Genomic DNA, 114,619 nt, shown 5'->3' on the forward strand with positions numbered 1-114,619 from the left:
ATCTGTCGGCTGTTAGTTTTTAAAGAACATCCGCACGAGGCGCCTTGCCTTCGTTGCGTTTGCTGCATCAGCAGCAGAGAAACGAGATTATGAACAACCTTCCGGTGTTCGTCAACAGGTTTTTTGCATCATCGCTTCAAACCCCGCTGGCTATACCACCGCGCCGTTTCTGTCGCGGCCCCCGCTGCGTCGCGCCGCACACCGCGCGCCCGAACGAAGGACGCGAATCTTAGGCCATCCGCAACCCAATGACAAGGGTGCGACGGAAGTTTTTCATTGGCGGCTATTTGCTCGACGTGCCTTGCGCTTTCTCCACTTGCGCCACCGTATCGGCAGGTTGGCTGCTCGTTCTTGCCGCCAGCTCGCGAGCATCGGGTGAACCGATCGTCCAGTCGTGCAGCACCGTATAAGCCACAGCAAGAAGCGTCGGTCCGATAAATACACCGAGGAAACCAAACGCAAACGCGCCGCCCAAAATGCCGAGCATCACGAGGATCAGCGGCATGTCGCTGCTCTTGCCGATCAGGATAGGCTTGATGACGTTATCCGACATGCCGACGACCAGCACGCCCCAAACCACGAGAAAGATCGCCCAGCCCGTTTCGCCGCCGTGATAAAGCCAGATCGCCGCGGGCAGCCATACCACGACGGGGCCGCCGGGAATCACCGACAGGAAGAAAGTCGCGAGCCCCAACAGCGCCGGCGCCGGCACGCCCGCGATCCAGCAACCGAACCCCGCCAGCACGCCCTGCACCAGCGCCGTCCCGAGGATGCCGTACACCACGCCCTTTACCGTGCTGCCCGCCAAAGTCAGCAGATAGTCGGCGCGCTCACCCGCGATACGCCGCATGCCCGCGTTGAGCCAGGCGGCCGCGCCCTCGCCGCCCGTATAGAAGAAGAAAGTGAGGATGATGCTGAGCGCCAGCATCCCGAGACCGTGCGTGACAGCGAGCGCGGCGGCGAGTATCCATTTGCCGGCCGGCGCGGCCAGCACGCGCAACTGCGCGACCATTTCCGAGTTGCTGCTTGTCACGCGCTCCCAGAAGGACTCGATGGTCGAGCCGACAAGCGGAATGCGCGCGACCCAGTCCGGCAGATCTGGCAGCCCCGATTCCATCAGACGCTCGACGAACGCGGTGATGTCCTTCGCATGCGCGCCCAGCGCAAATCCCGCATAGACGAACGGCCCCAGCACGACGACCAGAATGATGAGCACGATCAGCGTCGCGGCCCATTTACGCCGCCCGCCGAGCGTCGCGGACAATTTGCGGAAGAGCCCCCACGAGCTGTAACTAAGAATCGCGCCCCACAGCAGCGCCGTCGTGAACGGCGCCAGCACCAGCAGCGAGCCGCCGACGAGCAGCAGCAGCGCGAACACGGCCGCGAGCCGCTCGATCAGTACGTCCGATTTCACCATGCGTCTCTCCCCGATGCCATTCCTGCCAGACCGTGGCGACCCATGCGCAAACGGCCAAACGTCTGCAAAAAAGTATAGGAAAGCGCCAAAGAAAGCACTGACCGATGGCGACGCTGACGGAACGCGCCGCCGCCCGCCCTCTCGTGGCTGCGGAACGCCCGCGCGACGGGCCAACGACTGCCAGCACTGCGTGTCGATAATATGTCGACGCAGAAAGGACTAGAATATATGGTTCTCTGCACACAACCTCCGGATTTATGCGCTCGCGAATCGCCAAACGTCTCCCTCCCGACGCCGACAAGCTGGTCGGTCTTTCGCTCGCGCTTTTCGCGTCGGGCAGCCGCACCGAGGATCGCTTCTGGGAAGCCAAGCTGGACGCGCTGCTCGCAAAAATAGTCCGCAACGGCAACCAGACGACCCTCGACGCCGCGCTCGACCATCTTCAGCAGAATCATCCGGACGCCTATGGCGCCCTCGCGGACATGGCCGAAACGCATAGCGAATCGCTGACTGTCGAACACGACGGCGTCCAGTACGAAGCGCTGCTGATTGCCGCGCCCGTGCTGGCCTGGACGCGCTATGTGATTCCGTCGGGCTCGCTCAAAGGCGATGCCGCCGACGCGCTGCGCGCGCATCTCCAGGCCCATGTGCTGGCCGACGGCACCCGCATCGCGATGGCGCCGTTCATGTATAGCATCGACCAGTTGCCGCGTCACCACGTCGAAACCTGGCGTCTCGCGCAGCAGCTCGCGCAGGCGGCCGTCGGCGGCGGCAACGCGAAGATTAACTTCGGCGAGTTGCCCGAAACGTCGCCCATTCTTGCCGATCCGCGCTTCTTGCTGGCCGTCGTCGCGGCGCCCGTCGGCGCGCCCGTGTTCCGCTGGCAGGAAGAAGAGCACGGCTCGCGCATCGAGCGCAGCCAGTGTCTCGAGCAATGGGCGACGCAAGGCGGCGCAAACCTGGCCGTCGTGCTGCCGGGCTGCGAGTTCGAATGCCTGTTGCCCGATGCGTACTACTCGGCCTGCCGCGACGCCGACGAGCGCGTGCGCCCGCACACCGTGCGCACGGCAGTGCGCTATCTGTTCGACACGGTCGGCGCGACGCCCGACGAATTGCGTGCGGTCGTCGCGGGCTTCGGCGAGCGGCGCATCGACGAATACCGCATCGGCTTCACGCGGCGCGGCAGCAACGACGTCATCTACGGCGTCGTGTGGCCGCTGTACGGCCGCGAGAACGGCGACCCGGGCATTGACGAAGAACCGCAAGAAGCAATGGCGAGCGATGGCCCGCTCGAAGACATCGTCGCGCTGCTGAAAGAAACGGGCATCACGGATATTCGCCGTCACGCAGGCCGCTTCGAGCCGGAATATTGTGACGACTGCGGCGTGCCGCTTTACGCAGATCCGCTCGGCGAGATCGTTCACGCTGAAATGCCCGAAGATGCCGAGCCCGCGCAACCGCATTTCCACTGATCACTTCAGAATTTTCTCTGCATCGAATCAAGCCCCGCTGAATGCGGGGCTTTTTTCATGGCACTCGTCCTATGCCACCTGGACAGGCCGTCACGAGACAGGGAATTTGTCATCATCGTTGCGATGGTGCATCGCTGCACGACGACAATCTCGTTGCGTGCAGCGCGCCGCCACCACCGATCGATCAGGAGGCAATGCATGCGATTTTCAGTTCTCAACTCAGACGCCGAACGCAGGGAAGGACTCAAGGCGCTTCTGCGGCAAATCGACCGACAGGCACGCTTCGGCGAAGCGCAGGACTGGCCACAGGCGGAGCGCACGTTGCGGCGCCTCGAGCCGGACCTGTTGCTGATCGACTGGGAAGACTGGATGTCGCCCGCCGACGCACGCGCGTTGCTCGCCAACCATCCGGGGCTGCCCGTCGCGGTGCTGGTCGACGATATATCGCCGGCTCACGTGCGCGCGCTCGTCGAAAAAGGCGTGCTCGGCGTCATTCCGCGCACGACCGATCCGCGCGTGATCGTGCGCGCGCTCGAAATGGTTCTGCTCGGCTGTCACTACATCCCGGCCGGCGCGTTGACGCTCGACGCGCCGACGCACGGCAGCAAGCTCGCGCGTCCGCGAACGGAAGCACGCTCGCTCGAACTGATCGCAACGCCACCGAAGCGGCCGCGCATCGCGGGCGGCCTTTCGCCGCGACAGGAACAGATCATGCGCTGCGTCCATATGGGCAACACGAATAAAATGATTGCACGCGCGTTGGGCATCAGTGAGGGCACGGTGAAAATTCATCTGGCGACGATCTTCCAGCAACTCGGCGCGCCGAACCGCGCAGCCGCCGTCGCCATCTACAACGGCTGGCTCACCGCGCAACTCGAAGTGCTGCGCAGCGGGCACAATCGCATCCCGCGGCCCGCGCGCGTGACGTCGAACGTCGCGCCGCTTCGTCAGCGCAAGCCGCGCACTTTCCGTTATCCGTTGCCTGCCAACGACAACCCCAACGCGCTGCCGATGGCCGCGGAAGCGACGACGCCTTATGGTGCGCGCCGCAAGAGCCGCGCATCCGACGACGGCGATGTAAAGGTCGAAAGGAAGCAACCGTGAATCGACATAAAACGTTGCTGGCACGGAATCCGCTCACACCTTTGGGCCTTCAACGAGTAATATGAAGACATGGGTTTCCTCTATACGCCGCTTCCGTTGTGGGTCGCTGTCGGTGGCTGGATCGCCGCTGTGGCTCTGCTCGCGCTTACGTTCTGGAAGAACCCGTTCAAGCGATTGCAGGAACCCGTGCTTCAGCATGTATGGCTCGCGATCATCGTCGCCGTCTCGGTGCTGTGGGCGACGAACGCATGGCTCGAAGACGGCACCGTGATTCACCTGCTCGGCGCAACGCTCGTCGTCACGCTGTTCGACTGGGGTCTTGCGCTGATCGCGATGGCTGTCGTCACCGGCCTCGCCGCCGTCGTCTTCGATGCACCGTGGCAAGGCATCGCGCTCACGTTCCTTGTATTCGGCGCAGTACCCGTCGGCGTGTCGACGCTTCTGCAGCGCGCGAGCATCGCATGGCTGCCGCGCAATCTGTTCATGTTCATCTTCGGCCAAGGCTTCGTGTCGCCTGCCATTGCCGTTTCTGTCGCGTCAGCGGTCGCACTGGGAACGCATATCGCGCTTGCAGACGGTTCGATGTCCGTTATCCCGGCCGGCTATGCGTTTAGCGTGTTCCTGCTTGCCTCCGGCGAATCGTGGTTCACTGGCATGTCGACTGCATTGATCGCCGTCTATCGGCCCGCCTGGGTCACGACTTATGATGTGCGGCGTTATCGCCTCGGCGGCCCACGCACCTGAGCGCTTCCGAGGCTAACCGTCGATGCCTGAAAGTCACGCGCTTACGCGCCTGCAAAGCAGACACGCAAGCAGCACAGGCTCATACATCTCGACTCAAGTTGCCTTCGTACGACGCCGCAAAATATTTCTACCAGGATTGAACTCAACCCCATCGACGGGCATCTTATTTGCCTGAAGTCTCCACAGCATTTTTACCCAGATAGATGGAACGCACCAACGCACCGCGCCGATTGCTGCGGTTGGTCGGCCGGTTAGCGGTGTGGGCTGCGAGCGCGTCGCTCGTATGTGCTCTGCCCGCCTTCGCCGATCAGCTCGGGCAGCACAACGACCTCGTCAACAAATTCATCAACGAAATGCACGCCGATCCGCTCGTCGCGGATTGCGCCGCGCATGGCAATTTCGTCGCGAGCACGTCGACGGCTTTCGATCACGTGGAGTTTCCCCCCAGCTCGTTCGATAGCGCGCATGCGGCCATCACCCCCTGGAACGATTCGTTCGACGAAGGCAAGCAGAAGGTCAAGGTCGACAACATCGTGACTGTCGAAGGCCTCGGCATTCCGCAAGGCGGCGGCGATCCGTCGCAACTCAAGTTCCGCTGCGGCTATGTCGGCCCGCAGATGCTCGCGTTCAGCTGGAACGATCCCGTGCCGCCGTTGCGTGCGCGTAGCGCAGCATCGTCGGGCTCGCATGGCGCGAAAGGCAAGCACGCGGCCGGCGGCAAGGGCTCGAAGAAAAAGTCAGGCGGGAAATCGACGAAGGGCGGCGCAGCCAGCAAACCGGCTACCAAGAAAACCAGCAAATCGTCGGGCAAGGCGGTGACAGCCAAAAGCAGCGCGACGAAGAGCAATGCCTCGAAGGCAAGCGCGAAGAAGTCAGCGACGAAGAAAAAGCAATGACGCTTGCGTAACGGCAACGTCGAACGTCCGATCACATGACCCGCAAAAAGCGAGGCCACGCAGAACGCGTGGCCTCGCCTTTTTTCATACGCTTTTTTTGCATACCTTTACTGCGCGTCGAACGATGCGCGTAAGCGGCCAGGCGCCGTCAGGCAAACGCCTCCATATGCCAGAGGATCGCCTGCAACATCGCCGCGCCGAGCGATGCGCTGCGCTCGCCGTTCCAGCCCACGCGCTCGTCGGGCAGATTCGCGTTGTCCTTGAACGGCATCTCCAGTGTCAATGACAGGCAGCCGAACTCGTTGCCGATGTACTTCGACGCGAGCTTGAGCGCATCCTGTCGATACTTGCTCGCTTCGTAACCGTACTTATCCTGGAAGTCGGGACTCGCGCGCTTGAAGCCCTCGACAAACGCTGTCTGTTCCTGCCGTTGCCGCTCGGTAAAGCCCGGCAGCATTTCGGAACCCGCGACGAACACATACGGCAGCGCTTCGTCGCCGTGAATATCGAAGAACAGATCGCAGCCGGTCGCATGAATCGCGTCGCGCACGAGCAGCACTTCGGGACTGCGCGCGGCGTCCGGGTCCATCCATTCGCGATTCAGGTTCGCGCCCGCCGCATTCGTGCGCAGGTTGCCGTGCACGCTGCCATCGGGATTCATGTTCGGCACGATAAAAAAGTCGGCGTAGTCGTACAGCTTGCGCGCGACCGGGTCGCCTGACCAGTCGCCCCACCCTGCGAGCCGCTTCACCAGCCCTTCGACGAACCATTCGGCCATCGTCTCGCCCGGATGCTGGCGAGCGATGATCCAGATTTTTTTCTTGGGTTTCAGCGTACCGTCGTCGAGCAGCATCGGCGTGCCGAGCGTCAAGAGCGACATCGGCCGGCCTTCGACGGTCTTGCCGAGTTCCGTCAGCGCGGCATGCGGCATCTGCTGGACGGCCCCGAGAAACTCCGAGTGGCGCTCTTCGCTATACGGCTCGAAGTACGCGTAATAGATGCTGTCGAAGTCGGGCGTGTGATCGATGGTGAGCACGCGGCCGTCATACGCGGTCGGCACGCGGAACCAGTTCACGCGGTCGTAGCTCGCGCACGCCTGATAATTGCGCCAGCCTTCGGCGAACGCGCAGTCGGCGGCATTCTCGAACGTCAACACGCAGCGCTCGCCGCGCGCGCCCGTCAGACGGAAATAGAACCACTGCGCAAAATCGGCGTGGCTATCGGGCCGCACGCGCAAACGGATATTGTCGGCTTGCTCGCACGACAGGACTTCGATCGCGCCAGCGTCGAAGTTGCTCGTAATGGATAACGTCATGATCTCTTTCCTGCTTTTCAGGCGCAGCGTCAGTCCGCGATACGCCGGCGAAATACGTAAGTGGAATCGTTCGATGCGTCGGCGTCGAACGCATAGCCTTCGGCATCGAAGCCCTTGAGTTGCTCCGGCGCATCGAGGCGATGCTCAACCGCGAAGCGCGCCATCAGACCGCGCGCGCGTTTCGCGTGAAAGCTGATGATCTTGTAGCGGCCGCCCTTCCAGTCCTCGAACACGGGCGTGACGACGGGCGCTGCGAGCAGCTTCGGCTTGACGGACTTGAAGTATTCCGTCGAAGCGCAATTGATCAGCACGCGCGAATTGCCCGCCTTTTTCTCCAGTTGCCGGTTGAGCGCCTGCGTGATGCGCTCGCCCCAGAACGCGTACAGATCCTTGCCGCGTTGGTTCGCAAAGCGAGTGCCCATTTCGAGCCGATACGGCTGCAACAGATCGAGCGGACGCAAGAGCCCATACAGCCCGGACAGCACGCGCACATGCTGCTGCGCGTAGTCGAGATCGGATGCGGAGAGCGACTTCGCGTCGAAGCCCTCATACACGTCGCCGTTGAATGCGAGCACGGCCTGCTTCGAATTGGACGTGTCGAACTTCGGCGACCAGTCGGCGTAACGCTGAAAGTTCAGATGCGCGAGCTGATCGGAAATGTCCATCAGCGATGCAATGTCTTGCGGCGACAGGCGGCGCAGATCGCCGATCAGTTCGGCGGCGTCATCGACAAAATCGGGGATCGTGTGCTTCTTGACGTGCGGCGGGGTGTCGTAGTCGAGCGATTTGGCCGGCGACAGAACGATTATCATAGAGGCTTTCAGGCACGCCGTGCCTGGCGGTCAAAGACGAAAGCCAGATTGTAACGAATGCCCGAAACCCCTGCCTTGCCTCAACAGAACACCCTCGCAGCCACGCCCGCTGTCGTGCTCGATTCGAATGTGTGGATCGATATTCTCGTGTTCGACGATCCGCACACGCGCCCCATTCTCGCCGCGCTCGAACGCGGCACGTTGCGCGCGCTGATCGACGCGCGGTGTCTCGCGGAACTGACACACGTGCTCGACTATCCGCAGTTCGAAAAGCGCGCCGTCGATAAAACCGCCGCGCTCGCGAGACTCGCGCGGCTGTCGACGCTCGTCGAGCCGCCCGTTCCCACTGAGAACGTGGAAGACACGCGCCCGCTGCCCAAATGCAAGGATCGCGACGATCAGAAGTTTCTCGAGCTTGCGCACGCGATGCAGGCCGACTGGCTGATTTCGAAAGATCGCGCGGTGCTGAAGCTCGCGAAGCGGATCGCGCGCGATTTCGGTTTCCGGATCGCGCAGCCCGCGCCTTTCGTCGCCGAGTGCGCGCTCGCCAGTGGTGAGCCGGTCGAGGCCTGAAGCCAGGCCTGAAGCCGTCCCGCAGCCCAAGGCCACACGCTTCAAGCCCGGCTCGCAGATACACCGCGCAGATTTTCCCTACAATCGAGCATCACACCCGACCCCAACGGCATCGATGACCGCGGCCTCGGCAACCGGGCGCCGCATTCGGAACGCGAGATGAACGCACCGCACGACACGACGACCACGCCTATGACGACCACGCCCCCTTCGTTCCCCTCCCGCCTGCCGAACGTCGGCACGACGATCTTCACCGTGATGAGCGCGCTTGCCGTCGAAAAGGACGCGGTCAATCTCGGCCAGGGCTTCCCGGATTTCGATTGCGATCCGCGCATCGTCGAGGCCGTATCGAATGCGATGCGCGAAGGCCACAACCAGTACCCGCCGATGGCGGGCGTCGCCCCGCTGCGCCAGGCCATCTCCGACAAGATCTCAAGCGTATACGGCCGCCGCTACGACGCGACGACGGAAATCACGGTAACCGCAGGCGCAACGCAGGCGCTTCTGACGGCCATCCTGTGCGCCGTGCATCCGGGCGATGAAGTGATCGTCGTCGAGCCGACCTACGACAGCTATCTGCCGTCGATCGAGCTCGCGGGCGGCAAGCCCGTTTTCGTGACGCTCGAAGCACCCGACTACGCAATTCCGTTCGACAGGCTCGCCGCCGCAATCACGCCGAAGACGCGCATGATCCTGATCAACACGCCGCACAACCCGACGGGCACGGTCTGGCGCGCTGACGACATGAAGAAGCTCGAGGAAACCGTGCGCGGCACCAACGTGCTGATCCTGTCCGACGAAGTGTACGAGCACATGGTCTACGACGGCGCGCCGCACGAAAGCGTCGCGCGTTATCCCGAGCTTGCGCAGCGCAGCTTCGTCGTGTCGAGCTTCGGCAAGACGTATCACGTGACGGGCTGGAAGGTCGGCTATGTGGCCGCGCCCGCGCCGTTGATGGCGGAATTCCGCAAGGTTCATCAGTTCAACGTGTTCACCGTCAACACGCCGATGCAACTGGGCCTCGCGCATTACATGCAGGACCCGGCGCCGTATCTGAACCTGCCCGCGTTCTATCAGAAGAAGCGCGACTTCTTCCGCGCCGGTCTGGCCAACACACGCTTCAAACTGCTGCCGTGCACGGGCACGTATTTCCAGTGCGTCGACTATTCGGCCATCAGCGATATGCCCGAAGCCGAGTTCGCACAATGGCTGACGAGCGAAATCGGCGTCGCGGCGATTCCCGTATCGGCGTTCTATCACGAGCCGCACGAATCGGGCGTCGTACGCTTCTGCTTCGCGAAAAAAGAAGACACGCTCGCGACCGCGCTCGAACGGCTGGCGCGTCTCTGACATGGCGCGCGCGATGTCGCGAACGAACCGAGGTTCTTCGCCATCGCGCGCGAAGCAGCCCGGCGCGCCCGCGCCGTCACTTCTGTCGTTGCGCGTCGACGTACGCCTTGCGGTCGTCCGTCACGCGCTGCGCAGCCGGCCGCGTGTTGATCGCCTTCACGTAGGGCTTCCAGTCGATACCGACGTCGAGCAGAAAATCGCGTCCGTAAATGGCTTGTGTGGCCATGCCGACCAGCGGCAGACTCGCAAAGCCCGCGACGTCCGCGATGCTGAACCGGTCGCCGCGCAGATACGGCGTGAACTTCGCAAGGCGTCTGAAGCCGCTGATGTGACGAATCAGCAGTTTCTCGGTGCGCCCCTTGGTGGCATCGGTGATCGTGCCGCCGAAGAACGCCTGCTTGTACAGATTGCGGGCCACAAGCTCGAGATGCACGTCGACGAACGTGATCAGTTCGCGCTCTTTCGCGGCTTCCCACGGGTCGGGCGAGAACATCGCCTTTTCCGGGTAGGCAGCAGCCAGATATTCGATGATTGCCTGCGACTCGCACAGGCTGCCATGCTCCGTTTCGATGAACGGCACCTTGCCGAGCGGCGAATGCGTGAGAAACGCCTCATCCTGGCTCGGCATCGAAAGCACTTCCTCGAACGGAATGCCGAATTCGAGCAGCGCGAACTTCACTTTGTTGTAATAGTTGGACAGCACAAAACCGTGCAGCTTGATCATCCGATGTCTCCCTGCGGATGGTTGTCGAAAATCGTCTGTCGTTCGTCGCGCCTTGCGCCTCCGCACATCGCGCAGCGCGCCGCCGGAATCGACGCGCGCCGCGTCAGGCGACGAATGCGATCGATCTGAAACGAACGTACTATTTTAAAATAACCATGGAGTGAGTCACATCATGTCATCCGTCACCTCTCGCCAGTACAGCATCGAGACCGTCGGCATCGTCGGTACGGGTGCGATGGGCCGCGGCATCGCGCAGATCGCCGCGCTCGCGGGTCTCAAGGTTCGCCTCTACGATACCAATTCCACCGCGGTCGGCGCCGCGCGCGATTATCTGTCGGACACGTTCGCGAAGCTCGTCACCAAAGGCAAGCTGGACAACTCGCGCTCGCTCGCCGCCCTCGCCTGCGTGACGGGCGCGAACGCGCTCGAAGAACTCAAGGACTGCAATCTCGTCGTCGAAGCGATCGTCGAAAAGCTCGACGTGAAGCGCGGACTCTTCAAGGATCTCGAAGGCATCGTCAGCGAGCGCTGCATTCTTGCGTCGAACACGTCGTCGCTGTCGATCACGGCGATTGCGGCCGCATGCGCGGACCCGTCGCGCGTGCTCGGCTATCACTTCTTCAACCCGGTGCCGCTGATGAAGGTCGTCGAAGTGATCGACGGTCTGCGCAGCGATCCCGTTGCCGGCGACGCGCTGATGGATCTCGCGCGCCGCATGGGCCACACGCCCGTGCGCGCGAAGGACATGCCCGGCTTCATCGTCAATCACGCGGGCCGCGGCATGAACACGGAAGGCTTGCGGATCGCGGACGAAGGCATCGCGAGCTTCGTCGACGTCGATCGCATCATGCGCGAGCAGGCGGGCTTCCGGCTCGGGCCGTTCGAGTTGCTCGACCTGACGGCGCTCGACGTATCGCATCCCGTGATGGAATCGATCTATCACCAGTTCTACGAAGAACCGCGCTTCACGCCGTCGCCGATCACGGGCACGCGGCTCGCGGGCGGCCTGATCGGACGCAAGGCGGGCGAAGGCTTCTACAAGTATGTCGAGGGCAAGCAGCAGGTCGATGCCGAAGCGCCCGCGCCGACGGAATTGCCCAAGCGCGTGTGGATCAGCAACCGCGTGCCCGCCGCGCGCGATGCGGTGCTCGAACTCGTCGCGAAGGCAGGCGTCGCCGTGGACGAAGGCGCGACGCCCTCCGCCGATTCGCTGATCGTCGTGACGCCGCTCGGTCTCGATGCGACGACGGCTACCGTCGACGAAAACCTGGACGCGAGCCGCGTCGTCGCGATCGATACGCTGTTCCCGCTCGTCGGCGCGCAACGCCGCACGCTGATGACGACGCCCGCGACCACGCGCGCCGCGCGCGATGCCGCCCACGCCCTCTTCGCGCACGACGGCGTGCCCGTCACCGTGATCCGCGATTCGACGGGCTTCGTCGCGCAACGTGTCGTCGCGACCATCGTCAACATCGGCTGCGATATCGCGCAACGCAGAATCGCGTCGCCGCAGGACATCGATCTCGCCGTGACGCTCGGCCTCGGCTATCCGAGGGGACCGCTTGCGCTCGGCGATGCGCTCGGCGCGCAAACCATCCTGACGATCCTGCGCAACATCTACGGCGTGCTCGGCGATCCGCGCTATCGTCCGTCGCCGTGGCTCGCGCGCCGCGCTCAGCTCCGCATGTCGCTCACACAGGGCGATGCCTCGGACAACGGCAACGCACAGGAGCAAGCATAATGGCCGCCGAACTGCTCGCCAGCCGCCCAGCCGAAAGCGAATCGACGCTCGTGCTGACGCTCTCGAACCCGGGCGCGCGCAACGCAATGCACCCGGACATGTACGCGGCCGGCATCGAAGCGATGGATACGGCCGAGCGAGATCCGTCGATCGGCGCCGTCGTCATTACGGGCGCCGACCAGTTCTTCTGCGCGGGCGGCAACCTGAACCGGCTGCTGGAAAATCGCGCGAAAGACCCTTCCGTGCAGGCGCAAAGTATCGATCTGCTCGGCGAGTGGATCGCCTCGCTGCAGGCCTCATCGAAGCCGGTGATCGCGGCCGTCGAAGGCGCGGCGGCGGGCGCGGGCTTTTCGCTCGCGCTCGCATGCGACCTGATCGTCGCTGCCGACGACGCGAAGTTCGTGATGTCGTACGCGCGCGTCGGCCTCACGCCCGACGGCGGCGGCTCCTGGTTCCTCGCGCGCGCGTTGCCGCGCCAGATCGCGACGGAAGTGCTGATCGAAGGCAAGCCGATCGGCGCGGCGCGTCTCCATGAGCTTGGCGTCGTGAACCGGCTCGCGAAGCCGGGCGCCGTGCGCGATGCCGCGATTGCATGGGCCGACGACCTCGGCAAGGTGTCGCCGAACGCGAAGGCGCGCATCAAAGGCCTGATTGCGGCGGCGGGCATGCAGTCGCTGCCCGATCACCTCATCGCGGAACGCGACAGCTTCGTCGCGTCGCTGCATCATCGCGACGGGCTAGAAGGCATCACGGCGTTCCTCGAAAAACGCGCGCCCCACTACAAATGAGCACGCCGACGCAATCGGGCTATCAGCTGCCGAAGCGCCGCCGCATCTATCTGATGCGGCACGGCGACGTCACGTACTTCGATGCGTCGGGCCGCACGATCGACCCCGAACGCGTGCCGCTCAACGACAACGGCCGCGCCCAGGCCGATTCCGCGGGTCGTGAGTTTGCCGCACAAAACGTGCGCTTCGATCGCGTGATCGTCAGCGGCTTGCCGCGCACCGTCGAGACGGCGCAGCGCGTGCTCGCGCAAATGAACCGGCACGATCAGCAAGTCGAAATCGAACCCGCGTGGGAAGAGATACGCAGCGGCGAGCCCGGCTCGGTTCCCGCTGCCGGTCTCGAAGCGGCCTTTCTCGGCGCGTTCGATGGCATCGTGGCGGAAGACACGCAGTTTCTCGGCGGCGAGACGATCGGCGAGCTGTTCGACCGCGTGCTGCCCGCCGTGGCCGCGCTGCGCGACGACACATCGTGGGATGTCGCGCTGCTCGTGCTGCACGGCGGCGTCAATCGCGCGATTCTCTCGCACGCGTTGACGGCGGGCGGCCGCACGTTCTTCGGCCATATCTCGCAGGCGACGGGCTGCATCAACGCGCTCGACGTCGGAGATGCGCCGCGCGACTGGGTCGTGCGGCTCATCAATCACTCGCCGCCGTCGCCGCTGCATCGCGACGTGCGCAACACGACGATGGAAATGCTTTACGCGCAATACGTCCGATACAAGCGCACCTAGAAGTCGCCAATCGTTTGTCCAATGGAGGAGACATGCCGCAAGACGCGACACCAGCCGGATCGACGAATCAAACCGACTACTCCGCTTTCGAAGGCACGCGGCCTGTCAGCGAACGGCAGCGCATCGACGTCGATGCGCTTTCCGCGTGGCTCGCGCAACACATCGAAGACTATGCGGGGCCGCTGACGCTCGAACAGTTCGCGGGCGGCCAGTCGAATCCCACCTTCAAGCTGATCACGCCCGCGCGCTCTTACGTGATGCGCGCAAAGCCCGGCCCTTCCGCGAAGCTGCTGCCGTCCGCGCATGCAATCGAACGCGAGTACCGCGTGATGCATGCGCTACGCGACACCGATGTGCCCGTCGCGAAGATGCTCGCGCTGTGCGAGGACGAAAGCGTGATCGGCCGCGCGTTCTACGTGATGGAGTTCGTCGAAGGCCGCGTGCTGTGGGATCAGTCGCTGCCCGGCATGACGCCTGCGCAGCGCGGCGCGATCTACGACGAGATGAATCGCGTGATCGCCGCGCTTCACAGCGTCGATGTGAACGCGGCGGGTCTTGCCGGTTATGGCAAGCCGGGCAATTATTTTGCGCGGCAGATCGGCCGATGGAGTAAGCAATATCAGGCATCGGAGACCGAGCCGATCGACGCGATGAATCGCCTGATCGAATGGCTGCCGCAGCACATGCCAACAGAAACGGACGAGCGTGTGTCCGTCGTGCATGGCGATTACCGGCTCGACAACCTGATCTTTCATCTGCACGAGCCCCGCGTGCTCGCCGTACTCGACTGGGAGCTGTCGACATTGGGCGATCCCCTCGCCGACTTCGCGTATCACTGCATGGCGTGGCACGTCGACCCCGCGCAGTTTCGCGGCATCGCGGGGCTCGACTGGGCCGCGCTCGGCATCCCCGACGAGGCACAGTACGTGCAACGTTATTGCGAGCGCACGGGCTTCACGATTCACGGCGACTGGAACTTCTATCTCGCGTACAACATGTTCCGCATCGCGGCGATCCTGCAAGGGATCATGAAGCGCGTAGTCGACGGCACGGCGGCGAGCGAACAGGCGCTCGACGCGGGCCGCCGCGCGCGGCCGATGGCCGAACTCGCATGGCGCTATGCGCAGAAAGTGCGCTGACTGAACGTCGCCGCTGGTGTTCAGTCAGTCTGTAGAGCGGATTCAACGTCATCCACGAGGGCAAGATGAATTTCGACTACACCCCGAAGGTCCAGGCATTGCGCGAGAAGCTGCTCGCTTTCTTCGACGAATACATTTACCCGAACGAGCAGGCTTTTGCCGCCGAAGTCGCGCGCAATCGCGAGGCAGGCAACGCATGGGTGCCGACCGAACTGATCGAAAGCCTCAAGCAAAGCGCTCGCGATGCAGGCCTGTGGAATCTCTTTTTACCCGACTCCGAGCGCGGCGCCGGTCTCACGAATCTTGAGTACGCGCCGCTGTGCGAAATCATGGGCCGCGTGCCGTGGGCACCCGAAGTGTTCAATTGCAGCGCGCCCGACACCGGCAATATGGAGACCGTCGAGCGCTACGGCAGCGACGAGAACAAACGCGAGTGGCTGGAACCGCTGCTGCAAGGGCAGATTCGCTCGGCGTTCACGATGACGGAGCCGGAAGTCGCGTCATCGGATGCGACCAACATTCGGACGAGCATCGTGCGCGACGGCGACACGTATGTGATCAACGGGCACAAGTGGTGGTCGTCGGGCGCGGGCGATCCGCGCTGCAAGCTCTTCATCGTGATGGGCAAGACCGACCCCGACGCGCCGCGTCATCAGCAGCAGTCGATGATTCTCGTGCCCGCCGACGCGACGGGCATCACCGTGCATCGTCCGCTGACGGTGTTCGGCTACGACGACGCGCCGCACGGCCACATGGAGATTACGCTCGACAACGTCCGCGTGCCGGCCGCCAACATGCTGCTGGGCGAAGGGCGCGGCTTCGAAATCGCGCAGGGGCGGCTCGGGCCGGGGCGCATCCACCACTGCATGCGCCTGATCGGACTCGCGGAACGCGCGCTCGAACTGATGTGCAGGCGCACGCTGCAACGCGTCGCGTTCGGCAAGCCGATCGCCGCGCAGACGGTCACGCAGGAACGCATCGCCGAAGCGCGCTGCCTGATCGAGCAGGCGCGCCTGCTGACGCTGAAGACGGCTTACATGATGGACACCGTCGGCAACAAGGGCGCGCGCGGCGAGATCGCGATGATCAAGGTCGTCGCTCCGAACATGGCGTGTCAGGTGATCGACTGGGCGATGCAGGCACACGGCGCGGCGGGCATGTGCGACGACTTTCCGCTCGCGTATGCGTACACGACGGCGCGCTGGCTGCGCTTCGCCGACGGTCCCGATGAAGTGCATCGCAATGCGATTGCGAAGGTTGAACTGGCGAAGTATCGCGATTTGACTGCGTCCGCTTCTCGCGCCGAGGCGCCGGGCGCGAGTTCATGATCGGGCTTTGGCAGGCCGTCAGCGGCCTCAGGCGAACTGTGGTCTAATTTTTTTGTCTCTGCGGCGCTGGTTGGTTTTGGGCTTGCCAGGCGTGCCGCTGGCATCCGCTTTAGCGCCTCGCGGCGCGGGCGTTGCCCCTGTGCGGGGCGGCACCTACTTTTCTTTGCCGCCGCAAAGAAAAGTAGGCAAAAGAAAGCGGGCTAACATCGCCCGCGCTTGACCTTTACCCACGGGCTCTCAACGTCCCCGCGCTTCGCACACCAGTGTGCTGGCTTATGTAGTTGCCAACGTGCTGGCTAAACGCCTCACCCGCTTCATGCACGTGTGGCACAACGAAGGGATACCGAACGCTCAGCGCTGCATGTCGGTAGTGAATGAGGTTGCTGTGTTGTGCAGGACAACGCCCGCACTTGAGCCGCATGCTTGGCGAATGTGTCCTGTGCGGTGCGAATGCCTACACACAGTTTGCCGCAAAGGGGCGGGGGAATCTTCGATGTCGCGGGCTGCAACGCGGGTGCATGAGGCAGGTGAGGCATCGAATAAATGCGTGGGCAACGCGCACGAGATAGCATGCTGCCGCGTGAAGTATGGGGACGTTGAGAGCCCGTGGGTAAAGGTCAAGGATTGGCGGTGTGAGCCCGCTTTCTTTGCTTACTTTCTTTGCGGCGGCAAAGAAAGTGAGTGCCGCCCCGCACAGGGGCAACGCCCGCGCCGCGAGGCGCAATCGCGGATGCCCGCGATAAGGGCAAAGCAAAACAGCGTCGCAGACAACCAGACAAAAGGAAGGAGCCACGATGATCGATGTCTACAGCTGGGCAACCCCGAACGGCCACAAGATTCACATCATGCTCGAGGAGACGGGCCTCGAATACAAGGCGCATCCCATCAACATCGGCGCTGGCGATCAGTTCACGCACGAGTTTCTGGAGATCAGCCCGAACAACAAGATTCCCGCCATCGTCGACAGCGATGGACCGAAACGCGCGGACGGCAAGCCGTTTTCGCTGTTCGAGTCCGGCGCGATTCTGATCTACCTCGCCGAGAAGACGGGCAAGTTTCTCCCCATCGATCCCGCCGCGCGTTACGAAACGCTGCAATGGCTGATGTTCCAGATGGGCGGCATCGGCCCGATGCTCGGCCAGACGCATCACTTTCGCGTGTATGCGCCGCAACCGATCGAATATGCGATCAACCGTTACACAAACGAAGCGAAGCGCCTGTACGGCGTGATGGATGCGAAGCTCGGCAACACGCGTTATCTGGCGGGCAACGACTACACGATCGCGGATATCGCTACTTATCCGTGGACGCGCTCGTGGCAAAACCAGGGCCTGCAGATCGACGAGTTTCCGAACGTAAAGCGCTGGCAGGAAGAGATCGCCGCGCGCCCCGCCGTGCAACGCGGCGTCGAAGTGCTGGCATCGGAGCGCGCGCCGTTGATGGACGAAAAGGCGAAGGAAGTGCTGTTCGGCGCGACGCAGTACGCGAAGCACTGAGCGACTCTATCGGTGATGCGTGCCGTTGCGATGCGTCGAAGTTCATCGCAACGGCGCTTGCGAGCGTTGCTAGAAATAGTGTCGCGTGATGAACTCCGCGATGCACACGGGACGCTCGCTGCCCTCCCGTTCGAGCGTCACGTTCCACACGATCTGCACACCGCCCTCTTCGACATCCGTCACGCCCGACACGGCAAAGCGCGCGCGCAACTGCGAGCCCACGGGCACAGGCGCCGTGAAGCGCACGCGATTGAGCCCGTAATTGACGCCCATGCGCTGCTTGAAGCCGAACGTGCCGACGAGCAGCGCCGGAATCAGCGACAGCGTCAGAAAGCCATGCGCGATCGGCCCGCCGAACGGCGACTCGCGCATGGCGCGTTCGGGATCGACATGAATCCATTGGTGATCGCCCGTCGCGTCAGCGAAGCGGTCGACGCTCGCCTGATCGACTTTGACCCAACGACTCACGCGCGGCGGCTGGCCGACGAGCGCGCGCACGTCGTCGGCGTGGCCCAGCGTCAGTTCGGGCGTCATGCGGCCGCCTCGGGATTGCGCAGCCCGAAGATCGCCTTCGAGCGCACCGTGATCACGAGCTCGCCGTTCTGATTGATGCCCTGCCATTCCGTCGACACGATGCCGCGATCCGGCTTGCTCGCCGACACGCGCTTGTCGAGGATGCTGTTGGTCATGCGAATCGTGTCGCCGACACGCACGGGCTTGAACCAGCGCAAGTCGTCGATGCCGGGCGAACCCATCGACGTCGAACCTTGCAGCATGTTGCGCACGAGCATGCCCATCATCACCGAGCATGTGTGCCAGCCGCTCGCGATCAGCGTGCCGTACGGCGACGCGGCAGCGCCCGCATCGTCGACATGGAACGGCTGCGGATCGTACTGCTCCGCGAAGCGGATGATCTCGTCGCGGGTGAACGTGTGCGTGCCGACTTCATACGTCCTGCCGACTTCCAGGTCCTCGTAGCTCAATCCCATCTTTCACCTCGTTGCACTGTTGAAGCCGGGCGCTCATGCGTCGGCTGTCGCGAACCCCGGCAGCGCGGCAAAGCGCGCAAGATGATGATCGACATCGCCGAGCGTCGTCTCGATGATCGTAAGGCGCTTGAACAGATGCGCGGCTGCCACTTCGTTCGTCACGCCCATGCCGCCGTGCAACTGCACCGCCTGCTGGCCGACGAAGCGCGCAGCCTGGCCCACGCGCACTTTCGCCGCGGACACCGCACGGCGACGCACGTCAATGTCATCGCTGCTGTAGCGCACAGCGGCGAGGTACGTCGCGGAACGCGCCTGCTCGGTGTGGATGAGCATTTCGACCATCCGATGCTGCAGCGCCTGGAACCGCGCGATGGGCACGCCGAATTGCTGGCGCGTCTTCGTGTATTCGACGGTCGCGTGATTCAGCGCGTCGAGCGCGCCGATCGCCTCCGAGCACAACAAAACGATGCCGTAGTCGGCGATATGCTCGAGCGCGGCGGCACCCGAATGCCTGCCGTTCAGCTTTCGCGCCGGCGTCGCATTGAACGCGAGCGTCGCGGCGCGCTGGCCGTCGATCGTCCGATAGTCGGTGACTTGCGCGGTGGTCTGCGTACTCGCGGCATCGCGCGCGACGACGAACAGCGCCACTTCGCCGTCGAGTCGCGCGGGCACGATCCAATGATCGGCCTGCGCGCCGTGCAGCACCACCGACTTCGTGCCGCTCAGCACGTAGCCGTCGTCCTGACGCGCCGCCTTTGTTTCGATCGCGAACAGATCGTAGCGCGCGTCGGGCTCGTGAAACGCGGCGGCAAGCTTGATCTCGCCTTGCGCCGCGCGCCCGAGCAGCGCGGCGTCGTCGCCTTCGCCCGTGCCGGACAGCTTCAGCGCTTCGATGCCGACAGCCGTCGACCAGTACGGCTCGACCACGATCGCGCGCCCTAGCTCCTGCATCACGACCAGCATGTCGACCGTGCCGCCGTTGAAACCGCCCTGCGCCTCGGGCACGGGCAGCGCGGTCAGGCCAAGCTCGCTGAACGCGGACCAGTGCTCGTTCGATACACCCGCTTCCGAGCGCACGATCGCCTGGCGTGCTTCGAAGCCGTAGTGCTTGTCGAGGTAGCGGCGCAGCGCGTCCGCGAATTGCTGTTGTTCGTCGGTGAAATTGAAGTCCATGCGCCGCTCCTCACAGTCCCAGAATCATCTGCGCGATGATGTTCTTTTGAATTTCGTTCGAGCCGCCGTAGATCGAGGTCTTGCGATAATTGAAGTAGTACGCGGCGAGCGGCGCGGCATCGTCGTCGCCCGCGATGCTGTGCGCGCGTTCGCCTTCGAGGAACGGCACATCGAACGGCGCGGCGAGCGGGCCGACGGCTTCGACCATCAGCTCCGTCAGTCCCTGCTGCACTTCCGTGCCCTTGATCTTCAGCATTGACGCCTCCGGTCCCGGACCGCGTCCGCCCGCTTCGTTCGCCACGACGCGCTGCACCGTGACTTCGAGCGCCATCAGTTCGATTTCGAGGCTCGCGACTTTCGCGGCGAAGAGCGGATCGTGAAGCAGCGGCTTGCCGTTCTTTTTCTGTCTCAGAGCGAGACGCTTGAGAAACACGAGTTCGTGCTTTGACTCGCCGACACGCGCAATGCCCGTGCGCTCATGACCGAGCAGATACTTCGCATAGGTCCAGCCGCGATTCTCATCGCCGACGCGATTCTCGACAGGAACCTTCACGTCTTCGAAAAACACTTCGTTGACTTCGTGATCCTCGTCGAGCGTGATGATGGGACGCACGGTGATGCCCGGCGTCTTCATGTCGATCAGCAGGAACGAGATGCCCTCCTGCTTCTTCGCGCCGCCGTCGGTGCGCACGAGGCAGAACATCATGTCGGCGTGCTGGCCGAGCGTCGTCCAGGTCTTCTGGCCGTTGACGACGTAATGGTCGCCGACGCGCTCGGCACGCGTGCGCAGCGACGCCAGATCCGAACCCGAGCCCGGCTCCGAATAACCCTGGCACCACCAGTCGGTGCCGTCGAGAATCCGCGGCAAATAGCGGCGCTTTTGCGTTTCGCTGCCGTACTTCATCAGCACTGGCGCGACCATCGACACGCCGAACGGCAACACCGCTGGCGCGCCGACGCGGGCGCACTCGTCTTCCCAGATATGGCGCTGCGTCGCGTTCCAGTTCGGGCCGCCATATTCGGCGGGCCAGGCAGGCGCCGACCAGCCGCGCTTGCCGAGCAGCTTGTGCCAGTTCGCGTGGTCGGCGCGATTCAGACGCTTATGATTGAGGACTTTGTCGCGCAGCTCATCAGGCAGATTCGCTTCGAGCCAGGCGCGGACGTCGGCGCGGAACGCGTCGTCGGCGGGGGAATAGTTCAGATCCATGCGCAGTGTCTCCTGGCCGCGGCCTGTTGCCGCCAGGAGCACTGCAAGCAATGGCTATTGCAGAGGCTCTTTCAGCGCGGCGGGTACCGGCAGCGGCATTACATCGATGCCTTCTTCGACGAGGGCGCGCGCATCTTCAGGCGTCGTGACGCCCCGGATGCTACGGGCAGGCGCTTCGTTGTAGTGAATGCGCCGCGCTTCCTCGGCAAAGCGGTCGCCCACGTTCTCGGTCTTTTCCAGCACCTCGCGCAGCGCGCGCATCACGTGCGCCTGCAACTCGCTAGCGTTCGCGGGAGCCGTTTCCGACGGGGCGCTAGTCGCCTTCGACAGATTCAGGCGAGGCGCCGACGGCAAACGGCTCACTTCGGTCGCACCGCAAATCGGACATTCGACCAGCTTGCGGGACAACTGCGATTCGAAGTCATCGGCGGAAGCAAACCAGCCTTCGAACCGATGATCGTGCGGACACTGTAGATCGAGGACCTTCATGTGGAATCAGGGCTTGCGTACGAGTTTAGCGCAAAATTGGAATTTTTGAACGGTCGTTCGTTAAAATCGTTTCCTGCCTTGGCTCGTCGGGCCCGCTAGCGGCAGCACAGTCAGACGACTGCTCCGGCATTGGGCACCGCATAATGCGCAGGCAGAAACACGATAATCAGTGATTTTAGCGCCTTGATGCACGACGCGCCGAAGCGTCGATGGCAGCGCCACAACGAACGTCAGAAAAGGAAAACGGCAGCGCCAGGGCTGCCGTTTTGCAGACCATCGCCGAGTCGAAGCGGGCGGCGTATCAGCCCGCCTCTGCCGCGTTCGTCGCCCATTCGCCCGACAGCAACTTCTCGAGCCAGAACGTGCCGATGATCGTCTTCACGTCGCTCACCTGGCCCGTGCGTACCCATTCCGACACGTCCGTCACCTTGGCGATGAACGTTTCCAGGAACTCGCCGTCGTCGAGCTTGCGCTCGCCCGCTGTCAGACCGCGCGCGACATAGATGTCGATGAACTCCGTCGAGTACGAAATGATCGGGTGAATGCGCGTCAGATAGACATACTCGCGAGCCGTGTAGCCCGTTTCTTCGAGCAGCTCGCGCTTCGCGCAGGTCAGCGAGTCTTCGTGCGGGTCCAGCTTGCCGGCCGGATACTCGACCATCACCTTGCCCATCGCGTAGCGATACTGGCTCTCCATCAGCACGCGGCCGTCGTCGAAGAGAGGGATCACCATCACGGCGCCGGGATGCTTGACGTATTCGCGCGTCGCCGTTTTGCCATCGGGCAGGCGCACGGTATCGCACTTGACCGTCATGAAGGGCCCTTGATAAGCCACTTCGCTTTTGATGCAGGTCTCGGTAAGCGTAGCGTCGTGATCGGGAAGTTCTGCCATGTGCGGCCTCTTGCGGCGAGAGGCGCGACGGCTGAAACCGTCAGCGCCGTTTGACGAGATATTGAAACGTGAAGCCCGGGAAGGCGAACACGATGAACAGGCTGAACGTAATCGCGTAAAACTGCCAGCCTTGTTCGAAGCGGTTGCCGGCACGCGCTTCGAGCAGGAAGCCGAGCGCGCCGACAATGAAATACAGCACGATCAGTTCGCCGATCCTGATCCACGCGCTTTTCTTCGCGGCCCTCAAAGGCACGACACCGAACAGGCGTTGATTCAGAAACGGCAAGTTGGCGCCCGCGAGCGCCAACAGCACGATGAACCACCCCGCTGCCGACATTACAGCGGCAGCGTATGCGAAATCGCGTTCAGGCAGATCGACATCAGCGGGCCGGGAACGATGCCGAGCACCAGCACGGCGACGCCGTTCAGTGCCAGCAGCGTGCGCTTGCAGGCGTCGCCCGCGAGCGGCGTCGTGTCGACGGGGTCGTCGAAGTACATCAGCTTGACGATGCGCAGATAGTAAAACGCGCCGAACAGCGACGTGATCACCGCGAGCACCGCGAGCCACGTGAGCCCGGCGTTCATCGTCGCTTCGAGAACCGCAAGCTTCGCGTAGAAGCCAACCGTCGGCGGAATGCCGGCGAGCGAGAACATCATCACCATCATCACAAACGCGAAGATGGGGCTACGCTGGTTGAGTCCCTTGAAGTCGTCGAGCGTTTCGGCTTCGAACTCGCGGCGCGCAAGCAGCATCACCACACCGAACGAGCCGAGCGTCGTCAACAGATAGATGATGCTGTAGAACATCGCCGAGCCGTATGCGCTCGCGGCCGAGCCCGTCTTGCCGTCGACCACGCCGGCCAGCAGGCCGAGCAGCACGAAGCCCATGTTCGAAATGGCCGAGTAAGCCAGCATCCGCTTGACGTTGCGCTGGACGATACCCGTGATGTTGCCGACGATCAGCGACAGCGCGGCCAGGATGACCAGCATCTCCTGCCAGTCGACGGCGAGCGGCAGCAGGCCCATCACGAGAAAGCGCAGGCCCCACGCGAACGCCGCGACCTTCGGGCCGCCGCCGACGATGAGCGTCATTGCAGTCGGCGCGCCTTGGTAGACGTCGGGCACCCACATGTGGAACGGCACGGCGCCCATCTTGAACGCGATACCCGCGACGATGAAGATCACACCGAACAGCAGCACGACGTCGTTGATGCGGCCCGATGCGACGGCCTTCAGCACTTCGTTCAGTTCGAGCGAGCCCGTCGCGCCGTAGAGCATCGAGATGCCGTACAGCAGGAAGCCCGAAGCCAGTGCGCCCAGCACGTAGTACTTCATCGCCGCTTCGTTCGACGGAGCGGCATCGCGGCGCAGCGCGATCACCGCGTACAGCGACAGCGACATCAGTTCCAGACCGAGGTACAGCGTCAGGAAGTTGTTGCCGGAGATCATGATCAGCTGGCCGAGCAGCGAGAACATGCCGAGCAGGAAGAAGTTGCCCTCGTACAGGCCGCGATCTTCCAGGTACTTGCGCGAGTAGATGATCGTCAGCGCGTAGCCGAGCGACACGACCGCCTTCATCACGCTGGCGAACGGATCCACCACGTACATGCGCGAGAAGAAGTACTGCGGCCCGGCGCCCGGCGCGAAGGCTTCGATGGCAAACCAGATGCCGGCCACCACCGACGAAACGAGCGCAATGAAATACGTCGTTTTTCGGCTGTCGGGCCCGGCAAAGGTGTCGTTGAGCCACGCGACGACGATGGCGGCCATCACCAGCGCGTCAGGCAACAAGGCGGTCATAGGAGCGTTTTGCATGATCTTTTAAATTCCTCCGCTCGGCATTACTGCGGTAGCGGCAGCTTCGACTGCGCGACGTGGGAGAGGAGGTTTTCCACCGACACGTGCATCACTTCGGTAAAGGGCTTCGGATAGATGCCCATGTACAGCGTCAACGCGGCGAGCACCGCCAGCATGAAGAACTCGCGACGGTTGATGTCGACGAGGCTCTTCACGTGGTCGTTCGCAACCGCGCCGAAGTACACGCGCTTGTACATCCACAACGTATAGGCCGCGCCGAGAATCAGCGTCACGGCCGCGCCGAACGCGATCCAGAAGTTGTACTGGACAGCGGCCAGAATCACCATGAACTCGCCGACGAAACCGGACGTACCCGGCAGGCCGCAGTTCGCCATCGAGAACAGCATCACGAGCGCGGCGAACTTCGGCATCGTGTTGACGACGCCACCGTAGTCGGCGATCTGACGCGAGTGCATGCGGTCGTACAGCACGCCGATGCAAAGGAACATCGCGCCCGACACGAAGCCGTGCGAGATCATCTGCACGATCGCGCCTTCCGTACCGAGCTGGTTGAAGATGAAGAAGCCGAGCGTGACGAAACCCATGTGAGCGATCGACGAATACGCGACCAGCTTCTTCATGTCGGCCTGCACCATCGCGACGAAGCCGATGTAAATCACGGCGATCAGCGACAGCGTGATAACGACGGGTGCGAGGAAATGGCTCGCATCCGGCGCGATGGGCAGCGAGAAGCGGAGGAAACCGTACGCGCCCAGCTTCAGCATGATCGCGGCCAGCACGACGGAGCCGCCCGTCGGCGCTTCAACGTGCGCATCGGGCAGCCACGTGTGGACGGGCCACATCGGCACCTTGACGGCGAACGCGAGGAAGAACGCGATAAAGAGCAACACCTGCGGGGTCATCGACAGCTTCGCGGCTTGCCACGTCGCCAGATCGAACGTGCCCGTCTGCGTGTACAGGTACAGCAGGCCGACCAGCATCAGCAGCGAGCCCATCAGCGTGTAGAGGAAGAACTTGAATGCCGCGTACACGCGGTTCACCCCGCCCCACACACCGATGATGATGTACATCGGGATCAGCGTCGCTTCGAAGAACACGTAGAACAGCATGCCGTCGGCCGCCGAGAACACGCCAACCATGATGCCCGACAGGATCAGGAAAGCGGCCAGATACTGCGCGACGTTCTTCGTGATCACCTCCCACGCGGCGATCACGACGATCACCGTGATCAGCGCCGTCAGCACGACGAACCACATCGCGATACCGTCGACGCCGAGGTGGTACGTGATATTGAAACGATCGATCCAGCCGGCTTTCTCTTCGAACTGCAATGCGGCCGTGCTCGTGTCGAAGTCCGTGATCAGCGGAATCGTCACGATGAAACTCAGGACAGAGCCAATCAGCGAAATCCAGCGCGCGGGACCGGGATTACGATCTGAACCGATGGCCAGAACCACCAGGCCGAAAACAATCGGCATCCAGATTGCGATACTTAGAATCGGAAACGTCGTATGCATGTGAAGTGTCTCCAGCCTGTTCTTATTTGCCGCCGAGCGTTACAAACAGGGTCAAGAGCCCCAGCATGCCGATGATCATGGCAAACGCGTAATGGTAGATGTAACCCGATTGCAGGAAACGGATCACGCTCGCGAACCAGCCGATAAAGCGCGCGCTTCCGTTGACAATACCGTCGATGACCACGACGTCGCCTTCCTTCCACAGGCCACGGCCGATGGCCACGGCGCCGCGTGCGAACACGACTTCGTTGATCTTGTCCATGTAGTACTTGTTATCCAGCAGCGTATAGATCGGACCGAACGCGCGGCGCAGCGTCGCCGGCAGATCGGGGCGCTGCAGGTACAGGAACCACGCCACCACGACACCCGCGAGCGCCAGCCAAACGGGCACGCCCGACGCGGCGTGCAGGCCCATCGAGGCCCAGCCCTGGAATTCCTCCGCCATCTCGTGCAGCGCCGGATGGTTTTCGCCGATGAAGATGACCTTCTCGAACGCCACGCCGTGCTGGAAGAAATCGCCGTACAGCATCGGGCCGATGCCGATTGCGCCGATCACGATCGACGGAATCGCGAGCAGCACCAGCGGCACCCACACTACCCATGGCGTTTCGTGCGGCTCGTGAGCATGGTCGTCGTGACCGTGACCGTGGCCGTGATCGCCGTGGCCGTGCGCAGCGGCTTCGGCGCCCATCGGCGAGTCAGGATGCTTCGGACCGCGGAAGCGCTCTTCGCCGTGGAACACCATGAAGTACATTCGGAACGAGTACAGCGCCGTCACGAACACGCTTGCGACAACCGCGAAGTACGCGAAGCCCGAACCCGGCAGATGCGACAGCTTGACCGCATCGATGATCGAGTCCTTCGAATAGAAGCCTGAGAAGAACGGCGTGCCGATCAGCGCGAGCGAACCGACGAGCGACGTGATCCACGTGATCGGCATGTACTTGCGCAGGCCGCCCATGTTGCGCATGTCCTGGTCGTGGTGCATGCCGATGATGACCGAGCCCGCGCCGAGGAACAGCAGCGCCTTGAAGAACGCGTGCGTCATCAGGTGGAACACGGCGACGGGATACGCCGACACACCGAGCGCCACCGTCATGTAGCCGAGCTGCGACAGCGTCGAGTACGCGACGACACGCTTGATGTCGTTCTGCACGATGCCGAGGAAGCCCATGAACAGCGCCGTGATCGCGCCGATCACCGTGATGAACGACAGCGCCGAATCAGACAATTCGAACAGCGGCGACATGCGCGTCACCATGAAGATACCGGCCGTCACCATCGTTGCCGCGTGAATCAGCGCGGAGATCGGCGTCGGGCCTTCCATCGAGTCCGGCAGCCATACATGCAGCGGAAACTGCGCCGACTTGCCCATCGCGCCGATGAAGAGGCAGATACATGCGACCGTCAGCAGGCCCCAGTCGGTGCCCGGGAACGTCAGCGAGGCCAGCTCGTGGCTCTTCGCGAACACTTCGCCGTAGTTCATCGAGCCGCCGTACGCGAGGATCAGGCCGATCCCCAGAATGAAGCCGAAGTCGCCCACGCGGTTGACGATGAACGCCTTCATGTTTGCGTAGATCGCGCTCTCACGCTTGAAGTAGAAGCCGATCAGCAGGTACGACACGAGACCCACCGCTTCCCAGCCGAAGAACAGCTGCAGGAAGTTGTTGCTCATCACGAGCATCAGCATCGAGAACGTGAACAGCGAGATATACGAGAAGAAACGCTCGTAGCCCGTCTCTTCGTCGGCCATGTAACCGATCGTATAGATGTGCACCATCAGCGACACGAAGGTCACGACGCACATCATCATGGCCGTCAGCGTGTCGACGAGGAAGCCGATTTCGAATTTCACCTTGCCGACCGTCATCCATTCGTACACGGTCGCGTTGAAGCTCGCGCCATTCAGCACGTCGAGGAAAACGATGCACGAAAGAACAAACGAAATCGCGACGCCGAGGATCGTGACCGAGTGCGCACCCGCACGCCCGACCGTCTTGCCGAACAGCCCTGCGATCAGCGAGCCGGCCAGCGGTGCGAGCGCAACCGCCAGCAACAGGTTTTCATTGAGTGTCGTTGACATAAGAGCCTGTGCCTGAAATTAACCTTTGAGCTGATCGAGATCCTCGACGTTGATCGTGTCGAGGCTACGGAACAGGGTCACCAGAATTGCGAGGCCGATCGCCGCTTCGGCTGCCGCAACGGTCAGCACGAAGAAGACGAAGATCTGGCCATGCACGTCGCCGAGGTAATGCGAGAACGCGACGAAATTCGTGTTGACCGCCAGCAGCATCAGTTCGATCGCCATCAGGATGATGATGACGTTGCGTCGGTTCAGGAATATGCCGACGACGCTGATCGCGAACAGGATCGCGCCGAGCACGAGGTAATGGGCAAGTGACAACATGTTTTTCTCCTCTACGTCAGCTGTTCTTGCCGGCGCCAGCGTCGCCGGTAATGGCTTCAGGTTCAGCCAGACGTTCCTTCTCTGCTGCCATCCTGACCACGCGCATGCGGTCTTCGCGGCGCACTTTCACCTGTTGCGACACGCGTTGGCGCTTGCTGTCCTTGCCATGACGCGCGGTCAGCGCAATCGCCGCGATGATCGCGACCAGCAGCACGAGGCCGGCCACTTCGAATGCGAAGATGTAGTCCGTGTAGATGACCTTGCCGATCAGGCGCGTGTTCGACCAGTCGGCGGCGCCCGCGACGGCAGCCGTCGTGTCGCGCACGGGCTGAACTGTCGCGCCATAGCCGTGCCACAGGATCAGCGCCGTTTCGACCACGATGATGGCGCCCACCACCGTCGCCATCGGCACGAAGCGTTTGAAGTCGCGCCGCAGCACGTCGAGATTGATGTCCAGCATCATCACGACGAACAGGAAGAGCACCATCACCGCGCCGACGTACACCAGCACCAGCAGTATCGCGAGGAATTCCGCCTGCAGCAGCATCCAGATCGCGGCCGCGTTGAAGAACGCGAGCACGAGGAACAACGCGGATGCCACCGGATTGCGCGAAGTGATCACCTTCAGCCCTGACACCGTCAGGAGTAACGCGAAGATGTAGAACAGTACGGTCGTGAATTCCATGATTACCGATTCATCGTTAGGCCATCGTCAGGCTTCGTGCTTCGGCGCGCGTCTTCTGATACATCGCTTTCTCTGACGCGGCACCCAAGCGGTCTGGCAGCGCCGCACGGTTTTGCGCCTGGTAAGCCGTGCGGCGTCGAACTGCTATATCAACCCAAATCAACGATAGGGTGCGTCGGCTGCCTTGTTCGCAGCGATTTCCGCTTCGTAACGGTCGCCGACTGCCAGCAGCATGTCCTTCGTAAAGTACAGATCGCCGCGCTTTTCGCCGTGATATTCGAGGATGTGCGTTTCGACGATCGAGTCGACCGGGCAGCTCTCCTCGCAGAAACCGCAGAAGATGCACTTGGTCAGATCGATGTCGTAGCGCGTCGTGCGGCGCGTGTTGTCCGCGCGCGTTTCCGATTCGATCGTGATCGCGAGCGCCGGGCACACCGCTTCGCACAGCTTGCATGCGATGCAGCGCTCTTCGCCGTTCTCATAGCGACGCAGCGCGTGCAGCCCACGGAAACGCGGTGAAATAGGGGTCTTCTCTTCCGGGAACTGCACCGTGATCTTGCGCTGGAACGTATAGCGTCCCGTCAGCGCGAGGCCTTTCAGCAGTTCGGTCAGAAAGAAGGTCTTGAAGAAGTTTTGGATTGCGGTCATGGTTCGTCCGCCTCCTTAATTCCAGATATTCAACGGCGACATGATCCAGAGGCCGACCACGATCACCCAGATCACAGTAACCGGCAGGAACACCTTCCAGCCCAGACGCATGATCTGGTCATAGCGGTAACGCGGGAACGTCGCACGCGCCCAGATGAATACCGACAACAGGAAGAACACTTTCAGGACCAGCCAGAAGATGCCGGGGATGAAAGACAGGAACCCGAACGGCGCGCTCCAGCCGCCCAGGAACAGCACGGAAGCCAGCGCCGAAATTACGATCATGTTGATGTACTCGGCGAGGAAGAACAGCGCGAACGCCATGCCCGAGTAATCGATCATGTGACCTGCGACGATTTCCGACTCGCCTTCCACCACGTCGAACGGGTGGCGGTTCGTTTCGGCGATGCCCGAGATGAAGTACACGACGAAGGCGGGCAGCAGCGGCAGCCAGTTCCACGACAGGAACGTCACGCCGTGGCTCGCGAAGATGCCGCGCATCTGCGATCCGACGATGTCCGAGAGGTTCATCGTGCCTGCCGTCATCATCACGACGACGAGCGCAAAGCCCATCGAGATTTCGTACGACACCATCTGCGCCGCCGCGCGCATCGCGCCGAGGAACGCGTATTTCGAGTTCGACGCCCAGCCGGCGAGAATCACGCCATACACGCCCATCGACGAAATCGAGATCGCGTACAGCAGCCCCGCGTTGATGTCGCCGAGCACCGCACCCGATTGGAACGGAATCACCGCCCACACCGCGAACGCGGGGACCACTACCATGATCGGCGCGATCAGGTAGATCCAGCGGCTCGCTTGCGTCGGCTGAATGACCTCCTTGAGGAGCAGCTTCAGCACGTCGGCGATTGGCTGCAGCAGACCTGCCGGGCCGACGCGGTTCGGGCCGAGACGCACGTGCATCCAGCCGATCAGCTTGCGCTCCCACAGGATCAGGTAAGCCACGCACAGCAGGATCGCGACGGACACCACGAGGATGCGCACGAGTGCCCACACCGTAGGCCAGGCCACGCCGAGAAGCTGGCTGCCGCCCGCGTTGATCGTATCGAACAAGGTCATTTACGCCTTCTCCACCACCAGTTCACCGAACAGGTTGCCCAGCGCCGCACCGGCAGGCGTAGCCGCCGATACGCGGACGACCGTCTCCGCAAGATTCGCATCACGCACGGCCGGAACCTGCACCGAGCGATCGCCCTGACGAACGCGCACGGCGTCGCCTTCCTTCAAACCCAGCTTGTCGAACAGCGCCGCCGGCAGACCGATCGTGTGTGCGGCACGCGCGGCCGCCGTCAGCTGCAACGACTCTGCACGGCGCACGAGCGGATCGGCATGATAGATCGGCACATCGGCGATGCGCTCGAACGTCCCATCCGCCGCCTTCGCCGCGCTGCCGCGCGCGACGGCTGTCGTCGTTCTGTTCGACAGGCGCGGCGTCAGATCGCCATCGCCCAACGCGGCGACGCGCACTTCTTCAGCCGTGTCGTATTCGAAGCCCGGCACGCCGAGCAGGCTGCCCAGCACGCGAAGAACCTTCCATGCGGGACGCGTATCGCCCAGCGGACGCACGACGCCGTTGAACATCTGCACCGTGCCTTCCGCGTTGATGAACGTGCCGGCCGTTTCCGTGAACGGCGCGATCGGCAGCAGGACGTCTGCGTATTCGGCGCCCGTCTGGAACGGCGACATCACGACGACCATTTCCGCCTGGTTCAGCGCGGCAAGCGCTTGCGCCGGGTTGGCCGTGTCGAATTCCGGTTCGAGATTCAGCAGCAGATAACCCTTGCGCGGCTGCTCGAAGACTTCACGAGCATTCAGACCGCCCTCGCCCGGCAATGCGCCGACGAGATGCGCGCCGACCGTGTTCGCCGCTTCCGTCAAGAAGCCGAGCGATGCGCCCGTTGCATCGGCGATCCATTGAGCTGCTGCGTGAATGCGCGCGAACTCCGGATGCTGGACTGCGCCGTTGCCGAGCAGTACGACGCGGAGCTCGCCCGTGGTGAGCGATGCCGCCGTCTGCTTCGCGACGTCCGACGCCTGCGTGCCTGCGAATGCTTCCGGCAACGCGACGCCCTTCGCTTCCGACACGGCGGCAGCGATGCCAGCCAGTTCGCCGAGCCATGCGGACGGCGCCGCGGCGATGCGCGTAGCTTGCGGGATCAGCGCGTCATCGCGCGTGGCTTGCAGCAGCGTGATCTTCGCGCCGCCCTTCGCTGCCTGGCGCAGACGCGCGGCGAACAGCGGATGGTCGCGGCGCAGCGACGAGCCGATCACCAATGCCGAATCGAGCATCGACAGATTCGCGATAGCCGTACCCAGCCACGGCGTGCCGTTTGCGTCTGCCGAAAAGTCCGTCTGGCGCAGACGGAAATCGACGTTCGGCGTGCCGACCGCTTCAGCGATTTTCTTCAGCAGGAACAGTTCTTCGACCGTGCTGTGCGCGCTGCCGAGCGCGGCAAACGCGTCCGCGCCATGATCCGCCTTGATGCCCTTCAGCCCCTTGACGACGTATTCGAGCGCAGTCTGCCAGTCCGTTTCGATCCACTGACCGCCTTGCTTGAGCATCGGACGCGTCAGACGTTCCGGGCTGTTCAGGCCTTCGTACGAGAAACGGTCCTTGTCCGAAATCCAGCACTCGTTGATCGCTTCGTTCTCGAACGGCAACACGCGCATCACGCGATTGTTCTTCACCTGGACGACGAGGTTCGCGCCGACGGAATCGTGCGGGCTCACCGACTTGCGACGCGACAGCTCCCACGTACGGGCGCTGTAGCGGAACGGCTTGCTGGTCAGCGCGCCGACCGGGCACAAGTCGATCATGTTGCCCGACAGTTCGGAGTCGACCGTCTTGCCGACGAACGACGTGATTTCCGAGTGCTCGCCACGGCCCAGCATGCCGAGCTCCATCACGCCGGCGATCTCTTCGCCAAAGCGGACGCAGCGCGTGCAGTGAATGCAGCGCGTCATTTCTTCCATCGAGATCAGCGGGCCGACGTTCTTGTGGAACACGACGCGCTTCTCTTCGCTATAACGCGACGACGACTTGCCGTAGCCGACGGCCAGATCCTGCAGCTGACATTCGCCGCCCTGATCGCAGATCGGGCAATCGAGCGGGTGATTGATCAGCAGAAATTCCATCACCGATTGCTGACCCTTCACCGCCTTTTCCGACTTCGTGCGCACGATCATGCCCGCCGACACCGGCGTCGCGCATGCAGGCACGGCCTTCGGCATCTTCTCGACATCGACGAGACACATCCGGCAGTTGGCCGCAATCGACAGCTTCTTGTGATAGCAGAAGTGAGGGATGTAGGTATCGACCTTATGCGCAGCCTGAATGATCATGCTGCCTTCGGCCACCTCTACTTTCTTGCCGTCTATTTCAAGTTCAACCATGATGGTCAATCTTCCTTAACCTGTTACCGCTCAATCGTTCGCCCGCTCGCCGCCGCGCTTTTGCGCAAAGCGGCGGCTCCTGCGCCCGCCTGTGGCTTTACTCTGGCTTATGCAGCGACCGTTTCCGATGCCGCCGCTGCGCCCGCATGACCGCCGACGAGGCAACGCTTGTTGGCGACGTGATACTCGAATTCGTCCCAGTAGTGCTTGAGCATGCCTCGCACGGGCATCGCAGCCGCATCGCCGAGCGCACAGATCGTGCGGCCCATGATGTTCTCGGCGACCGAGTTCAGCAGATCCAGATCTTCCTGGCGGCCGAGGCCGTGTTCGATGCGATGCACGACGCGATACAGCCAGCCCGTGCCTTCGCGGCATGGCGTGCACTGACCGCACGACTCTTCGTAATAGAAGTACGACAGACGCAACAGCGAGCGCACCATGCAGCGCGTCTCGTCCATCACGATGACGGCGCCGGAACCGAGCATCGAACCCGCCTTCGCGATCGAATCGTAGTCCATGTCGGTTTGCATCATGATGTCGCCCGGAATTACGGGCGCCGACGAACCGCCGGGAATCACGGCCTTTATCTTCTTGCCGCCGCGCATGCCGCCCGCGAGTTCCATCAGCGTCGAGAACGGCGTGCCGAGCGGAATTTCGTAGTTGCCCGGACGCTCGACGTCACCCGACACCGAGAAGATCTTCGTGCCGCCGTTGTTCGGCTTGCCCATTTCGAGGTAAGCCTGCGGACCGACTTCCAGCAGGAAAGGCACGGCAGCGAACGTTTCGGTGTTGTTGATCGTCGTCGGCTTGCCGTACACGCCGAAGCTCGCCGGGAACGGCGGCTTGAAGCGCGGCTGGCCCTTCTTGCCTTCCAGCGATTCGAGCAGCGCGGTTTCTTCGCCGCAGATGTAGGCGCCGTAACCGTGGTGCGCATGCAGCTGGAACGTAAAGCCCGAGCCCATGATGTTGTCACCGAGAAAACCGGCTGCGCGCGCCTCCTCCAGCGCTTCTTCGAAGCGCTTGTACACTTCGAAGATTTCGCCGTGGATGTAGTTGTAGCCGACCGTGATGCCCATCGCGTATGCGCCGATGGCCATGCCTTCGATCAGCGAATGCGGATTCCAGCGCAGGATGTCGCGGTCCTTGAACGTGCCCGGCTCGCCCTCGTCCGAGTTGCAGACGAGATACTTCTGCCCCGGAAACTGGCGCGGCATGAAGCTCCACTTCAGGCCGGTCGGGAAGCCCGCACCGCCGCGGCCGCGCAGACCCGAAGCCTTCACGTCGGCGATCACCTGCTCCGGCGGAATCTTCTCTTCGAGGATACGGCGCAGCTGCTTGTAGCCGCCGCGCGCCACGTAGTCTTGAAGATGCCAGTTGTCGCCGTTCAGGCCAGCGAGAATCAGCGGTTTGATGTGACGATCGTGCAAAGACGTCATTTCGAAAGTTCCTCGAGCAGCTGGTCGATCTTCTCGCGGCTCATGAAGCTGCACATGCGATGGTTGTTCACGAGCAGCACGGGAGCATCACCGCACGAACCCATGCACTCACCCTCTTTCAGGGTGAACTTGCCGTCCGGGGTGGTTTCGCCGAAGTCGATGCCGAGCTTCTGCTTCAGATATTCGGCGGCGCTGTCCGAACCGCCATCGGGACCGAGCTGGCACGGCAGGTTCGTGCAGAGCGTGATCTTGTGTTTGCCGACAGGCGACGTCTCGAACATCGTGTAGAAGGTCGCGACCTCCTGCACGGCGACGGCCGGCATGTCGAGATAGTCTGCGACGAACTGCATCAGTTCGGGCGACAGCCAGCCATGTTCCTGCTGACCGACGGCCAGCGCCGCCATCACGGCGGACTGTTTCTGATCGGCGGGGTACTTCGTCATCGCACGATCGATTTCTTTCAGGCCTTCAGCTGAGATCATTTTCAGACACGACTCTTTCAATTCCTACCGAACGAAAACCTGTCGCGCACTGCGTGTTGCGACAGACCCGGCGTTCCTTTGCTTGACGCGCGCCCCGCTTGTCATGCGTTATCGGCTACGTGAGCGCGCGCCTTGATGAATACGGCTTGTGAATTCGCCTAGCGATCGACTTCACCGAACACGATGTCTTGCGTGCCGATGATCGTCACGGCATCGGCGATCATGTGACCGCGCGCCATTTCGTCGAGCGCGGACAGGTGCGCATAACCTGGCGCGCGAATTTTCAGGCGATACGGCTTGTTCGCGCCATCCGACACGAGATAGATGCCGAATTCGCCCTTCGGATGCTCGACGGCCGCGTATGCTTCGCCTTCCGGCACATGGAAGCCTTCCGTGAAGAGCTTGAAGTGGTGAATCAGCTCTTCCATGTTCGACTTCATGCCGACGCGCGATGGCGGCGCGACCTTGTGATTGTCCGTCATCACAGGGCCGGGATTCTTGCGCAGCCAATCAATGCACTGTTTCGCGATGCGCGTGGATTGACGCATTTCTTCGACACGCACCAGATAGCGATCGTAGCAATCGCCGTTCACGCCGACGGGGATGTCGAAGTCCAGCTGGTCATACACTTCATACGGCTGCTTCTTGCGCAGGTCCCACTCGACGCCCGAGCCGCGCAGCATCGCGCCCGTCATGCCCAGTTGCAGCGCGCGCTCAGGACTCACGACGCCGATGCCAACCAGGCGCTGCTTCCAGATGCGGTTGTCGGTGAGCAGCGTTTCGTACTCGTCGACATACTTCGGGAAGCGGTTGAAGAAGTCTTCGATGAAGTCGAGCAGCGAGCCCTGGCGGCTCTCGTTCAGCTTCGACAATGCCTTCGCATTGCGAATCTTCGATGCCTTGTATTGCGGCATCGCGTCGGGCAGATCGCGATAGACACCGCCCGGTCGATAGTACGCTGCGTGCATCCGTGCACCGGACACCGCCTCATACACGTCCATCAGGTCTTCGCGCTCGCGGAACGCGTAGAGGAACACCGCCATCGCGCCAACGTCGAGCGCGTGCGCGCCGATCCACATCAGGTGGTTCAGCACGCGCGTGACTTCGTCGAACAGCACGCGGATGTACTTCGCGCGGATGGGCACGTCGATGCCGAGCAGCTTTTCGATCGCGAGCACATAGCCGTGCTCGTTGACCATCATCGACACGTAGTCGAGACGGTCCATGTACGGCACCGACTGGATGAATGTCTTGCTCTCCGCGAGCTTTTCCGTCGCGCGGTGCAGGAGGCCGATGTGCGGATCGGCGCGCTGGATCACTTCGCCGTCGAGTTCGAGCACGAGGCGCAGCACGCCGTGCGCTGCCGGGTGCTGCGGGCCGAAGTTGAGCGTGTAATTCTTGATCTCTGCCATGACGTTCTCTTAGTGTTTCAGGCCGCCATAGTGATCCTCGCGGATCACGCGCGGCGTGATTTCCCGAGGTTCGATCGTCACCGGCTGATAGACGACGCGCTTCTCTTCCGGGTCGTAGCGCATTTCGACGTAGCCGGAAACCGGGAAATCCTTGCGGAACGGATGACCGATGAAACCGTAATCGGTCAGGATGCGGCGCAGGTCCGGATGGCCTTCGAAGACGATGCCATACAGGTCGAACGCTTCGCGCTCGTACCAGTTGGCCGAATTCCATATCTCGACGACCGACGGAACCAGAGGCACATCGTCGTCCGGCGCGAACACGCGCACGCGCAGGCGCCAGTTGTTCGAGATGGACAGCAGATGCAGGACAGCGGCAAAACGCGGACCTTCGTAAGCGCCTTCACCGTAAGTTTGATAGTCGACACCACACAGGTCGATCAGCTGCTCGAAGTGCAGCGTCGCGTCATCGCGCAGACGCTTTGCTACTTCGAGGTAATCGCCCGCTTTCACGACGATGGTCAGCTCACCGACAGATTCGGTGATGCTCGTCAGGCGGCCGCCAAAGGCCGCCTCGAGGTTCGCTTTGAGGGTCTCGAGTTTGCTTGCCATATTGTGGGGAGGCTCTGGCCTTATTGACGGGCGATGGTATTGGTGCGGCGGATCTTCGCCTGCAGCTGGATCACGCCGTACACCAGCGCTTCAGCCGTGGGCGGGCAGCCCGGCACATACACATCGACGGGGACGATACGGTCGCAGCCACGCACCACCGAATACGAGTAGTGATAGTAGCCACCGCCGTTCGCGCATGAACCCATCGAGATCACCCAGCGCGGCTCGGCCATCTGGTCGTAGACCTTGCGCAGCGCAGGCGCCATCTTGTTGCACAGCGTGCCGGCGACGATCATCACATCCGACTGACGCGGACTTGGACGGAACACGACGCCGAAACGGTCGAGGTCATAACGGGCGGCGCCCGCATGCATCATCTCGACAGCACAACACGCGAGACCGAACGTCATCGGCCACAGTGAACCGGTACGCGTCCAATTGATCAGCTTGTCAGCCGTGGTGGTGACAAACCCTTCCTTCAAGACCCCTTCGATACTCATTTGTTTTCCACTCCAGACGGGCGGCGAGCCATCGCCACCCATGCAAACCGGCGATTAACCCGTCATTCCCAATCAAGGCCACCTTTCTTCCAGATATAGGCGAAGCCCAACAGGAATTCGAGCAGAAAAATCATCATCGAGATGAAGCCGGGCCAGCCGATATCGCGCAGGGCAACACCCCACGGGAACAGGAACGCCGTTTCAAGGTCGAAAATGATGAAGAGAATGGCAACCAGGTAGTAGCGCACATCGAACTTCATGCGCGCATCTTCGAATGCTTCGAAACCGCACTCGTACGGTGCGTTCTTTTCGGTATCCGGCCGGTTCGGACCGAGGATCTTGCCGATACTGACCAGTGCTACGCCTAAACCGGTGCCCACGAGGAGGAACAACAATACGGGGAAATAGGCTGCGAGGTTCAAAGCTATCCTCAATCGGTTGGTTCTGAGTGACGTCAGGAGACGCGGACTACTTTGAACAACCCCTGACGCGAAACACTTCGGGATGCTTGATGTCGAAAGCCCACAGCAAACACAACCCTGGAAGTGAAAATGCCAGCCGAAGCTGAAGCAAGCGGCTGGCATTAGATAACATTGGTGCCGACGGCGAGACTCGAACTCGCACAGCTTTCGCCACTACCCCCTCAAGATAGCGTGTCTACCAATTTCACCACGTCGGCACTGTCTGCAATCCGGGAAAACAACTTGTAAAACCCGCGAATCGCTTCAAGACTTGAATTGTAACCCGCTTAAACAGTTTGTTCAACGCACAAACGCGTTTTCTTCGAAAATTTATTTCGGCACATCCTGGCCTGGCGCAGAAGCTGCAGATGCAGCAACTGCAGCCGATGCATTAGCCGATGCAGACGCAGCAGGAGCAACCGATGCAGCCACAGGAGCCGATGCAGGAGCGCTACCGAGCACGCCCGCCGAAGGCTTCGAATGATAGGCGCCGATGTACGTCAGTGCCAACGTGGTGGCGAAGAACACTGCCGCCAGTATCGCAGTCGTACGTGACAGAAAATTAGCAGAGCCCGTCGCGCCGAAGAGACTGCCCGATGCGCCACTACCGAAGGCCGCGCCCATGTCTGCGCCCTTGCCGTGTTGCAACAGCACGAGGCCGATGACGCCAAGCGCCGACAGCAACTGCACGACAATGATCAACGTTTTCAAATACAGCATCACACTCACCTGAGTCTTTATTTAACCGCGCAACAAGACGTGCTGCGCGCAATGGGTCATCCTCGCCCGGGCAGTCAGTCTTTGTGTCAGCGCGCGGCGGTCGCCGCGACGGCTGCACTGCAGATTGCCAGGAAATCCTTGTCTTTCAGCGACGCGCCGCCGATCAAACCGCCGTCGATATCCGGCTGACTGAACAGCTCTTCCGCGTTCTCTGGCTTCACGCTGCCGCCATACAACAGCGACACGCTGCCTACATCATCGCCCTTCGCTACGAGACGCGCGCGCAGGAACGCATGAACGTCCTGTGCCTGTTGCGCGGTCGCGCTCTTGCCGGTGCCGATCGCCCAAACGGGCTCATATGCAACGACGATGCGAGCCGAATCCTCCACCGACAGCTTCGCGAGCACCGCATCGAGTTGCGCGCCGACGATCTGCTCCGTCTTGCCCGACTCGCGCTCTTCGAGCGTTTCGCCGACGCAGACGATCGGCGTCAAGCCTGCTTCGAGCGCGCGCTGCGCTTTCACTGCGACCGTCTCGCCACTTTCGCGGTGATACGCCCGACGCTCGGAGTGTCCGACGATCGCAAACGATGCGCCAAACTCGGCAGCCATTTCGGCAGCGACTTCACCGGTGTAGGCGCCCTGCGTATACGCGGATACGTCCTGCACGCCCCACGCGACGCGGCCGCCTTCCAGCAGCGACTGCGCTTGCGCCAGGTAGGGACACGGCACGCATACGCCGACTCGCACATCGTCCGGAAGATCGTTCGCGCCGTGCGATACGGCTTGCAGCAGCACGCGGTTGTCGGCAAGCCGACCGTGCATCTTCCAGTTACCGACTACCAGTTTTGCTCGTTGTTTCGCCATCGTCTCGCTCGTTTTATCTGGTGCGGGTCCTGGACGCCTCCGCTTCGTCAGCGCCCCCAGCTCTCTGGTGCCCGCGGTCCGCCTGCAAAATTCATGCAGAACGCGCAAAACACACGATTTTACTGTGTGCTGACAGACCGGGTCAAACTCAATTAAATGGGCGCTGTCAAGCACCCGCGCCCCAATTCAGCACGATCTTGCCGACGTGCAGGCTGCTTTCCATCAGCTCGTGCGCCTGCGCCGCCTGAGCGGCCGGGAACACCTTGTAGATCACCGGCTTGATCGCGCCGTCTTCGAGATGCGGCCACACGCGGTCCTTCAGTTGCGCCGCGATCCTCGCCTTGAATTCGACGGGACGCGGACGCAGCGTCGAGCCCGTCACCGTCAGACGACGGCGCAGAATGTCATTCAGATTCACTTCGGCTTTCGCGCCGCCGAGCAGCGCGATGATCACGAGACGGCCGCCGTCGGCGAGCGCCTTCAGTTCGCGCGGCACATAGCTGCCCGCCACCATGTCGAGAATCACGTCGACGCCGCGATCATTCGTGAGCGACTTGATCACTTCGACGAAATCTTCCGTCTTGTAGTTGATTGCACGTTCCGCGCCAAGCGCCTCGCACGCGCGGCACTTTTCATCCGTGCCGGCCGTCGCGAACACACGAAAGCCGAGCGCATGCGCGATCTGGATCGCCGTCACGCCGATGCCGCTCGAACCGCCCTGCACGAGGAACGTTTCGTTCTCGCCGCCCTCGCCTTTGCCAAGCAACGCGCGGTCAAAAACATTGCTCCAGACGGTGAAAAAAGTCTCGGGCAAAGCCGCCGCTTCGACATCGGAAAAACCCTTCGGCACGGGCAGGCACTGCAGCAGCGGCACGGTCGCGTATTCCGCGTAACCGCCGCCCGCCATCAGCGCGCACACGCGATCGCCGATCTTGAGACCGAACGGATTGCGCTTCTCGTCGATATTTCCGCCGACGATTTCGCCCGCCACTTCCAGCCCTGGCAGATCCGACGCGCCAGGCGGCGGCGCGTAGCCGCCCTTGCGCTGAAACACGTCCGGACGATTCACGCCCGACGCGGACACTTTGATCAGCACTTCGCCCGCTTTCGGCTCAGGCATCGGCCGCTCGGCGAGCTTCAAGACTTCCGGCGCACCGAATTCCGTGATTTCGATTGCGTTCATCGTCGTCTCTCCCAAGGTCTGGATAGCGCTGCAAACCGGCCACGAAAAACCGGTTCGCACTGCAATCCACCCTACATGAAAAACGGCCGGCGCGCTCTTGCGCTACCGGCCGTCCTGCTTTTACTACGTTACTGCTGCGGCGTCGGTTCCGTCTGCGCCGCTTCGTTCAGAAGCGCCTTCGCCGACAGGCGCACACGACCCTTTTCGTCCGTCTGGATGACCTTGACCTTCACTTGCTGGCCTTCCTTCAGGTAGTCGTTGATGTCCTTGATGCGCTCGTTGGCGATTTCGGAAATGTGCAGCAGACCGTCCTTGCCCGGCAGCAGGTTCACGATCGCGCCGAAGTCCAGCAGCTTGAGCACCGTGCCTTCGTAGATCTGGCCCACTTCGACTTCAGCCGTGATGTTCTCGATGCGCTTCTTCGCTTCGGCCATGCCTTCGCTGCTCGTGCTCGCGATCGTGACGACGCCGTCGTCCGAAATGTCGATCGTCGTGCCCGTTTCTTCCGTCAGCGCGCGGATCACCGAACCGCCCTTGCCGATCACGTCGCGGATCTTTTCCGGATTGATCTTGATGGTGATCATGCGCGGCGCGAATTCGGACAGTTGCGTGTTCGCACCCGAAACAGCCGCCGTCATCTTGCCGAGGATATGCATGCGGCCTTCCTTCGCCTGCGCGAGCGCGACCTGCATGATTTCCTTCGTGATGCCCTGGATCTTGATGTCCATCTGCAGCGCCGTGACGCCGCTGGCCGTACCGGCCACCTTGAAGTCCATGTCGCCGAGGTGATCTTCGTCGCCGAGGATGTCCGTCAGCACGGCAAACTTGTTGCCTTCGAGGATCAGGCCCATCGCGATGCCCGCGACGTGCGCCTTCATCGGCACGCCGGCGTCCATCAGCGCGAGGCAGCCGCCGCACACCGATGCCATCGACGACGAACCGTTCGACTCGGTGATTTCCGACACGACCCGGATCGAGTAGCCGAACTCTTCGGCGGTCGGCAGGCACGCGACCAGCGCGCGCTTCGCGAGACGGCCGTGGCCGATTTCACGACGCTTCGGCGAGCCAACGCGACCCGTTTCGCCCGTTGCGAACGGCGGCATGTTGTAGTGGAGCATGAAGCGATCGCGGTACTCGCCTTCGAGCGCGTCGATGATCTGCTCGTCGCCCTTCGTGCCGAGCGTCGCGACGACAAGCGCCTGCGTCTCGCCACGCGTGAACAGTGCCGAGCCGTGCGTGCGCGGCAGCACGCCCGTGCGGATTTCGATCGGGCGAACGGTGCGGGTGTCGCGGCCGTCGATACGCGGCTCGCCGTTCAGGATCTGCGAACGGACGATCTTCGCTTCGATGTCGAACAGCACATTGCCGACGGCTGCCTTGTCGGCTGCCACCGTGCCTGCCGCTGCCGCTTCTTCTTCGAGCTTGGCCTGCGTCGCTGCGTAGATTTCCTTCAGGCGGGTCGAGCGAGCCTGCTTGTCGCGCGTCTGGTAAGCCGCGGCCAGATCGGCGTAAGCAATTTCATTGACCCGCGAGATCAGCACTTCGTTCTTCGGCGCCGGCTGCCAGTCCCACTCAGGCTTGCCGCCTTCACGAACGAGTTCGTGAATCGCGTCGATGGACGCTTGCATCTGCTCGTGACCGAACACGACAGCGCCCAGCATCACGTCTTCCGGCAGTTGATCCGCTTCGGATTCGACCATCAGCACCGCGCGTTCCGTACCGGCGACGACGAGGTCGAGGCGCGATTCCTTGCTTTGCGTGCGCGTCGGGTTCAGCACATATTCGTTGTTGATGTACGCGACGCGCGCAGCACCGACGGGGCCGTTGAACGGCAGGCCCGACACGGCGAGCGCAGCCGACGCGCCGATCAGCGCGGGGATGTCGGCGGGGACTTCCGGGTTGATCGACATCACATGAATGACGACCTGCACTTCGTTGTAGAAGCCTTCCGGGAACAGCGGACGCAGCGGCCGGTCGATCAGGCGCGAAATCAGCGTTTCGCCTTCGGACGGACGGCCTTCGCGGCGGAAGAAGCCGCCCGGAATCTTGCCTGCCGAGTAGGTCTTTTCGATGTAGTCGACGGTCAGCGGGAAGAAGTCCTGGCCCGGCTTCGCCGTCTTCGCGCCGACGACGGTCGCCAACACGACGGTGTCTTCGATATCGACGAGCACAGCACCGCCGGCCTGGCGAGCGATCTCACCCGTTTCCATGCGAACGGTATGCTGGCCCCACTTGAACTCTTTGACGACCTTGTTAAACATAGACATTTGTCCTCCTTGATCTTTTGGATATGCCGCGCAGTACGTCGGGCGGCACCGTCAGGACCGAAGCCTTTCGGGTAGAGGAGTGTTATGCCATTCCAGAGAATCGCGTGGATGCGCCCACTTGCACGCGAACCGCTGGAATGACACAGCGCCCTACCCTCAAGCCCGGTTTTGTTTCGTTTTCCCGCGACGCAACCAGCGCGCCAGACGGGTGATTCGACGCCAAACCTCACACGAAGCGTACCGTCGAAAAACAAAATGCCTGCATCAGCGGAACTGACACAGGCATCTTGCTGACAGAAAGTCCGATGCGTCCGATTACTTACGCAGACCCAGCTTCTCGATCAGAGCGCGGTAACGATCGGCGTCCTTGCCCTTCAGGTAGTCGAGCAGCTTGCGACGACGGCTCACCATGCGCAGCAGACCGCGGCGGCTGTGGTGATCCTTCGTGTGGGCCTTGAAGTGAACCGTCAGTTCGTTGATGCGCGTCGTGAGCAGCGCGACCTGAACTTCGGGGGAGCCGGTGTCGTTGGTGCCACGTGCGAATTGCGCGACGACGTCGGATTTCTTGATTTCAGCTACGGACATGTTGATTTCCTTTGAATCAAACTGGCGGTCACGGAAGAAAGGCCGTGCCGTGGGGGTTACAACAAAACGAGTCGCGCATTGTATCACAGCAGGATCATCCGGCGAACCCCGCGGTTTCCGGGCGTGCTTGCGGCCGAGTCCGGGCGGCGTTTTGCAGTCGATTTTTAGACGGCGCCGGGACTCATTCACGGCTCACTCGCGACTCATTCACGGCTCAGGGCCGCTTCATCCGGCAAATCGTCGCCGGCGCGGTGCGCTCGGCCGGCAATGCCAGCACCGTCCGGAAACCGTAATGCGAGCCCTCGTTGTCGAACTGGACGCCCGGCGTACCCGCCTTGTCCATTTCCATCACGTAAAGGGGTTGGATCAGTTGATGGTCGTCGGCGCGCATCCACGACGGGTGGAAGCCGTTGTCGTATTTCATGCCTTCCAGCGCCTTCGCGACCTTGTCGGGCTGCGCGCTGCCCGCGCGGTTCATCGCAGCCGCCAGCATTTCGATCATCAGCGGCATGCGCAGCACCGGGTAGTCATCCTGCGCCGCCGGGAAACGCTGGCGGAACGACGCGTACCACGCATCCGACGCGGCACCGCCCGCGTTCGGGTGCCAGTCGGCGACGGCGACCACGCGCTTCACGCCCGCATCGCCGAGCGCGGCCGGCGCGCCGAGGCTGTTGCCGTAGAACGTGTAGAACTTCGTGTCGACGCCCTGCTCGCGCGCCGCCTTGACGAGTAGGGTCAGGTCGTTGCCCCAGTTGCCCGTGATCACCGCGTCGGCGCCGCTCGCGCGAATCTTTGCGATGTACGGCGCGAAATCTTTCACGCGGCCGATCGGATGAAACTCGTCGCCAACCACGGCGACGTCCGGCCGCTTCGACACAAGCGCCGCGCGCGCCAACGCGCTCACGTCATGCCCAAAGCTGTAATCCTGATTCAGCAGATAGACCTTCTTCACCGACTTGTCGCGCTGGATCACATCGGCGAGCGCATCCATCCGCATGCCCGCGTGCGCGTCGAAGCGGAAATGCCAGAAGCTGCAATTCGCGTTGGTGAGCGCCGGGTCGTCGGCGGAATAGTTGAGGAACAGTTCGCGATTGTCCGGCTCGCGCATGTTCTGCTTGTCGATCGCGGCGAGCAGCGCTGCCGCCACGGCCGAGCTGTTGCCTTGCGCGATGAAGCCGATGTGCCTGTCGGCGGCCGCGCGCAGTTGCACGAGCGCCTCTTCCGCACTGCCCTTGCTGTCGAGCACGACGAGTTCGAGGGGATGCGCGCCATCCGCGAGCTTCACGCCACCGCGCGCGTTGACCGTCTCGACGCCGAAACGCAAATTGCGCTCGACGGCCGCACCCGCATTCGCAAACGGACCGGACATGCCTTCGATCATCGCGATACGAATCGGCGCTCCCGACGGCGCATTCTGCGCATGCGCGCTCGATGCCGGCCACGCAACGATTGCTGCGATTACCGCGACTGCTCCAATTGCCAGGGTCATTGCAGCCACTGCCGCACTGGTCGATTTTCTTTTCATCGGCGCGTCTCATCTGTCGATCGAAGCGCGGATCATAGGACGCCGCGCCGCCCGCGAGCAAGCGAATGCGCGTCTCGCCGAACGCGCGACCTGAAAATCTTTCGGCCTGACGCGTGTCAAAATATCGGGTCCGCAATGATCTTGCATGGGACGGGAAAGACCGTTTAAGCGCCAACTCCCGTCGACGGCACAATAACAACCAATCATCGAACGCCATCGGAGGTGTCATGTTCAACCGCCTTTCATCCGTCGCCTCGACGATGCCAGGCTTGCGCACGGCGCGCGGCGCGCTGGCCGTCCTCGTTTGCGCGGGCGTCGTTACGCTCGCCGGCTGCGCGCAGCCCTGGCAGAACTATCAAGAGGGCGCGGACGCGTCGACGATCGTCGCCCGCCTCGGACCACCGCGCGAAGTCTACGATCTGCCGGACGGCGGCAAGCGCCTGATGTGGCCAACGCAGCCGATGGGCGAGACGACGACGGCCGCCGACGTCGACGCGTCCGGCAAGATCGTGAACGTGCGTCAGGTGCTGCAGCCGAACGAGTTCTATCGCGCGGAAATCGGCAAATGGACACGCGACGACGTGCTGGTCAACTTTGGGCGCCCCGTCGAAACGAACTATTTCCCGCTGATGAAGCGCGAAGTGTGGACGTATCGCTATCAGGAGGACAACGTCTGGTACATGATGTACAGCTTCTATTTCGACGACCAGGGCATCCTGCGTCTAACGCAGAAAACGCCTGATCCGCTGCACGATCCGGATCGACGCAGCTTCTTCTGAAGCCGCCGCCCGCCAGCGCCAGTAACGAAAAAGCCGCCCCATCGAGGCGGCTTTTTTCATGAAATACGCAGCCGAAAAAACCCCGCCGCAGCGGGGTTTTTATCGATCACCGAACGCAACGAACACGCTTCATCAAATTTCCGCGCGCTGCGGATTCAGCTTGTCGTGGCCCGCGTACAAACGGTTGAGCGCCGAGATATACGCCTTCGCCGATGCGGCGACGATGTCCGGGTCCGTACCCACGCCGTTCACGATGCGCCCCGCCTTCGACAGACGCACGGTCACTTCACCTTGCGCCTGCGTGCCCGTCGTGATCGCGTTGACGGAGTACAGCAGCAGTTCCGAACCGCTGCCCACTTCAGTTTCGATCGCGTTCAGCGTCGCATCGACGGGACCGTTGCCGTTCGCCTCGCCGACCACTTCCTTGCCTTCGACCGAGAACACGATCCGCGCATGCGGCCGCTCACCCGTTTCCGAATGCTGTGACAGCGACACGAACTTGTAATGCTCCTTCTCCTGCGCTTGCGCCGACTCTTCCGCGACGATCGCGATGATGTCCTCGTCGAAGATTTCGGCCTTGCGATCCGCAAGTTCCTTGAAGCGCTGGAACGCGAGGTTCAATTCGCCTTCGCTGTCGAGCGTGATGCCGAGTTCCTGCAGACGCTGCTTGAACGCGTTGCGCCCCGACAGCTTGCCCAGCACGATCTTGTTCGCCGTCCAGCCCACGTCTTCGGCGCGCATGATTTCGTACGTATCGCGCGCCTTCAGCACGCCGTCCTGATGGATGCCCGACGCGTGCGCAAACGCGTTCGCGCCCACCACGGCCTTGTTCGGCTGCACGACGAAACCCGTGATCTGCGACACGAGCTTCGACGCCGGCACGATCTGCGTCGTGTCGATGCCGAGGTCGAGGCCGAAGTAGTCCTTGCGGGTCTTCACGGCCATCACGATTTCTTCGAGCGACGTATTGCCCGCGCGCTCGCCGAGACCGTTGACCGTGCACTCCACCTGACGCGCGCCGCCGATCTGCACGCCCGCCAGCGAGTTCGCCACGGCCATGCCGAGGTCGTTGTGACAGTGCACCGAGAAAATTGCCTTGTCCGAATTCGGAATGCGCTCGCGCAGCGTCTTCACCAGATTGCCGTACAGCTCCGGCACGCCGTAGCCGACGGTATCGGCGATGTTGATCGTCGTTGCGCCCTCAGCGATCACGGCTTCGAGCACGCGGCACAGAAAGTCCATGTCCGAGCGGCTGCCGTCTTCCGGCGAGAACTCGACGTCGTTCGTGAACTTGCGCGCAAAACGCACGGCCAGCTTCGCCTGCTCGAGCACCTGCTCGGGCGACATGCGCAGCTTCTTCTCCATGTGCAGCGCGGACGTCGCGATGAACGTGTGGATGCGGAAGTGATCGGCGGGCTTGAGCGCATCGGCGGCACGCTGGATGTCCTTGTCGTTCGCGCGCGCGAGCGAGCAGACCGTGCTGTCCTTGACCATGCCGGCGATCGTGTGGATTGCGTCGAAATCGCCGTTCGAGCTGGCGGCGAAGCCCGCCTCGATCACGTCGACTTTCATCCGTTCCAGTTGCTTCGCGATGCGGATTTTTTCTTCCTTCGTCATCGACGCACCGGGCGATTGCTCGCCGTCGCGCAACGTCGTGTCGAAAATGATGAGCTTGTCTGCCATCTCAGGTCTCCAGGGGGATTCGGTTGGTTTGAATCAGGAAAACGGAATTCGAGTGTTTGCGCCACCACCGCAGGCGACGCTAAACAACGAACGAGGCAAACGGAGGGCGAAAACGATCAGCGCTGCAGGCGCGCTAGAGCTAGCGAGCGTAGTAGCTTGCCGGCTTGAAGAGACAGGAAGGGGAACTTGGAAAGTGCCATGCCAGCGACTATAGCGGCAATCCCGGAAACGCGCAATTGAGGCTAACCAGGGCGGCCATAGCATGCGCCAGCGGATTCACCAGCGCCAGACGACGATCCCCGCAATCACGTTCACGTCGCGCAGGTGAATCGGCGGCATAAACGGGCAACATGGAATAGCGGCACACGCGGCACGAAGCGGCAAGAAAAAACGGCAGCCCGCAGGCTGCCGTTCCGTTTCGATGCCACTGCGTGACGTGTGAGCGCCGTCAGTTCGCACGCTGCGACGAGCGAGCTGGATTGCCCATTCCGCGCATCGCGCGATATGCCCAGAACACATAGCCCGAAAAGCCGTACAGCACGAAGAGGCCGAACAACATCAGCGGCGGATCGGACGACACCAGCACGAACGCGACCACCACCAGCAGGATCGCCGCGAACGGCACGCGATGGCGCACGTCGAGCGCCTTGCCGCTGTAGAACGGCGCGTTCGACACCATCGTGACGCCCGCGTAGATGGTCAGCGCGAACGCTACCCACGGCAGCCACACGAGCTTGAGCGGCACGCGATTGTCGGTGGCGAGCCACACGAAACCCGCGATCAGCGCCGCCGCGGCCGGGCTCGGCATGCCCTGGAAAAAGCGCTTGTCGACGACGCCGATGTTCGTGTTGAAGCGCGCGAGACGCAGCGCCGCGCCCGAGCAGTAGACGAACGCCGCGAGCCAGCCCCAGCGGCCGAGGTCCTTGAGAATCCACTCGTACATCACGAGCGCCGGCGCGACGCCAAACGACACCATGTCCGACAGGCTGTCGAACTGCTCGCCGAATGCGCTTTGGGTATGCGTCATGCGCGCGACGCGGCCATCCATGCCGTCGAGCACCATCGCGACGAAAATCGCGATCGCCGCGACTTCGAAGCGCACGTTCATTGCCTGCACGACAGCGAAGAAGCCGCAGAAGAGCGCGGCCGTCGTGAACGCGTTCGGCAGCAGATAGATGCCGCGCTTGCGCAGGAATTGCTGGCGCGCTGCGCGCCGGCTGTCGATCACGGCGGATTCCGCGACGACGGGCGGCTTGTTGCGCCGGAACGGACGCGGCTGCGGCGTACCGCTGCTGCGAGGACGACGCGGTTTGAATGCGGCCATCGAACTCTCCCTGTGCCGCTTATAGCTCAGCCAGAATCGTGGACGACGCGGACACCTTCTCGCCGATCGACACACGCGGACGGCTGCCCATGGGCAGGTACACGTCGACGCGCGAACCGAAGCGGATGAAGCCATAGCGCTGGCCGCGCGTCAGCGGCTCGCCCGCTCTCACGTAGCAGAGAATGCGCCGCGCGATCAGGCCGGCAATCTGCACCGATGTCACGGTCGCGCCGCTCGCGGTTTCGATGACAATCGCGTTACGTTCGTTTTCCGTCGAGGCCTTGTCGACAGCGGCATTCAGATACGCGCCCGGAAAGTACTCGACCTTCGAGATCGCGCCGTCGACAGGCGAGCGCTGCGAGTGAACGTTGAACACGTTCATGAACACGCTGATCTTCAGCGCTTCGCGGTTCGCATATGGATCGTGCGCGGTTTCGACGGCGACGATGCGGCCATCGGCGGGGCACAGCACCGCATTCGCCTGGGTCGGAATGGGACGGGCGGGATCGCGGAAAAACTGCACGACGAAGATGACCAACAGCCAGAAAATCCAGGCAATGCCGAACCCTGCGACGAAGTGGATCAACAGCGCAACGACGACCGCGACGGCGATGAACGGCCAGCCTTCGCGCGCGATGATCGGATGGGGGTAATTCATAAGTGGGTTCAGTCTTTTGGAAAACCGTAGGATAGCAAAAGCCGTCCAGGGTTCAGCACACCTGGACGGCTTTTTGACGCTTCCGGCGCATTTCGTGCGCCGGAGTGCGAAAAACAGGCAGATTAGTTCTTCGACTGATCGACCAGCTTGTTCTTCGCGATCCACGGCATCATCGCGCGCAGCTTCGAGCCGACCTGCTCGATCTGATGCTCGGCCGTGATGCGGCGACGCGACTGCAGCGTCGGCGCGCCCGCGCGGTTTTCGATGATGAAGCTCTTCGCGTACTCGCCCGTCTGGATGTCCTTCAGGACTTCCTTCATCACCTTCTTCGTTTCAGCCGTGATGATGCGCGGACCCGTCACGTACTCGCCATATTCGGCGTTGTTCGAGATCGAGTAGTTCATGTTCGCGATGCCGCCTTCGTAGATCAGGTCGACGATCAGCTTCAGTTCGTGCAGGCACTCGAAGTACGCCATTTCCGGTGCGTAGCCCGCTTCGACCAGCGTTTCGAAACCGGCCTTGATCAGGTCGACGGTACCACCGCACAGCACGGCCTGCTCGCCGAACAGGTCGGTTTCCGTCTCCTCGCGGAAGTTCGTTTCGATGATGCCGGCACGGCCGCCGCCGTTCGCCGCTGCGTACGACAGCGCGATGTCGCGCGCCGCGCCCGACTTGTCCTGCGCGACGGCGATCAGGTGCGGCACGCCGCCACCGTTCTGGTACGTGTTGCGCACCGTGTGGCCCGGCGCCTTCGGCGCGATCATGATGACGTCGAGATCCGCGCGCGGGATCACCTGGCCGTAGTGCACGTTGAAGCCGTGCGCGAATGCGAGCGCCGCGCCCTGCTTGATGTTCGCGGCGACTTCCTTCGCGTACACCTCGGCGATCTGCTCGTCGGGCAGCAGCATCATGACGACGTCGGCGCCCTTCACGGCTTCCGCCACCTCCTTCACCGCGAGGCCAGCGTTCTCAGCCTTGCTCCACGATGCGCCGCCCTTGCGCAGACCCACCGTGACGTTCACGCCGCTTTCCTTCAGGTTCAGCGCGTGAGCATGGCCTTGCGAGCCATAGCCGATGATGGTGACCTGCTTGCCTTTGATGAGGGAGAGGTCGGCGTCCTTGTCGTAGAAAACTTTCATGTCTGTTCCTTGGCGATATTCAGAAAAATTCAAAGCTGCGTGTGTGTATTGCCTGGGCCCGACGGATGACGCAACGCCGGGCCCGGATCGAACCGGCTTCTGTGGCTCGTCATCAAACCTTCAGGATACGCTCGCCGCGTCCGATGCCCGAACCGCCCGTGCGGACCGTTTCGAGAATCGCGGTGGCGTCGAGCCCTTCGATGAACGCGTCGAGCTTCTCGCTCGCGCCCGTCAGCTCGATCGTGTAGGTCTTTTCGGTGACGTCGATGATGCGGCCGCGGAAAATATCCGACATCCGCTTCATCTCCTCACGTTCCTTGCCGACCGCCCTTACCTTGATCAGCATCAGCTCGCGCTCGATGTGGGCGCCCTCGGTCAGGTCGACCACTTTCACCACCTCGATCAGGCGGTTCAGATGCTTCGTGATCTGTTCGATCACGTCGTCCGAGCCAATGGAAACGATGGTCATGCGCGACAGCGAGCGGTCTTCCGTCGGTGCCACCGTCAAGGTTTCGATGTTGTAGCCGCGTGCGGAGAACAGGCCGACCACGCGCGACAGCGCGCCCGGTTCGTTTTCCAGCAAAACGGAAATGATGTGTCTCATGTTCGCTTCTTCCAGATGTCGATGTATGCGATGCGTGCGGTTCACACCGCTTCGTCCGCTCTCGCCTTTTGTGAAGACGCGCATCACGAAGCCGGCGCACAAACGCGCTCGTTATAGATCTTCCGACCCGAGGAGCATCTCCGTGATGCCCTTGCCGGCCTGGACCATCGGCCAGACGTTTTCGGTCGGATCGGTCTGGAAGTCGAGAAACACCGTGCGATCTTTCAGGCGCAGCGCTTCCTTCAGCGCCGGCTCGACATCCGCAGTCTTTTCGATGCGCATGCCGACGTGGCCATATGCTTCGGCGAGCTTCACGAAATCGGGCAGCGCATCCATGTACGAATGCGAATAGCGCTTGCTGTATTCGATCTGCTGCCACTGGCGCACCATGCCCAGATAGCGGTTGTTGAGCGAAATGATCTTGACGGGCGTGTCGTACTGCTTGCAGGTCGACAGTTCCTGGATGCACATCTGGATCGAGCCTTCGCCCGTGATGCAGACGACGTCGTCATCCGGATGCGCCATCTTGACGCCCATCGCCGCCGGCAGGCCGAAGCCCATCGTGCCGAGGCCGCCCGAGTTGATCCAGCGGCGCGGCTTGTTGAAGCGGTAGAACTGCGCGGCCCACATCTGGTGCTGGCCCACGTCCGAGCACACGAACGCGTTGCCGTCCGTCAGCTCCCACAGCTTTTCGACCACGTATTGCGGCTTGATGACCTCGCTCTTGCGGTCGTACTTGAGGCAATCTTTCGAGCGCCAGCCTTCGATGTCCTTCCACCACGCGGCGAGCGCTTCCGTGTCGGGGCCATGCTCGGCCGTCTGCAACTGCTCGATCAGTTCCTTCAGCACTTCCTTCACGTCGCCGACGATCGGAATGTCGACCTTCACGCGTTTCGATATCGACGAAGGGTCGATGTCGATGTGAATGATCTTGCGCGGACGCGATGCGAAGTGAGCGGGGTCGCCGATCACGCGGTCGTCGAAGCGCGCGCCGATCGCGATCAGCACGTCGCAGTGCTGCATCGCCATGTTGGCTTCGTACGTGCCGTGCATGCCGAGCATGCCGAGGAATTTCTTGTCCGCGGCGCGATAGCCGCCGAGGCCCATCAGCGTGTTCGTGACGGGATAGCCGAGCAGATCGGCGAACTGGTTCAGCTCGCGCGACGCGTCCGCGAGGATGATGCCGCCGCCCGTGTAGATATACGGGCGCTTCGCCGACAGCAACAGCGCGACGGCCTTGCGAATCTGGCCCGAGTGGCCCTTCGTGACGGGGTTGTACGAGCGCAGCGACACGCTCTTCAGCGGCTCGTATTGGCAAGGCGCCTTCGACACGTCCTTCGGAATGTCGATCAGCACAGGGCCGGGTCGGCCGGTACGGGCGATATAGAAAGCTTTCTTGACGGTGGCGGCGAGATCGCGCACGTCCTTCACGAGGAAGTTGTGCTTCACGCAGGGACGCGTGATGCCGACCGTATCGCACTCCTGAAACGCATCCTGGCCGATCGCGGCAGTCGGCACCTGGCCGCTGATGATCACCATCGGGATCGAGTCCATATAGGCCGTCGCGATGCCCGTCACCGCATTGGTGACGCCGGGGCCGGAGGTCACGAGGCACACGCCGACCTTGCCGGTCGAGCGCGAGTAGGCATCGGCGGCGTGAACCGCGGCCTGCTCGTGGCGCACGAGGATGTGCTGGAACTTGTCCTGCTTGTACAGCTCGTCGTAGATGTAGAGTACCGAGCCGCCGGGATAGCCCCAGACAAACTCGACGTCTTCGTCGGCCAGTGCCTTCATGAGCACGGTGGCGCCGATCGAGTCAGCTTCGTGAGGGGGTGTGGTATCCGACGTGGAGAATTCCGCGCTGGGCATATTCATCGTTCACCTTTCGAATTTTCGGCAAAAAATTGATCGGGTGCTCTCTGCCGGGCTTGTGGCTCGGGTTCAAGCGGCGCGTCCAGTTTGACAGGCGAGCTTCTTGGGCTCGACTCAAATGAGACAAGTCACTTATGTTGCGAACCGTAGACGATATCTACGATGCGTCCGATGGTCAAGCAAATATTTCCATGATTGACGGGTGCTGCCGTTCCGTCGTCCACTTCTGACCGCTTCGCCCAAATTGCATGAATCGTGGACTGCGCTCGACCGAAGGCGGGATGCAAGCCGCACGGTTGGCGCGTTTTTTCCCGATTCGCGCGAAAGTTTGTTAGCATCCGCGAGTTTTACGACATTTTTCGACCGATTCCGCGCACACTCGCTGCGCCGACCCCCAACGGATGGCATCAGACAAGGAACTCGCCGATTTTCTGGCGGGCGTCGAAAGGCGCGCGTTCAAGCAGACGGTCTACGCCGTGCGGGACGATGACGCGTCGCTCGACATCGTGCAGGACGCGATGATCAAGCTCGCCGAAAAATACGGCGACCGCCCTGCCGCTGAGCTGCCGCTTTTATTTCAGCGTATTCTCCAGAATGCGACGCACGACTATTTCCGTCGGCAAAAAGTGCGCAATACCTGGGTGACGCTGTTCTCGTCGTTAGGCAATGCCGATGACGAGGACTTCGATCCGCTGGAGACGTTCGAAAGCCAGGACGGCGCAACGGGCGCGGAAAGCAGCGAGCAGCAGCTCGAGCGCGAGCAGGTGCTGCAGTTGATCGACGATGAAATCCAAAAATTACCGGCACGTCAACGGGAGGCGTTTCTGATGCGTTACTGGGAAGATATGGATGTCGCTGAGACTGCTGCCGCGATGGGCTGCTCGGAGGGCAGTGTGAAAACCCACTGCTCGCGAGCCACGCACACGCTGGCGCACGCGCTCAAGGCCAAAGGAATCACGCTATGAGCTCCGCTCTCGAAATAAAAGAACTCGAGTTTGCGCGGCAGCTTCGCCGTGCGCTCGACGAAAACGCTGCCCGCATTCCGACCGCCACCACCGACCGGCTCGCTGCCGCGCGCAGTGCCGCGCTCGCCCGCAAGAAGCCCGAAGCCGTGCATGCGCCCGCCTTCGTGCCTGTCTTCGTCGGCGCCGGCACGCTTGCGGGCATGCCGCCACGGGAAGCGTCGCGCCGCCTGCCGCGCCTGCGCAAGCTCGCGCTCGCGTGGCCGGTGCTTGCGCTCGTCATCGGCCTCGCGGGCATCGCGTGGTGGGAAGACCACCAGCGCACGGCCGAGCTCGCCGATATCGACGCCGCCATGCTGAGCGACGACCTGCCGCTCAACGCCTATCTCGATCACGGGTTCAACGCGTACCTGACGCGCAACCACTGACCGCGGAGACTTGACGGGTGAGTTACAAGCGCGGCCTCGCCGTTGTGTCCGGATGCGTGATCGCAGCCTTGGTGTCATTCGCCGCCACCTATCCGCGCTTCTACCCGACACCCACGCCGGCCGCGGCGCCCGCCACTGCCGGCGCGCCCGCGAAGCCGGCGCCCGCGCCGGCGCTGACCGTCGAACTGCCTCCTCTGCCGACGTCGGGCAGCCCGCTCGCATGGGCGAAGCTGACCAGCTCCGAACACGTGGCGCTCGCGCCGTTCGCGTCGCAGTGGGACAGCTTCAGCGAAGAGCGCAAGCACAAGTGGCTGAAAATCGCGTCGCGCTACCCGAAGATGACACCCGAAGCGCAGAAGCGGCTCCACGAACGGATGACGGAATGGGTGCGCATGACGCCCGAGCAGCGGCGTGTCGCGCGCGAGAACTATCAGGTGTCGAAAGAGCTGCCGCGCGAGGCGCGTCAGAACGCGTGGAAGGCGTATCAGCAGCTCTCCGAAGAACAGAAGGAGAAGCTCGCCGCAAGCGAGCACAAGCGCCGTCCTACCGTCGTCAGCGCACCGCCTTCCGGCAAGTCCGAGATCAAGGACATCAACCGTCTCGTGAACGGCAAGGACAAGCTCGCGAGCGTGCCCGTGCCGCCGGCAGCGGCTGCATCGGCAGGCGCGGCGGCAGGCATCACGCCCGCGCCGGGCGCGCCTGCCGTTCCTGCCGCCGGCAGCTTCGCTCCGGCGACGCCGACGCCCGTCTCTCCGTCCGACGCGCCGTCGATCTTCAACGGCTCATAATCTTCCGCGAGCCTGCGCCGCGGGCTCACCAACGGCAACCGAGGCCCCGCCCGTGTCCACTTCCGTCGACTCCGCCGCGCTGCCGCCCAAACCCGAATCCCCCGAACTCGCCGCGCCCACCGTGCGCCGGCGCCTCGCGACACTGATGTACGAAAGCGTGCTGCTGTTCGGCGTGGTGTTCTTCGCGGGCTATCTGTTCAGCACGCTCACGCAGCAGCGCAACGGGCTCGTGCACCACAACTGGCTCGCGGCATGGGTCGCGCTGGTGGTCGGCGTGTATTTCGTCTGGTTCTGGACGCACGGCGGACAGACATTGCCGATGAAGACGTGGCGGCTGCGCGTCGTCGGCGCGAGGGATGGCGGGCGCCTGTCCGTGCCGCGCGCCGTCGTGCGCTACGTGTTCGCGTGGCTGTGGTTCTTGCCGCCGCTCGCGCTGCATCCGCTGCTCGACCTCGCCGTGCCGCAGACGCTGATCGTGGCTGCCGTGTGGTTCGTCCTGTATGCAGCCATCGGCCGGATCGGCGCGAGCCGGCAGTTCCTGCACGACCGGCTGGCCGGCACGCGGATCGTTTCGTTGCCGCGCTGACGCGCCGCGCAGCGATCACAAGGGTTCGCCACTGCCCGCACTCTCGCTTTAGCGCACGTTCAGGTTGGCATCAAGGTCGGCATCACGCACGCACGGCGTTCGTGGCCGCCTTACGTCGATGCACACGCTCACGTTCGCATCACGCGGACGCGGCGTTCACGACGACCGCGCCCGCTAGCGCCGATGCACACGCCCAGGCTCACACTCGCGCAAGCACAACCCTCACGGCCGCGCCTTCTCCTCGCGCCCCGTCGCATTCATCACGACGCGCCGGCCGCGCAGCCGCGCGAGCATCGTTTGCGGATTCATTCGCGTCTGCTGCAGGAACACCGCGACGACGATGATGAGCCCCTTCAGCACCAGCTGCGTATTGCTGTCGATGTTGTTGAGCAGCAGGATGTTGCCGAGAAAGCCGAAGATCAGCACGCCCGCCACCGTCCCCGCGATCCGTCCGACGCCGCCCATCAGGCTCGTTCCTCCGATCACCACGGCCGCGATCGCATCGAGTTCCCAGCCGACGCCCGCGTCCGCCTTCCCTTGCCGGTACTGCGCCGCGTACAGCACGCCGACGAGCGCCGCGAGCATGCCCGAAATCGCGTACGCGGCGATCTTGTGACGATCGACCTTGAGCCCGGAAATGCGCGCGCACTTCTCGTTGCCGCCGATCGCATAGAGGTACTTGCCGAACACCGTGCGGTTGAGCACAAAGTCCGCGATCAGCGCGATCACGATGAAAAAGAGCGCAGGCACGGGCACGACACCGAACAGCAGCGCGCGCAGATTTTCGATGTCGGCGGTCGCGTTGCTGCCGCTATAGATCGAATAAACGGCCGTATCCTGCCCGGCCACGAGTCGCGCGACGCCCATCACGCCGACCATCGCCGCGAGCGTCACGATGAACGGCTGCATGCGTCCGCGCGTGATGATGAAACCATTGATCGCGCCGATCGCGAGGCCTGCGAGCGGCACCATCCAGAGCACCGTCAGCAGCGACACCTTCTGCGGCAACTGATGCCACGCGTAGCCGCATGCGAGCAGCGCGACGAGCGCAGCGATGCCCGCGCGAACGGCACGATGCCGCTCGCCTCGCGAACCACCGGCACGAGCGCCTACACGCGCACCGCCCGCACCGTCCGCATGCGATCCCGCATGCATGCGCCGCGCGAACATGCCGCTCGCCATATAGACGACGGCGAACACGCTCGCGGCATCGAGTGCGAGCGACGTCCACGAAGCTGCGTTGCTGCCGGGCGTCGTGAGCAGGATCGCGGTGAGCACGCTGCCGAAGCCCATCACCGAGCCGACGGAAAGATCGATGCCCGCCGTGATGATCACGAGCGTCATGCCCACCGACATCACGCCGACGTTCGCCACCTGACGAAACACATCGGAGAAATTCGCCGACGACAGAAAAATATTGCTGCCGTCAGCGGCATGCGGCGAAGTCAGCGCGCCGAGCGCAAGCAGCACAATCAGCCCGAGGTAGTACTTCACGTTCGTCAGCCACGCGCGCAGACGCTGCTGCCGCGTGTCGGGCATTGCATTCATCGGATGTTCGTTGGTCTTCAGCATGTTCGGGGCTCCATCGGCATCATGGCGATGCCAGCTTCACGAGTTCATCGGCGGAAAACGCCTCGCGTTCGAGCACGCCTCGCGCGCGCCCTTCGCACAGCACGAGGATGCGGTCGCACATCAGCATCAGTTCGTCGATCTCCGAACTCGCGACCACCACCGTCAGTCCGCTGCGCGCCGCCTGCAGGATCTGGCTATAGATTTCGGCCTTCGCGGCCACGTCGACGCCGCGCGTCGGCTCGTCGAGCAGCAGGATCGCGGGCTGCGTCATCAGCCACTTGCCGATGATGAGCTTCTGCTGATTGCCGCCCGACAGCGTCGCGACGGGTGCCGACGCGCCGCCGTGCTTCACGTTCGACGCTTTCGCCTGCGCGGCCACGCGTCGCGCGATCGCGCGAGGCCGGTAGAACGGAAAACCTTCGATGTGCGCGAGACTCGGCAGCATGAAGTTCGCCTCGACCGACTGATCGACGATCAGCCCATCTTTCTTGCGATCTTCGGTGACGAACGCCACGTCCGCGTCGACGGCTTCCGCCGGCGTTCTGAACACACGCTTGCCCGGACCGATCTCGAGTGCGCCCGATACGCGATACGGCGACACGCCATACAGCGATTCGAGAATTTCCGTCTTGCCCGCGCCGAGCAGACCCGACAAACCGAACACCTCGCCGCGCCGCACCTCGAACGATACGCCGTCGACCACGGGCCGATGCTCGCCGAAGAGCGTGAGATCGCGCACGGCGACCATCGTGTCGGCGGCCGCGCGCACTTCGCCGGACTCGCGATGCGGCGCGACGAAGTTCTTGCCGATCATCATCGACACCAGCTGTTCCGCCGATTCGACGCGGCTCATCGGCAGCGTCGCGATATGACGACCGTCGCGCAGCACGGTCACGCGGTCGGCGAGATCGAACACTTCGTGCAGGCGATGGCTGATCAGCACGATGCCCATGCCGCGCTCGCGCAACGCGCGCACGAGCACCGCGAGCGCATGCGTTTCGGTATCGGAAAGCGCGGAGGTCGGCTCGTCCATGATGAGCACGCGCGCATCGGCGAGCAACGCCTTCGCGATCTCGATCAACTGCTTTTCGCCGATCCGCAGCGCGCCGACGAGCGCATCCGGCGACGGCCTGAATTGCAGTTGCGCGAGCACGTCGCGCGCTTTCGCCCGCATCGCGCGATGGTCGGGAAAGCCGAAGCGCGTCGTGATTTCCTTGCCGAGAAAAAGATTGTCGACGACGGAAAGGCTATCCACCAGATTCAGCTCCTGGTGGATGATCGCGATCCCGGCATCCATCGCATCGGCCGTGGTTCTAAAATCGGTACGCGTGCCGGATACTTCGATAGAGCCAGCATCGGGCAAATACAGGCCGCCCAGTATCTTCATCAGGCTCGACTTGCCCGCGCCGTTCTCGCCGACGAGCGCATGCACTTCGCCCGGCATGATGTCGAAGTCGACGTCGGTGAGCGCAGGGCTGCCGTTGAACGCGATCGAAATACGCGTCGCGGCGACGAGCGGCGTCACGCCCGCAGGAGCGCGCTCTTGCGCGAGAGGTGGATCGAGACTGGTTGCGGTCGGCGTCATGGATTCCATCCGCTGCTTCTTCGTTTGTGGTGTGAAGTGGTATCAAGCACGCGCAACGGTTACGGCAACGGTTGCGCGCGCTTTACATCGACTCGATACGTCGACTCAGCTCGCGACGAACTGCTTGGCGTTGTCGGCGAAGATGCCTTGCGTCGGCATGATCACCTTCTTCGGAATCTTTTCGCCGCCTAGCATCTTCAGCGCCTGGCGCAGCGCTTCGCCGCCCGGCGTCGGATAGACGAACGTCGCCGTGAGAATGCCCTTTTCGACCCATACGGCGCCTTCGTTCGGCAGCCCGTCCGCGCCGACGAACTTGATCTTCTTTTCGACCCCTGCGTCCTTCGCGGCGAGATACGCGCCATACGCCATCGGATCGTTATGCGCGAACACGAGATCGACCTGCGGATTCACGCGCAGCACCGTCTTCATGTAATCGTAGGCCTTGTCCTGCTTCCAGTCGCAATCGACGCGCTGCCCGACGATCTTCAGCCCCGACTCCTTGCCGACGAACGACATCATGCCGTCGTGCCGGTCGTGCGAAGCCTGCGTGCCGAATCCGCCCCACACCTCGACGATATTGCCTTTCGCCTTGCCCGCGCCGCCCTGCGTCTTCACGATGAACTCGCCCACGCCCTTGCCGATCAGCACGTTGTCGCCGCCGACGAACTGCGTGTACTGGTCGCCGTTCACCTCGCGGTCGAGCACGAACACGGGAATGCCCGCCTTGAACGCCTTCTCGACGACGCCCGTGAGCCCCGCCGACTCCTTCGGCGAGATGAAGATCACGTCCATCTTCTGCGCGATGAAGTTCTCCATGTCTGCGTTCTGCTTGTCGGTGCGGTCGTTCGCATCGGCAATGACGAGCTCGACGTTCGGATGCTTCGCCGCCTCGGCCTTCATGTCCTTGTTGAACTGGACGCGCCACGGCTCGACGGTCGTCACCTGCGAAAACCCGAAGCGGTACTTCTTGCCCTGCGCGTGCACATAGCCGGATTTGATCAACATCCCGGCGAAAGGCGCCGATACGAGCGCGCCAGTAATCAGACGGCGATTGCGGTTCATCTTTGTGTCTCCTGTCGATCCGGAGCCTGGCGCTTTCGCGCCTTGCTCTCGTCCCATGCAAGGTAGTTGCTGTCATTGCGCATTACGTGATGCGCGGTTTGTGCGTCTCCTTCCTGCTTCTGCTCTGCTGCCGTTACTGCTTGTGTTACTGCTTCTCCTGGCTTACCGCGATTGAAACGTTTTATTTACTTCCGGTCTCCTCGACTTCCGACTGCTCGACGGGCACGGGCGCCGTGCTTTCGCGCACCAGCAGCTCGGCCTTGAAGCTCAGATGCACGGGCGCATTGCGCTCGCCGTTCAGCAGCTTCAGCATCAGCTGCCAGATCGCGTGGCCGATCGCCTCCACCGGCTGACGGATCGAGCTCAGGTAAGGACGCAGCACCGACATCCACGGCGCGTCGTCGAACGACAGCAGCGAGATGTCCTCGGGCAGGCGCAGATCGGCATCGCGGATCGCGCGCAACGCGCCGAGCGTGGTCACGTTGCCGCCCGCGAAGAGCGCCGTCGGGCGCACGGCATTCGACAGCACTTCGAGCGTCGATGCATGGATCTCCGCCGCCGTCATGCCGCATTCGACGACGCGTATATGAGCGTCGAGTCCCGCGCGCTTCATCGCGTCGATATAGCCGTCCGCGCGCTCGCGCGAGTTCACGAGCTCGAGCGTGTTGAGAAGAAACGCGATGCGCTTATGGCCGAGTCCGATCAGATGCTCGGTGCCGTCGAACGACGCCGCGTGGCTGTCCGTCGTCACGGTGTCGGCGGGAAAGGAATCGTCGACGCGGTCGGCCATCACGAGCGGCACGTTGCACTCGCGCACTTCTTCAATCGCGTGTTCGTAGCCGCGGCACGGAATGATGATCATGCCCGCCACCTGGCGCGACATCACGAAGCGGATGCGCTCCATTTCGCGCTCGGGGTCTTCGTCGGCGTGCGCCATGATCAGGCGGTAGCCGTGCTCGAGCGCGCGGTTTTCGAGCGCGCGCGCAATGTCGACGAAAAACTGATTGGTGAGATCGGGCAGCACGAAGCCGATCGAACTGGGCCTGCCGCGCCGCAAGTCGGCGGCGATGCCGTTGCGCCGATAGCCGAGCCGGCGCGCCGCGTCCCACACGCGCTGCGCGCGCGCCTCGCTCACGCCCGGCACGCCCGACAACACTTTCGACGCCGTGCCCACCGAGACCTCGGCGGCATTGGCCACGTCGCGCAGTGTCGGCAAAAGCCGCTCGGATACGCCCATGTTTCGTCAGCCCCTTTATCGATGTCCGTTTAGTCGCCCGGCTGGTTTTGCGTCCTCGGTCGCACGCAGAGATTGAAACGTTTCAGAGGATATGCAATCGCTTACATCCGCACAAGACACAGGCGGCCAGGGCTTTCCCGAGGCCCGATCGCGCACTCGCAGCATTCGCGCATCGCGTGTTGCGTTGCATCGAGCCGACACACCGCAATCCGTAATAAGAACTTCTCGTGAATGTCACGGCTCCGTCATGCGGCGATGGCGGAATGCGGGTACTGCAACTCGACGCGTGAGCCATGGACAACAACACGTCCGCGACTTCCCTCTTCCGCCAGACTGGCCCGAGCGTCGACCCCGTCGCTTTCGGCCCCCGCTCCCCCTCAGCAACGCTGCCGACGATTCCGCATCTGCCGACGCCGCCGTCGCCCAACGAAAGCCATCACGACGACGATCACGAGAACTCGCATCGCTATCGCACGATCTGGCTCTCGGACATCCACCTCGGTTCGGGCGGATGCCAGGCGCCGTACCTGCTCGATTTCTTGCGGCACAACGAATCGGAGTATCTGTACCTCGTCGGCGACATCATCGACGGCTGGCAACTGAAAAAGGGCTGGTACTGGCCGCAGGCGCACAACGACGTCGTGCAGAAGGTGCTGCGCAAGGCGCGCAAGGGCACGCAGGTGGTCTACATCCCCGGCAATCACGACGAAGCGGCGCGCCAGTTCTGCGATCTCGCATTCGGCGACATCCACGTGCGCGGCGAAGCGTTTCACACGACGCTCACGGGCAAGCGGCTGTGGATCGTGCACGGCGATCTGTTCGACGGCGTGATCCAGCACGCGAAGTGGCTCGCGTATCTCGGCGACACGCTCTATACGCTGATTCTCGTGCTCAACCGCTGGTTCAACCGCATCCGCAGCAAGCTGGGCTTCCAGTACTGGTCGCTGTCGCAATACCTGAAGCATCAGGTGAAGAACGCCGTCAACTTCATCTCGTCGTTCGAACGCGTGATGACCGACGAAGCGCGCCGCCGCGGGTGCGACGGCGTCGTGTGCGGGCACATCCACAAGGCCGAGATCCGCGAGATCGACGGCGTGCTGTACTGCAACGACGGCGACTGGGTCGAGAGCCTGTCGGCGCTCGTCGAGACGTACGAGGGCGAACTGAAAGTGATCTACTGGACCGTGATCCGCTCTCCGCAAGCGAACGCGTCTAAGGCCCGCGCGACGGCATGACCGCACACAACCACCACTACGAGAGGGCCAACTGCATGAAGATCATGATCGTCACCGATGCGTGGGAGCCGCAGGTCAACGGAGTCGTCCGCACGCTGAAGAACACGACGCGCGAGTTGACGCAGATCGGCCACAAGGTCGATCTGCTGACGCCGCTCGAGTTCAAGACGATTCCGTGCCCGACGTACCCCGAGATTCGCCTGTCGCTGCTGCCGAAGCGCCATCTGCGCGAGCGCATCGACGCATTCCAGCCGGACGCGCTGCACATCGCAACGGAAGGCCCGCTCGGACTCGCGGCGCGCGCCTATGCGATCGAGCACAAGCTGCCGTTCACGACCGCGTATCACACGCGCTTTCCCGAGTACGTGCAGGCGCGCTTCGGCATTCCGCTTGCGTGGACGTATCGCTTCCTGCACTGGTTCCACAAGCCGTCGCTGTCCGTGATGGCGCCGACGCCCGTCGTCAAGGCGGACCTCGAAAAATACGGCTTCACGAACGTCGTGCTGTGGACGCGCGGCGTCGATCTCGACATCTTCCACATGATGGACTCGAAGGTGCTGAACACGGCGCGGCCGATCTTTCTGTACGTCGGACGCGTCGCCGTCGAGAAGAACGTCGAAGCGTTCCTGAAGCTCGATCTGCCCGGCTCGAAGTGGGTCGCGGGCGAAGGCCCGGCGCTCGCCGAGCTCAAGTCGCGTTATCCCGCCGTCAACTATCTCGGCGTGCTGACGCAGGCCGAACTCGCGAAGGTCTACGCGGCCGCCGACGTATTCGTGTTCCCGAGCCGCACTGACACGTTCGGCCTCGTGCTGCTCGAAGCGCTCGCGTGCGGCACGCCTGTCGCCGCGTATCCCGTGACGGGCCCCATCGACGTGCTCGGCGACGGCGGCGCGGGCGCGATGCACGAAGACCTGCGCGAGGCGTGTCTCGAAGCGCTGAAGATCGACCGCAGCCGCGCGCGCGAATGGGCCGAGCGCTTCTCGTGGACGGCTGCCTCCGAACAGTTCGCCGCGCATCTGAAACCGTTGCCGCGCGCCGCCTACAGCGAGGAAAACGCCGCCGCGTAAGGTGTATTCGAAGCGGTGTATTCGAAGCGGTGCATTCAAAGCGGCCTATCCAAAGCGCGTATCCGACGAAGCGCACGACCCGACGCGCGAGCGCCCTCACTTCCCGCCACGCCCATGCAAACGAGACAATCGAACGCATTGCGCGCCCCGCAGGAATCGCTGCGCGACGCCCAAACCACCGCGTCCGAAGGCGGTCCGGCCGCCGAGCCGGACCGCGAGCCTTTCGGCGATGTGCACGAACGGCATGACGACGGCGCGCCGCAGTCGCGTTATGCTGGACGCACTCAACCTGGTCCAGCACGCAAGCCATCGCCCATGTCATCCACGACGCGCAAGTCGATACGGCGCGATTCCGCGCCATCCGAAGAGGACGCGCTGATCGAGACCGACATCGAAGCCGGTGCCGACGTCCACGGCGACACCCGCACCGAGCCGCATGATCCGCACGAGCCGCTCGGCCCCGACGATCCCCTCGCGCCGCTGCCGTTCAATCCGTACAAAGGCAATCGCGGCATCACGCGCGCATGGCACGCGATGAAGAACTCGTTCGCGGGCTTTCGCGTCGCGATCCGCGAGGAAAGCGCGTTTCGCCAGGAACTGACCCTTGCGGCCATTCTTGTGCCGTGCGGCATCGTCGTGCCCGTCGAGCCCGTGTCGCGCGTGCTGCTGCTCGGCTCCGTGTTCCTCGTGCTGATCGTCGAGCTGCTCAATTCGAGCGTCGAGGCGGCCATCGACCGCATCTCGCTCGAGCGGCACGAGCTGTCGCGGCGCGCGAAGGATCTCGGCAGCGCGGCCGTGATGGTCGCGCTCGTCATGTGCGTGATGACCTGGGCGCTGATCGTCGGACCGCTCGTCGTCCACTGGGTCAGCGGGTGGGTGGGCGGATGATCCGGCGGGTCGTTCGGCGGGTCGTTCCGATCAGGGCGCCAGCCGCCGCGCGCAAGACCCGAGCGCAAGCGCCGAGCCCACGTCCCGAGCCCTCGCGAGAGCATCCATGCCGCCGCATCCGCGCTATACCAAAGCGCGCGTTCTGGGTATAGAACGGTCGGTTTATAATCGTCCGATAGTCTCAAAAACAGCCAACCAGACCGGGCGGAGGAGCATGCCGTAGCACGAGGCATCGCGGCTGCCCGAAAACCAGGGCCGGACGATATGGAAGCCAAACCTCCCCGCCGCACGCGCGAACGGATTCTCGAACTATCGTTGAAACTCTTCAACGAGATCGGCGAGCCGAACGTCACGACGACGACGATCGCCGAGGAAATGGAAATAAGTCCAGGCAACCTGTACTACCACTTCCGCAACAAGGACGACATCATCAACAGCATCTTCGGCCAGTTCGAGCAGGAGATCGAAAAGCGTCTGCGTTTTCCGGAAGACCATCGCGCGACCATCGACGAGATGTGGTCGTATCTGCAGTACATGGTCGATTTCACGTGGCGCTATCGCTTCCTCTATCGCGACCTGAACGATCTGCTCGCGCGCAACCGCACGCTCGAAACGCACTTCAAGCAGATCATCAGCCACAAGGTGCGCTTCGCGAGCCAGTTCTGCGAGCAGCTCGTCGCCGACGGCGAAATGGTCGCGACTTCCGACGAGATCAAGGTGATCGCGACCAACATCGGCGTGATCGCGACATACTGGCTGTCGTATCAGTTCGTGATGAATCCGCGCAAGTACAACGAGCAGGAAGCGATTCGCGCCGAGCTGCATCAGGTCAGCGTGCAGATCGTGTCGTTGATGGCGCCGTATTTGCGCGGCCGCTCGCGCGAGCTGTTCGACGATCTGGTGTCGGGCAAGCATCCGCAGCGCGAGTTCTACGACTATCTGCCGCCGCGCGAACCTCGCAACGAATCGAAGGAAAGTGGAAGATGAAGGCAGTCTGTGTTTATTGCGGCTCGTCGGACGGAGCCAAACCGCTGTATCGCGACGCCGCGAAGGCGTTCGGCCGGGCGCTCGTCGATGCGAACCTGTCGCTCGTCTATGGCGGCGGCAAGGTCGGCCTGATGGGCGTGATCGCCGATGAAGTGATGGCCGCGGGCGGCCGCGCAATCGGCGTGATCCCCGAGCTGCTGGTCAACAAGGAAGTCGGTCACGACGGCCTGTCGGAACTGCATGTCGTGCCCGACATGCATCAGCGCAAGAAGATGATGGCCGACCTGTCGGACGCGTTCGTCGCGCTGCCGGGCGGCGCGGGCACGCTCGAAGAACTGTTCGAGGTCTATACGTGGGCGCAGCTCGGCTATCACCAGAAGGCGGTGGCCGTGCTGAACATCGACGGCTTCTACGATCCGCTGATTTCGCTGCTGGAGCATACCGTGCAGGAAGGCTTCATGCGTCAGACGTACTTCGACATCCTGCAGATCGACAACGACCCCGCCGCGCTGATCGCCAAGCTGCAGCGCTATCAGCCGCCCGCGCGCGACAAGTGGGCGGACCGGCGCGAGCGCGTGTGACGCGCGGCACGCGGCATTTTCTCGTTGGCAGCACACATCGGGCACACATCAGGCACAGATGAGGCACACACGATGAAAGTGGTTCTGATCACGGGTGCGAGCCGCGGCATCGGCCGCGCGACGGCGCGTTTGCTCGGCGCACGCGGCTGGTCGGTCGGCATCAACTATGCGGCCAACGAAGCCGCCGCGAAAGAAGCAGCCGCCGAAGTCGGGCGCGCGGGCGGCCACGCGCGCGTGATCGCGGGCGACGTCGCCGACGAAGCGCAGGTCGTCGCGATGTTTGATGCGCTCGAAAGCGCGTATGGCCGCATCGATGCGCTCGTGAACAACGCGGGCATCGTCGCGCCTTCGATGCCGCTCGCCGACATGGATGCCGCGCGCCTGAAGCGGATGTTCGACGTCAACGTGTACGGCGCGTATCTGTGCGCGCGGGAAGCGGCGCGGCGCATGGCGAAGGATCGCGGCGGACATGGCGGTGCGATCGTCAATGTGTCGTCGGCGGCGTCGCGGCTCGGGTCGCCGAACGAATACGTCGATTACGCTGGCTCGAAAGGCGCCGTCGATACGATGACGATCGGCCTCGCGAAGGAACTCGGCCCGCAAGGCGTGCGCGTGAATGCCGTGCGCCCGGGCCTGATCGACACCGACATCCACGCGAGCGGCGGGCGCCCCGACCGCGCCGCCGTGCTCGGCGCGCAAACGCCGCTGGGCCGTCCGGGCACGGCCGAAGAAGTCGCCGAGGCAATCGTCTGGCTGCTGAGCGACGCGGCATCGTATGTGAACGGCGCGCTGCTCGATGTGAGCGCCGGCCGCTGATTTCTTTTCTTCGAGCCGCCGCGACGGCTTCTGCTTGCCCGATGCGCAGACTGTCAGCCCGGAGCGAGCGCGTCAGCGTCGGTGCATTCCCGCGATGTCACAGCCGCCTCCTCCGTCTCGCCGGATGACGGCGCGCACAGCGGCCCTGGCAACGAACCGTTCAACGGACCATTCGGCAGCAAGAACACCTTGCCGCGCCGACCCGGCTGATCGGCATGCCGCAACGCGTCGCCGATCGCCTCGAGCGCGAAAGTGGCCGACACCTGCGTCTGCAACACGCCGCGTTCGAGCAGATCGACGGCCTCGCCGATCAGTGCGTCGCGTTGCGCGAGCGACATGCGCGATAGCCGCTGCGTCAGCCAGAAACCCTTGACCGTGACGCCGCCAAAAATCGCGTGCTCGCAGTCGATGCGCATCGGCTGCCCGGACAGCATCCCGTAGTTGACGAGCGTGCCGCTGCGCGCGAGCAGCGCGGCGAGCCGCGCCACACCGTCACCGCCGACCGCGTCGAGCGCGATCGAAAGCGGCGCGCCGTCCGTCGCGCGACGCACCGCGTCGGCGAGCAGCGGACCGTCTTCGACCGCGGCGTCCCCACCAGCCGCGAGCACTTCGGCAGCAGCCTCGGGACGCCGCACGACGTTGAGCGTGCGCAAGCCGTCGTGCCGCGCAACCTGCATCACCGCGCGTCCGACGCTCGAAAGCGGCGCCGTCTGCACGATCCAGTCGCCGCGCGCGAGGGGTGCCGCGCGCCGCACCAGTTCGAGCGCCGTGCATGCGCTTACTTTCAGCGCCGCGAGCTGCAACACGTCGAGATGCGCGGGCACCTTGTGAAGCATCGCGGCGGGCAGACGTCTGCGCTGACACCAGTTGTCGTTGCCGACGACGATCACGCGGTCGCCGACGGCCAGCGTCTTCACCGACGCGCCGCACGCCGTCACATGCCCTACGCCTTCGAGGCCGAGCGTCGCGGGCAGCGTCGGCAGTTCGCCATAGCGCCCGGCGAGCCGCGCGAGATCAGCGGGCGTAATCGTGCAGGCATCGATGTCGACAACGACTTCCCACGCCGCCGGCGAACCGGGATCGGCGATCTCGTGACAGCGCGCGACCAGCGCGGGCGGCCCGAACGCATCGAAACAGATCTGCTTCAAAAGAGCCCCTTCGCGGGCGGCGCGCTGGCCTTGAGTTGCGCGAGCAACGCGATCGTCCCGTCGACGTGCTCGCGCGTGTGCGCCGTGTTGAGGAAGAATCGCAGCCGCGCGGCGTCGCGTGGCACCACCGGAAAGATCATCGGAAACGCGAACACGCCGTGGTCGAAAAGTCGCGCCGCGAGCCATAGCGCCGTCTCCGACTCCGCGATCATCACGGGCACGACGGCTGAAGCATGGCTCGGCCCGATGTCGAGGCCCGCTGCCTGCGCGCGCTCGCGGAAATAGTCGGCGATCGCGACCACGTTGCGCGCGCGCTCGGGTTCCGCGCGCATGATGCGCAATGCCTCCAGCGCAGCCGCCGCGTTGGCCGGGTTCGGCGAGGCGATGTAGAGACCGATGCCCGGCGCGTAGTGCTTGAGCATCGTCACCAGCTCTTTGCGCCCTGCCACGTAACCGCCTATCGTCGCGAACGACTTCGACAGCGTCGAGAAGTGAATGTCGATATCCGCACCATTCAAGCTGAAATAGTCGACGACGCCGAGGCCTCGCGGACCGATCACCCCCATCGAATGCGCCTCGTCGACCATCAGCAGCGCCTTGTGACGCCGCTTGATGTCGATGAGCCGCGGCACGTCGGGGATGTCGCCGTCCATGCTGAACACGCCTTCCGTGAGAATCAGCACGCGCTCGTACTGGCCGCGATGCTCGCTCAGCAAACGATCCAGCGCGTCGCAGTCGTTGTGGGGAAACGCAAAGCGCCGCGCGCCGCTGATCTTCGCGCCCGTCAGCATGCTGTTGTGCACCAGCTCGTCATACAGGATCAGGTCCTGCTTGCGCGCGAGATAGCCGATCGCGCCTGCATTCGTGCCCCAGCCGCTCACGCCCATCACGGCTGCTTCGACGCCGAGCACATCGGCAAGCTCGCGCTCGAACTCGCCGAACAGCGGTATCTCGCCGACGATGATGCGCCCCGACCCCGTCGACGTGCCGTAATCGTCGATGGCTCTTTTCGCGGCCTCTTTCACGCGCGGATCGCCCGCAAGATCGAGATAGTTGTACGACGAAAAATTGATCATGCGCCGCCCGTCGACCTCGATTTCGGCACTCGTCACGCCCACGTGCTCGCGGAACATGTTCCATTCGAAGCCCTGGTTGTCGTAGTACCAGCGCGTGTTCGCGTACTCGCGCATCTCCGGGAAGTGCGCGAAGTCGTAGTGCTCCGGCTTGACGGTCACGCGCCTGTCCACGGCGGGCGGCGCGTCCGCATCGGCGTCCGCGCGCGACGCACCCGTTTTGCCGAGCAGCCGCGCGCGCAGCCGTTCGATATGCGATCCCGTCGTCATCGCTGCGTCTCCCCCATGTGTCGCGTGTTGCCAATCGCGTTGCGAAGCCGCCCGCTCATGCCGACTTCTCCATCAGCGCATGCGAGGCTTCCTGCGCATCGCCCCAGCCGAACGATGCAAGCGTCTTGTCGACGATCGCGCGGATCGTCAGGTCGTCGAGAATCTCCAGCACCGATACGCTGATGCCCAGACCGCGATCGAGCACCATCTGGATCTCGGTGGCCATCAGCGAATCGACGCCGAGGTCGAGAATCGGCCGGTCGATGGGGATGCCTTCCGCAGACGTTTCGAGTTCGTCGGCGATCAGCGACGCGACCAGTCCCGCGAGCACCGTGAAGCGCTCGGAGCCGGGCAGCGCGGCAAGCTCGGCCTTGAGCACGTCGCGCGCACCGGCATCGCGGTTTGTGTCGGCTGCGATCAGACCGGCGAAACGCGGCGACTGGCTGCCCAGCGTTTCATAACGGCCCCAGTCGGCCCAGTTCGTGATCAGCGTCACGCCGAGTTGCGGCACGCCGCGGCGCATCGCGCGCTCGAGCCAGCCGAGCGCTTCGGCCGACTCCATTCCGCGCAACCCCATGTAGCGCATGAACTGTTCGAGCTTTTCGTCGCGCGTGACGACGCCGACGTCGGCGATCGCCCCCCAGTTGATGCTGGTCGCGGGCAGACCGAGCGAATGACGATGCCACGCAAGCCCGTCGAGGTAGCCGTTCGCGCTCGCATAGCTCGCCTGGCGGCTGTTGCCGACCAGATTCGCAATCGACGAGAACAGCACGAAGTGATCGAGCGGCATGCCGCGCGTGAGTTCGTGCAGCAGGCGCGCGCTTTCCGCCTTGTTGCGCATCACGGAGACGAGATTCTGCGGATTCAGTTCGACGATGGGTTCGTCGACGATGACGGCCGCCGAGTGAAACACGCCACGCAGCGGCCTGCCCGTGTGCGCGATGACGCCGAACAGATCGCGCATCTGCGCCGCGTCCGACACGTCGCACGGCACGCACAGCACCTGCACGCCGCGCGCCGCAAGGTCGTCGACGAATGCGCGGCGCTCCACCGTATCCGCGCCGCTGCGCGACGCGAGCACGAGATGACGCGCGCCATGATCGGCAAGCCAGCGCGCCGTTTTCTGGCCGAAGCCGCCGAGTCCGCCCGTCACCAGATACGTCGCGTCGGGATCGAACGCGACGGACTCGTGGACCTGCACGGGCAACGGCGTCGCTGCATCGTCGAAGCGCACGATCAGCGACACCTCGCTGTCCGGCATCGCGAGCTTGCGGGTCGCGAGATCGGCGAGCGACACCGACAGGCTGTCGGCGCTCGCAAGCTCGCCGCGTTCGGCGCACGCAACGGCACGCTGCAATGCAGAGGCAAATCGCCCGGCGCGCTGCGTCAGCACGGTCAGATCCGAGCGCACGACCGACGACGAAGCGCGCGGCATCGTCACGGGACGGGCGCGCGCGGCCGTGTCGATCAGCACGCCGCCCGCCGCGAGCGCGCGCCAGCCGAATCGTTCGGCCCAGTCGCACAGCGGCGCGGCGATCGCATCGAAGCCACGGCCTTGCGTGCGCTCGGCGCACGCGCGCTCGATCGCGTCGTGCGTCGCGGCGAGCGCGCCTTCGTGCGAGGCCGCCGGGTCAGCCGCGATCAATGTCACGTCGACGCCTTGCGCGCGCAGCGCCGCCGCCACCGCGAGACCTCTTTCATCGGCCAGCACCAGCGCGAACGAATCCGCGCCGAGATCGGCCTGTTCGACGACACGCGTCGCCACGGCTGCACGGCTGGCGGCAACCAGCATCGATGCGGGCGTTGCATGATCCGGCAACGGCGTCAGATGGAACGCGGCGCGTGGACCGCGGATATGCGTCGCGAAATCGGCGGGCGCGAGTCCGTACACGCGCTGCCCCTCGCGCAGATCCGTCACGTTCGAACCGATGCCGCTCACCGTCGCCACCACTTCGACGAAATCGTCATCGAACCGGTCGCCCGTCGACGCGCGCAGTGCGCGGCTCGTCAACGCCACCGCTTCGATCTTCAGTTCGAGGCCATCATCGGCCAGCGGCTCGTGCGTCACTTCGATCAGCTTCACGCTGCCCGCGCTCCCGTCGTCTTCCTGGCGCTCGCCCAGCGCGCGCACGAGCAACCTGCGGGCGCCGTCGGGCGCGACGGTCTCGACGAGCGGCTGCGTGAGCCACGGATTCGCCGTCAGCTGGCTGAACAGGCGCTGCCCTCGGCGGATCGCGACTTCGTCTTCGGGCGCATCGCACAGCAATTCGAGAATCGCGGCATCGATGTCGTCCGCGCTCGCTGCCGCCGACAGATCGATGCTCGAAAAACGCATGCCTTCGATCTCGTTGAACGCAACGCGCGCGAAGCCGTTGAGCGCTGTCTGCGCCGGTTCGACGTGCGCGCCTTGCTGAGTCGTGTCGAACGCCGCGCGCGTCACCACGTAAGCGCGCGGACGCTGCGGCGCGGGCGATGCGGCCAGATGCTTCGTGACGGCATGCATCAGCAGCAGCGCGGCCGTCGACGTCGGATCGTCGCTATCAGCGCATGCGTTGAGACCATGCAGGAAAACCGCGCCGTCGAACGGGCCCGCTTCGTCGAGCGCGGCCCCGATCGCTGCGTTCGCATCGGCACGCAGCGCGCGCTGGCCGTTGCGCGTCTCGACATACGCCGCAACGTTCAGACGCGCGCACATCGGCACGCCGAACGCTTCGAAGCCGGCCGCGATCGTGTCGGCGGTTTGCGCGGCCGCATCGTCCTCGACGATCAGCCAGTGGCCGAGCCGCTTCGGCTCCGGCAGGCGCGCGCCGTCCGACCATTCGTAGCGCAGCATTTGCAGCTTCACGGGATCGCCCCACGCATCCGTGCGTTCCAGCTTCGCCGACGACGCCGTCACGCGCATCCCGCGAATCACGGCCAGCACGCGGCCGCTGTCGTCGGCGATCGTGATGTCGGCGTCGACGTGCCGCGGCGTCGCGTTCACGCGCACCGCCTCGCACCAGTAGGCCATCGGCAGCGACGGCGCGAGCACGCGCATCTCGCTGAAGCCTGTCGGCAGCCAGGTCGAGTCGCTGTCGTCCAGAATGCCGACGAGCGCCTGGAAACACGCATCGAGCATCGACGGATGCGCGCGGTAGCCGTCGCGCGGCAGATGCGCCGGACACTCGATGCGCACGAGCACGCGGCCGCCTGACGCCACCTTGTGCAGCGAGCGGATCGACTGGAACGCGGGACCGTATTGCAGGCCCATGCGCGCGAGTTCGCGATAGAAGGCTTGCGCATCGACGGGACGGTCGAGCGTAGCCTTCAGCGCCTCGATATCGACACGCGCGGCATCGGCGGCCTTCAATGCCGCGACCGTGCCCGTCAGATGCAGCGTGCCCTCGCCGATCCTGCCGCCTTCGAGGCTGCGGATCGCGACGCCACGCGTGCCGCGCTCGTACGCGCACACGTAATCGATCGCGCGATCGCCCGCCATGACGAGCGGCGCGTGAATCGCGACGTCGGAGACCGTCCAGCCCGGCGCATCGGGATGCAGCGTGGCAGCCGCTTCGAGCAGCGTCTCGATGTAGCCGGCAGCCGGCATGATGGGCGTGCCCGATACGACGTGGTCCTTCAGCCACGCAAGGTTCTGATGCTCGAGATCGTTGATCCAGACGTCGTGCGCGGGATAGTGCTCGTTGCCGAGCAGCGGCCGGTCGGTCGGGCCGATGCGCTGATACGCGGCCCGATCGGATTCGAGCCACAGGCGCTCGCGCTGCCACGGATAGTTCGGCAGCGCGGTGAAACGGCCGTAGCCGTTGAGCGGCGTCCAGTCGATCGCGGCCCCGTTCGCGAAGATCTGCGCGACGGCGCGGTGCACGCGCGCGCATTCGGGCTCGTGGTTCGTTTCGTTACGGCGCAGCGTTTCGACGAGGCGGATCTCGTTCGCGCGCAGCTTCGCGCAATCGCGCAGCGCCGACGACAGCACCGGGTGCGGTCCCACTTCGACGAACGTGACGAAGCCTTCGTCGAGCAAGCCCTGCACGGCCTGCATGAACGAGACAGGCTCGCGCACGTTCCGCGCCCAGTAGCCGGCGCCGAACGCCGGACCCTCGAAGCGCTTGCCGGTAACGGTCGACACGACGGGAATCGACGGCTCGCGCGCGACGATCGGTTGCAGCCGCTGCGTCAACTCGCCGAGAATCGGCTCCATCAGATAGCTGTGATACGGCACCTCGACGTTGAGCACGCGGTTGAAGATCTCGCGCTGCGACAGGTCCGCCGCGAGCTGCATGATCGCCGCTGTTTCGCCCGCGAGCGTGATCGTGTTCGGCCCGTTGACGGCGGCGATTTCGATGCGGCCTTCGTATGCTTTCAGCGCGTCTGTCAGCGCCTGCGGCCCGGTGCCCACGGCGAGCATGCTGCCCGTGCCCGCCGTGCGCGCCTGCAGGCGGCTGCGCTCGTAAGCGACGCGCAGCGCGTCTTCGAGACTGAGCGCGCCGCTCACGGCGGCCGCCGTCACTTCGCCGACGCTGTGGCCCACCACCGCGCCCGGCGTCACGCCTGCCGCGCGCATCATCGCAACGATGCCCCACTGCACGAGGAAGTTGGCGGGCTGCGCATACACGGTGCGCGTGATCTGCGATTCGCGCTCGTCCTTCAGCATCTCGGCGAGAACCGAGAAGCCAGCGATACGCTGGAAGATGTCGTCCGCCTCGTCCACGGCCGCGCGATACACGGCGTCTTCGCGATAGAGCTGCTGGCCCATCGCCCACCATTGCGGGCCCATGCCTGTGAACACCCACACGGGCAGCGCGTTGCCCTGCGGCGCCTGCTGGCCCGTCACGACGCACTCGTTCTTTTCGCCCAGCGCGAGCGCGTCCAGCGCGGCGACGAGCGTCGCGCGGTCGGCGCCCAGCACGACGGCGCGTTCGCTGAGATGCGCGCGGCGCAGCGCGGCGGAGTACAGCAGGTCGTCGAGCTTCGTCTCCGGCTGCGCGAGCAGCGCGCGATAGCGCCGCGCCGACGCCTTGAGCGCTTCCGGATGACGCGCGGAGAGCGGCAGCATCGACGGAAAGCCCGCAGGCCGACGAGTCGCGTCGGCCTGCTCGCGCGCGTTACGCGCTCCGTCGAAATTCGACGCCGAGCGCAGCACCACGTGTGCATTCGTGCCGCCATAGCCGAACGAATTGACCGCGACGAGGAACGGCTCGCCGTCGGGCTCATCGTCCTGTGCGAGCCGGATCGGCGCATCGGCGAGACGCACGCCAAGCTTCTCGAAGTCGATGCCGGGATGCGGCGTTTGCAGATTGCCGAGCGGGAACGCCTCGCGATGCATCAGCGTCAGCACGGCCTTGATGATGCCCGCGATGCCCGCGCCAGCCTCCAGATGCCCAATGTTGCTCTTGATCGAGCCGAGCACGACGCGCGCGTCGCCCTCGCGGCCCGTGCCGTACACCGAGCCGATCGACTCGGCCTCGATCGGGTCGCCTACCGCCGTCCCTGTACCGTGGCATTCGACGTAGCGAACCTTCGACACGTCGATCGCAAAGCGCTCGCACACCTCGCGGATCAGCGCGCTTTGCGCGTCCGCGCTCGGCATCGAGATGCCCGGCGTGCGGCCATCGGAATTGACGCCCGCGCCCGCGACCGTCCCGAGTATCGTGTCGCCGTCGGCGAGCGCGCGCTCCAGCGTCTTCAGCACGACGACACCGCCGCCTTCGCCTCGGCCATAACCGTCGCCGCGCGCATCGAACGACTTGCACTGGCCGTCGCGCGACAGGAATTGCCCCTTGCACATGCCGATCGGGTACTCGGGACGCGTCATCACGTTGGCGCCGCCGACCACGGCCATCTCGCAGTCGCCGTTCCAGATGTCGCGGCACGCATAGCTGAACGCAACCAGCGACGACGAGCACGCCGTGTCGATCGACAGGCTCGGCCCGCGCAGATCGAATGCATGCGAAAGCCGGTTGGACAGCATCGTCATCATCATGCCCGCCGCGGTATTCGCGTTGTGGCGCGCGCGGTTGGCCGGCTGCATCAGCGTGATCATGTGGTCCAGCATGAAGCCGCCGACATACACGCCGACTTTCTTGCCCGCATGCGCGGTCAGATCGAGGCCCGCGTTCTCGAACGCTTCCCAGATCAGTTCGAGCAACAGGCGCTGCATCGGATCGAGATTTTCGGCGACGCGCGGCGGCAGATCGAAGAAGCCGGCGTCGATCGCGCGAATGTCCTGCTTCAGGAAGTTCGCCTTGTCGACATAGGCCTTGCCCTTGGCGCTTTCGTCGGCGGCGTAGTAGCGTGCCGCGTCCCAGCGGTCGGCGGGCACCGGGCCGGCCGTCACCGTGCGCTGGCGCAGCGCCGCCAGCAACGCATCGAGATCGTCGAGTCCCGCCGGGAAACGGCATGCCATGCCTACTATCGCGATATCGCGCATGATCAGTTTTCCTGTCCTGTTGAGTGTGGTTCTTGAGTCGCGTTCGCTGTGGCGGCACGCCGTGCGCATACGCTTTTATTTATTCGTAGAAGGTCGCGAGCATCTGCACGCTGCGCGACTCGGGCATCGCGCCGTAGCGGTTCCACGATGGCCCGCCCTGGCGCTGCAACTGCAACGCGACGTCGAAGCGGTCGAAGTGGCGCCGCAGTTCCAGCCAGGCCTGACGGCCGCCGCCCTGATCGGCCTGCACGAATGCGGACAGATCGAGCCGGCGAATGCCGGCGTTGCGCCAGATCGCCATCACGAACGCGCCATGACGCGTCGGCAGATCCTGCGAGGCGACGCCCGTTTGCACTGCGCTGCCCCACGCGCGCGGATCGTTCGACTGCAACGCGCGCCATTGCGCAGGCGTCGCGCCCGCGCCGTTGCTCTGCAACTCGGCCGTGATCGACAGATCGAGCGGCGTCGTCCATGTCGCGCCGATAGCCGAGCTCGTGCGAAACGCGCGATCGTCGACGCCCGTCGAACGGCCGATCAGCGACGCGCGGCGCCCGCCCGTCCATTCCGCGTAGGCGACGACGGAACTCGCCGGCACGACGCTCAGGTTCAGGCTCACCTGCGGCGCTTGCCCCTGCTCGCCATACACGAGCAGTTGCGGCTGCACCGACGCCGACACGCGCTGGCTGCCGACGAAAAGCCACCGGTTCACGCCGTTCGTGCGCTGCAGATCGGACGACGCAAACGGATTGCCGGGCGCGCTGTAGCTCGCGAGCCGCGGAGAAAAGAGCAACTGCGCCGAGCCGCCATCCCACAGATGCTGCGCGCGCACGCCGACCGTGCCGAGGCGGTTCGTGCGGCGGCTTTCCGGGTCCGGCGATACGTCGAGGTTGACGGCGCCCGCCTTGAAGAAATCGGTCGGGTTGTAGCCGACGCCCGCGCCGAGACGCTCGTTGATGCGCCCCGCGTCGACGCCCGTGAGCGGCGTCACGTTCCATGACGCGAATGCCTCGCGGATCGTGCTTTCGCTCCGGTGCGGCGCCGCCGATTGCGACAGCGGATCGAAGCGGTCGAAACGCGCGGAGAAGTTCACGCTCACCGAAGGCACGATGGCCTGCTGATACAGCAGATCGAACGAAAGCTGATTGCGCAGCGACGACGGTGCATCGCGATAGCCGCTCTCGCGCACGGCGTCCTGCACGAAGAACTTCCACGGATGCACGGCCGGCGACGGCGCAGTGGCCGCCGGCACGGCATCGGCGAGATTCAGCGCGGCGGTGTCGGCGGCGGACGTTGCGTTTGCTGCGTTCGTTGCGTTTGCTGCGTCCGCGGGATTTGCCGCATCGGACGACGCAGCCGGCAACGCCGGCACCTCATCCGCGACGTCATTGGAAGCCGCGGCTTCTCCGTCGTCTCCCGCCGTTGTCGCAGACGCCGTATCCGGCAGCCACGAAACGAAAGCAACCAGCGAAGCGAGCGCAATCGACGTCAGCCCGCGTGAACCGGTCAAACTCATTGCGGCTTGAAGCGCGGCAGATAGTCGCGCTGCAGCCACGCATCGGGAATCTCGTGCCACGCGTAGTTCGAGAAACGCAGCACCGTCACCCAGCTTGAATCGAGCCCGTCGATGATGACGATCTCGGTCGGCCGCTCGGCGCCGAGTTGCGGCGCATAGCTGCGATAGAACGCCGTCTTCAGCAGACGGCCGCTTTCCGAATAGAACTTTGCCTTCACGGGCCGGCTCGATTGCGCATCGAGCCACATGTCGATGCGCCTGTACGTCAGGCCCGGCACGTTGCCCGTCAGCGAAAGGGAATTGCAGCGGCGCGTCTGCCTGTCGCCGTCCATCACGTCTTCCGTGCCCTTGAGCGTCGCCGTGTAGTCGTGCGCGAAATTGGTCGTGACGACATCGCCATTCGACTCCTGGCCGAGCAGCCGCTGGTCCGGCGAAATGCGCACGCTCGCCTGGCTCGCGGGATCGTAGAACCACAAGTCGTTGCCGTTCTTCAGCATCAGCTTGCCGGTGTCGCGCGCGGGGGCCTCGAAGCGCACCAGCGTGCGGTACGTGCCGCCGCCGTCGTCGGGTTTCGACCAGATCGACAGCACGTTCGAATCCACCTGCTTGCCTGCGCGGTACTCCGTCAGCGCGGCATTCAGCACGAAAGGGCTGGACGGCGAACGGATCGCGTCGCTGGCCGCGAGCATCCGCTGCGCATCCGGCGCGGCCTGGGCAAACGCCCCCGAAATCAGGACACCGGACAACAACCCGGCAAATAACAGACGACGCACGAACCGACTCCCGACAGAACAGAACAAGGACAACTCAGACATGACGCAGCGCATCGACGATCGACAGCCGCGCTGCGCGCCGCGCGGGCCACCATGCGGACAGCACCGCCACGCACGCGAGCGTCGCGAACGTCAGCCCGATTGGCCGCCATTCGCCCCAGACGCGCACGGTCAGCGCAATCGAGTCGACGCGCGCGGGCGGCGTCCACGTGAGGCCGCTGCGATTGATCAACGCCGCGAGCAGCAGCGCGACGGCGACGCCCGCCGCCGTGCCGAACGCGCCGAGCAGCAGCCCTTCGCAGACGAAGAGCCGCTGGATATCGCTGCGGCGATTGCCCATTGCGCGCAGCGTGCCGATCTCGACAGTGCGCTCGACGACCACGGTGCTCATCGTGTTCGTGATGACGAACAGCACGATTGCGCTGATCAGCACGAACACGAAGCCGAAGATCACGTCGAACATCGAGTTCGTTTGTCCGTAGAACGGATTGAGGGTGGCGAAGTCGAGCACTTCCATCGGCTGCTGGGGAAACTGCGCGGCGAGCAGCTGTTCGATGCGGCGCTGCGCGGCGGGCAACTGCCCGGTGTGCTTCAGTTGCACTTCGATTGCCGTCACGCGCGGCTCGTCCGCGCCGTAGACGAGGCGCTGCGCGCCCGCCAGATGCAGCGCGAGATAGATGTCGTCCAGTTCCTTCACGCCCTGCTGCTCGGCCTTCACCACCGTAAAGCCGCCGACGTTCGGCGCGCCGTGCACGCTCGTTGCGAGCATGTCGATGCGGGCCGCCGCTGGCGCTTTCGTCGCGCTCGACGCTTCCGCTGCCGCGAGCGCAAGCACGTCGGCGGGCGCGGCGTTCATCTCGCGCTGCTTGCGGTCGTCGAGCAGCGCCTGCGGCATCGCGCAATTCTTCACGTGCAGCGGCGCGCAAAGTTGCAGCACGCGCGCGAGCCCTTCGCCGATGACGGCGGCATCGTCGGCCGTGCCTTGCAGCGGCGACGCTTCGCGATCGAGCGGAAACCCGTAGTCGTTCCACGCCTCCATGCGCGTCTGATCGGCGGGAACCGTGCCTTCCGCGTACACGGTGCGCGACACGCCCGCATCGAAGTTGCCCGCGACGCCGCCCAGCTGCAGCGTCGGCGTGACGACGAGCGTCATCGGGCGCAGCACCAGGTCGTTGCGCAATGCGTCGACGACCTTCGCGTAATCGCGAATGCCGTAGGCCGTCGGGTTGCCGACGCCATACGCGAAATAGCCGCGCCGCTGAACCTGCAAATGGCCGCTGTGCCGGACGATGTCCGTCTGCATGCCGAGCGTGATGTCCTTGCTGAAGCCGCCGAACAGCAGAATCGCGCACACGCCGACGACGATCGCGAGCAGCGTCGTGACCGAGCGGCGACGGTTGCGCTGCAGATTGCGCAGCGCGAGGGTCAGTGCCTGCTTCATACGGCGACGCCCCCGGTTGCGCGCAGCGCGCGTTGGTGATGCACGATGCGGCCATCGCGGATCTGCACGAGTTCGTCGGCGGCCGCCTGGACCTGCGGATCATGCGACGACACGACGAACGACACGCGGCGCTGCCGCTGCATCCGGCGGATCAGATCGATGATCGCCGCGCCTGTGTGGCTGTCGAGATTCGCGGTCGGTTCGTCGGCGAGCACGAGCGTCGGCTCGACGGCGAGCGCGCGCGCAATCGCGACACGCTGACGCTCGCCGCCCGACAGTTGCCCGGGCCGTCGCCGCGCCTTGTCCGCAAGCCCGACGGCATCCAGCAGTTCCGCGACGCGCCGCGTCCGCTCGCGCGCGGGCAGACGCGCCATCAGCAGCGGATATTCGACGTTTTCATACGCGGACAGCACGGGCAGCAGATTGAAGTTCTGGAACACGTAGCCGATCTGGCGCGCGCGGAAATCGGACAGCGCATCGTCGGAGAGTGCGTTCGTGTCCTGCCCGTCGATCACGACGCGGCCGCTGTCGGGCCGGTCGATGCAACCGATCATGTTGAGCAGCGTCGTCTTGCCGCTGCCCGACGGTCCGCTCAGCACGGTGAGCGCATTCGATGCGATCCGGACGGAGACATCGGCGAGCCCGACGACCTGCACGCTGTCGAGCCAATAGCTCTTGCAGAGCCGTTCAATCTTTATCGCGGTGGTGACTATTGCGGACAATTTTGGAATCCGAAGACTTCAAGCCGTCGCACGATACAGGCCTTTCTCTAGTTCTCAAATGCAAATACTGCAAAACCACGATTTTTCATTCGAATTCCAAAGTATTCCTACAGCTTCCTAGAAGAATATCGATGAGACTAGTGGTTTTTCAAACAGGCGCGACTGCGCAAAGACCGTCGACATGGAGAACTTCATCGTGCAAGACACTGGCTTTGGCCAACCGATTCGCGGCGCGGACAGACGGCGCTCACGGCGCGCGAAGCGATGGCTGATGAACGTCGCGTTCACCGCGATAGCGTCGTGCGCCGTTCATCCGGCGCTGGCGCTGGCGCAAGCCACGGACACGCGAACGGCCGACACTGCACCCGCGCTCGTGGGCAAGCTCGCCGTCGACCAGCAGGTGCGCTGGCTGCGTCAAGCCGCGCAAACAGGGGCGCTCGCCAGGCTCGACGACGCCCAACTGGTTGCGCTCTTCTCAGCGCTCGATCCGCAGACGGTGCCGCGCTATGTGAAGGAAGGGCCGAACGGTTATCCGTCGTATGAGTTCACGATGCGTCGTCAGGAGCGCATCAAGGGCGAATGGACGGCGCGGCCCGATCACATGCTCGTGCGGATGACGCGCGAACCGCTGCGCATCTACATGACGTGGCTGCCCGACGGCCCGCACGCGGGACAGGAAGCGATCTACGACGAGACGAAGCGCAGCGACGCGATGTATGGGCATCTCGGGGGCGTGTTGAACATCATGCCCATCTGGACGTCGATCGACGGCTCGCTCGCGCGAGCGCAGTCGAATCATTCCGTGCGCGATCTCGGCACCGAGTTCATCGCGACGCAATTCGTCGACGAAGCGACAAAATACGCGGATGCCGGCGCGCTGCGGCCGCAGAGTGTCGAGGTGCGAACGATCGACGGCGTGCGCGTGATCGCGCTCAGCTACGAGGTCAAAAACGGAGCGTCAGGGTTCTACGCGAAGAAGAAGACGCTCGGACTCGATTTGCGCTGGCCTTACTTTCGCACGGTCGAGGCATACGGCGACGACGGGCAGTTGTTCGAGAAGATCGTGCTGGAAAGCGTGACGCCGAAGACGTTCGATGCGGCGACTTTCGATCCGAAGAATCCTGCCTACCGGTTCTGAGCGACCTTACCGGTCACGGACTTCTAACCGATCTTCTACCCGTAACGCTCAGAACGATGACCCCGGCTCACGCAGGAACGCGATTTCATCATCGGTGGAAGGACGGCCGAGCAGCGCATTGCGATGTGGAAATCGCCCGAAGCGTTCGACGATCTCCGCATGCCGCGCGGCCGAGCGCGCATACGATGGGTCCAGCCCTTGCGTTTCGAGCAGCGCGTACAGGCGCACGCCTTCGCGCTGGCCTTCCAGCGTTTCGTCGTGCTCGAACGGGATGTATGCGAATGCGCGGTGATAGACGGTCGGCAGCAACAGGTCGCTGCCCTCTTCGACCATCCGGCGCGCGATGCCGGCCGCTTGCGCATCGCCGTCATACATGCGCGCCGTATGCCGATGACAGTTGCGCGTGAACTGATCGAGCACGATCACGAGCGCGAGCGACCCGAGCGGCGTAGCGAGCCACGCGTCGAGTTCGTGCGCGAGCGCCGCTTCGATCAGCGCGCCGAAGCGCTCGCGCAGCATCGCGTCGAATGCGTCGCTGCGCTTGAACCAGCACTTGCGGTCAGTGCCGTATTCGTCGGAGCCGGGCACGCCGAACCAGCAGTCGAGCACATCGCGCGCGCGCGCATCGAGCGACGCGTAGTCGCCTTGCGCCGACCCGGCGCCGTCGTAGCGCGCGCTCATGCGAACTCCAGCACCAGCCGTCGCGTGCGCGCGCTCTTCTTTTCCAGCTTCGCGACGCGCAGCGCGCCGATCTCCTGCGTGTTGCGCACATGCGTGCCGCCGCACGGCTGCAGGTCGACGCCTTCGATGCGCAGCAGCCGCACGCGCCCCAGCCCCATCGGCGGCTTCACGCTCATCGTGCGCACGAGTTCGGGGCGCGCGGTCATTTCGTCGTCGGTGATCCATTGCGTTGCGACGTCGTGCGCGCCGCCCACCAGTTCCGCGAGCCGCGCTTCGACCTGCTCGCGTTCGATCGGCTCGACGGTCGCGAAGTCGAGGCGCGCGTACGCGGACGTGATGCTGCAACCGTCGACGGGATACGGCAGCACCGCGCACATCAGGTGACTCGCCGTGTGCAGCCGCATGTGCCGATAGCGCCGCTCCCAGTCGATCTGCGCCGTCACCTGCTGTCCGACGGCGAGCCGCGCGAGCAGCGCTTCCTGGCCGGGCGCGGGAACGTGGACGGCGTCGTCGGGCGTCGCGCGTTCGAATGCCGCCTTGCGCGTATCGGCGATCGCGATGCGCGTGCCGTCGGCGAGCGTCAGGATGCCCGCGTCGCCCGCCTGGCCGCCGCCGAGCGGATAGAACACGGTCTGATCGAGATGGATGCCCTGTTCGTCGATCGCGGTAATGGACGCGTCGCAGTGCGTCAGATAGGCGTCGTCGCGAAAGAGCGCGCGCGTTTTCATGGGTGTCTCCTTCTTTTTTCGTCGTGCCAGCGGACATTATGCCGGGATCGCCAATGTCCGCAGCGTTCACATCGAAGGGCGCGTGACGGAACTGTACCGGGCGTTTGGACGCGACGCTTTCACGATGCGCGACACATCAGCCGGGATGATTTCTCATCCAGTCAGCCGTATCGAAGAACGAATGCAGCAGACGCTCGCGCAGCGGCTCGGACAGGCCGACGTCTTCCATCGCCCACGCCATGCAGCGCAACCACTGGTCGCGCTCGCCCGATGCGATCTGAAACGGCAGATGCCGCGCGCGCAGACGCGGATGGCCAAAGCGGCTGATGTAGTGATCGGGGCCGCCGAGCCAGCCGCACAGGAACCAGAACAGCTTGTCGCGCGAGCCTTCGAGCGTCGGCGGATGCAGCTTGCGAATGCCGGCGAAGTCGGCCTCGAGGTCCATCAGGTCGTAGAAACGGTCGACGAGCTCGCGCACGCGCGCTTCGCCGCCCACCAGTTCGAAGGCCGTCGGCTGCGACGGTGCTTCGTCAATCGGATCAGTCATACGGGCAACTACACATTCAAAAGGAACACAAAAGGCATCGCGCGGTCGCGCCGATGCATCAAAGGACGCGTGTTGTTTACACGTTTCTCACGCGTCGCGCAGCGATTGCAGCGCCGGCCGCATCAGCACATGGCGCAAGCTGATCCAGCCGCCGACGGCCGCGCACGCGACGCCCGCCGCGATGCCCGTCGGCAGCAGCCACGGATTGAATTCGATCGTGAAATCGAACACACGCGTCGCGAGTATGAAACCGATCAGCTGCGAGCCGAGCGCTGCCATTAGCCCCGACAGCGCGCCGACCACCACGAACTCCGCAATCTGCACCGCCCTCACCTGCCGGTGCGATGCGCCGAGCGCGCGCAGGAGCGCCGATTCTCGCATACGCTCGTCGCGTGTGCCCGCCAGCGCCGCGTACAGCACGAGCACGCCCGCGATAAGCGTGAACGCGAACAGGAACTGCACCGCGCCGATCACCTGGCCGATCACGCGCTGCACCTGCGCGAGGATTGGCGCCGTATCGATCGCGGTGAGATTCGGATACTGGCCGATCAGCCCGTCGATCACCGTGTGCTGCTCGGGCGGCACATGGAAGCTCGTGATGAACGTCGCGGGATAGTCCTTCAGCGCGGCGGGCGGCATCACGACGAAGAAGTTGACCTTGAACGAACCCCAGTCGAGCTTGCGCACGCTCGTCACGGGCGCCTCGATTTGCAGGCCCGTCACGTCGAAGCGCATCGTGTCGCCGACCTTCACGTCGAGCAGTTTCGCGAGTCCCTGCTCGATCGAAATCTGCGGTTTCGACGCATTGCCGTACCACTCGCCCGATACGATCCGGTTGTCGTCGGGCAGTTGCGTCGTGTACGACAGGTTGAACTCGCGATCGACAAGACGGCGCGCGTCCTCGCTCTTGTAGTCGTTCGGGTTGACGGGCTTGTTGTCGATCGCGACCAGACGGCCGCGCACCATCGGCGCCAGGTCGATGCCCGCAAAGCCGTGCGCGCCCAGATACTGCGTGATCGCATCGCGCTGGTCGGGCTGAATGTCGATGATGAACTCGTTCGGCGCGTCGGGCGGCGTCGAGCGATGCCAGCCTTCGATCAGGTCGTTGCGCGTCATCGCGATCAGCAGCAGGCACATCAGGCCGATCGCGAGCGCGGTGATCTGCAGCGCGCTCGCGTTCGCGCGCCGCTCCAGCGACGCGAGCGCATAGCGCCAGCCGACGCCGATATGAAAGCGCTCGCTGCGCACCATGCGCGACAGGCTCCACAACGCGGCGCGCGCGATCAGCGCGAACACCAGAAGGCCGCCCGCGAAACCGCCCGCGACGATGCCGCCGAGCTTCAGCTCGCCCGCCGCCAGAATCAGCAAGCCCGCGAACAGCGCGATGCCGAGCGCGTATGCGGCCCACGCGGTGCGCCCTTCTTCGCCCCACTCGCGGCGCAGCACGCGCACGGGCGGCACATGCGTGAGCGGCAACAGCGGCGGCAGCGCAAAGCCGATCAGCAGCACGAGACCGGCGGCGATGCCTTCGAGCGCGGGCCAGATGGTCGGATACGGCAGCGTCACGTCGATCAGGCTGCCGAGCCACCAGAACAGCGCGAGATGCCCGCCGAAGCCGAGCACGACGCCCGCGATGCCGCCGAGCAAACCGAGCCCGGCGAATTCGAACACGAATAGCGCGCGCAAGGTCCGCTGGCTCGCGCCGAGGCAGCGCATCGCCGCGCAACTGTCGAGATGCCGGCGCATGTAGCGATGCGCGGCCATCGCAATCGCGACGGCGGCGAGCAGCGCCGTCAGCAGCGACACGAGCGTGAGAAAGTGGCTCGCGCGATCGAGCGTCTCGCGTACCTGCGGCTGGCCGTCCCGCAACGACTCCAGCGCGACGCCGCGCATCTTGCCGTTGTCGACGCGCTCGTGCGCCCATGTCGCGAACGACGCAACGGGCTTGTCGCCGCCCGCCACCAGCAGCCGGTACGTGACGCGGCTGCCGTAGCCGAGCAGTCCCGTCGACGCGAGATCGTCGGCGCGCATCATCAGGCGCGGCGAAAAATTGACGAACGCGAAGCCGCGGTCCAGTTCGCGCGTGATCAACGCGCCGATCGTGAAGTCGCGCCCGCCGACCTTGACCTTGTCGCCGATACGCACCTTCAGCGCGTCGAGCAGTTGCTGATCGACCCATACGTCGCCGGGCGGCGGAATGCCGCGCACTTCGCGATCACGGGCGCCGGGCGCGAGCGCGATCCGCAACGCGCCGCGCAGCGGATAGCCCGGCGACACGGCCTTCACCGCCGCGAGCCGCGAGACGGGCTGCGCCGCCGTCGAGTTGACCATGCTGGGGAAGATCGCCGTCGTCGCCGTTTCGAGGCCGAGCGCCCTGGCCTTTTGCGCGAATTGCGCATCGACGGGATGATCGGCGCGGACCACGAAATCGGCGGCGATCATGCGCCGTGCGTCGCGTTCGAGCCCCTGATGCAGGCGGTCCGCGAGAAAGCCGACGCTCGACAGCGCCGCCACGGCCAGCACCAGCGCAAACAGCAGCATCGTCAGCTCGCCCGCGCGCCAGTCGCGCGCCGTCATGCGCAACGATTGATGCAGCAGATGGCCCAGCGACAGCCGGTGGGCGGATGCAGGCCGCCTGGGGCGTTCAGGCGGAAGCGCGGGGGTAGCCTGAGTGGTGACGCGTTCGGCTTCGCTCAATCGTGTCGGCTCCTCGCGAGTCGCGACACCATGTGCGTCGCCATGCCGCGAAAGCCGCCCTGCACGCCGCGCCACAGACGCGGCAGCGCCCAGCTTGCGAGCACCAGAAAGCCCACGAGCAGCACGAGGAACAGCACGGGGACGAACAGCGCGAGCAACAGCCCGCCGAACACGAGCCCGTCCTCGGCCGCCGACGTGACGACGTTCGACACCGGCTCCGGCGACAGGTTGATCAGCGCGCGCGTGCCCGCCTTCGTCAGATGCGACGCGCCCGCGAGCGTGCCGCCCGCCAGCGCGGCGATCGTCATCAGCGACGGATCGGCGTGGCCGAGCGCGCCGACGGCCAGCACCGCGCCCGCCGGAATGCGGATGAACGTATGGATCGCGTCCCACAGCGAGTCGAACGCGGGGATCTTGTCGGCGAGAAATTCAGCGAGGGTCAAGACGGCCGCCGCGCCGATCACCCAGGGCGACTGCAGTACGGACAGCGTATCGGGCAGATGGATGATGCCGGTGCGTCCGAATACGCCCGCGATCAGCACGGTCAGGTACAGACGCAAGCCGCTGCCCCACGACAGGCCCGCCGCAAGCGAAAGAGGTTCAAGCATGGCCGCCTCCGAGGCGCGCGTCGCGTGCCGTCAGTTCCAGCAGCCTGCGCTCGGGACCAGGAAGCCAGGGGGCTCCGCCGTGCCGAAGCCGCCGGATCCGCGCATCAAGGCCGCGCGGAGCAATTTCAGGATGATTTCCGTCTCATTATAGCCACGTCGATTCGCCGGCCGCATGCGCTTTGCGGGCATTTGTGGCATGTTTGCGGCACTTTTTTGAACGGGCGTGCCGGCGACGGGTGTGGATCGGGCGTGGGCCGGGTGTGCGCGGATGGACGCCGCTCCGGCGACAGGCCGATAGCCGGCCGGCGCGCAGAACGATCAGCGCGCTCAGTGCCCCGACGACAGCTTGAGTCCGATCAGTCCGACGACGATCAGCACTGCGCTGCCGACCCGCGCGGCCGTCACGGCCTCGCCCATCATCACGATGCCGAAAATGAACGCGCCGACGGCGCCGATGCCCGTCCAGACGGCGTAAGCGGTGCCGAGCGGCAACTGGCGCATGGCCATCGCGAGCAGCACGAAGCTGCCGAGCGCCGTCACGATGGTGAACACCGACGGCCAGAAACGGGTGAAACCTTCGGATGACTTGAGACCGGCCGCCCACGCAACTTCCAGCAGACCGGCGATAAAGAGAAGAATCCAGGACACGAGACGAACTCCCAGTGTGAGTGGGGCCGTCCCCGTTGAAAGCGGATGCAGCAAGGTCGTCCTTGCCGGGCGCAATTATATCAAGATAGGCGCCAATTCGCCGTTCGCCATACGCCGGCGGATATGGCGACGCAACCGCCTCACGCGACGCCCACGAGCCGGTAGCCGACGCCCGTCTCCGTCACGATGTGCTCGGGCTGCGCGGGATCGCGTTCGAGCTTCTGTCGCAGGTGCGCCATGTAGATACGCAGATAGTGATGGCTTTCGACATGCGACGGCCCCCACACATCGCGCAACAGTTGCCGGTGCGTGAGCACGCGACCCGCGTGGCGCACGAGCGTCGCGAGGAGCCGGTATTCGAGCGGCGTCAGATGCACGGGCTCGCCGTTGCGCGAGACCCGGCGCAGCGCGAGATCGACGGTCACGCCGCCGAAATGCACTTGCGGCGTTTCGTTCGCGCCGCCCTGATTGCGCCGGCGCAGATGCGCGCGAATCCGCGCGAGCAGTTCGGAGACGCCGAACGGCTTGGTCAGGTAATCGTCGGCGCCCGCGTCGAGCGCGGCCACCTTCTCGCTTTCCTGGGTACGCGCCGATAGCACGATCACAGGCAGCCCGCTCCAGCCGCGCAGTTCGCGAATCACGTCGAGCCCATCGGTGTCGGGCAGGCCGAGATCGACGATCACGAGATCGGGCTTGCGCGTGGCCGCTTCGATCAGCCCCTGCTTGCCCGTCGGCGCGTCGTGCACGACGATGCCCTCGCCTTCCAGCGACGCGCGCACGAAGCGGCGGATCTGCTGCTCGTCCTCGATCAGTACAACGGTGATGCTCGGGTCACTCATGAATGGGTATGCGGATGCGTGTCGGCTTGCTGTCGATTATGCGGTTCCGTCGCTTTGCGAGTGTCGGGCGCTTGCGTTGCGTCAGGCGCGGCTTCGGCGGCATCGGCGGCTTCGTCCGGCTCCGGGAGCGCGCATGCCGCATCGTCGGGTCCGGGCGGCGGCGTCCCGATGGGCAGCGTGAACCAGAAGCGCGCGCCCTCGACGCGTCCATCGGCGGCGACGCGGTTGGCCGCGCCGATTCTACCCCCATGGGCCTCGGCGATCGCGCGGCAGATCGCGAGCCCGAGTCCAATGCCCGGCTTCGCCGATTCCTTCTCGCCGCGCGTGAATTTCTCGAAGATGCGCGTTTCCATGCCGGGCGGCAGACCGGGGCCGCTATCGTCGACGGTCACGCGCACGAACGGCTTGTCGTTCTCGTCGATGCGCTGCGCGCCGATCATGAGCGGCGTATCGGGCGGCACATACTTTGCCGCGTTTTCGAACAGGTTCGCGAAGAGACGCTCCAGCAGCACGGCGTCGATCTGCAGCAACGGCAGATCGGCGGGCAGCGCGACCTGCACGGGATGCCGCGCGAGCGTGCGCTTGCAGTCCCGCAGCGCCGAGCCGACCGTCTCTTCGAGCAGCGACCATTGCCGGTTCAGCTTCAGGCTGCCCGCCTGCAGACGCGCCATGTCGAGCAGGTTCGTGACGATGCCCGTCATGCGCAGCGCTTCTTCGTGGATCGCATCGACGAGTTCGCCTTGCGCCGCATTCGCGCCGTCGGCAGACGCGTCGCGCTGTGCGGCGAGCATCGACGAAAAGCCGACGATGGCTGTGAGCGGCGTGCGCAGATCGTGCGAAATCGCCGAGAGCAGCGAGTTGCGCAGCCGCTCGGACTCCATGCTGACGAGCGCATCGCGCGCGATATCGACGTAATGCACGCGCTCCAGTGCCAGCGCGATCTGCGCGGCGAACGCGTCGAGCATGCGCTGCTGCTCGGGCACGTCGAGTTCGCGCTCGTCCTGCGTCGCGACGGCGAGCACGCCGCGCGTGCGCATCGGCGCGCGCAGCGGCAAATAGAGCGCCTTCGCGGCAGGCAGCGTATCGGTGCCGTGGCCCGCCGGCTTCTGCTGGTCGTAGACCCACTGGCCGACGTCGACGTCGAGGGAAGCGGCATCGAGCATGATGCTCACGTCGGGATCGTCGATCTTCTGCTTCACCTGATCGGCGCTATCGGGCAAGAGCACCGCGACGCGCGCGCGGAACACCTCGCTCACGTGCCGGCTGCCAATGCCGACGATCTGCTCCGTCGTCAGCGCGGCCGCCAGTTCGCGCGCCATCGCGTACATCGCGCTCGTGCGCTGCTCGCGTCGGCGCGCGACGCTTGCTTCACGCCGCAACGTCGACGTCAGATGGCCGATCACGAGTGAAGTGAGCAGCATGCCGAGGAACGTCAGCAGGTATTGCGTATCGCTGACGGAGAACGACATGCGCGGCGGCACGAAGAAGAAATCGAACGCCGCGACGGAGAGGAACGACAGCATCACGCCCGGTCCGCGGCCGAGCTTCACCGCCGTGAAGATCACGCCGAGCAGATACAGCATCACGAGGTTCGCGAGATCGATGCGATCGATCAGCTGGCTCGCGACCAGGGTCACGCCCGCGCAGATCGCGAGCGCCCATGCGTAGCTGCGCGGCGGCGAATGGCGGTCGTGCGCGACGCTCAACGCTTCGCGCCAAGCGCGCACTTCTTCGTCGGCGCGGCGGTCGCGCGTCGGGCCCTTCGTCGGTCCAGTTTCATCGCTGCTCGCGCGGATCAGCGTGAGATCGAGATCGCTTGCGCGTTCCGCGAGACGCTCGCCGAACGGCCGGCGCAGCCAGCGCGCGAAGCCGATCGCTGCCGAGCCGCCCGCGACCAGCTTCGACACGTTGCGCACGCGCGCATAGCCGATCAGCGTCGAGACGGCATCCGCGCCCGCGAGCGTCGCCGTTTCCGCGCCGAGTTCGGCGGCGAGCTTCAGCGCGTCGAGCGTGCGCTTGCGGTGCGCATCGGGGAGACGTTGAAGCTTCGGCGTCTCGACATAGACGGCGATCCAGTCGGCCTTCAGGCTCGCCGCGAGACGCGCCGCCGCGCGCACCAGCAGCGGCGCTTCGGGGCCGGGCCCGACGCAGACCAGCAGACGTTCGCGCGCCTGCCAGATGCGCTGGATCGAACGGTCCGCGCGGTACTCGCGCATCTGCGCATCGACGCGATCCGCCGTGCGCCTCAGCGCCAGTTCGCGCAGTGCGATCAGATTGCCCTTGCGAAAAAAGTTGCGCACCGCGCGCTCGGCCTGCTGCGGCATGTAGACCTTGCCGTCGCGCATGCGGTCGAGCAGCTCTTCGGCGGGCAAGTCGACGAGCGTCACTTCGTCCGCGCTGTCGAACACGCGATCGGGCACGGTCTCCCACACGCGGATGCCCGTGATCTGGCCGACGACGTCGTTGAGGCTTTCGAGGTGCTGGACGTTGACGGTCGTATAGACGTCGATGCCCGCGTCGAGCAGTTCGTACACGTCCTGCCAGCGCTTCGCGTGGCGCGCGCCCTGCACGCCTGGCGCGGCCCGGTTCGAATGCGCGAGTTCGTCGACGAGGATCAGTTGCGGCTTGCGTTCGAGCGCGGCATCGAGATCGAATTCGGCCAGCAGCCTGTTGCGGTATTCGATGCGGGCGAGCGGCAGGACGTCGAGCCCTTCGAGCAGCGCCGCTGTTTCGCTGCGGCCATGCGTTTCCGCGATGCCGACGACGACATCGACACTTTCTTCCTTGCGACGGCGCGCGGCGAGCAGCATTGCATAGGTCTTGCCGACGCCCGCTGATGCGCCGAAGAAAATCTTCAGCTTGCCGCGCTGGCGTTTTTCTTCTTCGCGCTGGAGTTTGTCGAGGAGTTCGTCGGGGTCGGGGCGGGACATAGCATGGCGTGTTTGTTTGCACTTTCGTGCGGGTATGGTGGCATGTTTTTTTGTTCGTCTGCGACGCGTTGGTTTTTTGCCCTCGTCACGGATGCCAGCGCAAAGGCAAGAACACCACAACGAAACGCCGTCGCAGACACTTCAATCAGCCGTGCTGCACCTCATCAAGCGCAAGATTCAACTCGAGTACATTCACCCGCGCCTCACCGAACAAACCAAACTGCCGACGGCTTGTATAGCGGTCAACCAGCGCCGCAACGTCGTTAGCATTCATCTGCCGTGCAGCGGCAACCCGCTCGACCTGATATGCGGCCGCCGCAGGCGAAATCTCGGGATCAAGCCCACTACCCGACGAAGTCACGAGATCGACGGGAACAGCCACCCCGGCAGGCAAATGCCCCGCCGCCTGCAAGGCCGCGAGACGGCCCTTCGTTTCATCGGCGAGCGCCGGGTTGATCGGGCCCAGATTCGAGCCGCTCGAACCTTTCGCGTCGTACGGCATCGGCGTCGTCGCCGAGAGGCGGCCCCAGAAGTACTGCGGCGCGTCGAACTGCTGGCCGATCAGCCGCGAGCCGGCCACCTTGCCGTCGTGCTCGATCAGACTGCCGTTGGCCTTGTCGTGAAAGACGGCCTGGCCGAACGCCGTCATCACGGCGGGATACGCGAGACCCGTGAGCGCCGTCAACACGGCGAAGATCACGAGCATCGGACGAAAAAGCGATTTCATGATTCAACTTCCTTTTATCTGTCTATCACCGTGCGCATCACACCCAGCCGAACGCGGCCAGCACCATGTCGATCAGCTTGATCCCGAAGAACGGCACGATGATGCCGCCCAGGCCATAGACCAGCAGATTGCGGCGCAACAGGATCGCCGCGCCGAGCGGCCGGTACTTCACGCCCTTGAGCGCGAGCGGAATCAGCAGCACGATGATCAGCGCGTTGAAGATCACAGCGGACATGATCGCGGACGTGGGCGTCGCCAGATGCATCACGTTCAGCGCGTTCAGCGCCGGGTACGTCGTCGCGAACGCCGCGGGGATGATCGCAAAATACTTCGCGACGTCGTTCGCAATCGAGAACGTCGTCAGCGACCCGCGCGTCATCAGCATCTGCTTGCCGATCTCGACGATCTCGATCAGCTTCGTCGGATTCGAATCGAGGTCGACCATGTTGCCCGCCTCCTTCGCGGCCTGCGTGCCCGTATTCATCGCGACGGCCACATCGGCTTGCGCGAGCGCGGGAGCATCGTTGGTGCCGTCGCCCGTCATCGCGACAAGCCGCCCTTCGGCCTGATGCGCGCGAATCGTCGTCAGCTTCGCTTCCGGCGTCGCTTCCGCAAGGAAATCGTCGACGCCCGCTTCCGCAGCAATCGCCGCGGCCGTCAGCCGGTTGTCGCCCGTCACCATCACGGTCTTGATGCCCATTTTGCGCAGCTCGGCAAAACGCTCCTTGATGCCGCCCTTCACCACGTCCTTCAGCTCGATCACCCCCATCACGCGCGCGCCACCCTCGTCCTTCCCGGCAACCACGAGCGGCGTGCTGCCGCGCCGCGCGACCTCCGTCACCGCAGTCGACACATCGACCGGAAAGCGGCCGCCGTGCGCTTCGACGTAATGCTTCACGGCATCGGCTGCGCCCTTGCGGATTTCGCGGCCAGGCAGATCGACGCCGCTCATGCGCGTCTGCGCGCTGAACGCGAGAAAGATGGGATGCAGCGTGCCCATGTCGCGCTGGCGGATATTGAAGCGCTGCTTCGCGAGCACGACGATGCTGCGGCCTTCCGGTGTTTCGTCGGAGAGCGACGACAGTTGCGCGGCATCGGCGAGGGCTTCTTCCGTCACGCCCGACGCGGGAATGAAGGCCGACGCCTGGCGGTTGCCGAGCGTGATCGTGCCCGTCTTGTCGAGCAGCAGCACGTCGACGTCGCCTGCCGCTTCGACCGCGCGGCCCGACGTCGCGATCACGTTCGCCTGCATCATGCGGCTCATGCCCGCGACGCCGATCGCCGACAACAGGCCGCCGATCGTCGTCGGAATCAGGCACACGAGCAGCGCGACGAGCGCCGTGATCGTCACGACATGCCCCGCCGAATTTGCCAAATGAGCCGCTTCTACCGAGAACATCGAGAACGGCAAGAGCGTCGCGGTCGCGAGCAGGAGAACGATGGTCAGCGCGACCAGCAGAATGGTCAGCGCGATTTCGTTCGGCGTCTTCTGACGCTTCGCGCCTTCGACCATCGCGATCATGCGGTCGAGAAACGCTTCGCCCGGATTGGCCGTCACGCGCACGACGATCCAGTCGGACAGCACGCGCGTGCCGCCCGTCACCGACGAAAAGTCGCCGCCCGACTCGCGGATCACGGGCGCGGATTCACCCGTGATCGCCGATTCGTCGACGGATGCGACGCCTTCGATCACTTCGCCGTCGGCGGGAATCGTGTCGCCCGTCTCGACGAGCACGACATCGCCGCGGCGCAGATCGGACGCCGTCATGATGCGGATCGGCGACTTCGGATGCGGCTCGTTGAGCTTCTTCGCCATCACGTCTTTCTTCGCGCTGCGCAGCGACGCCGCCTGCGCTTTCGAGCGCCCTTCGGCGAGCGCTTCGGCGAAGTTCGCGAACAGCACCGTGAACCACAGCCACAGCGACACCGCGAGAATGAAGCCCGCGGGCGCCTCGGCCTGGCCGTTGAGCGCGGCGATCCAGAGGATCGTCGTCAGGATGCTGCCGACATAGACGCAGAACATCACCGGGTTGCGGAACTGCGTATGCGGCTTGAGTTTCTTGAATGAGTCCACGATTGCGGGGCGCACGAGCGCCGGATCGAACATGGACCGCGTAGCAGAATGGTCAGTCATTTCTTCCTCTAATTGCTTCGCTGTTTTGTGCGTCTTTTGCATGGCACAGACAGTCCGTCAATGACCCGCGATCATCATCAGATGCTCGACGCCGGGGCCGAGCGCGAGCGCGGGCACGTACGTCAGCGCGCCGACCAGCAGCACCGTGCCGAGCAGCAGCACGACGAAGAGCGGACCGTGCGTCGGCAGCGTGCCGCCCGTCACTGCGATGCGCTTCTTCGCGGCGAGCGAGCCCGCGATCGCGAGCACGGGAACGATCGTGCCGAAGCGGCCGAACCACATCGCAATCGCGGTGAGCCAGTTGTAGAACGGCGTGCTCACGGTGAGGCCCGCGAACGCGCTGCCGTTGTTGTTGGCGGCCGAGCTGAACGCATAGAGGATTTCGGAGAAGCCGTGCGCGCCCGGATTCAGGATGCCTGCCTTGCCCGCATCGGTGAGCACGGCAATCGACGTCGCGACGAGCACCAGCAGCGGCGTCAGCAGCACGACGATCGACACCATCTTCATCTCGTACGCTTCGATCTTCTTGCCGACGTATTCAGGCGTGCGGCCGATCATCAGCCCCGCGACGAACACGGCGAGCATCGCGAACACCAGCATCCCGTACAGACCCGAACCCACGCCGCCGAAGATCACTTCGCCGAGCTGCATCAGGAGCATCGGCACGAGGCCGCCGAGCGGCGTCAGCGAGTCGTGCGTGTTGGCGACGGCGCCGCACGAAGCCGCCGTCGTCGCGACCGTGAAGATGCCCGACTGCGCGATGCCGAAGCGCGTTTCCTTGCCTTCCATGTTGCCGCCCGGTTGGAGCGCGCTCGCGGACTGATCGACGTGCAGCGTCGTGAAGAGGGGATTGCCGCTCTGCTCCGCGCCGATCTCGCCCGCGATGCTCACGGCGAACGCGATCGTCATCACCGCGAGCACGGCGACGCCCTGCTTGCCGTCGCCGATCATGCGGCCGAACACGAGACACAGCGAGGCCGGAATGATCAGGATCGAGAGCATCTGCACGAAGTTCGAGAACGGCGTCGGGTTCTCGTACGGATGCGCCGAGTTGCCGTTGAAGAAGCCGCCGCCGTTCGTGCCGAGCATCTTGATCGCTTCCTGCGTGGCGACGGGGCCCATCGCGATGGTCTGCGACTTGACGGGCGTATCGACCATCACGGGGTTGCCTTTCGCGTCCTTCACCGCGTTGCCTTGCGCGTCCGCCTTCGGCGCCTGGTACGTGGTGGTTTGCAGCGTCGGCACTTCCCGATAGGACTCGAAGTTCTGGATCACGCCCTGGCTCATCAGCAGCGCCGCGACGATCGCGGCCATCGGTAGCAGCACGTAGAGCGTCACGCGCGTGATGTCGATCCAGAAGTTGCCGATGGTTTGCGCGGTGTGTCGCGCGAAGCCGCGCACCAGCGCGATCACGACGACGATGCCCGTCGCCGCCGACAGGAAGTTCTGCACGGTGAGGCCAAGCATCTGCGTCAGATAGCCGACCGTCTGCTCCGGCGAGTAGTCCTGCCAGTTCGTGTTGGTGACGAAGCTGACGGCCGTGTTGAACGCGCCGTCTACCGTCATCGCGCCGAACTGCTGCGGGTTGCCGGGCAGCCATCCCTGCACGCGCAGCAGCACGTACAGAAACACGACGCCCAATACGTTGAACGCGATCGTGGCGATCGCGTACTGCTTCCAGCTCATTTCGTGTGCCGGATCGACGCCCGCGACGCGGTACAGCAGACGCTCGAGCGGTCCGCCCAGTTTGACGACGCGCGACGTGCCGTCCATCACGCGCGTCAGATAGCGCGAGACGGGCACGGCCAGCGCAAGCAGCACGACGATGAAGATCGCCGGCTGCAGGACATTGTTGAAGTTCATTCAATGTCCTCCGCGCGCAGCAGCGCATAGACGAGGTAAGCGAAGAGCAGCGCGGTCGCCGCCCCCGATAGCCAGAGGACCCAGATCATGAGCGCGCTCCCTGACCGCGGCCATAGCGTGTGAGCCGCTCGCATCCGGCGATCAACCCAAAGGTCAGCGCAGCGAAAAGCGCGATGCCCCCGACGTACAGCACATCCATTTCATGTTCTCCAAATGTTGGACGATGGATGCCCGCAACGTTATGCCGATCGGTATAAAGGGTTGGTCAAAGGTTGGTTGAGGGATGTAAAAAAGGTGTAAACGAAAAAGCCGCTTCACGCCCAGCGTGAAGCGGCCTTCTATTCGAGCGCGCAGCCCGGCAGCCCCTTATCCCTTACGGCAGCAAAACCGTCGACCCCGTCGTCCGGCGCGCTTCGAGATCCTCATGCGCCTTGCCCACATCGGCGAGCGCGTAGCGCTGGTTGATGCTCGTCTTGACCTTGCCCGACGCGATCACGTCGAACAGTTCGCCCGCCATCGCGTCGTAATCGCTGCGCTTGCCGATGTAGGTGAACAGCGTGGGCCGCGTGAAGAACAGCGAGCCGCGTCCCGCGAATTCCGACGAATCGATCGGCGGCAGCGGCCCCGACGCATTGCCGAAGCTCACGAACATGCCGAGCGGCGCAAGGCAATCGAGCGAAGCCGTAAACGTGTCCTTGCCGATCGAGTCATACACGACGGGCACGCCCGCGCCGTTCGTGATCTCGCGCACGCGCTTCGTGAAGTTCTCGCGCGTATAGACGATGGGATGATCGCAGCCGTGGGCCTTCGCGATGGCCGCCTTCTCGTCGGAACCGACTGTGCCGATCACCGTCGCGCCCAGTGCCTTCGCCCACTGGCACACAAGCAGGCCGACGCCGCCCGCCGCGGCCTGGATCAGGATCGTGTCGCCGGCCTTCACCGGGTACGTGCGGCGCAACAGGTACTGCGCCGTCAGCCCTTGCAGCATCACCGACGCCGCGTCTTCATAACCGATCGCATCCGGCAGCTTCACGACCTGCGCGGCAGACAGTACGCGCTCCTGCGCATACGCGCCCGGCGGCCGCGCGACATACGCGACGCGATCGCCGGCCTTCAGCCCCGTCACGCCCGCGCCCACGGCGAGCACCTCGCCCGCCGCCTCCATGCCGAGCCCGCCCGGCAGCGGCAGCGGATACAGGCCCGTGCGGAAATACACGTCGATATAGTTCAGACCGACCGCATGCTGCCTGATGCGGATTTCGCCGTTGCCCGGCTCGCCTACCTCGACGTCGACCCACTTCATCACTTCGGGGCCGCCCGTCTTGTCGAATCGAATTGCCTTGACCATTTTCTCTCCAGATTCGTTCGTGATGCCTGCCTGAATGAACGCGGACGACGCCGTCAGACCTGCTGCGAAAAACGCAGCGTCAGATCGTCGAGGATCATCCGCGCGGTCGAGATGTTCGTCGCGCACGGCACATTGTGCACATCGCATGCGCGCACCAGCGCGTTGATGTCCGGCTCGTGCGGCTGCGGCGTCATCGGATCGCGCAGGAAGATCACCACGTCGACCCGCCCTTCGGCGAGTTGCGCGCCGATCTGCAAGTCGCCGCCATTCGGGCCGGACAGCATCCGCTCGACCTTCAGCCCATGCGCATCGGCGATGCGCGAGCCCGTCGTGCCCGTGGCGATCAGCTCGCAGCGCGCGAGCGTGTCGACGTATTCGCCCGCCAGCCTGACGATGTCGTCCTTCTTGTGATCGTGTGCGATCAGCGCGACGCGTGTTGTCATGTCATTGCTCCTCTTGTGTTGTCGTTATGGTCGTTATGGGCGTTGTAGTTGTCGTTGCGTTTGCGAAAGCGCGCGGCACGCTCAGAACGTGCCGGGATAAGCGCCGCCATCCAGCAGCCAGTTCTGTCCCGTGATATAGCCCGCGTGCACGCTGCACAGGAACGCGCACGCGCGGCCGAATTCGTCGGGCGTGCCAAAGCGGCGCGCGGGGATCGTCGCCATGCGCTGCTCGCGCGCTTCGTCGACGGAAATGTTCTGCGATTTCGCCTGCGCGTCGAACGTCACGGCGATGCGATCCGTGTCGAACAGCCCCGGCAGCAGATTGTTGATCGTCACGCCGTGCGGCGCCACCTTGCGCGCGACGCCCGCGACGAAGCCCGTCAGGCCCGAGCGCGCGCCGTTCGACAGGCCGAGCACGTCGATGGGCGCCTTCACCGACGAGCTCGTGATGTTGACGACGCGGCCAAAGCCGCGCGAGATCATGCCGTCGATGGTCGCGCGGATCAGCTCGATCGGCGTGAGCATGTTCCCTTCGAGCGCGCGAATCCAGTCGTCGTGCGTGAAGTTGCGAAAGTCGCCGGGCGGGGGACCGCCCGCGTTGTTGACGAGGATGTCCGGCTGCGGACACGCGGCGAGCGCTGCGGCACGGCCTTCGGGCGTGGTGATGTCGCAGGCCACGGCCTTCACGTCGACGCCCGTTTTCGCGCGGATACCGGCCGCCGTCGCTTCGAGCGTTTGCGCCGTGCGCGCGACGATCGTCACGTTCACGCCCTCCGCCGCCAGCGCCTCGGCGCAGCCGCGTCCCAGTCCCTTGCTCGCTGCGCAAACCAGCGCAGTCTTTCCTGCGATTCCCAGATCCATGTGCTTTTTCCTTTTGTCTTGCGCGCGATGCGTGAGGACGCGTCGCGCTCGCGGTCGGTCAACTGTCCCCCGATTCTAGAAGAATCGACGCGGCGCTGCCGGAGCTCGCTTCCGTCCATCTTCCGTTCCGCTGCGATTCCTTTCCACAATCTCCAGTCTCTTTCCGCCACCCTTCCGGTAAACTCGCAGCCAAGGCGCACGCGTCCGCCGTCCTTCGTTGCCCACCGTTGCCCGATACGGGCTGCGAAACCGGGCTGCAAAACAGGCCGCGATACGCCGCGCCGCTCCCCATCGACAGCACAGCTCATTTACCGCCGCGAGGCGCCACGTCATGACTCAGGACAGCCGTTTTCCCAATCTTTTCATCCTCGATCACCCGCTGATCCAGCACAAGCTGTCGCACATGCGCGACCGCGACACGTCCACGCGGACGTTCCGCGAGCTGCTGCGCGAAATCACGCTGCTGATGGGCTATGAAATCACCCGCAACCTGCCGATGACGACTCGCCGCGTGAGCACGCCGCTCGTCGACATCGACGCGCCCGTGATCGCCGGCAAGAAGCTCGCGATCGTGCCCGTGCTGCGCGCGGGCGTCGGCATGTCGGACGGGCTGCTCGAGCTGATCCCGTCGGCGCGCGTCGGCCATATCGGCGTGTATCGCGACGACGCTCACCGTCCCGTCGAGTACCTGGTGCGCCTGCCCGATCTGGAGGACCGCATCTTCATCCTGTGCGATCCGATGGTCGCGACGGGATACTCGGCCGTGCACGCGATCGACGTGCTGAAGCGCCGCGGCGTCGCGGGCGAGAACATTTCGTTCCTCGCGCTCGTCGCCGCGCCGGAGGGCGTCGAGGTATTCCAGAACGCGCACCCGGATGTGAAGCTGTATGTCGCGTCGCTCGATTCGCACCTGAACGAGCATGCGTACATCATTCCGGGGCTCGGCGACGCGGGCGACCGGCTGTTCGGCACAAAGAACTGACGAAAGCCACTGACGATGCGGCTGATGATGCGGCTGACGATATAGCTGACAACGGCCGCTGACGAAAGCGGCCCGAGAAATCCCGGCGGCTGACAACGCGCCGACGGACATCGCCGCGCGGGGCGGCACCGCAAGGAAAGTCTCGTGCCGCCCCGTGCGAGTCCGCATCCCGCCCCTTCAGAGGCGTGCCCCCGGCATGATAAAATCGCGCTCTGTCCATTGAACGGACAGCTCACCCTGCTGGCATCGCTTTGCGGCATTCCTACCCCGGTTTGCGCCTTCACCGGCTACTGTACTGACGACGCCAACTGCGGCGCTTTGGCCGGTTCCGTCGATCCCGCGACGCTTTCACGGCGCCATGCTGGCGCATTTCAGGGTGCGACCGGACTGACATCGAGGCGCGAGCGCGAATCCGCACCGCCGCCCGAAATCGCAACGACTATTGCACTATGCGTGCGCCCCGCTGGCGCGCGCGACGGAGAAAGGTATGGCGGGTCATTCGAAATGGGCCAACATCAAGCATAAGAAAGCAGCGGCCGATGCCAAGAAAGGCAAGATCTGGACGCGACTCATCAAGGAAATCCAGGTCGCGGCGCGCATGGGCGGCGGCGACATCGACTCGAACCCGCGTCTGCGGCTCGCCGTCGACAAGGCGTACGACGCCAACATGCCGAAGGACAACGTCAACCGCGCGATCCAGCGCGGCGTGGGCGGCGTCGACGGCGCGAGCTACGAGGAAATCCGCTACGAGGGTTACGGCATCGGCGGCGCGGCCATCATCGTCGACACGATGACGGACAACCGCACCCGCACCGTCGCGGAAGTGCGCCACGCGTTCTCGAAATTCGGCGGCAACATGGGCACGGACGGCTCGGTGTCGTTCATGTTCGATCACGTCGGCCAGTTCCTGTTCGCGCCCGGCACGCCCGAAGACAAGCTGATGGAAGCCGCGCTCGAAGCGGGCGCCGACGACGTCGTGACGAACGACGACGGCAGCATCGAAGTGATCTGCCCGCCGAACGATTTCCCGAAGGTGAAGAGCGCGCTCGAAGCCGCTGGCTTTAAGGCGGAAGTCGCTGAAGTGACGATGAAGCCGCAGACGGAAGTCGAGTTCACGGGCGACGACGCCGTCAAGATGCAGAAGCTGCTCGACGCGCTGGAAAATCTGGACGACGTGCAGGAAGTCTATACAAACGCGGCAATCGCCGACGAGTGAAGCCGACGGTGAGCGCGCCGCCCATGTCCGGGCCGTTGCGGCGCTCCCCGCTTCCCTCGCGTTGCACCGGCGCGTCACGACGCGCGCACCAACTGCACGGCATCCAGGCGATTTCCGCCACATTGTCCCGTTCCGTTGCCTGCATCACAGGCGTCGCGTTCGCGTTGTGCGAAGGTAGAGGCAGATATCCACGGCTCGCGCCGCCGCGCGGGCCGTTCACGGTTTTTAGTATTCGGGGAATCACATGAAGTTACTCGTCGTCGGTTCCGGCGGTCGCGAACATGCGCTCGCATGGAAGCTCGCGCAGTCGCCGCGCGTCCAGCTCGTCTATGTCGCGCCCGGCAACGGCGGCACCGCGCAGGACGACCGCCTGCGCAACGTCGGCATCACCGACCCGAACGCGCTCGCTGACTTCGTCGAGCAAGAACAGATCGCGTTCACGCTGGTCGGTCCCGAGCAGCCGCTCGCGGCGGGCATCGTCAACATCTTCCGCGCGCGCGGCCTGAAAATTTTCGGCCCAACGCGCGAGGCGGCGCAGCTCGAAAGCTCGAAGGACTTCGCGAAGGCGTTCATGAAGCGCCACGCGATTCCAACCGCCGAATACGAAACCTTCTCGGATGTCGCCGCCGCGCACGCCTACATCGACGCCAAGGGCGCGCCCATCGTCATCAAGGCCGACGGCCTCGCGGCCGGCAAGGGCGTGGTCGTCGCGCAGACGCTGGAAGAAGCGCATGCGGCCGTCGACATGATGCTGTCGGACAACAAGCTCGGCGACGCGGGCGCGCGCGTCGTAATCGAAGAGTTCCTCGCCGGCGAGGAAGCGAGCTTCATCGTGATGGTCGACGGCAAGCATGTGCTGCCGCTCGCGTCGAGCCAGGATCACAAGCGCCTGCTCGACGGCGATCAGGGCCCGAACACGGGCGGCATGGGCGCCTACTCGCCCGCGCCTATCGTCACGCCCCAAATGCACGCCCGCGTGATGCGCGAAATCATCCTGCCGACCGTGCGCGGCATGGAACAGGAAGGAATCCGCTTCACGGGCTTCCTGTACGCCGGCCTGATGATCGACGCGCAAGGCAACCCGAAGACGCTCGAGTTCAACTGCCGGATGGGCGATCCGGAAACGCAGCCGATCATGGCGCGCCTGAAGGGCGACTTCTCGAAGGTCGTCGAGGCCGCGATCGCGGGCACGCTCGATACGGTGGATCTCGAATGGGACCGCCGCACGGCGCTGGGCGTCGTGCTGGCCGCGCACAACTATCCGGACGCGCCACGCAAGGGCGATTTCATCAGCGGCATTCCGCCGGAAACCGCCGACGCCGTCACGTTCCACGCGGGCACGACGCTCGCGGACGGCAAGCTGACGACGTCGGGCGGGCGCGTGCTGTGCGTCGTGGGTCTCGCGGATTCGGTACGCAGCGCGCAGTCGGTCGCGTACGAAGCGATCAATCACATTTCGTTCGACGGCATGCAGTACCGCCGCGACATCGGTTATCGCGCGGCCAACCGCAAGCACAGCTGAGCCTGCCTGCTCCGGCAGGGGCGCGCTATGCGGCGCGGCGAACTCGCCTCTGCACGGCCCTGCGGGGCCGTCCGATCCGGTTCGATTCTGGGTTCGGTACGGATTTTCGGTTCGGGTTCGATCCGGGCTCGGTTCTGGCCGCTTCTGGCCCTTTCCGGGTCGTCGAGCCGCGCCGGCGCTACACTTGAAGCTGGCGGCGTCAGCTATAAGCGACAATGGGCCGTATTCCGCCTGCCCCCGCAACGGCCAGGGTACCCGCGGCTGACGGTCTGATCGAGGCCTGACCAAAGCCCGACCGAGGCCCAATAAAGGCCTGACGAAGCCCCATTGAATCTCGACTGCGCCAGCGTTTCGACGTGCCGCGCCACAACGATATGACTGATTCGATTCACGACGCCAACGATGTCCACGCCGTCCGGGCCTGGATGCAAGGTTTGCAGACGAAGATCGCCGACACGCTCGGCGCGTTCGACGGCACGCCGCTCGCCACCGACAACTGGCAGCGCGCCCCCGGCGGCAAGCTGCGCGGCGGCGGCTGCACGCGCATCCTCGAAGGCGGCCAGTTCTTCGAGCGCGCGGGCATCGGCTTTTCGGACGTGCAAGGCGATGCGTTGCCGGGCTCGGCAAGCGCGCTGCGTCCGCAGTTGACGGGACGCGGCTTCGAAGCGATGGGCGTCTCGATGGTGCTGCATCCGCGCAACCCTTTCTGCCCGACGGTTCACATGAACGTGCGGCTGCTGGTTGCGACGAAGGCAGGCGAAGCGCCCGTGTTCTGGTTTGGCGGCGGCATGGATCTCACGCCCTACTACGGCTTCGAGGAAGACGCGCAGCATTTTCACCGCGTGTGCCGCGACGCGCTGCAGCCGTACGGCGACGACTTGTATCCGCGCTTCAAGCGCTGGTGCGACGATTACTTCTTCCTGAAGCACCGCAATGAGCCGCGCGGCATCGGCGGGATTTTCTTCGACGACTACGCGGAGCCCGGCTTCGAGCAGTCGTTCGCGATGGTGAAGAGCGTCGGCGATGCGTTCCTGAACGCGTACATGCCCATCATCGAGAAACGCCGCGACATCGCATACGGCGAAGCCGAGCGCGATTTTCAGGCTTACCGGCGCGGCCGCTACGTCGAATTCAACCTCGTGTTCGACCGTGGCACGCTGTTCGGCCTGCAAAGCGGCGGCCGCACCGAGTCGATCCTGATGTCGATGCCGCCCGTCGTGAACTGGCGCTACAACTGGCAGCCCGAGCCGGGCACGCCGGAAGCGCGCCTGTACAGCGATTTTCTCGTGGCCCGCGAGTGGATCTGACTCGCGTCGCCGGCACGTTACCCGCTGTGTTACCACTGTGTCACCCGCTCCAACCGACAGGCAAAGGAACCGCAACTGAATTCGACCGCTCAACACGCCGCCTTGAAACGGGCGCTGCGCCGCCGCATCGGGATACTCGGCGGCACGTTCGATCCGATCCACGACGGCCATCTCGCGCTCGCGCGACGTTTCGCCGACCTGCTGAAGCTGACCGAACTCGTGCTGATGCCGGCTGGGCAGCCCTGGCAGAAGGAGGACGTGTCGGCGGCCGAACATCGGCTCGCGATGACGCGCGCCGCCGCTTCGTCGCTGAAGTTGCCGGGCGTGACCGTCAGCGTTGCAACGGATGAAATCCAGCACGAAGGCCCCACGTACACGGTCGATACGCTGCAGCGCTGGCGGGAACGCGAAGGCGCAGATGCGTCGATTGCGCTGCTGATCGGCGCGGATCAACTGGTGCGGCTCGATACATGGCACGACTGGCAGCGCCTCTTCGACTATGCGCATATCGCCGCCGCGACGCGCCCCGGCTTCGACGTGAAGGCCGTGCCGCCCGCCGTCGCCGCGACGATCGCGCAGCGCGCCGCGAACGCGGACGTTCTGCAGGCGACGCCGTCCGGTCATCTGCTGATCGACACGTCGCTGGCCTTCGACGTATCGGCGACCGACATTCGCGCCCAACTGCGCGCATCGCTCGAAAACCACGCGGACGGCGCCGCAGACGCCACGAACGGCACTGCCGTGTCCGCGCAGAGTCATGTCCCCACCGCAGTGTGGGACTATATTGTTCAACATCATCTGTACCACCGGTAAACTCATGGATATACGCAAGCTGCAACGCGCAATCGTCGACGGACTCGAAGACGTGAAGGCGCAAGACATTCGGGTGTTCAACACCAGCCACCTGACCGAACTGTTCGACCGTGTGATTGTCGCGAGCGGCACGTCGAACCGGCAGACCAAGGCCCTCGCCTCGAGCGTGCGCGAGAAAGTCAAGGAAGCGGGCGGCGACATCGTCAGCACGGAAGGCGAAGACATCGGCGAATGGGTGCTCGTGGATTGCGGCGATGCCGTCGTGCACATCCTGCAACCGGCGCTGCGCCAGTACTACAACCTCGAAGAGATCTGGGGCGACAAGCCCGTGCGCGTGAAGCTGTCCGCGCCGAACCCGTTCGGCGGCGCCCGTCCGTCCGAACCGATCGACGATGAAGACGAAGAAGAAGCACCTGTCGCGCGCCCCGCACGCAAGGCGTCCGCACGGCGCCGCTCATGAGCGCGGCGCCGGCGCCATTCGCGCCGTGGGCCACGCTCACGGCTGCGCATCCATCTGATCCGGCGCAATCCCGACGATGAAACTGCACATCCTCGCTGTCGGTCACAAGATGCCCGACTGGATCGCGACGGGCTTCGACGAATACGCGAAGCGGATGCCGTCTGAACTGCGCATCGAACTGCGTGAGATCAAGCCGGAGCAACGCTCGTCGGGCCGCTCCGCCGAGAGCGTGATGGCTGCCGAGCGGCAGAAGATCGAAGCCGCGCTGCCGAAGAACGCGCGCATCGTCGCGCTCGACGAGCGCGGCAAGGACTGGACCACGATGCAGCTGGCGAACGCGCTGCCCTCCTGGCAGCAGGACGGACGCGACGTCGCGTTTCTGATCGGCGGCGCCGACGGGCTCGACCCCGAACTGAAGGCGCGCGCCGACATGATGCTGCGCGTGTCGAGCCTCACGCTGCCGCACGCGATGGTCCGCGTGCTGCTTGCCGAACAGTTGTATCGCGCGTGGACCATCACGCAGAATCATCCGTATCATCGGGCCTGAACCTCGGGTCTGAACATGCCGGCCATCTTCCGGCCGCACATCATCGCGCGCAACCTGGCCGAACGGCCAGGTGCGCGGCGCTAGCCTCGTCTGGTACGCTCATCACCTGTCGTCCGCTTCGTGTTGCCGAAGCTGCACCCTTCTCTTTCCGTTGAATACCGATCCATGTCCACTTCGTCCGCTGCTGCTTGGCCGTTCGTCTATCTCGCGTCGCAAAGCCCGCGCCGTCAGGAACTGCTGACCCAACTCGGCGTGCGCTTCGAACTGCTGCTGCCGCGTCCCGATGAAGATGCCGAAGCGCTCGAAGCCGAACTGCCCGGCGAACTCGCGCACGATTACGTGATGCGCGTGAGCATCGCGAAGGCGCAAGCGGCGCGCGCGCGGCTGGTGGCGGGAAGCCATCCCAACGCGCCCGTCCTTGTTGCCGATACAACCGTCACGATCGACGACGCGATTCTCGGCAAGCCCGTCGATGCCGACGACGCCGTCGCCATGCTCACGCGTCTCGCCGGCCGCGATCATGAGGTGCTGACGGCCGTTGCCGTCGTCGATGCGCAGGGCGAGTTGCTGAAGCCCGCGCTGTCGGTGTCGCGCGTGCGATTTGCTGCGGTGCAAAGCGATGCGTTGCGGCGCTACGCGGCCAGCGGCGAGCCGCTCGGCAAGGCAGGCGCGTATGGCATTCAGGGGCGCGCGGCGGAGTTCATCGAGCATATCGACGGGTCCTATTCAGGTATCATGGGTTTGCCATTGTTTGAAACCGCTGCCCTTCTGCGCGCGGCCCGCATCGACTTCTAACAACACCATGAACGAAGAAATCCTGATTAACGTCACGCCACAGGAGACGCGCGTCGCGTTGGTCCAGCAGGGCGCAGTGCAGGAGCTTCATGTCGAACGCACGCTGTCGCGCGGGCGGGTCGGCAACGTCTATCTCGGCAAGGTCGTGCGCGTGCTGCCGGGCATGCAGTCGGCGTTCATCGACATCGGTCTGGAGCGTGCCGCGTTCCTGCATGTCGCCGATATCTGGCATCCGCGGCTTGCGGGCGAAACGCAGCAACCGGCGCCGCATCAGCCCATCGAGAAGATTGTCTTCGAAGGGCAGACGCTGATGGTCCAGGTCGTCAAGGACCCCATCGGCACCAAGGGCGCGCGGCTTTCCACGCAGGTGAGCATCGCAGGGCGCACGCTCGTCTATCTGCCGCAGGAGCCGCATATCGGCATCTCGCAGAAGATCGAGAGCGAAGCGGAGCGCGAGGCCGTGCGCGCGCGGCTCACGTCGGTGCTGCCCGTCGACGAGAAAGGCGGCTACATCGTGCGCACCATCGCCGAAGACGCGACGAGCGAAGAGCTGGCCGCCGATGTCGCATATCTGCGCAAGACGTGGGCGACGATACTCTCGCAGGCGCAGCGCATGCCGGCCACGAGCCTGCTCTATCAGGACCTGAATCTCGCCCAGCGCGTGCTGCGCGACTTCGTCAACGACGAGACCACGCGCATTCAGGTGGACTCGCGCGAGACGTATCAGATGCTCTCGGAGTTCGCGGCCGAGTTCACGCCGGCCGTGTCGTCGAAGCTGCATCACTACACGGGCGAGCGCCCGCTTTTCGATCTCTACAACATCGAAACGGAAATCCAGCGCGCGCTGTCACGGCGCGTCGATCTGAAGTCGGGCGGCTATCTCGTGATCGACCAGACGGAAGCGATGACGACCATCGACGTCAACACGGGTGGCTACGTCGGCGCGCGCAATTTCGACGACACCATCTTCAAGACCAACCTCGAAGCGGCGCATACCATTGCGCGTCAACTGCGGCTGCGCAACCTGGGCGGCGTGATCATCATCGACTTCATCGATATGGAAAACGCCGAGCATCGCGACCAGGTGCTCAACGAACTGAAGAAGGCGCTCGCGCGCGACCGAACGCGCGTAACGGTCAACGGGTTCTCGCAGCTCGGGCTCGTCGAGATGACGAGAAAACGCACGCGCGAATCGCTCGCGCACGTGTTGTGCGAACCTTGTCCGGTGTGCCAGGGCAAGGGCCAGGTGAAGACGGCGCGCACCGTCTGTTACGACGTGCTGCGGGAAATCCTGCGCGAATCGCGCCAATTCAATCCGCGTGAGTTTCGCGTGGTGGCGTCCCAACAGGTCATCGACCTGTTCCTCGAGGAGGAATCCCAGCATCTCGCGATGCTGATCGATTTCATCGGCAAGCCGGTGTCGTTGCAGGTCGAGTCGAATCTGAGCCAGGAACAGTACGACATCGTGCTGATGTAGCCACATCGCCCTTCCCGTCTGCGCCTCTCGTGGCACAGCAATTGCGTCAACGCATGTCACCACACGCGGAGGCGACATGCACACAGAACAATTCGAGTACACCGACGACCCGGAACCCTTGCCGGAAGCCTGCTACGACAGGCTTTGCAGCGCACCGCCCGGCAACGTGCCTACACTGCCCAAACGCTCGGCGGCCGGCATTTTGGCGTTCGGCATCGCGTGGCTGTTCGGCTTGGAAGCGCTCTTTGCCGATGATGAAAACCGCTCCGCCGATGCGCGCCGCATCGACAGGCGATACTGAGTTTCAATGGATTCCGTGTAGGCGTTACAAAGATTGATCGGGGACGGCGTCGAGGAAAGCGTGGACAGGGCATCGCCGCCCTGTTCTAACAAATCAACTAGACTTCCCGTATGCAGTTGCAATAGACGGAGGCTGCCATGGCTGAATCAATGGTAAGCATCGTGGTCGGCATCGTCGTGCTGGCCGTCATCGCGACGCTGCTATCGCATCAGTGGCGGCGCGATCACCCCGATCATCCTCTTCGCGACAGGATGTTGGGCCGCTTCGATGGGCATCGCTGGTGGGAACGCATGCGGCATCGGCACTGATCCCGCTCTCGCTGAGCATCCAATGCCGCGCCATTCGCGCTGAATCGTTCGACATCACCGCGCCGCGCATCGCGGCGCATGACACGCGGCGCAGCGTCCGTCTCGCCCGTTACCCACCGGCCAATCGACGCGCCCGCCCTGCACGGAGGCAATCATGCCCAACGACGCCGTAACCCTGCGTTGGCAGACGGTCGAATATGAAGGCTTCGAAATTCACGTCGCGCCGTCCCCGAAGGATGGCGGCGAGCGCTACACGTACATCGGCTACGTGTGCCACCCCGGTGCGGATTCGAAACTGCCCGGCCACGCAGTGCCCTTTCACGCGGATGGCGAGGAGTCGTTCAAGACGCTCGACGATGCGACGTATGAAGCCGTGCACGTCGGCAAGAGCATCGTCGAAGGGACGCATCCGGATCTGTCGGTGTTGTCGCTGGTGACGAGCGGCGTGTAGAGCGCCTTCCAACGAGGCGCACATCACCGCAGAGACCGCAACGACCGCGTGCTTCGCGTGCGCGCGCGTGCACGCACACGCCCAGCGCGACGCAATCGCAGTGTCAGCCGATCATCGCGTCGACATTTACTTCATCCCGCGAAGCCGCCGCACGAGTTGCAGCATGCGTCGGCTTGCGTTTTCCGGCGCGAGCGACGCCACTTTCCTGTTGGCATTTTCGATCTGCGCCCGGCGCGCGGCGCTGTCCGTCAGCAGGCGCTCGATCGCCGACGCCATCGCGCCGACATCGCCTGGCGGCACGAGCAGACCCGCATCGCCGCCGTCCAGAAGATCGCGCGGCCCTGTCGGACAATCGGCGGAAACGACGGGCGTGCCGATCGCCATCGCTTCGCCCAGCACCATCGGGCAGCCTTCGTAGCGGCTGCTCAGGACCAGCATCTCCGCGCGTCGAATATACGGGAACGGATTCGCGCGAAACCCGAGGAACTGCACGCGCGCGCCGATGCCGAGCTCGGCCGTGAGCTGCTCCAGCTTCGCGCGGTCGCGGCCTTCGCCGATCAGCACGAGATCGAGCGGCGTCACGGCGCGTCGGCAGACTTCGGCGAACGCGCGCAGCAGCGTCGAAGTATCCTTTTGCCCCTCGTCGAGCCTTGCCACCGACACGATGTACGGATTCGCCGGATAGTCGACGCTCGCGGTCGCGTCGCGCCGGATTCGCGCGATGTCGATCACGTTGGGCAGCTCGACCAGGTTCAACCGGTCACTGCCGAAGAGCGACTCGGCTTCACGCGACATGGCGGGCGTGATCATGGCGACGGCGGCATAGCGCCGGTACTGGTTCATGCGTCGCGCGAGAAAGCGCGCGCCGCGGTTGCCGATACGGGTCGCGAGACTGAAGTGGCTCACGCCGACCACGGGCACGTCGCAGCGGCCAGCCAGATGGCGCAGCGAAAAATCGTAGTCGCAGACGATGTCGAAACTTCGCGCGATGCGCGTGAAGCGGCGCGCGGCCAGCGGCCTGACGACGCCATACGTCAACAGCTTGTGATAGAGCTTCTTCGCGCCCTTCAGCTTGCGCTTGCGCGCGGTCAAATGCGTGCCGTGCATCCAGCCCGGCTCCGCCAGCACGTAGACGGGGACATCGGCGGGAATCGAATGGGCCTGCCAGAACGCGAGATCGTCGGTCGGATACGCAACCGAGACGGCCGGCGCGAAATGCCGTCGGTCCAACGCATTGAGCCACGCGAGCAACGACGTTTCCGTTCCGCCTTTGCCGAAGTCGTTGATGTGAAACAGGATGCGCAGCGGCGCGCCGTCGCCGGCCCGCTCTGGCGCATCGTGGGCGGCAACCGGTTTGCGGGATTCGTGGCGGAGCGTCATGACATCACCTTGCGCATATCGCGGCTGCGCTCGCCGATGCCCAGCAGCAGACCGGAGAAAGACCAGAAAGCGAGAATCGTCGTTTGCCACATGAAGTCGTCCGTCAGGTTCTTCGCGAGCATGCCTGCGACGAGCGCAATGCCCGCTGCGCTGACGAGCGGCTCGACGTGACGGAAACTCCAGAAGCGCGCGACGAGCGCGAGCAGCAGCACGGATTGCAGCGCGAGGCCGATGATCCCCGTCTGCAGCCACGTGTTGATGAACAGGTTGTGCGCATGCGTCAGCGCCTGAGGCTCGAGCGTGAGCAGGCTCGCAGGCATCTGGTTCCGATAGGCGATGCCCGGAAGCGGCTTTCCGAAACCGATGCCCGTCCACGTATGCTCTGCGCCCACACGCTCGTAGAACGCCCACAGCTTGGGACGCGTGTCGTTCGACACCGTGTCGCCGATCCCCACCAGCGCGGGCGGTAGATAAATCTGATGTCCGCCGATGTGGAAGTCGCCTTGCGCCGGACGCGGCGCCGCGTCGCCGTAGCGCAGCCGCGCGCTGAGTTCGAGGCTTCCGAGCGCCACGGCGGCCGCGATGATGCACACCACGCCCGCGATCAGCATCCGCTGGCGATAGAACGGAAACAGCGCGACCAGCAGCGTGATCGCCGCGGCGGGCCAGAAGAAACGATTGAGCGTGGCGAGCCCGACGAACAGGCACAGGATGAGCCCCGTCATGCCGACTGCCCGCCAGCGCGCGCGCAGCATCACGCCCGAGAAGAGCGGCATCGCGAAGACGGCCAGCGTGCTCGTATGGCCGACGCGGTTGTAGTAGTGGAGCAGGAATGTATCGGCCGTGGGCGGCTGCAGATGGCCCCAGTTGACGATGCTCGTGAGCGCCAGCAACGCCGCGGCGATCCACGTGACGGCGACGAAGGACGTCGGCCGCTGCGTGCGGCTGCCGACGACCCAGAAGCCGAGAAAGGCGACGAACGGATAGAGAATCTCGTCGAACCACTGATGCAGGCTGGCGGGCTGCGCGCGCGACCACACGACGGCAGCCAGCGCCCATGCGGCCCACGCGCAGATCGGCAGCACGAGCGGCCAGCGGCGCAGCGCCGGCGTGTCCGGTGCGCATGCGGCGCACAGCGTGCCGATGGCCAGCAGCGCGAGACCGTTATAGACGATCGCGGTCATGTGTCCGAACATGACCGCAAACAGGATGATCGGGCAGGCAACCCAAAGCACGCGCTCTCCGCGCGCCGCCAAGTTTTTCATGAGACTCCCAGTGCAACGCTCAACGCCCGGCAGACGGAATCGACCGTCAGGCGACCCATGCAGGCAGCGTGATCGCCGCGCCAGTCGACGCACGTCTCGGCGTTGCGGTCGCAACGGCGGACCCACGGCACCTCGCGGCGAAAAATAAACGGCTCGTTACGGCACGGCATATCGGCGATCGTGACGGGCACGAACGGCACGTCGCTCCAATATTGACCGGCGCCGTGAATCTGCGCATTGCCAGGACCGAAGAGCGCAATCGTCGGCACGCCGACGAGACGCCCCAGATGCGCGACACCCGTATCCGGACACACCACCGCACGTGCGCCGGCGAACAGATGCCACAGCTCGCCGAGCCCGAGCCGTCCCGCCAGATTCGGGTGCCCGGGATCGGGATCGATGCGGCCAATCAGATCGGTTTCGCCGGGGCCGCCGCTCCATACGGGCAAGTATCCGAGGCCGGCAACGTATTCGGCGACTTCGCGCCAGCGCGCGTCCGGCCAGCGCTTGACGGCCGTGCTCGCGCCCGGATGAAGCACGACATACGGCCGCTGCGTCAGCCGTTCGTCCACCACGGCGCAAGCGGCGGGCGCCGGCCAATCCTGTGTGCGGTAGCGACGCGGCGGCTCGCCGTCCGCCAGTTCCGCCGCGAGGTCGGCCCACGCGGCCGGCTCCGGCGGATACGGAATATGTTCGTTGACAGGCCAGTTCTTCCACGCGGGCACATCGGCTGCATGCGCAACGATCCAGCGACAGCCCGCGCCGAGCGCGAGCCAGCTGTGCCGGTTGTCTCCCGCGACGATGCCCAGATCGTACGGGCCCGAGCGCAACACGCCCTGCACCGTCGACAGATCGCGCGGATCGAACGGCAGCGCCGTGACGTCGAACGGCCGCGCGGCATACAGCGGCACGATCGGCTTCGGGCACGCGAGCACGATGTCCGCGCGCGGATACTGCGCGCGCAGCTTCGCCAGCAACGGCGTCAGCAGCAGCGTATCGCCGAGCAGCAGATGGTGGGCAATCAGGATGCGCGCCGGCGCGGCGGGCCTGCGGCGCAATGGCTTGAGCGCGAGCCGCGGAATGGCGCGCGCGAAGATTCGAATACGTCCGGACAGTCGGCTCATTGGGTGATCGCCGCGTGGGCCGTCTCCAGCGATTCCCGTCTGCTGCTCACCTCAGTGGCAGCGGGCCGCACTTTTCTCATACAAAACATTTCCGACGGTGTCATCTCTGATGCCCGCTGATACGTGAGCGCAATCTATCGCAAAAAAGGAGCGCAATGACTTCCGTTGCCAGTCACCCGAAATACGCGATCGTTCGACGAATAATCCGCATCAGAAGCGCCCGATTTTACCATGTGGCCCTCCAATCGCAGTCCCGCAAACGGCTAGCGGGCACGGCTCACGCGCTGCGCCAGCTTCAAGAGCGTCGCGACGTGAGCCGCCACGCTCGTGTCGTAGAGCACTGAGCCGGCCGGAACGCGCGGGCCGGCAACGGCATGCGCTTCTTCGACCGGTAACGTCGTCACTGCGCGCTCGATCGCCGCCCGCAACGCGGCCACGTCGCCGTGTGCAAAGACGAACTTCGCCTGCCCGGCAATCGCCGAACAGCAGCCGATCGTCGACGGGAAGATAACGGGCGTGCCGCACATCACCGACTCGACGCCGACCAATCCGAAAGGCTCATATTCGGATGCGAGAATCGTGAAGTCCGCGGCACGGTAGCAGTCCTCGATTTCACGCACGTAGCCGATATGGCGGATGCGCTCCGCCGGCCTGTCGAGCGGCCGGCCCGCGACGGCGACGACCACGCGCGGATCGATGTCGCGCAGCGCGGCTTCGATCAGCGGCAAGCCCTTGCGCTGATGGCTGCTCGACGGAAACAGCAGCACGATTTCGTCGTCGGCAAAGCCGTAGCGCTTGCGCAGCGCGGCGCGCGTCGCGGCGTCGACGGGCGTGAAGCGCGCTCCGTCGACGGGCGGATAGAGCACTTCGATCTTCGCTTCATCGACGGCGTAAAGTTCGATCAGCTCGTCGCGCATCAAATCGGAATGCGCGACGATCACCGCCGCGCGTTCGTACTGGCGCTTTTCGAGTTCGATCTGCCGTCGGTCGGAACGCTTCGTCGGGCGGCGCGTCGCACGCAGAAAGCCGATGTGCGTGCCGCCGCAGATCGCAATATCCGATGAATCGACGCGGTTGCAGCCGATCAGCACGTCGACGCGCGCGGCGCGGCGCGCGCGGAGCAGACGGGCCGAAAACCACACATCTCGCCATTTGCCCGGCAGCAGCGACACGGGGATTCGATGACGCTCGACGAGCCCGCTCTCCGGCACCGTCATGTCGAAGCGCCGCGCGAAGAACGCAGGCTCGATGCCTATGCCTGCGAATCCACGCACGAGATCCATCGCGTAGCGTTCGAGGCCGCCGCTGTATCTGAGCGCGTTGGCGGAGATTCCGATTTTTAGCATTGAAGGGGCTTTACCGGAGCGTCGACGGAACGGGCATGAATGCCGCGCGCGCGGTGCGGAGGCGGCACATTGGCGGCAACGGGCGCGGACGAGGCGAGCCGCCGGGCCGCGCGGTCAGCGATGCGCGCGGGCATCCGCTCACGCCGCATGCTGCTGAAACTGGATCCGATGCAAATGCGCGTACAGCCCGTTTTGCGCGAGCAGTTCGCGATGACTGCCGCGCTCGACGATGCGCCCCGCGTCGAGCACGAGAATGCGGTCCGCGCGTTCGATGGTCGACAGGCGGTGCGCGATCACGAGCGTCGTGCGGCCCTTCATCAGCGTTTCGAGCGCGGCCTGCACATGGCGCTCGGATTCGGAATCGAGCGCCGACGTGGCTTCGTCGAGAATCAGGATGGGCGCGTCCTTGTAGACGGCGCGCGCGATCGCGAGCCGCTGGCGCTGGCCGCCCGACAGCATCATGCCGTTGTCGCCGATCAGCGTGTCGATGCCGTTCGGCATCGCAGCCACCGTGTCCCACAGATTGGCCGCATGCAGCGCGGCTTCTACGCGCTCGGCGTCGGCTGTCTGGCCATACGCGACGTTGTTCGCGATCGTGTCGTTGAACAGCACAACGTCCTGGCTCACCATCGCGATCTGGCTGCGCAACTCGTGAATGCCGTACTCGGGCAGCGCGACGCCGTCGACGAGAACCGCGCCGCCACTTGGATCGAAGAAGCGCGGCAGCAGGTTCACGAGTGTCGTCTTGCCGCTGCCCGACGGGCCCGCCAGCGCGACCATCTCGCCCGGCGCGACCTTGAACGACACGGTATCGAGCGTCTGCCGCTGCATCGGACCGCTCGCGCCGTACATGAACGACACGTCGCGGAATTCGACCTCGCCCGTCGCCCGTTCCAGCTTGCGCCCGCCGCCCTCCGGCTCGGACGGCTCGTCGATCAGCCCGAAAATCAGCTCGGCTGCCGTCATGCCGCGTTGCAGCGGCTGGTTCACGTCCATCA

105 protein-coding genes and 1 tRNA gene (1 of these 106 cut by a window edge) are annotated in these 114,619 nt (G+C 64.3%); 36 read left to right on the forward strand and 70 right to left on the reverse strand.

What is annotated here, in order from left to right:
- Positions 1 to 283 precede the first annotated feature (283 nt).
- The gene (locus AABE10_RS27000) at positions 284 to 1,417 is read right to left on the reverse strand and encodes an AI-2E family transporter (protein WP_342936284.1); all 1,134 of its coding nucleotides are present in this window, start codon (positions 1,415 to 1,417) and stop codon (positions 284 to 286) included.
- Between the two features lie 257 nt (positions 1,418 to 1,674).
- On the opposite strand from AABE10_RS27000, the gene AABE10_RS27005 reads away from it, so the two are divergent.
- The 4 genes from AABE10_RS27005 (at position 1,675) to AABE10_RS27020 (ending at position 5,633) form a co-directional block, all read left to right on the forward strand.
- Complete coding sequence (locus tag AABE10_RS27005) at positions 1,675 to 2,889, forward strand: DUF2863 family protein (RefSeq protein WP_342936285.1); 1,215 nt, start codon at positions 1,675 to 1,677, stop codon at positions 2,887 to 2,889.
- Between the two features lie 198 nt (positions 2,890 to 3,087).
- Positions 3,088 to 3,993: a response regulator transcription factor gene (locus AABE10_RS27010; RefSeq protein ID WP_342936286.1), complete on the forward strand. Its 906-nt coding sequence runs from the start codon at positions 3,088 to 3,090 to the stop codon at positions 3,991 to 3,993.
- Positions 3,994 to 4,062: 69 nt separating this feature from the next.
- On the forward strand, positions 4,063 to 4,737 hold the full coding sequence (locus AABE10_RS27015; protein WP_342936287.1) for an energy-coupling factor ABC transporter permease: 675 nt from the start codon (positions 4,063 to 4,065) through the stop codon (positions 4,735 to 4,737).
- 203 nt (positions 4,738 to 4,940) lie between these two features.
- The gene (locus AABE10_RS27020) at positions 4,941 to 5,633 is read left to right on the forward strand and encodes a BspC domain-containing protein (RefSeq protein WP_342936288.1); all 693 of its coding nucleotides are present in this window, start codon (positions 4,941 to 4,943) and stop codon (positions 5,631 to 5,633) included.
- 148 nt (positions 5,634 to 5,781) lie between these two features.
- Here AABE10_RS27020 and AABE10_RS27025 read toward each other — a convergent pair whose 3' ends face one another.
- Positions 5,782 to 6,948, reverse strand: coding sequence for a M14 family metallopeptidase (locus AABE10_RS27025; protein WP_342936289.1), 1,167 nt, complete (start codon positions 6,946 to 6,948; stop codon positions 5,782 to 5,784).
- A 29-nt stretch (positions 6,949 to 6,977) separates the two neighbouring features.
- Entirely contained in the window at positions 6,978 to 7,760 is a 783-nt protein-coding gene (gene yaaA, locus AABE10_RS27030) for a peroxide stress protein YaaA (RefSeq protein WP_342936290.1), read from the reverse strand.
- Positions 7,761 to 7,817: 57 nt separating this feature from the next.
- On the opposite strand from yaaA, the gene AABE10_RS27035 reads away from it, so the two are divergent.
- Positions 7,818 to 8,333: a putative toxin-antitoxin system toxin component, PIN family gene (locus tag AABE10_RS27035; RefSeq protein WP_342936291.1), complete on the forward strand. Its 516-nt coding sequence runs from the start codon at positions 7,818 to 7,820 to the stop codon at positions 8,331 to 8,333.
- A gap of 159 nt (positions 8,334 to 8,492) precedes the next feature.
- Positions 8,493 to 9,683, forward strand: a complete 1,191-nt coding sequence (locus AABE10_RS27040; RefSeq protein WP_342936292.1) for a pyridoxal phosphate-dependent aminotransferase — start codon at positions 8,493 to 8,495, stop codon at positions 9,681 to 9,683.
- Between the two features lie 76 nt (positions 9,684 to 9,759).
- Here AABE10_RS27040 and AABE10_RS27045 read toward each other — a convergent pair whose 3' ends face one another.
- The gene (locus AABE10_RS27045; RefSeq protein WP_342936293.1) at positions 9,760 to 10,407 is read right to left on the reverse strand and encodes a glutathione S-transferase; all 648 of its coding nucleotides are present in this window, start codon (positions 10,405 to 10,407) and stop codon (positions 9,760 to 9,762) included.
- A 172-nt stretch (positions 10,408 to 10,579) separates the two neighbouring features.
- Here AABE10_RS27045 and AABE10_RS27050 point away from each other — a divergent pair, with 172 nt between their 5' ends.
- The 6 genes from AABE10_RS27050 (at position 10,580) to AABE10_RS27075 (ending at position 17,630) form a co-directional block, all read left to right on the forward strand.
- Positions 10,580 to 12,148: a 3-hydroxyacyl-CoA dehydrogenase gene (locus AABE10_RS27050; protein WP_342936294.1), complete on the forward strand. Its 1,569-nt coding sequence runs from the start codon at positions 10,580 to 10,582 to the stop codon at positions 12,146 to 12,148.
- Positions 12,148 to 12,936, forward strand: a complete 789-nt coding sequence (locus tag AABE10_RS27055) for an oxepin-CoA hydrolase, alternative type (protein WP_342936295.1) — start codon at positions 12,148 to 12,150, stop codon at positions 12,934 to 12,936. The genes AABE10_RS27050 and AABE10_RS27055 overlap by 1 nt, the downstream gene beginning before the upstream one ends.
- The gene (locus AABE10_RS27060; protein WP_342936296.1) at positions 12,933 to 13,667 is read left to right on the forward strand and encodes a histidine phosphatase family protein; all 735 of its coding nucleotides are present in this window, start codon (positions 12,933 to 12,935) and stop codon (positions 13,665 to 13,667) included. Before AABE10_RS27055 ends, AABE10_RS27060 begins: the two co-directional genes overlap by 4 nt.
- A gap of 32 nt (positions 13,668 to 13,699) precedes the next feature.
- Positions 13,700 to 14,806 carry a phosphotransferase gene (locus tag AABE10_RS27065; RefSeq protein WP_342936297.1) on the forward strand — a complete coding sequence of 369 codons (1,107 nt, stop codon included), beginning with the start codon at positions 13,700 to 13,702 and terminating at the stop codon, positions 14,804 to 14,806.
- Positions 14,807 to 14,871: 65 nt separating this feature from the next.
- A complete protein-coding gene (locus AABE10_RS27070; protein ID WP_342936298.1) occupies positions 14,872 to 16,134 on the forward strand; it encodes an acyl-CoA dehydrogenase family protein in 1,263 nt (420 codons plus the stop codon).
- A gap of 794 nt (positions 16,135 to 16,928) precedes the next feature.
- Complete coding sequence (locus AABE10_RS27075; protein ID WP_342936299.1) at positions 16,929 to 17,630, forward strand: glutathione binding-like protein; 702 nt, start codon at positions 16,929 to 16,931, stop codon at positions 17,628 to 17,630.
- A 69-nt stretch (positions 17,631 to 17,699) separates the two neighbouring features.
- Here AABE10_RS27075 and AABE10_RS27080 read toward each other — a convergent pair whose 3' ends face one another.
- The 28 genes from AABE10_RS27080 to AABE10_RS27215 form a co-directional block, all read right to left on the reverse strand.
- Positions 17,700 to 18,164: a MaoC family dehydratase gene (locus AABE10_RS27080; protein ID WP_342936300.1), complete on the reverse strand. Its 465-nt coding sequence runs from the start codon at positions 18,162 to 18,164 to the stop codon at positions 17,700 to 17,702.
- Complete coding sequence (locus AABE10_RS27085) at positions 18,161 to 18,619, reverse strand: MaoC family dehydratase (protein ID WP_342936301.1); 459 nt, start codon at positions 18,617 to 18,619, stop codon at positions 18,161 to 18,163. Before AABE10_RS27085 ends, AABE10_RS27080 begins: the two co-directional genes overlap by 4 nt.
- Before the next feature lie 33 nt (positions 18,620 to 18,652).
- Positions 18,653 to 19,792, reverse strand: coding sequence for an acyl-CoA dehydrogenase (locus AABE10_RS27090; RefSeq protein ID WP_342936302.1), 1,140 nt, complete (start codon positions 19,790 to 19,792; stop codon positions 18,653 to 18,655).
- Between the two features lie 10 nt (positions 19,793 to 19,802).
- Complete coding sequence (locus AABE10_RS27095) at positions 19,803 to 20,999, reverse strand: acyl-CoA dehydrogenase family protein (RefSeq protein ID WP_342936303.1); 1,197 nt, start codon at positions 20,997 to 20,999, stop codon at positions 19,803 to 19,805.
- A 54-nt stretch (positions 21,000 to 21,053) separates the two neighbouring features.
- Complete coding sequence (locus AABE10_RS27100) at positions 21,054 to 21,488, reverse strand: DUF1178 family protein (protein WP_342936304.1); 435 nt, start codon at positions 21,486 to 21,488, stop codon at positions 21,054 to 21,056.
- Positions 21,489 to 21,789: 301 nt separating this feature from the next.
- Positions 21,790 to 22,380, reverse strand: a complete 591-nt coding sequence (locus AABE10_RS27105) for an NUDIX hydrolase (RefSeq protein ID WP_342936305.1) — start codon at positions 22,378 to 22,380, stop codon at positions 21,790 to 21,792.
- 40 nt (positions 22,381 to 22,420) lie between these two features.
- Positions 22,421 to 22,717, reverse strand: coding sequence for a DUF2818 family protein (locus AABE10_RS27110; protein WP_087733278.1), 297 nt, complete (start codon positions 22,715 to 22,717; stop codon positions 22,421 to 22,423).
- Positions 22,717 to 24,195 (reverse strand): NADH-quinone oxidoreductase subunit NuoN, encoded by a 1,479-nt coding sequence (gene nuoN, locus AABE10_RS27115; RefSeq protein ID WP_342936306.1) that lies wholly within the window; start codon positions 24,193 to 24,195, stop codon positions 22,717 to 22,719. The genes AABE10_RS27110 and nuoN overlap by 1 nt, the downstream gene beginning before the upstream one ends.
- Positions 24,196 to 24,221: 26 nt before the next feature.
- Positions 24,222 to 25,715 carry an NADH-quinone oxidoreductase subunit M gene (locus AABE10_RS27120; protein WP_342936307.1) on the reverse strand — a complete coding sequence of 498 codons (1,494 nt, stop codon included), beginning with the start codon at positions 25,713 to 25,715 and terminating at the stop codon, positions 24,222 to 24,224.
- A gap of 22 nt (positions 25,716 to 25,737) precedes the next feature.
- Complete coding sequence (gene nuoL / locus AABE10_RS27125) at positions 25,738 to 27,798, reverse strand: NADH-quinone oxidoreductase subunit L (protein ID WP_342936308.1); 2,061 nt, start codon at positions 27,796 to 27,798, stop codon at positions 25,738 to 25,740.
- 18 nt (positions 27,799 to 27,816) lie between these two features.
- Positions 27,817 to 28,122: an NADH-quinone oxidoreductase subunit NuoK gene (gene nuoK / locus AABE10_RS27130; protein ID WP_087733282.1), complete on the reverse strand. Its 306-nt coding sequence runs from the start codon at positions 28,120 to 28,122 to the stop codon at positions 27,817 to 27,819.
- 16 nt (positions 28,123 to 28,138) lie between these two features.
- Complete coding sequence (locus AABE10_RS27135; RefSeq protein ID WP_342936309.1) at positions 28,139 to 28,807, reverse strand: NADH-quinone oxidoreductase subunit J; 669 nt, start codon at positions 28,805 to 28,807, stop codon at positions 28,139 to 28,141.
- A gap of 159 nt (positions 28,808 to 28,966) precedes the next feature.
- Positions 28,967 to 29,455: an NADH-quinone oxidoreductase subunit NuoI gene (gene nuoI / locus AABE10_RS27140; protein ID WP_012401389.1), complete on the reverse strand. Its 489-nt coding sequence runs from the start codon at positions 29,453 to 29,455 to the stop codon at positions 28,967 to 28,969.
- A gap of 15 nt (positions 29,456 to 29,470) precedes the next feature.
- Positions 29,471 to 30,535 (reverse strand): NADH-quinone oxidoreductase subunit NuoH, encoded by a 1,065-nt coding sequence (gene nuoH, locus AABE10_RS27145; RefSeq protein WP_342936310.1) that lies wholly within the window; start codon positions 30,533 to 30,535, stop codon positions 29,471 to 29,473.
- Complete coding sequence (gene nuoG, locus AABE10_RS27150; protein ID WP_342936311.1) at positions 30,536 to 32,869, reverse strand: NADH-quinone oxidoreductase subunit NuoG; 2,334 nt, start codon at positions 32,867 to 32,869, stop codon at positions 30,536 to 30,538.
- A gap of 107 nt (positions 32,870 to 32,976) precedes the next feature.
- A complete protein-coding gene (gene nuoF, locus AABE10_RS27155; protein WP_342936312.1) occupies positions 32,977 to 34,305 on the reverse strand; it encodes an NADH-quinone oxidoreductase subunit NuoF in 1,329 nt (442 codons plus the stop codon).
- Entirely contained in the window at positions 34,302 to 34,787 is a 486-nt protein-coding gene (nuoE, locus tag AABE10_RS27160; RefSeq protein ID WP_342936313.1) for an NADH-quinone oxidoreductase subunit NuoE, read from the reverse strand. The genes nuoF and nuoE overlap by 4 nt, the downstream gene beginning before the upstream one ends.
- 158 nt (positions 34,788 to 34,945) lie before the next feature.
- Positions 34,946 to 36,199: an NADH-quinone oxidoreductase subunit D gene (locus tag AABE10_RS27165; protein WP_342936314.1), complete on the reverse strand. Its 1,254-nt coding sequence runs from the start codon at positions 36,197 to 36,199 to the stop codon at positions 34,946 to 34,948.
- Between the two features lie 9 nt (positions 36,200 to 36,208).
- A complete protein-coding gene (locus AABE10_RS27170) occupies positions 36,209 to 36,811 on the reverse strand; it encodes an NADH-quinone oxidoreductase subunit C (protein ID WP_087733289.1) in 603 nt (200 codons plus the stop codon).
- A gap of 20 nt (positions 36,812 to 36,831) precedes the next feature.
- Positions 36,832 to 37,311, reverse strand: a complete 480-nt coding sequence (locus AABE10_RS27175; protein ID WP_006052903.1) for a NuoB/complex I 20 kDa subunit family protein — start codon at positions 37,309 to 37,311, stop codon at positions 36,832 to 36,834.
- A 62-nt stretch (positions 37,312 to 37,373) separates the two neighbouring features.
- On the reverse strand, positions 37,374 to 37,733 hold the full coding sequence (locus AABE10_RS27180) for an NADH-quinone oxidoreductase subunit A (protein WP_007588164.1): 360 nt from the start codon (positions 37,731 to 37,733) through the stop codon (positions 37,374 to 37,376).
- Positions 37,734 to 37,905: 172 nt separating this feature from the next.
- Positions 37,906 to 37,990 (reverse strand) — tRNA-Leu (locus AABE10_RS27185).
- A gap of 112 nt (positions 37,991 to 38,102) precedes the next feature.
- The gene (gene secG / locus AABE10_RS27190) at positions 38,103 to 38,492 is read right to left on the reverse strand and encodes a preprotein translocase subunit SecG (protein WP_342936315.1); all 390 of its coding nucleotides are present in this window, start codon (positions 38,490 to 38,492) and stop codon (positions 38,103 to 38,105) included.
- 86 nt (positions 38,493 to 38,578) lie between these two features.
- Complete coding sequence (gene tpiA, locus AABE10_RS27195; RefSeq protein WP_342936316.1) at positions 38,579 to 39,358, reverse strand: triose-phosphate isomerase; 780 nt, start codon at positions 39,356 to 39,358, stop codon at positions 38,579 to 38,581.
- 166 nt (positions 39,359 to 39,524) lie between these two features.
- The gene (locus AABE10_RS27200) at positions 39,525 to 40,541 is read right to left on the reverse strand and encodes an NAD(P)H-quinone oxidoreductase (protein WP_342936317.1); all 1,017 of its coding nucleotides are present in this window, start codon (positions 40,539 to 40,541) and stop codon (positions 39,525 to 39,527) included.
- A gap of 128 nt (positions 40,542 to 40,669) precedes the next feature.
- Complete coding sequence (pnp, locus tag AABE10_RS27205) at positions 40,670 to 42,808, reverse strand: polyribonucleotide nucleotidyltransferase (protein ID WP_342936318.1); 2,139 nt, start codon at positions 42,806 to 42,808, stop codon at positions 40,670 to 40,672.
- 315 nt (positions 42,809 to 43,123) lie between these two features.
- Entirely contained in the window at positions 43,124 to 43,393 is a 270-nt protein-coding gene (rpsO, locus tag AABE10_RS27210) for a 30S ribosomal protein S15 (RefSeq protein WP_087733293.1), read from the reverse strand.
- Positions 43,394 to 43,607: 214 nt separating this feature from the next.
- Positions 43,608 to 44,882, reverse strand: coding sequence for a branched-chain amino acid ABC transporter substrate-binding protein (locus tag AABE10_RS27215; protein WP_428983393.1), 1,275 nt, complete (start codon positions 44,880 to 44,882; stop codon positions 43,608 to 43,610).
- Between the two features lie 296 nt (positions 44,883 to 45,178).
- On the opposite strand from AABE10_RS27215, the gene AABE10_RS27220 reads away from it, so the two are divergent.
- Positions 45,179 to 45,697: a hypothetical protein gene (locus tag AABE10_RS27220; RefSeq protein ID WP_428983401.1), complete on the forward strand. Its 519-nt coding sequence runs from the start codon at positions 45,179 to 45,181 to the stop codon at positions 45,695 to 45,697.
- Positions 45,698 to 45,829: 132 nt separating this feature from the next.
- Here the strand turns inward: AABE10_RS27220 and AABE10_RS27225 are convergent, their stop codons facing one another.
- From AABE10_RS27225 to AABE10_RS27250, 6 genes are all read right to left on the reverse strand, one after another.
- On the reverse strand, positions 45,830 to 47,380 hold the full coding sequence (locus AABE10_RS27225; RefSeq protein WP_342936321.1) for a 2-isopropylmalate synthase: 1,551 nt from the start codon (positions 47,378 to 47,380) through the stop codon (positions 45,830 to 45,832).
- Between the two features lie 448 nt (positions 47,381 to 47,828).
- Entirely contained in the window at positions 47,829 to 48,704 is an 876-nt protein-coding gene (gene pssA / locus AABE10_RS27230) for a CDP-diacylglycerol--serine O-phosphatidyltransferase (RefSeq protein WP_342936322.1), read from the reverse strand.
- Between the two features lie 19 nt (positions 48,705 to 48,723).
- Positions 48,724 to 49,362 (reverse strand): phosphatidylserine decarboxylase, encoded by a 639-nt coding sequence (locus tag AABE10_RS27235; protein WP_090864409.1) that lies wholly within the window; start codon positions 49,360 to 49,362, stop codon positions 48,724 to 48,726.
- Positions 49,363 to 49,484: 122 nt separating this feature from the next.
- Positions 49,485 to 50,534, reverse strand: coding sequence for a ketol-acid reductoisomerase (ilvC, locus tag AABE10_RS27240; protein WP_342936323.1), 1,050 nt, complete (start codon positions 50,532 to 50,534; stop codon positions 49,485 to 49,487).
- Positions 50,535 to 50,613: 79 nt separating this feature from the next.
- Positions 50,614 to 51,105 carry an acetolactate synthase small subunit gene (gene ilvN, locus AABE10_RS27245; RefSeq protein ID WP_007588180.1) on the reverse strand — a complete coding sequence of 164 codons (492 nt, stop codon included), beginning with the start codon at positions 51,103 to 51,105 and terminating at the stop codon, positions 50,614 to 50,616.
- Between the two features lie 111 nt (positions 51,106 to 51,216).
- Positions 51,217 to 52,980 carry an acetolactate synthase 3 catalytic subunit gene (locus tag AABE10_RS27250; RefSeq protein WP_342936324.1) on the reverse strand — a complete coding sequence of 588 codons (1,764 nt, stop codon included), beginning with the start codon at positions 52,978 to 52,980 and terminating at the stop codon, positions 51,217 to 51,219.
- A 398-nt stretch (positions 52,981 to 53,378) separates the two neighbouring features.
- Between AABE10_RS27250 and AABE10_RS27255 the strand changes: the two genes are divergently transcribed.
- Genes AABE10_RS27255 through AABE10_RS27270 form a run of 4 tightly spaced genes read left to right on the forward strand, consistent with a single transcriptional unit; the run spans position 53,379 to position 55,741 of the window.
- Positions 53,379 to 53,942, forward strand: coding sequence for an RNA polymerase sigma factor (locus tag AABE10_RS27255; protein ID WP_342936325.1), 564 nt, complete (start codon positions 53,379 to 53,381; stop codon positions 53,940 to 53,942).
- Positions 53,939 to 54,367, forward strand: coding sequence for a DUF3619 family protein (locus tag AABE10_RS27260; RefSeq protein WP_342936326.1), 429 nt, complete (start codon positions 53,939 to 53,941; stop codon positions 54,365 to 54,367). The genes AABE10_RS27255 and AABE10_RS27260 overlap by 4 nt, the downstream gene beginning before the upstream one ends.
- Positions 54,368 to 54,384: 17 nt before the next feature.
- The gene (locus AABE10_RS27265) at positions 54,385 to 55,155 is read left to right on the forward strand and encodes a DUF3106 domain-containing protein (protein WP_342936327.1); all 771 of its coding nucleotides are present in this window, start codon (positions 54,385 to 54,387) and stop codon (positions 55,153 to 55,155) included.
- Between the two features lie 52 nt (positions 55,156 to 55,207).
- Positions 55,208 to 55,741 (forward strand): RDD family protein, encoded by a 534-nt coding sequence (locus tag AABE10_RS27270; RefSeq protein WP_428983394.1) that lies wholly within the window; start codon positions 55,208 to 55,210, stop codon positions 55,739 to 55,741.
- Between the two features lie 222 nt (positions 55,742 to 55,963).
- Here the strand turns inward: AABE10_RS27270 and AABE10_RS27275 are convergent, their stop codons facing one another.
- The 4 genes from AABE10_RS27275 to AABE10_RS27290 form a co-directional block, all read right to left on the reverse strand.
- Positions 55,964 to 57,313: an ABC transporter permease gene (locus AABE10_RS27275; RefSeq protein WP_342936328.1), complete on the reverse strand. Its 1,350-nt coding sequence runs from the start codon at positions 57,311 to 57,313 to the stop codon at positions 55,964 to 55,966.
- 19 nt (positions 57,314 to 57,332) lie between these two features.
- Positions 57,333 to 58,898, reverse strand: a complete 1,566-nt coding sequence (locus tag AABE10_RS27280) for a sugar ABC transporter ATP-binding protein (protein ID WP_342936329.1) — start codon at positions 58,896 to 58,898, stop codon at positions 57,333 to 57,335.
- A 105-nt stretch (positions 58,899 to 59,003) separates the two neighbouring features.
- Positions 59,004 to 59,960 (reverse strand): substrate-binding domain-containing protein, encoded by a 957-nt coding sequence (locus tag AABE10_RS27285; protein WP_342936330.1) that lies wholly within the window; start codon positions 59,958 to 59,960, stop codon positions 59,004 to 59,006.
- A gap of 181 nt (positions 59,961 to 60,141) precedes the next feature.
- Complete coding sequence (locus tag AABE10_RS27290; protein WP_342936331.1) at positions 60,142 to 61,197, reverse strand: LacI family DNA-binding transcriptional regulator; 1,056 nt, start codon at positions 61,195 to 61,197, stop codon at positions 60,142 to 60,144.
- 293 nt (positions 61,198 to 61,490) lie between these two features.
- On the opposite strand from AABE10_RS27290, the gene AABE10_RS27295 reads away from it, so the two are divergent.
- The 6 genes from AABE10_RS27295 to AABE10_RS27320 all read left to right on the forward strand — a co-directional run bounded on the left by AABE10_RS27295 (position 61,491) and on the right by AABE10_RS27320 (position 66,771).
- Complete coding sequence (locus AABE10_RS27295; protein WP_342936332.1) at positions 61,491 to 62,432, forward strand: UDP-2,3-diacylglucosamine diphosphatase; 942 nt, start codon at positions 61,491 to 61,493, stop codon at positions 62,430 to 62,432.
- Between the two features lie 35 nt (positions 62,433 to 62,467).
- Positions 62,468 to 63,499, forward strand: coding sequence for a glycosyltransferase family 1 protein (locus AABE10_RS27300; RefSeq protein WP_342936522.1), 1,032 nt, complete (start codon positions 62,468 to 62,470; stop codon positions 63,497 to 63,499).
- Between the two features lie 114 nt (positions 63,500 to 63,613).
- Positions 63,614 to 64,387: a diacylglycerol kinase gene (locus AABE10_RS27305; RefSeq protein ID WP_342936333.1), complete on the forward strand. Its 774-nt coding sequence runs from the start codon at positions 63,614 to 63,616 to the stop codon at positions 64,385 to 64,387.
- Positions 64,388 to 64,651: 264 nt separating this feature from the next.
- On the forward strand, positions 64,652 to 65,374 hold the full coding sequence (locus AABE10_RS27310; RefSeq protein WP_342936334.1) for a TetR/AcrR family transcriptional regulator: 723 nt from the start codon (positions 64,652 to 64,654) through the stop codon (positions 65,372 to 65,374).
- Complete coding sequence (locus AABE10_RS27315) at positions 65,371 to 65,955, forward strand: TIGR00730 family Rossman fold protein (protein ID WP_342936335.1); 585 nt, start codon at positions 65,371 to 65,373, stop codon at positions 65,953 to 65,955. The genes AABE10_RS27310 and AABE10_RS27315 overlap by 4 nt, the downstream gene beginning before the upstream one ends.
- Positions 65,956 to 66,027: 72 nt before the next feature.
- The gene (locus AABE10_RS27320; protein WP_090864422.1) at positions 66,028 to 66,771 is read left to right on the forward strand and encodes an SDR family oxidoreductase; all 744 of its coding nucleotides are present in this window, start codon (positions 66,028 to 66,030) and stop codon (positions 66,769 to 66,771) included.
- Positions 66,772 to 66,824: 53 nt separating this feature from the next.
- On the opposite strand, the gene AABE10_RS27325 is transcribed toward AABE10_RS27320, so the two are convergent.
- The 7 genes from AABE10_RS27325 to AABE10_RS27355 all read right to left on the reverse strand — a co-directional run bounded on the left by AABE10_RS27325 (position 66,825) and on the right by AABE10_RS27355 (position 80,126).
- Positions 66,825 to 67,919 carry a zinc-dependent alcohol dehydrogenase family protein gene (locus tag AABE10_RS27325; RefSeq protein ID WP_342936336.1) on the reverse strand — a complete coding sequence of 365 codons (1,095 nt, stop codon included), beginning with the start codon at positions 67,917 to 67,919 and terminating at the stop codon, positions 66,825 to 66,827.
- Entirely contained in the window at positions 67,916 to 69,262 is a 1,347-nt protein-coding gene (locus AABE10_RS27330) for an aminotransferase class I/II-fold pyridoxal phosphate-dependent enzyme (protein WP_342936337.1), read from the reverse strand. The genes AABE10_RS27325 and AABE10_RS27330 overlap by 4 nt, the downstream gene beginning before the upstream one ends.
- A gap of 55 nt (positions 69,263 to 69,317) precedes the next feature.
- Positions 69,318 to 75,686, reverse strand: a complete 6,369-nt coding sequence (locus tag AABE10_RS27335; protein ID WP_342936338.1) for a type I polyketide synthase — start codon at positions 75,684 to 75,686, stop codon at positions 69,318 to 69,320.
- Positions 75,687 to 75,765: 79 nt separating this feature from the next.
- Positions 75,766 to 77,199: a hypothetical protein gene (locus AABE10_RS27340; RefSeq protein ID WP_342936339.1), complete on the reverse strand. Its 1,434-nt coding sequence runs from the start codon at positions 77,197 to 77,199 to the stop codon at positions 75,766 to 75,768.
- Complete coding sequence (locus tag AABE10_RS27345; protein WP_342936340.1) at positions 77,196 to 77,972, reverse strand: outer membrane lipoprotein-sorting protein; 777 nt, start codon at positions 77,970 to 77,972, stop codon at positions 77,196 to 77,198. The genes AABE10_RS27340 and AABE10_RS27345 overlap by 4 nt, the downstream gene beginning before the upstream one ends.
- 34 nt (positions 77,973 to 78,006) lie before the next feature.
- Positions 78,007 to 79,413, reverse strand: a complete 1,407-nt coding sequence (locus AABE10_RS27350; protein ID WP_342936341.1) for an ABC transporter permease — start codon at positions 79,411 to 79,413, stop codon at positions 78,007 to 78,009.
- Positions 79,410 to 80,126 (reverse strand): ABC transporter ATP-binding protein, encoded by a 717-nt coding sequence (locus tag AABE10_RS27355; protein WP_342936523.1) that lies wholly within the window; start codon positions 80,124 to 80,126, stop codon positions 79,410 to 79,412. The genes AABE10_RS27350 and AABE10_RS27355 overlap by 4 nt, the downstream gene beginning before the upstream one ends.
- Positions 80,127 to 80,316: 190 nt before the next feature.
- Between AABE10_RS27355 and AABE10_RS27360 the strand changes: the two genes are divergently transcribed.
- The gene (locus AABE10_RS27360; protein ID WP_342936342.1) at positions 80,317 to 81,273 is read left to right on the forward strand and encodes a DUF1571 domain-containing protein; all 957 of its coding nucleotides are present in this window, start codon (positions 80,317 to 80,319) and stop codon (positions 81,271 to 81,273) included.
- 48 nt (positions 81,274 to 81,321) lie between these two features.
- Here the strand turns inward: AABE10_RS27360 and AABE10_RS27365 are convergent, their stop codons facing one another.
- From AABE10_RS27365 to AABE10_RS27440, 16 genes are all read right to left on the reverse strand, one after another.
- Entirely contained in the window at positions 81,322 to 81,954 is a 633-nt protein-coding gene (locus AABE10_RS27365) for a DUF924 family protein (RefSeq protein WP_342936343.1), read from the reverse strand.
- Entirely contained in the window at positions 81,951 to 82,682 is a 732-nt protein-coding gene (locus AABE10_RS27370) for an alanyl-tRNA editing protein (protein WP_342936344.1), read from the reverse strand. Before AABE10_RS27370 ends, AABE10_RS27365 begins: the two co-directional genes overlap by 4 nt.
- Before the next feature lie 136 nt (positions 82,683 to 82,818).
- The gene (locus AABE10_RS27375; RefSeq protein ID WP_342936345.1) at positions 82,819 to 83,229 is read right to left on the reverse strand and encodes a group II truncated hemoglobin; all 411 of its coding nucleotides are present in this window, start codon (positions 83,227 to 83,229) and stop codon (positions 82,819 to 82,821) included.
- A gap of 87 nt (positions 83,230 to 83,316) precedes the next feature.
- The gene (locus AABE10_RS27380) at positions 83,317 to 85,806 is read right to left on the reverse strand and encodes an ABC transporter permease (protein WP_342936524.1); all 2,490 of its coding nucleotides are present in this window, start codon (positions 85,804 to 85,806) and stop codon (positions 83,317 to 83,319) included.
- 116 nt (positions 85,807 to 85,922) lie between these two features.
- Complete coding sequence (locus AABE10_RS27385) at positions 85,923 to 86,534, reverse strand: DUF4126 domain-containing protein (RefSeq protein WP_342936346.1); 612 nt, start codon at positions 86,532 to 86,534, stop codon at positions 85,923 to 85,925.
- Between the two features lie 327 nt (positions 86,535 to 86,861).
- Positions 86,862 to 87,182 (reverse strand): quaternary ammonium compound efflux SMR transporter SugE, encoded by a 321-nt coding sequence (gene sugE / locus AABE10_RS27390; protein WP_342936347.1) that lies wholly within the window; start codon positions 87,180 to 87,182, stop codon positions 86,862 to 86,864.
- 140 nt (positions 87,183 to 87,322) lie between these two features.
- Entirely contained in the window at positions 87,323 to 88,021 is a 699-nt protein-coding gene (gene kdpE / locus AABE10_RS27395; RefSeq protein WP_342936348.1) for a two-component system response regulator KdpE, read from the reverse strand.
- The gene (locus AABE10_RS27400) at positions 88,018 to 90,951 is read right to left on the reverse strand and encodes a DUF4118 domain-containing protein (protein WP_342936349.1); all 2,934 of its coding nucleotides are present in this window, start codon (positions 90,949 to 90,951) and stop codon (positions 88,018 to 88,020) included. The genes kdpE and AABE10_RS27400 overlap by 4 nt, the downstream gene beginning before the upstream one ends.
- A 145-nt stretch (positions 90,952 to 91,096) precedes the next feature.
- Complete coding sequence (gene kdpC / locus AABE10_RS27405) at positions 91,097 to 91,678, reverse strand: potassium-transporting ATPase subunit KdpC (protein WP_342936350.1); 582 nt, start codon at positions 91,676 to 91,678, stop codon at positions 91,097 to 91,099.
- A 37-nt stretch (positions 91,679 to 91,715) separates the two neighbouring features.
- The gene (kdpB, locus tag AABE10_RS27410; protein ID WP_342936351.1) at positions 91,716 to 93,812 is read right to left on the reverse strand and encodes a potassium-transporting ATPase subunit KdpB; all 2,097 of its coding nucleotides are present in this window, start codon (positions 93,810 to 93,812) and stop codon (positions 91,716 to 91,718) included.
- Between the two features lie 57 nt (positions 93,813 to 93,869).
- Complete coding sequence (gene kdpA, locus AABE10_RS27415) at positions 93,870 to 95,675, reverse strand: potassium-transporting ATPase subunit KdpA (RefSeq protein WP_342936352.1); 1,806 nt, start codon at positions 95,673 to 95,675, stop codon at positions 93,870 to 93,872.
- On the reverse strand, positions 95,672 to 95,764 hold the full coding sequence (kdpF, locus tag AABE10_RS27420) for a K(+)-transporting ATPase subunit F (protein WP_342936353.1): 93 nt from the start codon (positions 95,762 to 95,764) through the stop codon (positions 95,672 to 95,674). Before kdpF ends, kdpA begins: the two co-directional genes overlap by 4 nt.
- Positions 95,761 to 95,874 (reverse strand): potassium ABC transporter ATPase, encoded by a 114-nt coding sequence (locus AABE10_RS27425; protein ID WP_090864435.1) that lies wholly within the window; start codon positions 95,872 to 95,874, stop codon positions 95,761 to 95,763. Before AABE10_RS27425 ends, kdpF begins: the two co-directional genes overlap by 4 nt.
- 174 nt (positions 95,875 to 96,048) lie before the next feature.
- Positions 96,049 to 97,023, reverse strand: a complete 975-nt coding sequence (locus AABE10_RS27430; RefSeq protein WP_342936354.1) for a quinone oxidoreductase — start codon at positions 97,021 to 97,023, stop codon at positions 96,049 to 96,051.
- Positions 97,024 to 97,076: 53 nt separating this feature from the next.
- The gene (locus AABE10_RS27435; protein WP_152762372.1) at positions 97,077 to 97,466 is read right to left on the reverse strand and encodes a methylglyoxal synthase; all 390 of its coding nucleotides are present in this window, start codon (positions 97,464 to 97,466) and stop codon (positions 97,077 to 97,079) included.
- A gap of 81 nt (positions 97,467 to 97,547) precedes the next feature.
- The gene (locus AABE10_RS27440) at positions 97,548 to 98,327 is read right to left on the reverse strand and encodes an SDR family oxidoreductase (protein ID WP_342936355.1); all 780 of its coding nucleotides are present in this window, start codon (positions 98,325 to 98,327) and stop codon (positions 97,548 to 97,550) included.
- Positions 98,328 to 98,658: 331 nt separating this feature from the next.
- Here AABE10_RS27440 and upp point away from each other — a divergent pair, with 331 nt between their 5' ends.
- The 12 genes from upp to AABE10_RS27500 all read left to right on the forward strand — a co-directional run bounded on the left by upp (position 98,659) and on the right by AABE10_RS27500 (position 108,506).
- Positions 98,659 to 99,309, forward strand: coding sequence for a uracil phosphoribosyltransferase (gene upp / locus AABE10_RS27445; RefSeq protein WP_090864440.1), 651 nt, complete (start codon positions 98,659 to 98,661; stop codon positions 99,307 to 99,309).
- A gap of 487 nt (positions 99,310 to 99,796) precedes the next feature.
- Entirely contained in the window at positions 99,797 to 100,525 is a 729-nt protein-coding gene (locus tag AABE10_RS27450; RefSeq protein WP_342936356.1) for a YebC/PmpR family DNA-binding transcriptional regulator, read from the forward strand.
- 244 nt (positions 100,526 to 100,769) lie between these two features.
- Positions 100,770 to 102,047: a phosphoribosylamine--glycine ligase gene (gene purD / locus AABE10_RS27455; protein WP_342936357.1), complete on the forward strand. Its 1,278-nt coding sequence runs from the start codon at positions 100,770 to 100,772 to the stop codon at positions 102,045 to 102,047.
- Positions 102,048 to 102,421: 374 nt separating this feature from the next.
- A complete protein-coding gene (gene hemF / locus AABE10_RS27460) occupies positions 102,422 to 103,354 on the forward strand; it encodes an oxygen-dependent coproporphyrinogen oxidase (RefSeq protein WP_342936358.1) in 933 nt (310 codons plus the stop codon).
- A 75-nt stretch (positions 103,355 to 103,429) separates the two neighbouring features.
- Positions 103,430 to 104,167 carry a nicotinate-nucleotide adenylyltransferase gene (locus tag AABE10_RS27465; RefSeq protein WP_342936525.1) on the forward strand — a complete coding sequence of 246 codons (738 nt, stop codon included), beginning with the start codon at positions 103,430 to 103,432 and terminating at the stop codon, positions 104,165 to 104,167.
- A 4-nt stretch (positions 104,168 to 104,171) separates the two neighbouring features.
- Positions 104,172 to 104,627, forward strand: a complete 456-nt coding sequence (rsfS, locus tag AABE10_RS27470; RefSeq protein ID WP_342936359.1) for a ribosome silencing factor — start codon at positions 104,172 to 104,174, stop codon at positions 104,625 to 104,627.
- 76 nt (positions 104,628 to 104,703) lie between these two features.
- Positions 104,704 to 105,174 (forward strand): 23S rRNA (pseudouridine(1915)-N(3))-methyltransferase RlmH, encoded by a 471-nt coding sequence (rlmH, locus tag AABE10_RS27475; RefSeq protein WP_342936360.1) that lies wholly within the window; start codon positions 104,704 to 104,706, stop codon positions 105,172 to 105,174.
- A gap of 165 nt (positions 105,175 to 105,339) precedes the next feature.
- Entirely contained in the window at positions 105,340 to 105,969 is a 630-nt protein-coding gene (locus AABE10_RS27480; protein ID WP_342936361.1) for a Maf family protein, read from the forward strand.
- A 7-nt stretch (positions 105,970 to 105,976) separates the two neighbouring features.
- On the forward strand, positions 105,977 to 107,446 hold the full coding sequence (gene rng, locus AABE10_RS27485; protein ID WP_342936362.1) for a ribonuclease G: 1,470 nt from the start codon (positions 105,977 to 105,979) through the stop codon (positions 107,444 to 107,446).
- A gap of 76 nt (positions 107,447 to 107,522) precedes the next feature.
- Entirely contained in the window at positions 107,523 to 107,747 is a 225-nt protein-coding gene (locus AABE10_RS27490; RefSeq protein ID WP_342936363.1) for a hypothetical protein, read from the forward strand.
- A gap of 137 nt (positions 107,748 to 107,884) precedes the next feature.
- Positions 107,885 to 108,055, forward strand: coding sequence for a hypothetical protein (locus tag AABE10_RS27495; RefSeq protein ID WP_342936364.1), 171 nt, complete (start codon positions 107,885 to 107,887; stop codon positions 108,053 to 108,055).
- Between the two features lie 154 nt (positions 108,056 to 108,209).
- Complete coding sequence (locus AABE10_RS27500; protein ID WP_342936365.1) at positions 108,210 to 108,506, forward strand: hypothetical protein; 297 nt, start codon at positions 108,210 to 108,212, stop codon at positions 108,504 to 108,506.
- Between the two features lie 126 nt (positions 108,507 to 108,632).
- Here the strand turns inward: AABE10_RS27500 and AABE10_RS27505 are convergent, their stop codons facing one another.
- The 5 genes from AABE10_RS27505 to msbA all read right to left on the reverse strand — a co-directional run.
- On the reverse strand, positions 108,633 to 109,886 hold the full coding sequence (locus tag AABE10_RS27505; protein ID WP_342936366.1) for a glycosyltransferase: 1,254 nt from the start codon (positions 109,884 to 109,886) through the stop codon (positions 108,633 to 108,635).
- Positions 109,883 to 111,151 (reverse strand): O-antigen ligase family protein, encoded by a 1,269-nt coding sequence (locus tag AABE10_RS27510; protein ID WP_342936367.1) that lies wholly within the window; start codon positions 111,149 to 111,151, stop codon positions 109,883 to 109,885. Before AABE10_RS27510 ends, AABE10_RS27505 begins: the two co-directional genes overlap by 4 nt.
- A complete protein-coding gene (locus AABE10_RS27515; RefSeq protein ID WP_342936368.1) occupies positions 111,148 to 112,275 on the reverse strand; it encodes a glycosyltransferase family 9 protein in 1,128 nt (375 codons plus the stop codon). Before AABE10_RS27515 ends, AABE10_RS27510 begins: the two co-directional genes overlap by 4 nt.
- Before the next feature lie 263 nt (positions 112,276 to 112,538).
- Positions 112,539 to 113,621, reverse strand: a complete 1,083-nt coding sequence (locus AABE10_RS27520; protein WP_342936369.1) for a glycosyltransferase family 4 protein — start codon at positions 113,619 to 113,621, stop codon at positions 112,539 to 112,541.
- A gap of 138 nt (positions 113,622 to 113,759) precedes the next feature.
- A protein-coding gene (gene msbA, locus AABE10_RS27525) for a lipid A export permease/ATP-binding protein MsbA (protein ID WP_342936370.1) crosses the window boundary here: on the reverse strand, positions 113,760 to 114,619 show its end. It continues 934 nt past the right edge of the window; the window shows 860 of its 1,794 coding nt (coding positions 935-1,794); its start codon lies off the right edge, out of view; it ends in the stop codon at positions 113,760 to 113,762.

The sequence above is a fragment of the Paraburkholderia diazotrophica genome (genome assembly GCF_038900755.1).
Classification (GTDB): Bacteria; Pseudomonadota; Gammaproteobacteria; order Burkholderiales; family Burkholderiaceae; genus Paraburkholderia; species Paraburkholderia diazotrophica_A.

What these genes read in the sequence shown, in the direction of transcription:
- AABE10_RS27000 (WP_342936284.1), bottom strand. Translation starts at nt 1,417, where the DNA reads ATGGTGAAATCGGACGTACTGATCGAGCGGCTCGCGGCCGTGTTCGCG.
- AABE10_RS27005 (WP_342936285.1), top strand. Translation starts at nt 1,675, where the DNA reads ATGCGCTCGCGAATCGCCAAACGTCTCCCTCCCGACGCCGACAAGCTG.
- AABE10_RS27010 (WP_342936286.1), top strand. Translation starts at nt 3,088, where the DNA reads ATGCGATTTTCAGTTCTCAACTCAGACGCCGAACGCAGGGAAGGACTC.
- AABE10_RS27015 (WP_342936287.1), top strand. Translation starts at nt 4,063, where the DNA reads ATGGGTTTCCTCTATACGCCGCTTCCGTTGTGGGTCGCTGTCGGTGGC.
- AABE10_RS27020 (WP_342936288.1), top strand. Translation starts at nt 4,941, where the DNA reads ATGGAACGCACCAACGCACCGCGCCGATTGCTGCGGTTGGTCGGCCGG.
- AABE10_RS27025 (WP_342936289.1), bottom strand. Translation starts at nt 6,948, where the DNA reads ATGACGTTATCCATTACGAGCAACTTCGACGCTGGCGCGATCGAAGTC.
- yaaA (WP_342936290.1), bottom strand. Translation starts at nt 7,760, where the DNA reads ATGATAATCGTTCTGTCGCCGGCCAAATCGCTCGACTACGACACCCCG.
- AABE10_RS27035 (WP_342936291.1), top strand. Translation starts at nt 7,818, where the DNA reads ATGCCCGAAACCCCTGCCTTGCCTCAACAGAACACCCTCGCAGCCACG.
- AABE10_RS27040 (WP_342936292.1), top strand. Translation starts at nt 8,493, where the DNA reads ATGAACGCACCGCACGACACGACGACCACGCCTATGACGACCACGCCC.
- AABE10_RS27045 (WP_342936293.1), bottom strand. Translation starts at nt 10,407, where the DNA reads ATGATCAAGCTGCACGGTTTTGTGCTGTCCAACTATTACAACAAAGTG.
- AABE10_RS27050 (WP_342936294.1), top strand. Translation starts at nt 10,580, where the DNA reads ATGTCATCCGTCACCTCTCGCCAGTACAGCATCGAGACCGTCGGCATC.
- AABE10_RS27055 (WP_342936295.1), top strand. Translation starts at nt 12,148, where the DNA reads ATGGCCGCCGAACTGCTCGCCAGCCGCCCAGCCGAAAGCGAATCGACG.
- AABE10_RS27060 (WP_342936296.1), top strand. Translation starts at nt 12,933, where the DNA reads ATGAGCACGCCGACGCAATCGGGCTATCAGCTGCCGAAGCGCCGCCGC.
- AABE10_RS27065 (WP_342936297.1), top strand. Translation starts at nt 13,700, where the DNA reads ATGCCGCAAGACGCGACACCAGCCGGATCGACGAATCAAACCGACTAC.
- AABE10_RS27070 (WP_342936298.1), top strand. Translation starts at nt 14,872, where the DNA reads ATGAATTTCGACTACACCCCGAAGGTCCAGGCATTGCGCGAGAAGCTG.
- AABE10_RS27075 (WP_342936299.1), top strand. Translation starts at nt 16,929, where the DNA reads ATGATCGATGTCTACAGCTGGGCAACCCCGAACGGCCACAAGATTCAC.
- AABE10_RS27080 (WP_342936300.1), bottom strand. Translation starts at nt 18,164, where the DNA reads ATGACGCCCGAACTGACGCTGGGCCACGCCGACGACGTGCGCGCGCTC.
- AABE10_RS27085 (WP_342936301.1), bottom strand. Translation starts at nt 18,619, where the DNA reads ATGGGATTGAGCTACGAGGACCTGGAAGTCGGCAGGACGTATGAAGTC.
- AABE10_RS27090 (WP_342936302.1), bottom strand. Translation starts at nt 19,792, where the DNA reads ATGGACTTCAATTTCACCGACGAACAACAGCAATTCGCGGACGCGCTG.
- AABE10_RS27095 (WP_342936303.1), bottom strand. Translation starts at nt 20,999, where the DNA reads ATGGATCTGAACTATTCCCCCGCCGACGACGCGTTCCGCGCCGACGTC.
- AABE10_RS27100 (WP_342936304.1), bottom strand. Translation starts at nt 21,488, where the DNA reads ATGAAGGTCCTCGATCTACAGTGTCCGCACGATCATCGGTTCGAAGGC.
- AABE10_RS27105 (WP_342936305.1), bottom strand. Translation starts at nt 22,380, where the DNA reads ATGGCAGAACTTCCCGATCACGACGCTACGCTTACCGAGACCTGCATC.
- AABE10_RS27110 (WP_087733278.1), bottom strand. Translation starts at nt 22,717, where the DNA reads ATGTCGGCAGCGGGGTGGTTCATCGTGCTGTTGGCGCTCGCGGGCGCC.
- nuoN (WP_342936306.1), bottom strand. Translation starts at nt 24,195, where the DNA reads ATGCAAAACGCTCCTATGACCGCCTTGTTGCCTGACGCGCTGGTGATG.
- AABE10_RS27120 (WP_342936307.1), bottom strand. Translation starts at nt 25,715, where the DNA reads ATGCATACGACGTTTCCGATTCTAAGTATCGCAATCTGGATGCCGATT.
- nuoL (WP_342936308.1), bottom strand. Translation starts at nt 27,798, where the DNA reads ATGTCAACGACACTCAATGAAAACCTGTTGCTGGCGGTTGCGCTCGCA.
- nuoK (WP_087733282.1), bottom strand. Translation starts at nt 28,122, where the DNA reads ATGTTGTCACTTGCCCATTACCTCGTGCTCGGCGCGATCCTGTTCGCG.
- AABE10_RS27135 (WP_342936309.1), bottom strand. Translation starts at nt 28,807, where the DNA reads ATGGAATTCACGACCGTACTGTTCTACATCTTCGCGTTACTCCTGACG.
- nuoI (WP_012401389.1), bottom strand. Translation starts at nt 29,455, where the DNA reads ATGACCGCAATCCAAAACTTCTTCAAGACCTTCTTTCTGACCGAACTG.
- nuoH (WP_342936310.1), bottom strand. Translation starts at nt 30,535, where the DNA reads ATGACCTTGTTCGATACGATCAACGCGGGCGGCAGCCAGCTTCTCGGC.
- nuoG (WP_342936311.1), bottom strand. Translation starts at nt 32,869, where the DNA reads ATGGTTGAACTTGAAATAGACGGCAAGAAAGTAGAGGTGGCCGAAGGC.
- nuoF (WP_342936312.1), bottom strand. Translation starts at nt 34,305, where the DNA reads ATGACGTCTTTGCACGATCGTCACATCAAACCGCTGATTCTCGCTGGC.
- nuoE (WP_342936313.1), bottom strand. Translation starts at nt 34,787, where the DNA reads ATGATCTCAGCTGAAGGCCTGAAAGAAATCGATCGTGCGATGACGAAG.
- AABE10_RS27165 (WP_342936314.1), bottom strand. Translation starts at nt 36,199, where the DNA reads ATGGCAGAGATCAAGAATTACACGCTCAACTTCGGCCCGCAGCACCCG.
- AABE10_RS27170 (WP_087733289.1), bottom strand. Translation starts at nt 36,811, where the DNA reads ATGGCAAGCAAACTCGAGACCCTCAAAGCGAACCTCGAGGCGGCCTTT.
- AABE10_RS27175 (WP_006052903.1), bottom strand. Translation starts at nt 37,311, where the DNA reads ATGAGTATCGAAGGGGTCTTGAAGGAAGGGTTTGTCACCACCACGGCT.
- secG (WP_342936315.1), bottom strand. Translation starts at nt 38,492, where the DNA reads ATGCTGTATTTGAAAACGTTGATCATTGTCGTGCAGTTGCTGTCGGCG.
- tpiA (WP_342936316.1), bottom strand. Translation starts at nt 39,358, where the DNA reads ATGGCGAAACAACGAGCAAAACTGGTAGTCGGTAACTGGAAGATGCAC.
- AABE10_RS27200 (WP_342936317.1), bottom strand. Translation starts at nt 40,541, where the DNA reads ATGAACGCAATCGAAATCACGGAATTCGGTGCGCCGGAAGTCTTGAAG.
- pnp (WP_342936318.1), bottom strand. Translation starts at nt 42,808, where the DNA reads ATGTCTATGTTTAACAAGGTCGTCAAAGAGTTCAAGTGGGGCCAGCAT.
- rpsO (WP_087733293.1), bottom strand. Translation starts at nt 43,393, where the DNA reads ATGTCCGTAGCTGAAATCAAGAAATCCGACGTCGTCGCGCAATTCGCA.
- AABE10_RS27215 (WP_428983393.1), bottom strand. Translation starts at nt 44,882, where the DNA reads ATGACCCTGGCAATTGGAGCAGTCGCGGTAATCGCAGCAATCGTTGCG.
- AABE10_RS27220 (WP_428983401.1), top strand. Translation starts at nt 45,179, where the DNA reads ATGCCAGGCTTGCGCACGGCGCGCGGCGCGCTGGCCGTCCTCGTTTGC.
- AABE10_RS27225 (WP_342936321.1), bottom strand. Translation starts at nt 47,380, where the DNA reads ATGGCAGACAAGCTCATCATTTTCGACACGACGTTGCGCGACGGCGAG.
- pssA (WP_342936322.1), bottom strand. Translation starts at nt 48,704, where the DNA reads ATGGCCGCATTCAAACCGCGTCGTCCTCGCAGCAGCGGTACGCCGCAG.
- AABE10_RS27235 (WP_090864409.1), bottom strand. Translation starts at nt 49,362, where the DNA reads ATGAATTACCCCCATCCGATCATCGCGCGCGAAGGCTGGCCGTTCATC.
- ilvN (WP_007588180.1), bottom strand. Translation starts at nt 51,105, where the DNA reads ATGAGACACATCATTTCCGTTTTGCTGGAAAACGAACCGGGCGCGCTG.
- AABE10_RS27250 (WP_342936324.1), bottom strand. Translation starts at nt 52,980, where the DNA reads ATGAATATGCCCAGCGCGGAATTCTCCACGTCGGATACCACACCCCCT.
- AABE10_RS27255 (WP_342936325.1), top strand. Translation starts at nt 53,379, where the DNA reads ATGGCATCAGACAAGGAACTCGCCGATTTTCTGGCGGGCGTCGAAAGG.
- AABE10_RS27260 (WP_342936326.1), top strand. Translation starts at nt 53,939, where the DNA reads ATGAGCTCCGCTCTCGAAATAAAAGAACTCGAGTTTGCGCGGCAGCTT.
- AABE10_RS27275 (WP_342936328.1), bottom strand. Translation starts at nt 57,313, where the DNA reads ATGCTGAAGACCAACGAACATCCGATGAATGCAATGCCCGACACGCGG.
- AABE10_RS27280 (WP_342936329.1), bottom strand. Translation starts at nt 58,898, where the DNA reads ATGACGCCGACCGCAACCAGTCTCGATCCACCTCTCGCGCAAGAGCGC.
- AABE10_RS27285 (WP_342936330.1), bottom strand. Translation starts at nt 59,960, where the DNA reads ATGAACCGCAATCGCCGTCTGATTACTGGCGCGCTCGTATCGGCGCCT.
- AABE10_RS27290 (WP_342936331.1), bottom strand. Translation starts at nt 61,197, where the DNA reads ATGGGCGTATCCGAGCGGCTTTTGCCGACACTGCGCGACGTGGCCAAT.
- AABE10_RS27295 (WP_342936332.1), top strand. Translation starts at nt 61,491, where the DNA reads ATGGACAACAACACGTCCGCGACTTCCCTCTTCCGCCAGACTGGCCCG.
- AABE10_RS27300 (WP_342936522.1), top strand. Translation starts at nt 62,468, where the DNA reads ATGAAGATCATGATCGTCACCGATGCGTGGGAGCCGCAGGTCAACGGA.
- AABE10_RS27305 (WP_342936333.1), top strand. Translation starts at nt 63,614, where the DNA reads ATGCAAACGAGACAATCGAACGCATTGCGCGCCCCGCAGGAATCGCTG.
- AABE10_RS27310 (WP_342936334.1), top strand. Translation starts at nt 64,652, where the DNA reads ATGGAAGCCAAACCTCCCCGCCGCACGCGCGAACGGATTCTCGAACTA.
- AABE10_RS27315 (WP_342936335.1), top strand. Translation starts at nt 65,371, where the DNA reads ATGAAGGCAGTCTGTGTTTATTGCGGCTCGTCGGACGGAGCCAAACCG.
- AABE10_RS27320 (WP_090864422.1), top strand. Translation starts at nt 66,028, where the DNA reads ATGAAAGTGGTTCTGATCACGGGTGCGAGCCGCGGCATCGGCCGCGCG.
- AABE10_RS27330 (WP_342936337.1), bottom strand. Translation starts at nt 69,262, where the DNA reads ATGACGACGGGATCGCATATCGAACGGCTGCGCGCGCGGCTGCTCGGC.
- AABE10_RS27335 (WP_342936338.1), bottom strand. Translation starts at nt 75,686, where the DNA reads ATGCGCGATATCGCGATAGTAGGCATGGCATGCCGTTTCCCGGCGGGA.
- AABE10_RS27340 (WP_342936339.1), bottom strand. Translation starts at nt 77,199, where the DNA reads ATGAGTTTGACCGGTTCACGCGGGCTGACGTCGATTGCGCTCGCTTCG.
- AABE10_RS27350 (WP_342936341.1), bottom strand. Translation starts at nt 79,413, where the DNA reads ATGAAGCAGGCACTGACCCTCGCGCTGCGCAATCTGCAGCGCAACCGT.
- AABE10_RS27360 (WP_342936342.1), top strand. Translation starts at nt 80,317, where the DNA reads ATGGAGAACTTCATCGTGCAAGACACTGGCTTTGGCCAACCGATTCGC.
- AABE10_RS27365 (WP_342936343.1), bottom strand. Translation starts at nt 81,954, where the DNA reads ATGAGCGCGCGCTACGACGGCGCCGGGTCGGCGCAAGGCGACTACGCG.
- AABE10_RS27370 (WP_342936344.1), bottom strand. Translation starts at nt 82,682, where the DNA reads ATGAAAACGCGCGCGCTCTTTCGCGACGACGCCTATCTGACGCACTGC.
- AABE10_RS27375 (WP_342936345.1), bottom strand. Translation starts at nt 83,229, where the DNA reads ATGACTGATCCGATTGACGAAGCACCGTCGCAGCCGACGGCCTTCGAA.
- AABE10_RS27380 (WP_342936524.1), bottom strand. Translation starts at nt 85,806, where the DNA reads ATGACGGCGCGCGACTGGCGCGCGGGCGAGCTGACGATGCTGCTGTTT.
- AABE10_RS27385 (WP_342936346.1), bottom strand. Translation starts at nt 86,534, where the DNA reads ATGCTTGAACCTCTTTCGCTTGCGGCGGGCCTGTCGTGGGGCAGCGGC.
- kdpE (WP_342936348.1), bottom strand. Translation starts at nt 88,021, where the DNA reads ATGAGTGACCCGAGCATCACCGTTGTACTGATCGAGGACGAGCAGCAG.
- AABE10_RS27400 (WP_342936349.1), bottom strand. Translation starts at nt 90,951, where the DNA reads ATGTCCCGCCCCGACCCCGACGAACTCCTCGACAAACTCCAGCGCGAA.
- kdpC (WP_342936350.1), bottom strand. Translation starts at nt 91,678, where the DNA reads ATGAAATCGCTTTTTCGTCCGATGCTCGTGATCTTCGCCGTGTTGACG.
- kdpB (WP_342936351.1), bottom strand. Translation starts at nt 93,812, where the DNA reads ATGACTGACCATTCTGCTACGCGGTCCATGTTCGATCCGGCGCTCGTG.
- kdpA (WP_342936352.1), bottom strand. Translation starts at nt 95,675, where the DNA reads ATGAACTTCAACAATGTCCTGCAGCCGGCGATCTTCATCGTCGTGCTG.
- kdpF (WP_342936353.1), bottom strand. Translation starts at nt 95,764, where the DNA reads ATGATCTGGGTCCTCTGGCTATCGGGGGCGGCGACCGCGCTGCTCTTC.
- AABE10_RS27425 (WP_090864435.1), bottom strand. Translation starts at nt 95,874, where the DNA reads ATGGATGTGCTGTACGTCGGGGGCATCGCGCTTTTCGCTGCGCTGACC.
- AABE10_RS27430 (WP_342936354.1), bottom strand. Translation starts at nt 97,023, where the DNA reads ATGGTCAAGGCAATTCGATTCGACAAGACGGGCGGCCCCGAAGTGATG.
- AABE10_RS27435 (WP_152762372.1), bottom strand. Translation starts at nt 97,466, where the DNA reads ATGACAACACGCGTCGCGCTGATCGCACACGATCACAAGAAGGACGAC.
- AABE10_RS27440 (WP_342936355.1), bottom strand. Translation starts at nt 98,327, where the DNA reads ATGGATCTGGGAATCGCAGGAAAGACTGCGCTGGTTTGCGCAGCGAGC.
- upp (WP_090864440.1), top strand. Translation starts at nt 98,659, where the DNA reads ATGACTCAGGACAGCCGTTTTCCCAATCTTTTCATCCTCGATCACCCG.
- AABE10_RS27450 (WP_342936356.1), top strand. Translation starts at nt 99,797, where the DNA reads ATGGCGGGTCATTCGAAATGGGCCAACATCAAGCATAAGAAAGCAGCG.
- purD (WP_342936357.1), top strand. Translation starts at nt 100,770, where the DNA reads ATGAAGTTACTCGTCGTCGGTTCCGGCGGTCGCGAACATGCGCTCGCA.
- hemF (WP_342936358.1), top strand. Translation starts at nt 102,422, where the DNA reads ATGACTGATTCGATTCACGACGCCAACGATGTCCACGCCGTCCGGGCC.
- rsfS (WP_342936359.1), top strand. Translation starts at nt 104,172, where the DNA reads ATGGATATACGCAAGCTGCAACGCGCAATCGTCGACGGACTCGAAGAC.
- rlmH (WP_342936360.1), top strand. Translation starts at nt 104,704, where the DNA reads ATGAAACTGCACATCCTCGCTGTCGGTCACAAGATGCCCGACTGGATC.
- AABE10_RS27480 (WP_342936361.1), top strand. Translation starts at nt 105,340, where the DNA reads ATGTCCACTTCGTCCGCTGCTGCTTGGCCGTTCGTCTATCTCGCGTCG.
- rng (WP_342936362.1), top strand. Translation starts at nt 105,977, where the DNA reads ATGAACGAAGAAATCCTGATTAACGTCACGCCACAGGAGACGCGCGTC.
- AABE10_RS27490 (WP_342936363.1), top strand. Translation starts at nt 107,523, where the DNA reads ATGCACACAGAACAATTCGAGTACACCGACGACCCGGAACCCTTGCCG.
- AABE10_RS27495 (WP_342936364.1), top strand. Translation starts at nt 107,885, where the DNA reads ATGGCTGAATCAATGGTAAGCATCGTGGTCGGCATCGTCGTGCTGGCC.
- AABE10_RS27500 (WP_342936365.1), top strand. Translation starts at nt 108,210, where the DNA reads ATGCCCAACGACGCCGTAACCCTGCGTTGGCAGACGGTCGAATATGAA.
- AABE10_RS27505 (WP_342936366.1), bottom strand. Translation starts at nt 109,886, where the DNA reads ATGACGCTCCGCCACGAATCCCGCAAACCGGTTGCCGCCCACGATGCG.
- AABE10_RS27510 (WP_342936367.1), bottom strand. Translation starts at nt 111,151, where the DNA reads ATGAAAAACTTGGCGGCGCGCGGAGAGCGCGTGCTTTGGGTTGCCTGC.
- AABE10_RS27515 (WP_342936368.1), bottom strand. Translation starts at nt 112,275, where the DNA reads ATGAGCCGACTGTCCGGACGTATTCGAATCTTCGCGCGCGCCATTCCG.
- AABE10_RS27520 (WP_342936369.1), bottom strand. Translation starts at nt 113,621, where the DNA reads ATGCTAAAAATCGGAATCTCCGCCAACGCGCTCAGATACAGCGGCGGC.